The 106,134-nt window shown below is 45.4% G+C and carries 103 protein-coding genes, 5 tRNA genes and 1 pseudogene; 89 read left to right on the forward strand and 20 right to left on the reverse strand.

The annotated features are described in order from the left end of the window. The 6 genes from AC06MN_RS05215 to rpsT form a co-directional block, all read left to right on the forward strand. On the forward strand, positions 1-208 hold a 208-nt coding region (locus tag AC06MN_RS05215; RefSeq protein ID WP_475671298.1), incomplete at its 5' end, for a T9SS type A sorting domain-containing protein. Positions 209-532: 324 nt separating this feature from the next. Continuing rightward, positions 533-608 (forward strand) — tRNA-His (locus tag AC06MN_RS05220). A 93-nt stretch (positions 609-701) separates the two neighbouring features. Next, positions 702-2,084, forward strand: coding sequence for a tRNA (N6-isopentenyl adenosine(37)-C2)-methylthiotransferase MiaB (miaB, locus tag AC06MN_RS05225; protein WP_475671299.1), 1,383 nt, complete (start codon positions 702-704; stop codon positions 2,082-2,084). Between the two features lie 91 nt (positions 2,085-2,175). Next, positions 2,176-2,913 (forward strand): four helix bundle suffix domain-containing protein, encoded by a 738-nt coding sequence (locus AC06MN_RS05230; RefSeq protein WP_475671300.1) that lies wholly within the window; start codon positions 2,176-2,178, stop codon positions 2,911-2,913. Between the two features lie 108 nt (positions 2,914-3,021). After that, entirely contained in the window at positions 3,022-4,311 is a 1,290-nt protein-coding gene (mtaB, locus tag AC06MN_RS05235) for a tRNA (N(6)-L-threonylcarbamoyladenosine(37)-C(2))-methylthiotransferase MtaB (protein ID WP_475671301.1), read from the forward strand. A gap of 124 nt (positions 4,312-4,435) precedes the next feature. After that, positions 4,436-4,690, forward strand: coding sequence for a 30S ribosomal protein S20 (rpsT, locus tag AC06MN_RS05240; protein WP_475671302.1), 255 nt, complete (start codon positions 4,436-4,438; stop codon positions 4,688-4,690). Between the two features lie 232 nt (positions 4,691-4,922). On the opposite strand, the pseudogene AC06MN_RS05245 reads toward rpsT, so the two are convergent. Then, positions 4,923-5,144: pseudogene (locus tag AC06MN_RS05245) on the reverse strand (3'-5' exonuclease family protein); the annotation flags it as partial. 11 nt (positions 5,145-5,155) lie between these two features. Further along, positions 5,156-6,019 carry a choice-of-anchor J domain-containing protein gene (locus AC06MN_RS05250; RefSeq protein WP_475671303.1) on the reverse strand — a complete coding sequence of 288 codons (864 nt, stop codon included), beginning with the start codon at positions 6,017-6,019 and terminating at the stop codon, positions 5,156-5,158. A gap of 113 nt (positions 6,020-6,132) precedes the next feature. Between AC06MN_RS05250 and AC06MN_RS05255 the strand changes: the two genes are divergently transcribed. The 5 genes from AC06MN_RS05255 (at position 6,133) to AC06MN_RS05275 (ending at position 10,538) form a co-directional block, all read left to right on the forward strand. Continuing rightward, positions 6,133-6,204 (forward strand) — tRNA-Arg (locus AC06MN_RS05255). Between the two features lie 321 nt (positions 6,205-6,525). Next, on the forward strand, positions 6,526-6,852 hold the full coding sequence (locus AC06MN_RS05260) for a DUF6508 domain-containing protein (RefSeq protein ID WP_475671304.1): 327 nt from the start codon (positions 6,526-6,528) through the stop codon (positions 6,850-6,852). A 117-nt stretch (positions 6,853-6,969) separates the two neighbouring features. After that, on the forward strand, positions 6,970-7,617 hold the full coding sequence (locus AC06MN_RS05265; protein WP_475671305.1) for an alpha/beta hydrolase-fold protein: 648 nt from the start codon (positions 6,970-6,972) through the stop codon (positions 7,615-7,617). A 165-nt stretch (positions 7,618-7,782) separates the two neighbouring features. Continuing rightward, on the forward strand, positions 7,783-8,268 hold the full coding sequence (locus tag AC06MN_RS05270) for a T9SS type A sorting domain-containing protein (RefSeq protein WP_475671306.1): 486 nt from the start codon (positions 7,783-7,785) through the stop codon (positions 8,266-8,268). Beyond that, positions 8,265-10,538, forward strand: a complete 2,274-nt coding sequence (locus AC06MN_RS05275; RefSeq protein WP_475671307.1) for a carbohydrate-binding domain-containing protein — start codon at positions 8,265-8,267, stop codon at positions 10,536-10,538. The genes AC06MN_RS05270 and AC06MN_RS05275 overlap by 4 nt, the downstream gene beginning before the upstream one ends. A 978-nt stretch (positions 10,539-11,516) precedes the next feature. On the opposite strand, the gene AC06MN_RS05280 is transcribed toward AC06MN_RS05275, so the two are convergent. Beyond that, positions 11,517-11,726: a hypothetical protein gene (locus AC06MN_RS05280; RefSeq protein WP_475671308.1), complete on the reverse strand. Its 210-nt coding sequence runs from the start codon at positions 11,724-11,726 to the stop codon at positions 11,517-11,519. Next, positions 11,719-12,039 carry a helix-turn-helix domain-containing protein gene (locus AC06MN_RS05285; protein ID WP_475671309.1) on the reverse strand — a complete coding sequence of 107 codons (321 nt, stop codon included), beginning with the start codon at positions 12,037-12,039 and terminating at the stop codon, positions 11,719-11,721. The genes AC06MN_RS05280 and AC06MN_RS05285 overlap by 8 nt, the downstream gene beginning before the upstream one ends. 124 nt (positions 12,040-12,163) lie before the next feature. Here AC06MN_RS05285 and AC06MN_RS05290 point away from each other — a divergent pair, with 124 nt between their 5' ends. The 49 genes from AC06MN_RS05290 to AC06MN_RS05530 all read left to right on the forward strand — a co-directional run bounded on the left by AC06MN_RS05290 (position 12,164) and on the right by AC06MN_RS05530 (position 48,469). Further along, positions 12,164-12,397 carry a hypothetical protein gene (locus AC06MN_RS05290; RefSeq protein ID WP_475671310.1) on the forward strand — a complete coding sequence of 78 codons (234 nt, stop codon included), beginning with the start codon at positions 12,164-12,166 and terminating at the stop codon, positions 12,395-12,397. Between the two features lie 5 nt (positions 12,398-12,402). Then, positions 12,403-13,026 (forward strand): primase-helicase family protein, encoded by a 624-nt coding sequence (locus AC06MN_RS05295; protein WP_475671311.1) that lies wholly within the window; start codon positions 12,403-12,405, stop codon positions 13,024-13,026. Then, on the forward strand, positions 13,023-13,373 hold the full coding sequence (locus AC06MN_RS05300; protein ID WP_475671312.1) for a hypothetical protein: 351 nt from the start codon (positions 13,023-13,025) through the stop codon (positions 13,371-13,373). The genes AC06MN_RS05295 and AC06MN_RS05300 overlap by 4 nt, the downstream gene beginning before the upstream one ends. Then, positions 13,370-13,639: a hypothetical protein gene (locus AC06MN_RS05305; protein WP_475671313.1), complete on the forward strand. Its 270-nt coding sequence runs from the start codon at positions 13,370-13,372 to the stop codon at positions 13,637-13,639. The genes AC06MN_RS05300 and AC06MN_RS05305 overlap by 4 nt, the downstream gene beginning before the upstream one ends. Further along, positions 13,639-15,231, forward strand: a complete 1,593-nt coding sequence (locus AC06MN_RS05310) for a DNA cytosine methyltransferase (RefSeq protein WP_475671314.1) — start codon at positions 13,639-13,641, stop codon at positions 15,229-15,231. Before AC06MN_RS05305 ends, AC06MN_RS05310 begins: the two co-directional genes overlap by 1 nt. Positions 15,232-15,244: 13 nt before the next feature. Next, positions 15,245-15,502, forward strand: coding sequence for a hypothetical protein (locus AC06MN_RS05315; protein WP_475671315.1), 258 nt, complete (start codon positions 15,245-15,247; stop codon positions 15,500-15,502). 102 nt (positions 15,503-15,604) lie between these two features. Next, positions 15,605-15,787: a hypothetical protein gene (locus AC06MN_RS05320; RefSeq protein WP_475671316.1), complete on the forward strand. Its 183-nt coding sequence runs from the start codon at positions 15,605-15,607 to the stop codon at positions 15,785-15,787. Further along, a complete protein-coding gene (locus AC06MN_RS05325) occupies positions 15,784-16,074 on the forward strand; it encodes a hypothetical protein (RefSeq protein ID WP_475671317.1) in 291 nt (96 codons plus the stop codon). The genes AC06MN_RS05320 and AC06MN_RS05325 overlap by 4 nt, the downstream gene beginning before the upstream one ends. Further along, a complete protein-coding gene (locus AC06MN_RS05330) occupies positions 16,071-16,229 on the forward strand; it encodes a hypothetical protein (RefSeq protein ID WP_475671318.1) in 159 nt (52 codons plus the stop codon). Before AC06MN_RS05325 ends, AC06MN_RS05330 begins: the two co-directional genes overlap by 4 nt. A gap of 54 nt (positions 16,230-16,283) precedes the next feature. Beyond that, positions 16,284-18,491, forward strand: a complete 2,208-nt coding sequence (locus tag AC06MN_RS05335; RefSeq protein WP_475671319.1) for a DUF5906 domain-containing protein — start codon at positions 16,284-16,286, stop codon at positions 18,489-18,491. 319 nt (positions 18,492-18,810) lie between these two features. Continuing rightward, on the forward strand, positions 18,811-19,416 hold the full coding sequence (locus AC06MN_RS05340; RefSeq protein WP_475671320.1) for a hypothetical protein: 606 nt from the start codon (positions 18,811-18,813) through the stop codon (positions 19,414-19,416). A 96-nt stretch (positions 19,417-19,512) separates the two neighbouring features. Next, on the forward strand, positions 19,513-19,944 hold the full coding sequence (locus AC06MN_RS05345; RefSeq protein ID WP_475671321.1) for a hypothetical protein: 432 nt from the start codon (positions 19,513-19,515) through the stop codon (positions 19,942-19,944). 61 nt (positions 19,945-20,005) lie between these two features. Further along, complete coding sequence (locus AC06MN_RS05350) at positions 20,006-21,289, forward strand: S49 family peptidase (protein WP_475671322.1); 1,284 nt, start codon at positions 20,006-20,008, stop codon at positions 21,287-21,289. Between the two features lie 8 nt (positions 21,290-21,297). Continuing rightward, positions 21,298-22,602 carry a hypothetical protein gene (locus AC06MN_RS05355; RefSeq protein ID WP_475671323.1) on the forward strand — a complete coding sequence of 435 codons (1,305 nt, stop codon included), beginning with the start codon at positions 21,298-21,300 and terminating at the stop codon, positions 22,600-22,602. An 18-nt stretch (positions 22,603-22,620) separates the two neighbouring features. Beyond that, complete coding sequence (locus tag AC06MN_RS05360; protein WP_475671324.1) at positions 22,621-23,220, forward strand: hypothetical protein; 600 nt, start codon at positions 22,621-22,623, stop codon at positions 23,218-23,220. Next, entirely contained in the window at positions 23,220-23,966 is a 747-nt protein-coding gene (locus AC06MN_RS05365) for a hypothetical protein (RefSeq protein ID WP_475671325.1), read from the forward strand. The genes AC06MN_RS05360 and AC06MN_RS05365 overlap by 1 nt, the downstream gene beginning before the upstream one ends. A gap of 19 nt (positions 23,967-23,985) precedes the next feature. Beyond that, the gene (locus AC06MN_RS05370) at positions 23,986-24,585 is read left to right on the forward strand and encodes a hypothetical protein (RefSeq protein WP_475671326.1); all 600 of its coding nucleotides are present in this window, start codon (positions 23,986-23,988) and stop codon (positions 24,583-24,585) included. After that, on the forward strand, positions 24,563-26,140 hold the full coding sequence (locus AC06MN_RS05375; RefSeq protein ID WP_475671327.1) for a hypothetical protein: 1,578 nt from the start codon (positions 24,563-24,565) through the stop codon (positions 26,138-26,140). The genes AC06MN_RS05370 and AC06MN_RS05375 overlap by 23 nt, the downstream gene beginning before the upstream one ends. Before the next feature lie 252 nt (positions 26,141-26,392). Continuing rightward, positions 26,393-26,806, forward strand: coding sequence for a hypothetical protein (locus tag AC06MN_RS05380; RefSeq protein WP_475671328.1), 414 nt, complete (start codon positions 26,393-26,395; stop codon positions 26,804-26,806). Continuing rightward, positions 26,803-27,069 (forward strand): hypothetical protein, encoded by a 267-nt coding sequence (locus AC06MN_RS05385; RefSeq protein WP_475671329.1) that lies wholly within the window; start codon positions 26,803-26,805, stop codon positions 27,067-27,069. Before AC06MN_RS05380 ends, AC06MN_RS05385 begins: the two co-directional genes overlap by 4 nt. Further along, a complete protein-coding gene (locus tag AC06MN_RS05390) occupies positions 27,066-27,218 on the forward strand; it encodes a hypothetical protein (protein WP_475671330.1) in 153 nt (50 codons plus the stop codon). The genes AC06MN_RS05385 and AC06MN_RS05390 overlap by 4 nt, the downstream gene beginning before the upstream one ends. A gap of 242 nt (positions 27,219-27,460) precedes the next feature. Next, positions 27,461-27,619 carry a hypothetical protein gene (locus tag AC06MN_RS05395; protein ID WP_475671331.1) on the forward strand — a complete coding sequence of 53 codons (159 nt, stop codon included), beginning with the start codon at positions 27,461-27,463 and terminating at the stop codon, positions 27,617-27,619. Between the two features lie 4 nt (positions 27,620-27,623). Then, complete coding sequence (locus AC06MN_RS05400) at positions 27,624-27,854, forward strand: hypothetical protein (protein WP_475671332.1); 231 nt, start codon at positions 27,624-27,626, stop codon at positions 27,852-27,854. Continuing rightward, complete coding sequence (locus AC06MN_RS05405; RefSeq protein ID WP_475671333.1) at positions 27,851-29,206, forward strand: hypothetical protein; 1,356 nt, start codon at positions 27,851-27,853, stop codon at positions 29,204-29,206. The genes AC06MN_RS05400 and AC06MN_RS05405 overlap by 4 nt, the downstream gene beginning before the upstream one ends. Then, a complete protein-coding gene (locus tag AC06MN_RS05410; RefSeq protein WP_475671334.1) occupies positions 29,203-30,057 on the forward strand; it encodes a DUF6712 family protein in 855 nt (284 codons plus the stop codon). The genes AC06MN_RS05405 and AC06MN_RS05410 overlap by 4 nt, the downstream gene beginning before the upstream one ends. A 1-nt stretch (position 30,058) precedes the next feature. Further along, complete coding sequence (locus AC06MN_RS05415; RefSeq protein ID WP_475671335.1) at positions 30,059-30,739, forward strand: hypothetical protein; 681 nt, start codon at positions 30,059-30,061, stop codon at positions 30,737-30,739. Positions 30,740-31,160: 421 nt separating this feature from the next. Further along, positions 31,161-31,238, forward strand: a tRNA-Gly gene (locus AC06MN_RS05420). Between the two features lie 206 nt (positions 31,239-31,444). Further along, on the forward strand, positions 31,445-31,630 hold the full coding sequence (locus AC06MN_RS05425) for a hypothetical protein (protein WP_475671336.1): 186 nt from the start codon (positions 31,445-31,447) through the stop codon (positions 31,628-31,630). Between the two features lie 60 nt (positions 31,631-31,690). Further along, positions 31,691-32,146, forward strand: a complete 456-nt coding sequence (locus AC06MN_RS05430) for an N-acetylmuramoyl-L-alanine amidase (RefSeq protein WP_475671337.1) — start codon at positions 31,691-31,693, stop codon at positions 32,144-32,146. Then, a complete protein-coding gene (locus tag AC06MN_RS05435; protein ID WP_475671338.1) occupies positions 32,143-32,607 on the forward strand; it encodes a hypothetical protein in 465 nt (154 codons plus the stop codon). Before AC06MN_RS05430 ends, AC06MN_RS05435 begins: the two co-directional genes overlap by 4 nt. After that, complete coding sequence (locus AC06MN_RS05440; protein WP_475671339.1) at positions 32,604-32,729, forward strand: hypothetical protein; 126 nt, start codon at positions 32,604-32,606, stop codon at positions 32,727-32,729. Before AC06MN_RS05435 ends, AC06MN_RS05440 begins: the two co-directional genes overlap by 4 nt. 153 nt (positions 32,730-32,882) lie before the next feature. Continuing rightward, the gene (locus tag AC06MN_RS05445) at positions 32,883-33,065 is read left to right on the forward strand and encodes a type II toxin-antitoxin system HicA family toxin (RefSeq protein WP_475671340.1); all 183 of its coding nucleotides are present in this window, start codon (positions 32,883-32,885) and stop codon (positions 33,063-33,065) included. A gap of 57 nt (positions 33,066-33,122) precedes the next feature. Beyond that, complete coding sequence (locus AC06MN_RS05450; RefSeq protein WP_475671341.1) at positions 33,123-33,530, forward strand: type II toxin-antitoxin system HicB family antitoxin; 408 nt, start codon at positions 33,123-33,125, stop codon at positions 33,528-33,530. A gap of 404 nt (positions 33,531-33,934) precedes the next feature. Further along, positions 33,935-34,321: a hypothetical protein gene (locus AC06MN_RS05455; RefSeq protein ID WP_475671342.1), complete on the forward strand. Its 387-nt coding sequence runs from the start codon at positions 33,935-33,937 to the stop codon at positions 34,319-34,321. A gap of 298 nt (positions 34,322-34,619) precedes the next feature. Next, positions 34,620-34,997 (forward strand): hypothetical protein, encoded by a 378-nt coding sequence (locus tag AC06MN_RS05460; protein ID WP_475671343.1) that lies wholly within the window; start codon positions 34,620-34,622, stop codon positions 34,995-34,997. Further along, the gene (locus AC06MN_RS05465) at positions 34,994-35,269 is read left to right on the forward strand and encodes a hypothetical protein (RefSeq protein ID WP_475671344.1); all 276 of its coding nucleotides are present in this window, start codon (positions 34,994-34,996) and stop codon (positions 35,267-35,269) included. Before AC06MN_RS05460 ends, AC06MN_RS05465 begins: the two co-directional genes overlap by 4 nt. A gap of 1 nt (position 35,270) precedes the next feature. Continuing rightward, positions 35,271-35,441, forward strand: a complete 171-nt coding sequence (locus tag AC06MN_RS05470) for a hypothetical protein (RefSeq protein WP_475671345.1) — start codon at positions 35,271-35,273, stop codon at positions 35,439-35,441. Beyond that, positions 35,438-35,605: a hypothetical protein gene (locus AC06MN_RS05475; RefSeq protein WP_475671346.1), complete on the forward strand. Its 168-nt coding sequence runs from the start codon at positions 35,438-35,440 to the stop codon at positions 35,603-35,605. Before AC06MN_RS05470 ends, AC06MN_RS05475 begins: the two co-directional genes overlap by 4 nt. Before the next feature lie 87 nt (positions 35,606-35,692). Continuing rightward, entirely contained in the window at positions 35,693-36,175 is a 483-nt protein-coding gene (locus AC06MN_RS05480; protein WP_475671347.1) for a hypothetical protein, read from the forward strand. A gap of 2 nt (positions 36,176-36,177) precedes the next feature. Beyond that, positions 36,178-36,669, forward strand: a complete 492-nt coding sequence (locus AC06MN_RS05485; RefSeq protein WP_475671348.1) for a hypothetical protein — start codon at positions 36,178-36,180, stop codon at positions 36,667-36,669. 265 nt (positions 36,670-36,934) lie between these two features. Further along, on the forward strand, positions 36,935-37,321 hold the full coding sequence (locus AC06MN_RS05490) for a hypothetical protein (RefSeq protein WP_475671349.1): 387 nt from the start codon (positions 36,935-36,937) through the stop codon (positions 37,319-37,321). 51 nt (positions 37,322-37,372) lie between these two features. Beyond that, positions 37,373-37,630: a hypothetical protein gene (locus tag AC06MN_RS05495; RefSeq protein ID WP_475671350.1), complete on the forward strand. Its 258-nt coding sequence runs from the start codon at positions 37,373-37,375 to the stop codon at positions 37,628-37,630. A gap of 111 nt (positions 37,631-37,741) precedes the next feature. After that, positions 37,742-40,879, forward strand: a complete 3,138-nt coding sequence (locus tag AC06MN_RS05500) for a hypothetical protein (RefSeq protein ID WP_475671351.1) — start codon at positions 37,742-37,744, stop codon at positions 40,877-40,879. Then, on the forward strand, positions 40,876-43,011 hold the full coding sequence (locus AC06MN_RS05505; RefSeq protein WP_475671352.1) for a hypothetical protein: 2,136 nt from the start codon (positions 40,876-40,878) through the stop codon (positions 43,009-43,011). The genes AC06MN_RS05500 and AC06MN_RS05505 overlap by 4 nt, the downstream gene beginning before the upstream one ends. A gap of 43 nt (positions 43,012-43,054) precedes the next feature. After that, positions 43,055-44,473, forward strand: a complete 1,419-nt coding sequence (locus tag AC06MN_RS05510) for a hypothetical protein (protein ID WP_475671353.1) — start codon at positions 43,055-43,057, stop codon at positions 44,471-44,473. Between the two features lies 1 nt (position 44,474). Then, the gene (locus AC06MN_RS05515; RefSeq protein WP_475671354.1) at positions 44,475-44,777 is read left to right on the forward strand and encodes a hypothetical protein; all 303 of its coding nucleotides are present in this window, start codon (positions 44,475-44,477) and stop codon (positions 44,775-44,777) included. Between the two features lie 21 nt (positions 44,778-44,798). Continuing rightward, on the forward strand, positions 44,799-45,086 hold the full coding sequence (locus AC06MN_RS05520) for a hypothetical protein (RefSeq protein ID WP_475671355.1): 288 nt from the start codon (positions 44,799-44,801) through the stop codon (positions 45,084-45,086). A 4-nt stretch (positions 45,087-45,090) separates the two neighbouring features. Further along, the gene (locus AC06MN_RS05525; RefSeq protein ID WP_475671356.1) at positions 45,091-45,852 is read left to right on the forward strand and encodes a hypothetical protein; all 762 of its coding nucleotides are present in this window, start codon (positions 45,091-45,093) and stop codon (positions 45,850-45,852) included. Next, on the forward strand, positions 45,845-48,469 hold the full coding sequence (locus AC06MN_RS05530; protein ID WP_475671357.1) for a hypothetical protein: 2,625 nt from the start codon (positions 45,845-45,847) through the stop codon (positions 48,467-48,469). The genes AC06MN_RS05525 and AC06MN_RS05530 overlap by 8 nt, the downstream gene beginning before the upstream one ends. 222 nt (positions 48,470-48,691) lie before the next feature. Here the strand turns inward: AC06MN_RS05530 and AC06MN_RS05535 are convergent, their stop codons facing one another. The 3 genes from AC06MN_RS05535 to AC06MN_RS05545 all read right to left on the reverse strand — a co-directional run bounded on the left by AC06MN_RS05535 (position 48,692) and on the right by AC06MN_RS05545 (position 50,162). Then, positions 48,692-49,816 carry a tyrosine-type recombinase/integrase gene (locus tag AC06MN_RS05535; RefSeq protein WP_475671358.1) on the reverse strand — a complete coding sequence of 375 codons (1,125 nt, stop codon included), beginning with the start codon at positions 49,814-49,816 and terminating at the stop codon, positions 48,692-48,694. Between the two features lie 130 nt (positions 49,817-49,946). Next, positions 49,947-50,033 (reverse strand) — tRNA-Ser (locus tag AC06MN_RS05540). A 41-nt stretch (positions 50,034-50,074) separates the two neighbouring features. Then, positions 50,075-50,162: transfer RNA gene (locus tag AC06MN_RS05545), tRNA-Ser, on the reverse strand. A 214-nt stretch (positions 50,163-50,376) separates the two neighbouring features. Between AC06MN_RS05545 and AC06MN_RS05550 the strand changes: the two genes are divergently transcribed. The 6 genes from AC06MN_RS05550 (at position 50,377) to AC06MN_RS05575 (ending at position 59,750) form a co-directional block, all read left to right on the forward strand. Beyond that, the gene (locus AC06MN_RS05550; RefSeq protein ID WP_475671359.1) at positions 50,377-52,026 is read left to right on the forward strand and encodes a helix-turn-helix transcriptional regulator; all 1,650 of its coding nucleotides are present in this window, start codon (positions 50,377-50,379) and stop codon (positions 52,024-52,026) included. Between the two features lie 139 nt (positions 52,027-52,165). After that, positions 52,166-53,635 (forward strand): GWxTD domain-containing protein, encoded by a 1,470-nt coding sequence (locus AC06MN_RS05555; protein ID WP_475671360.1) that lies wholly within the window; start codon positions 52,166-52,168, stop codon positions 53,633-53,635. A 30-nt stretch (positions 53,636-53,665) separates the two neighbouring features. Continuing rightward, a complete protein-coding gene (locus AC06MN_RS05560) occupies positions 53,666-54,556 on the forward strand; it encodes a lysophospholipid acyltransferase family protein (RefSeq protein WP_475671361.1) in 891 nt (296 codons plus the stop codon). Between the two features lie 265 nt (positions 54,557-54,821). After that, the gene (locus AC06MN_RS05565; RefSeq protein WP_475671362.1) at positions 54,822-55,862 is read left to right on the forward strand and encodes a glycosyltransferase family 2 protein; all 1,041 of its coding nucleotides are present in this window, start codon (positions 54,822-54,824) and stop codon (positions 55,860-55,862) included. Positions 55,863-56,130: 268 nt separating this feature from the next. Further along, positions 56,131-58,587 carry an OmpA family protein gene (locus AC06MN_RS05570; RefSeq protein ID WP_475671363.1) on the forward strand — a complete coding sequence of 819 codons (2,457 nt, stop codon included), beginning with the start codon at positions 56,131-56,133 and terminating at the stop codon, positions 58,585-58,587. Then, the gene (locus AC06MN_RS05575) at positions 58,587-59,750 is read left to right on the forward strand and encodes an AIR synthase related protein (protein WP_475671364.1); all 1,164 of its coding nucleotides are present in this window, start codon (positions 58,587-58,589) and stop codon (positions 59,748-59,750) included. Before AC06MN_RS05570 ends, AC06MN_RS05575 begins: the two co-directional genes overlap by 1 nt. A gap of 4 nt (positions 59,751-59,754) precedes the next feature. Here AC06MN_RS05575 and AC06MN_RS05580 read toward each other — a convergent pair whose 3' ends face one another. After that, positions 59,755-60,372: a hypothetical protein gene (locus tag AC06MN_RS05580; RefSeq protein WP_475671365.1), complete on the reverse strand. Its 618-nt coding sequence runs from the start codon at positions 60,370-60,372 to the stop codon at positions 59,755-59,757. 279 nt (positions 60,373-60,651) lie between these two features. Here AC06MN_RS05580 and AC06MN_RS05585 point away from each other — a divergent pair, with 279 nt between their 5' ends. The 15 genes from AC06MN_RS05585 to AC06MN_RS05655 all read left to right on the forward strand — a co-directional run bounded on the left by AC06MN_RS05585 (position 60,652) and on the right by AC06MN_RS05655 (position 78,402). After that, complete coding sequence (locus AC06MN_RS05585) at positions 60,652-60,990, forward strand: hypothetical protein (RefSeq protein ID WP_475671366.1); 339 nt, start codon at positions 60,652-60,654, stop codon at positions 60,988-60,990. Between the two features lie 103 nt (positions 60,991-61,093). Further along, a complete protein-coding gene (locus AC06MN_RS05590; protein WP_475671367.1) occupies positions 61,094-62,524 on the forward strand; it encodes a hypothetical protein in 1,431 nt (476 codons plus the stop codon). Positions 62,525-62,533: 9 nt separating this feature from the next. Further along, a complete protein-coding gene (prfA, locus tag AC06MN_RS05595) occupies positions 62,534-63,703 on the forward strand; it encodes a peptide chain release factor 1 (protein WP_475671368.1) in 1,170 nt (389 codons plus the stop codon). A 9-nt stretch (positions 63,704-63,712) separates the two neighbouring features. Beyond that, the gene (gene pyrF / locus AC06MN_RS05600; RefSeq protein WP_475671369.1) at positions 63,713-64,540 is read left to right on the forward strand and encodes an orotidine-5'-phosphate decarboxylase; all 828 of its coding nucleotides are present in this window, start codon (positions 63,713-63,715) and stop codon (positions 64,538-64,540) included. A gap of 109 nt (positions 64,541-64,649) precedes the next feature. Beyond that, positions 64,650-65,762 (forward strand): carcinine hydrolase/isopenicillin-N N-acyltransferase family protein, encoded by a 1,113-nt coding sequence (locus AC06MN_RS05605; protein WP_475671370.1) that lies wholly within the window; start codon positions 64,650-64,652, stop codon positions 65,760-65,762. A gap of 194 nt (positions 65,763-65,956) precedes the next feature. Next, the gene (locus tag AC06MN_RS05610; RefSeq protein WP_475671371.1) at positions 65,957-69,052 is read left to right on the forward strand and encodes a glycosyltransferase family 117 protein; all 3,096 of its coding nucleotides are present in this window, start codon (positions 65,957-65,959) and stop codon (positions 69,050-69,052) included. A gap of 116 nt (positions 69,053-69,168) precedes the next feature. After that, positions 69,169-70,581, forward strand: a complete 1,413-nt coding sequence (locus AC06MN_RS05615) for an MBL fold metallo-hydrolase RNA specificity domain-containing protein (protein WP_475671372.1) — start codon at positions 69,169-69,171, stop codon at positions 70,579-70,581. An 8-nt stretch (positions 70,582-70,589) separates the two neighbouring features. Beyond that, positions 70,590-71,636 (forward strand): DNA-methyltransferase, encoded by a 1,047-nt coding sequence (locus AC06MN_RS05620; protein WP_475671373.1) that lies wholly within the window; start codon positions 70,590-70,592, stop codon positions 71,634-71,636. A gap of 68 nt (positions 71,637-71,704) precedes the next feature. Next, positions 71,705-72,496, forward strand: a complete 792-nt coding sequence (locus AC06MN_RS05625; RefSeq protein ID WP_475671374.1) for a NotI family restriction endonuclease — start codon at positions 71,705-71,707, stop codon at positions 72,494-72,496. A gap of 24 nt (positions 72,497-72,520) precedes the next feature. Next, complete coding sequence (hisS, locus tag AC06MN_RS05630) at positions 72,521-73,876, forward strand: histidine--tRNA ligase (protein WP_475671375.1); 1,356 nt, start codon at positions 72,521-72,523, stop codon at positions 73,874-73,876. A 6-nt stretch (positions 73,877-73,882) separates the two neighbouring features. Then, positions 73,883-74,656: a type II restriction endonuclease gene (locus tag AC06MN_RS05635; protein WP_475671376.1), complete on the forward strand. Its 774-nt coding sequence runs from the start codon at positions 73,883-73,885 to the stop codon at positions 74,654-74,656. Between the two features lie 2 nt (positions 74,657-74,658). Beyond that, positions 74,659-75,720: a DNA adenine methylase gene (locus tag AC06MN_RS05640; protein WP_475671377.1), complete on the forward strand. Its 1,062-nt coding sequence runs from the start codon at positions 74,659-74,661 to the stop codon at positions 75,718-75,720. Between the two features lie 58 nt (positions 75,721-75,778). Continuing rightward, positions 75,779-77,290, forward strand: coding sequence for a histidine ammonia-lyase (hutH, locus tag AC06MN_RS05645; RefSeq protein ID WP_475671378.1), 1,512 nt, complete (start codon positions 75,779-75,781; stop codon positions 77,288-77,290). Positions 77,291-77,387: 97 nt separating this feature from the next. Next, positions 77,388-77,921: a hypothetical protein gene (locus AC06MN_RS05650; protein ID WP_475671379.1), complete on the forward strand. Its 534-nt coding sequence runs from the start codon at positions 77,388-77,390 to the stop codon at positions 77,919-77,921. Beyond that, positions 77,896-78,402 (forward strand): hypothetical protein, encoded by a 507-nt coding sequence (locus tag AC06MN_RS05655; RefSeq protein ID WP_475671380.1) that lies wholly within the window; start codon positions 77,896-77,898, stop codon positions 78,400-78,402. Before AC06MN_RS05650 ends, AC06MN_RS05655 begins: the two co-directional genes overlap by 26 nt. Positions 78,403-78,496: 94 nt before the next feature. Here the strand turns inward: AC06MN_RS05655 and AC06MN_RS05660 are convergent, their stop codons facing one another. The 4 genes from AC06MN_RS05660 to AC06MN_RS05675 form a co-directional block, all read right to left on the reverse strand. After that, positions 78,497-79,843 carry a peptidoglycan DD-metalloendopeptidase family protein gene (locus AC06MN_RS05660; protein WP_475671381.1) on the reverse strand — a complete coding sequence of 449 codons (1,347 nt, stop codon included), beginning with the start codon at positions 79,841-79,843 and terminating at the stop codon, positions 78,497-78,499. Between the two features lie 308 nt (positions 79,844-80,151). After that, positions 80,152-80,727 (reverse strand): indolepyruvate oxidoreductase subunit beta, encoded by a 576-nt coding sequence (locus AC06MN_RS05665; protein ID WP_475671382.1) that lies wholly within the window; start codon positions 80,725-80,727, stop codon positions 80,152-80,154. 63 nt (positions 80,728-80,790) lie between these two features. Continuing rightward, positions 80,791-82,371 (reverse strand): thiamine pyrophosphate-dependent enzyme, encoded by a 1,581-nt coding sequence (locus AC06MN_RS05670; protein ID WP_475671383.1) that lies wholly within the window; start codon positions 82,369-82,371, stop codon positions 80,791-80,793. A gap of 98 nt (positions 82,372-82,469) precedes the next feature. After that, entirely contained in the window at positions 82,470-84,218 is a 1,749-nt protein-coding gene (locus AC06MN_RS05675) for an N-acetylmuramoyl-L-alanine amidase (protein ID WP_475671384.1), read from the reverse strand. A 235-nt stretch (positions 84,219-84,453) separates the two neighbouring features. Here AC06MN_RS05675 and AC06MN_RS05680 point away from each other — a divergent pair, with 235 nt between their 5' ends. From AC06MN_RS05680 to murB, 8 genes are all read left to right on the forward strand, one after another. Then, positions 84,454-84,858, forward strand: a complete 405-nt coding sequence (locus AC06MN_RS05680; protein ID WP_475671385.1) for a PspC domain-containing protein — start codon at positions 84,454-84,456, stop codon at positions 84,856-84,858. Continuing rightward, entirely contained in the window at positions 84,855-85,808 is a 954-nt protein-coding gene (locus tag AC06MN_RS05685) for a LiaF transmembrane domain-containing protein (protein WP_475671386.1), read from the forward strand. The genes AC06MN_RS05680 and AC06MN_RS05685 overlap by 4 nt, the downstream gene beginning before the upstream one ends. Before the next feature lie 125 nt (positions 85,809-85,933). Then, positions 85,934-86,608 carry a hypothetical protein gene (locus tag AC06MN_RS05690; RefSeq protein ID WP_475671387.1) on the forward strand — a complete coding sequence of 225 codons (675 nt, stop codon included), beginning with the start codon at positions 85,934-85,936 and terminating at the stop codon, positions 86,606-86,608. A 171-nt stretch (positions 86,609-86,779) separates the two neighbouring features. Beyond that, a complete protein-coding gene (locus tag AC06MN_RS05695; RefSeq protein WP_475671388.1) occupies positions 86,780-89,161 on the forward strand; it encodes a TonB-dependent receptor in 2,382 nt (793 codons plus the stop codon). Positions 89,162-89,225: 64 nt separating this feature from the next. Further along, positions 89,226-91,274, forward strand: a complete 2,049-nt coding sequence (locus tag AC06MN_RS05700; protein WP_475671389.1) for a S9 family peptidase — start codon at positions 89,226-89,228, stop codon at positions 91,272-91,274. 569 nt (positions 91,275-91,843) lie between these two features. Then, positions 91,844-96,832 (forward strand): AAA domain-containing protein, encoded by a 4,989-nt coding sequence (locus tag AC06MN_RS05705; RefSeq protein ID WP_475671390.1) that lies wholly within the window; start codon positions 91,844-91,846, stop codon positions 96,830-96,832. Between the two features lie 3 nt (positions 96,833-96,835). Then, positions 96,836-97,102: a heavy metal-binding domain-containing protein gene (locus tag AC06MN_RS05710; RefSeq protein WP_475671391.1), complete on the forward strand. Its 267-nt coding sequence runs from the start codon at positions 96,836-96,838 to the stop codon at positions 97,100-97,102. A gap of 55 nt (positions 97,103-97,157) precedes the next feature. Next, positions 97,158-98,177 carry a UDP-N-acetylmuramate dehydrogenase gene (gene murB, locus AC06MN_RS05715; protein ID WP_475671392.1) on the forward strand — a complete coding sequence of 340 codons (1,020 nt, stop codon included), beginning with the start codon at positions 97,158-97,160 and terminating at the stop codon, positions 98,175-98,177. Between the two features lie 123 nt (positions 98,178-98,300). Here murB and AC06MN_RS05720 read toward each other — a convergent pair whose 3' ends face one another. From AC06MN_RS05720 to AC06MN_RS05755, 8 genes are all read right to left on the reverse strand, one after another. Next, positions 98,301-99,212 carry a dihydroorotate dehydrogenase gene (locus tag AC06MN_RS05720; protein WP_475671393.1) on the reverse strand — a complete coding sequence of 304 codons (912 nt, stop codon included), beginning with the start codon at positions 99,210-99,212 and terminating at the stop codon, positions 98,301-98,303. Next, positions 99,206-99,967 (reverse strand): dihydroorotate dehydrogenase electron transfer subunit, encoded by a 762-nt coding sequence (locus AC06MN_RS05725; protein ID WP_475671394.1) that lies wholly within the window; start codon positions 99,965-99,967, stop codon positions 99,206-99,208. Before AC06MN_RS05725 ends, AC06MN_RS05720 begins: the two co-directional genes overlap by 7 nt. A 16-nt stretch (positions 99,968-99,983) precedes the next feature. After that, positions 99,984-100,340, reverse strand: coding sequence for a hypothetical protein (locus tag AC06MN_RS05730; protein WP_475671395.1), 357 nt, complete (start codon positions 100,338-100,340; stop codon positions 99,984-99,986). A gap of 121 nt (positions 100,341-100,461) precedes the next feature. Then, a complete protein-coding gene (locus AC06MN_RS05735; RefSeq protein ID WP_475671396.1) occupies positions 100,462-100,896 on the reverse strand; it encodes a DUF5606 family protein in 435 nt (144 codons plus the stop codon). A gap of 119 nt (positions 100,897-101,015) precedes the next feature. Continuing rightward, positions 101,016-102,116 carry a GmrSD restriction endonuclease domain-containing protein gene (locus AC06MN_RS05740; protein WP_475671397.1) on the reverse strand — a complete coding sequence of 367 codons (1,101 nt, stop codon included), beginning with the start codon at positions 102,114-102,116 and terminating at the stop codon, positions 101,016-101,018. A 17-nt stretch (positions 102,117-102,133) separates the two neighbouring features. Beyond that, a complete protein-coding gene (locus AC06MN_RS05745) occupies positions 102,134-103,261 on the reverse strand; it encodes an adenine-specific methyltransferase EcoRI family protein (RefSeq protein ID WP_475671398.1) in 1,128 nt (375 codons plus the stop codon). 469 nt (positions 103,262-103,730) lie between these two features. Then, positions 103,731-104,219 carry a hypothetical protein gene (locus AC06MN_RS05750; RefSeq protein WP_475671399.1) on the reverse strand — a complete coding sequence of 163 codons (489 nt, stop codon included), beginning with the start codon at positions 104,217-104,219 and terminating at the stop codon, positions 103,731-103,733. Then, positions 104,212-105,579 carry an AAA family ATPase gene (locus AC06MN_RS05755; protein WP_475671400.1) on the reverse strand — a complete coding sequence of 456 codons (1,368 nt, stop codon included), beginning with the start codon at positions 105,577-105,579 and terminating at the stop codon, positions 104,212-104,214. The genes AC06MN_RS05750 and AC06MN_RS05755 overlap by 8 nt, the downstream gene beginning before the upstream one ends. Positions 105,580-106,134 lie beyond the last annotated feature (555 nt).

Below are 106,134 nucleotides of genomic sequence, written 5' to 3' on the forward strand. Positions count from 1 at the left end.
TCCTAACCCGACATCAGGCGACATCAATATTGAAGTTCCCGGAATGCAACACATTACCATAACGAACACCTTGGGACAGACCGTCGTCGACATGGAGCTTGATGCCGATACGTCAAGCATCAACATGGCGCAATTCGGCACAGGCATGTATCTGATCCGCATTCAGACCGAAAACAGCTCATGCACGAAACGTTTTAGGGTGGAATGATTGAAACAGATTGAAAATTGTGGATTCAAAAGGAATCCTTTTGTTGAAGCCATACTTTGAAAACGTCTGTAAAATCAGACTGTTTCCAACTCAAAATCCTCAAATGAAACCTGCCAGCTTATCAAGTTGGCAGGTTTCATTTGAGACAAGCCACAATCCACAGGTCAAAAAACGAAAATATTCGTTTTTTATTATATCATAAAATATTATAAATCAATTTTTTAAATCATTTCAAGGCAAAAACATTCATTTTATAAAGATTTTTTTCTCCAAAAATGAATCCATTTTCAAAAAAAGTTGTACTTTTGCACTCGCAAATCAGATGGTGGGTGTAGCTCAGTTGGTTAGAGTACCGGATTGTGGTTCCGTGGGTCGTGGGTTCGAATCCCACCTCCCACCCTGAAGAAGAGGTTCAAACGAGCCTCTTTTTTTGTTGAATAAGGTCATTTTCATATTTTTCCCTATTTTTGCAACTCAAAACAAAAATCACACAATGAAATACTATCTTCTCCCCTTAGGCTGCCAGATGAACCAAAGCGACACAGGCCGCGTGCGCACCGTGTTGCATCGCATGGGATTTGTCCCGACCGACAACGAAGACGAAGCCACCATTTTAGGCGTCATCGCTTGTTCCGTGCGGCAGAAAGGCATCGACAAAGTGTATGGCCGCATCGAGAAATGGAACGCCATGAAAAACCGTCAGAATGTCATCACCTTTGTTTCTGGTTGCATTCTGCCTGCCGACCGCGTGCGTTTCCTCAAGCTCTTCGATTTGGTCTTCCCGATGAACGAACTGCCAAACTTCCCCGACATGATCCGTCAGTATGGCATCGTCACGCCGGCATCCTTGAAAATGGGAGAAGAAATTCCGTATCAGCCTGTGGTTCAGCCTGAAATGCCGCTGTTCAACAAACACGACAAGGTGAATCCTTCAGCCAACATGGAGCCTTTCTGGGCCATCACACCTTGCCAGGCATCGACTTTCGAGGCGTTTATCCCGATTCAAAACGGCTGCAACAAATTCTGCACTTACTGCGCTGTGCCTTACACCAGAGGCCGCGAAGTGTCGCGCCCAAGCGAAGACATTTTGGCCGAACTGAAAAGTCTCGTGGAAAGAGACTACAAGCGCATCACCCTGTTGGGACAGAATGTCAATTCGTATGGCTTGGACAAAAACGGCGAGGAAATCAATTTCGCCGAACTGCTGCGCCGCGTCGGCGAATACGGTAAGACATCGGGCAAGGAGTTTTGGGTGTATTTCACCTCGCCGCATCCACGCGACATGACTGACAAAGTCATCGAAGTCATCGCGCAATACGATTGTCTCGCCAAGCAGATTCACATCCCGATTCAGTCGGGCGACGATACCATGCTGCAGCGTATGAACCGTCATCACAACATGGAAACCTATCGCCATATCATTCAGACTATCAGACAGGTACTACCAACAGCAACCATTTTCACTGATATTATCGTCGGCTTCACCCACGAGAGCGAAGAGGAATTTGAAAACACGCGCAAAGCCATGGAAGAATTCAAATACAACATGGCTTACATTGCCCAATACAGCGTGCGTGAAGGCGCCGTCGCCTCCGGCTGGGACGACGACATCACAAAGGAAGTGAAGCGCGAGCGTTACCATCGCCTCACCGACGAATTGATGAAACACAGCCTCGTTTACAACGAAAGCCTGGTCGGCACGACCGTAAAGATGCTTGTTGAAGACCACGACCGCAAGAGCGGTTACCTCAACGGTCACACCGAAGGCAAGATTGTCATCCGCTTTGCCTCCGACGACGAAAGCCTCATCGGCCAGATCGTCAAGGTGAAAGTGACAGTTGCCACACCACTTTCCATTGAAGGAGAATTGGAATAAGGGTAATTTTGGCAATAGAACCAATCACAGCATTCCGAAATCTTGAATGTATGGAATATTTAGTAATTTTGCCAATCAAAACACATACAAGATGCAAATCAACAGATTCGGATATTTTTGGCTGGACACATGGGTGCTGGCCAACGTGATACAACTTACCACACAAGATTTCTGCACCCGTTACTTCAACCACGTCAATGACCCTTGCGGCCGGCAATACGACCAAATGACACAAGCTGCGCGTTCAGTTCCTGCCAATATCGCAGAAGGTAACTCACGGCATTCCACATCAAAAGAGACCGAGATGCGCCTCACCGATGTAGCACGGGCAAGTCTGGCGGAATTAGCCAACGACTATATAAACTGGCTTATGAGGCATGAGGAAATCCCATGGTCGGTAAAATCAGAAGAACACAATAGCGTTAGCAGCATTCCATTAGACCGTCCAACTTACAAAGACGATGTGCAGCATCTCAGCTGCATACACATCCTAAAACAAAAACACAAATTTGACAAATGGCTTTGCTCAAAAAATTCAATAATTGAAGCCAACTGTCTCCTTATCCTTTGTAATCGTCTTATCATGATGCTGGGCAAGCAAATTGAGAACCAACTTGAAAATTTCAAAGAGGAAGGAGGATTCACAGAAGCTTTAACTGCGGAAAGGCTTGCTTATCGGGCAGAACAAAGTAGCCAAACCGATGCCCCAATTTGTCCAAAATGTGGTAAACCCATGATAAAACGCATGGCTAAAAAAGGTAAAAACGCAGGCAATGCTTTCTGGAGTTGTTCAAACTATCCTGAATGCAATGGTACTAGAAATATTTGATTTTCGTAATACCGAAATTACGAAATAACGTTATAACGATACAATCGAGGCGTTAAAGCCAAGCTAACTGAAAGACATATTTATTAAACTTTCCCCAAAAATCGAACTATGAAAATTGCATTCAAGACATTGGGCTGCCGCGTCAACCTGTTTGAGACTGACGCCTTGGCATCGCGATTCAAGGCCAACGGCTACGAAATTGCCGAAAGCAACGAAAGCGCCGATGTCTTCATTGTCAACACCTGCACCGTCACCAACCAGAGCGACCAAAAATGCCGCCAGGCCATCCATCAGATACGTCGCAAGAATCCCGATGCACTGATTGCCATCACAGGATGCATGGTCAACAATTACAAGGAAGAGCTGCTCCAATCGGGCATTGCCGACTATGTCATCGACAACGAACGCAAAGCCGCCATTTTTGACATCATCAACGACCATTTCCAAAAAGGCGCCAGCGACCCAGAAGGCTACGACCGCGATCTTTTCAGTTATCAGCCTGCTTTCGATACTTTTCACACGCGCAGTCTCATCAAGATTCACGACGGCTGCAACAACTACTGCTCCTACTGCATCATTCCGACCGTAAGAGGCCGCAGCACCAGCCGACCTGCAGAAGACATCTATCACAATATCAGGGAAGTCGTCGCTCACGGCTTCAAGGAAATCGTTCTGACCGGAGTCAACATGGGACGTTATCAATACGAAGACACCAATTTCGAGCAACTCGTTGAAAACATTCTCAACATCGATGGTGATTTTCGCGTGCGCGTCTCCTCCATTGAGCCTGACCAGTTTTCTGACCGTTTCCTTGAACTCTTTCAGCACGAAAAACTGGCGCCACACATGCACATCTGCCTGCAAAGCGGTTGCGAAAACACGCTCCGGCAAATGCACCGTTTTTACTCCGCCGCCCAATTCCGCGAGATGTGCGAAAGAATCAAGGCCTTCCGCCCTGATTTCAACATCACGACCGACATCATCGTGGGTTTTCCTGGCGAGACCGATGCCGATTTCAAGGAAAGTTGCGACTTTGCACGCGAAATCGGGTTCAGCCACATTCACACCTTTAAATATTCCGTGCGTAGTGGCACCAAAGCCGCCACCATGCCCAACCAGGTTCCCGAAAAAGTCAAAAGCGAACGCAGCGAAATCATGCGTGCCATCTCCTTGGAGAACAAAAACCGCTATTTCGGCATGATGCAAGGCCACACCCAACGCATGTTGATTGAGCGCATCGATGCCAAAGGAACGGCAAAAGGCTATGGCGAGAACTACATTCCGATACAAGTCAAGGCCATTAATGCCGAAAGAAACACCTTTATTAATATAAAACTTTCGGAATTCGAGCATTGCAATGATGAAGACAAGATGAACTTTACAGGAATAATAATATGATTATCAACAAATTAAAATTTTACAACTCAGAAAGATTAAAAAAATTGAAATTTTAAGCGTTTGTAACGATAAAAGTTGTAATTTTGCAGCCCGATAAAGAAAGAAACAAAAAGTAAAAATAGATATGGCAAATCACAAATCGTCACTCAAGAGAATTCGTCAGACAGAAAAAAGACGTTTGCACAACCGCTACTATGCCAAGAGCATGCGTAACGAAGTTAGAAAGTTCAGAACATTGACCGACAAGTCTGAAGCAGAAACCAAGCTGCCAAAGATGTACTCAATCATTGACAAGGTTGCCAAGCGTGGTATCATCCACAAGAATAAGGCTGCCAATCTGAAGTCAAAGCTGACGAAATACACAGCAAAGTTGGCTTAATAAGAGTTTTTTCATCATAATGTTGGAAGCCTCTCCCGGTTTTTCGGGGGAGGTTTTTTTATTATTGATGTCAATATTTTAACAACAAAAAAAACTACTGACTATTAGATTTTTTTGAACCTCTATTCATACAATTTAGCGGACACTAATAATCTACAATCAGTTGTGGTCTTGGTTGGTTGGATACCCAAGAATATTCTTACACGGATAACGGCATACACCATTTGAAGTCCTCAATCAAAGGCTCGACCTGCCGCCAAACTTTCGGGAATACGGGCGTATCTTCGGTGTCTTCTTGCGTCAAGCCATGGACTTGCGTATTCCAACGGCAATAAAAATTCGGTTCGGGCAGAATGAGGGCATAAAACTTGTCGGTGATTTCACCATCGCACACCACAACGATGCCAACCGAGCAGACACTGGTCAGATTGTAATTGGCTGTCTGTCTCAAAATCTATGTCATGGTCACTCGCCAACCACCACGCGTTGCATTTTGCAACCGTTTTCAGTCTCAATGCGCAAGAAATAAACGCCTGTTTCATACCGGCTCAAATCCAACACCACCTGATCGGCATCGACAGCAAGGCTGAAGACTTTCTGTCCCAGTGCATTAAAAATGGCGATTTGCTTCATGCCATCAGCCTTGACGGTCACATTGCCATGGGTAGGATTCGGCGCAACGCAAGCCTCAATCTGTGTTTCACTTACGGCATCATAATCACCAGCAATGATAGTGACATCATCCACATCCAATTTATATTGGTCGGTGCAGTTGAAATGGCGAATGGCAACGTAAATCATTTGACCTTCATACTGGCTCAAATCGGCACGGTATTCCGTCCATTCGCTCTGGCCCTTGTTCCAATTGTTCGGGATAGTCCATTCGGCAATGGTCGTGAAATCAGCAGGATCAGTGTTTCCTTTGGTAGAGACTGCCACGCCAAAATGTTCTTCAGGATAGATTTCATCGTGCGAGCAAGCCCAGAAACTAATGCTGGCATCGGCACTGGCCAAAAACTGACGCGAGACGAGGTAATTGTCTGGAGTAAGGACATTTGGATATTGATAGGATTCCGAGCAAGCCCAGCCATCGGTTTCATTGTGACCCATTTCGGTGCCTAACAGATGACCATTGAACCAATCATAACCATCGCCATCAGCATCAATGGTAGTCCAATCGGTGAGAACAGGTTCACCTTCAAAGTCGTAAGTGTATGTCACTCCCCTATTTGGAGCATTAAGGAACGTGTTTTCAACAGAGAAATTCTGAGCATTCAATTGACCCAAGCCCATAAAAGCGAGCATCACCAAAAAGAAAGATTTTTTCATTTCATTAGTATTTAAACGGTTATCAAAATGGTTTATTTATTTTGCAAAAATAAGTTTTTTCCACGAGCAAGACCTTTTATGAAGGAATAATTTATATTTTTGCAGTCCATAAAGGACCCGTAGTTTAATGGATAAAATAAAGGATTCCGGTTCCTTAGCTCAGGGTTCGATTCCCTGCGGGTTCACAATTTTATGCCATATCTTATTGATTTTCAAGATATGGCATATATTTTTGTACAACGATTTTATGCATTCGCAGCACAAATTGTTTCTTTAAAGTCATTGCAAATACAGATTCTTCACGTTCCCAAGATAGTGTTACAAAAAGTGAGCCCGGAGTCTGCTGACTTCAGGTAGGTTTTCAGCTTCCGCTTCAATTCGGCATGCCTACATCTTCTTTAGAATCATACTTCCGCCGTAAGTGACAGAAAATCATAGTTGCGGCGGAATAATAATTGCAATTTTGGAAATAAATCGTACCTTTGTGAGTTGAAAAAGAGAATCTTATGTCAGATAAAAAAGAAATCAAGGCTTGCATAGCCTTTCTCGAAACCAATCCGAAGATCGAATACAATCCTTATCCTTGCTATCCAACAGAGGTCACACAGGCATTGGGCTTTATGGGACCAGATTATGATTATTTGTCGCATTACGATGCACTCATGGAATCGGGAAAAACGATTGAAGAATACAATCTGGACGAACTGAAAACCATGTTCACTTTCATCAATCGGGGTGAGCGTTTTTGCGATGGGCACATTGCGTCCTTCGTCGAAAACGGTGAGTTGCTGCGGCTTTTGAAGCGGCTGTTAGAGATGGTTGAATCGTTTTAGGTTTAATCGTTTATTTGTTGAAAAGTGGAAAGTTGGAAAGTGGAAAGCGTTTTTGAACTTTTTTGAACAATCTTGAACAATTTTTACTGATAACTGATAACTGAAAACCAAAAAAGTATGGATTATTCCCTCGTCACAACATATAAAACCAATAAGGTCTGCTATTTGATTCTTCCCGAGGGTGTCTCGAAAGATTTGAATGTTGACTTGCAGGAACTTGCAGAGCGTTTCTCACTTACATTCGTCATGATTGAAGGCGTCGATTGGAACAATGACCTCACGCCTTGGCCTGCTTCGGGCGTGTTCAAAAAAGCAAAGCCTTTTGGCGGACAAGCTTCGGTTTTCCTGACGAAATTGTGCAACGATATCGTACCGAAAGCAGAAAATGAATTGGGGTTGATAAATCCGCAAAGAACTTTGATGGGCGTGTCGCTTTCGGGATTGTTTGCTGTTTGGTCGGCTCTCAATACCGCTGTCTTTCAAAATGTTATCAGTATTTCCGGCTCATTGTGGTATGATGGTTTTGCCGAATGGGTGAAGACGCGCGAAATTTCGCCGAAAGTGGAAAACATTTGCCTTCTGTTAGGCGAAAAGGAGAAAAAAGCCAAGGAAAAACGGATGGCGACGGTGGAGGAAAAGACCTCGGAAATCGCAGCCATGCTAAAGGAAAAGTGTCAAGGCAAAGTCGTTTTCGAGCTGGTGGAAGGAACGCATTTCTCGCCTGTCGTGCCGCGAATGGAAAAAGCATTGGAAAGGCTTGTTTAGAAAAATATTGTTCGGCCTATCGACATTTTGTCCTGTATTTTTCTTCCAATATGTTGATTTCAAATCCACAAATTCACGTTTCAAGCCTTTTTTTCTCCATGTTAGGTTGCTCAATTTTTTAGTGATATAATTTTCCCTATTTTTGTCCATTCAAATTCTTATGATATGAAATATTTACTTGAAAAAATGCTATTGCTTGTTTTTGCAATCCTAAGTATCGGAAACACGGTTAAAGCACAGCAAACTGAAATTCAAGCTGTTATAACACGTCATAACGGCGACGAACAGATTTACCAACTCGACGAAAACGACAGGATTTCTTTCCCGAACGACGAAATTCTGGTCATCACCCAAAACGGAACGGACATTCAGATTCCCATTTCCGAAATCCGAAAAGTGACTTTCAATGAAGTTTTAGCCACGGCTGAAAACGAAGCGAAAAACATCGGCATTTTTCCAAATCCTGCCGACAACAGTTTCACAATCAGCGGAATAAACGGATTTCAGCAAATGAACATTTATTCCTTTGACGGGCGTTTGGTCAAGCAGGAAACCGTCGGTTGCGGTCAAAGCATCGACATCACTAAACTGCCGCAAGGACTTTATTATGTGAACATTAACAAACAGAATTTCAAACTGATAAAACTATGAAAAAGACCTTGACACTCATCATTGGCGTTCTGTTTGCCATCAGTTTGAATGCCCAAAACGAGCAACACCTCTACCTGCACCATTCGGGAGCCGTCATTTACAACGATGCGGTTCACAATATCGACGGCATCACTTTCCAAGGCAATCCGGCATCTGCCGTCGTCGACGCCACAAGCGGACAGACTTCATTCCCCGTCACGATGATTGACAGCATCACCTTCGGCATCGAGGAAGCCCCTTCAGGCGACATCGTTCGGATTGTTTACAACGGCAATTCCGTTGAAATCACGAATCCGTTTTCAAATGAAGGTGTCAGCGTTTCAAATAATCAGGCCGATGTGGTGGTCAGTTCCTCAAAAGCAAACGTAATTTATTCATTGTCAGGAACAACAAGCAACGGTTCCATTACCTTCATGAGCAGCAAGGATTTTGACCTCATCCTCGACAATGCCAATCTCTCAAGCGCAAGCAAGGCCGTCATCGACATTGCGTCCGAGACAAATGCCACCGTCGAATTGAACGGAACCTCCACCCTTTCCGACGGCAGCAACGGGGCACAAAAGGCTGCAATTTGTTCGGCTAGCGACCTGACTTTCACCAAAGGCGACGGCACTTTGAACATTAACGGCAACACAAAACACGGCATTTTTACAGAAGGAAACCTTATCGTTTCCAGCGGGGAAATCATCATCAGCGATGCCCAAAGCGATGGTTTGCACGTCGATTCTTTCACCCAAACCAATGGAGAAATCAGCATTTTACATTCCGGTTCCGACGGCATAGACAGTTCGACCGACATCAACATTTTTGGCGGGTCAATCAGCATCAACTCCACAAACGACGATACGAAAGGCCTCACCGCTTCGGAAACCGTGAGCATCTCGGGCGGCACGGTTGAAATCAACACTTCGGGATACGACAGCAAAGCCATAAAGTGTGATGATTTGGTCACCATTAGTGGCGGAAGCATCGAAATCAATCATTCCGGCAACATTTCCAAAGGTATCAAGAGTGCCTATCTGAATGTCAGCGGCGGTGAAATCACCATTACCGCATCAGGAAAAACCGTTGTGGAACAAGAAGAAAACCAAGAAGTTACATCCTACTGTTCTGCCATTAAGATTGATACCGAAATCAACATTACAGGCGGCAATTTCAACATCAATTTGCCAAGCTCAAACGATGGCGGCAAAGCCATCAGCTGCGACGGAGACGCCATCATCAGCGGCGGGACTTTCGAACTTGAGACTCACGGCGACGGCGCAAGCTACACCGTTTCAGGCAACACGAAAGATGCCTACACTTCTTCGTGCATCAAATGCGACGGCAACCTGGAAATCCTTGCAGGCAATCTCACTTGCACCAGCACCGGCAAAGGCGGCAAAGGCATCAATGCCGACGGCAACATGACCATCGGACACGCCGATGCGCCCGACAGCGACCTCATTATCAACGTTTCCACTTCGGGTGAACGCATCACCATTACCAGCGGCGGCGGTGGAGGCCCTGGAGGAGGCCCAGGAGGTGAAGGCGAATATGCCAATCCTAAAGCCATAAAATGCGAAGGCGACATGACCATCAACAGCGGCAGCATCACCATCAACTGCACCCAGAACAACGAAGGCGGCGAATGTCTTGAAAGCAAAGCCCAAATGACCATCAACGGCGGCAACATTGAAGCCTATTCGAAAGGCGATGATGCCATTAACACAGCCGACAATCTCACTATCAACGGCGGGACAATCTACTGTCATTCCGACAACAACGACGCCATCGATTCCAACGGCACACTATTCATCAATGGAGGCCTCACCATAGCCAACGGAGCCCGACAGCCGGAATGTGGTTTCGACTGCGACAACAACCAATTCAAAATCACGGGCGGCATTGTCTGTGGCACAGGCGGCGACACCAGCAACCCGACGGCCAATGTCTGCACGCAACCATCCTTGAAAATCAACACACAAGCAGGATATGCCATCCAAGTCCTGAACGCTTCGGGCGAAGTCGTAGTGACCTACCAATGCCCGACCCTGCAAGGCGGCGGCGGTGGCGGTCCGGGCGGTGGCAGCGGCATCAAGTTCCTACTCTCCCATCCCGATTTTGCCACCGGCCAGACTTACACCGTGAAATACAACGGGACAATTTCCGGCGGCGACAACTGGAACGGCTACTACACGGGCAACGTCACCTATTCAGGCGGACAGCAGACCACCGTCACCCTCAATTCCATGGCAACAACCGTCAATGCCGGCGGCGGCGGATGGTAAAAACAAAGTTTTTCACAAAGACCTATATTGGCAAACAGGGACAGGATTTCCTCGGACAGCCGATGCGTTAACGAAATGAGGGCGAATTAAGCCTTGGCGAATGGCACATTTAGCGATAAGGAAAGCGATGGCAATCAATGTGTAGGAGAAGAAGCGACATACCACCTAAAACCTCAAAACGAAAACCACAAACGCACTGGCAGATGGTTGGAGGGCTTATGGAATTTAGGTTGGATTTGCGGGAAATATAGACCTATAACGTTTTTGTGGTTGAGTAAGAGAAATGAAAAATGGCGTAACTTTTGGTTGTCACCTTGTTACGCCATTTGTTCAGCGGAGAGAAAGGGAATTGAAACAACCCTTCTATATTCTTTCATTCAGTTGATTCTCAATAATTTCACTTTGTGTTTTTTGACGTTTTTGCAATTGTTTTGACCCGTTTTTGACCCGAGTTGCGGAGAGATAACTTTCTCTCCGCAAGCGTTTTGCGCTCTCTTTTTGACCCGTTTCTGACCCGGGATTTATTATTTTTAGTGCATAAAAGATAAACCATTCGATTTGAAATTGAGAAGAAATCTGTCAAGTTTATTCTTCCTTTTCATATAGTTTTCAAGATGCTTTTCAAGACATTTCCCATTATCAAAAATAGGTTCTTTTCCTTCGTCATACAAATAGCCTTGGATATAACTGTCACTTTCTCGGATGCAATCTTCAAAATCACATGAGAAAGAATCAAATTCACTTTTGTAATCAAATCCGTCTATGGCAATGTATTCTGCGATAACGGAATAATTTCTGTTTTTTACAACGATTGTTTTTGTATCGAAGTAATAGTAAACGCAATAGGGATATTTTTTGTAAAAATCCAGATACAACATGGCTGTCTTTATCTATTATTCTTCAAATGAGTTAGGGCGTACGTGCTCGTCCATTCTATAAGTCCTTGCGCCGATTTTGACAAACTAATATCGAAGCCTTTCAATTGTCAAAATCTAAGGAAGACACAGCCCTGTGCAAATCTTGTATCTCTCCTGCTATAGAATCCGCAGCGTTTTGAATAGATGCAGATAACAGAATGGAAGAAATCAGCTCAGGGTGATTTTTAGCGTATCCATCACCAAACTTTTTATCAATTTCTCTTTTTGCATCTACCATGTCACTTAACACATCAATAATGAATTTAGACATTTTTCTTTCCTTTCTTTAATATTTCAATGTATTCATTCAAGTTCTGAATGATTTTGTCTTTTTCAATGCAGTTTTCACAGACTTTGGCCTGTTGACTCTCTGGAACGTATTTCTCTGGCCAAGTCAATACATCAACAGGTGATACGCCAAGTGCATTACTTATTTGTAATAATCTGCTATAGGTAATATCACTTTCCCTACTGATGTAAACAGAATATGCGGGTTGCTTGATGCCTAATATTTCAGCGATAACAGCCTGTTTAATGTGCTTTTCCTTTCGAATTTCCTCAATGTTTCTCAAAATGTTAATCATAATGCAATTATATTTAATTGATTTTCAATATTATGTAATTTTATGAATAAAAATATTACTATTTACTTGTAATATATTACTTTTTTGTAATATATTTGCATTCGAATTACAAATTAAATACATAATGAAAGACGAAGTACAAAAAACGCTGAAAGAGTTTTTCGGCGAACTCTCAGAAAAGAGTAAAAGACAGGTCATTATAGACTTGCAATCAAAATTAAGAAGACCATACTCAACCGTTTACTGCTGGATGACAGGAAAGAGAAACATCGCTTCGCCAACGGAAGCAGACATCGTGTGCAACTACATCCGCGACAATTACCAAGTCGAAATCATCGAGGAAGGAGGCGCGAAATGAACGGAATGACTTACTTTAAGGAAAATTTCCCGAACATCAATCTCCTGCTTGACAACCTGTTCGGCCAAAAAAAGAATTTAGCAATCGATTACCTACATGTCCTTATCAAGCATCCTGGACAATGGCTCCCCGTGCTTGTGCTATCGGGAGAGCAGGAATCCGGAAAGACAACATTTTTAGATCTCGTAAAGAGGATCTCGAATGGTGAAGCGGTAATAACCGATATCTATAGACTTGTATCTCGTTTCAATGAAAAATGGGCTGGGAAAAGCATTGTGATGGTAGATGATTTCTCCATATATAGAGATTGCTTTGAAATCTTTCACGAAATTGCTGCACACAGACTTATACAACGCGAAAAAAAAGGAGAACTGCCAGAATTGGTTCAAAACGACACTCGTCTTATTATCTCCTCGAATCAGCACGACGATCTGATCAACCTTCATCGATATGCCGATCTTCCTGAACGTTACTTTTGGTATGTCACAGATGGAAAGCATATTTCCGATATTGACCATCAATTTTGCGGACGAGTACTATCCGAAGCGGATGAGTTCAGCAAGTTCCTTTGTGACACTTATCACCTTGGAAATGCTGTCGAAATCATCGAGGAAGGAGGCGCACGATGACACATACCGAAATCATCACGCGGCTTTGTGAGCTTGTTGCCTGTATCGAGGACATACGACAGAGGACGAAAGACGATTGCTGCTGGGTTTGCGACGAGCTGGAGGATGTCAGCGAACAAGTGCAGCTTATCGCGAAGCGTGCCTTCAGCATGAAGGACTTTGACCGCATCGAAGAACTTTCCGCACAGCTGGACACCGAATTGAAAGACATAGACACCTCCGACCACAACGACATCCGCCGAATCGCAAGAAGCCTGGTGCTTCAAGAGACAGGAATGGACAAGCTGGTAGAACGCCTGCTTAGGCATCATTACAGGAATTTGAACAAGGAAGGAGGCAAGCCATGAAACTCAACCTGCAAAAAGTCGCTACCAAGTATAGCGCAGTCATCGACGGATATAATGTGGAATTCGGCTGGTACGACAGCGGACGCGCATTCATAGCCGAAAATGGCAAACTGCTGAAAGCCTATAAATGTTATTCGTTTTATGTACCAAGTGAGAGCAAGCTGCCTGGAAAATATTTCGAGTATAATTCAATTAGTTACGATAAGACTCTTGATGGCATCGTGCGATTCCTTAGAGCTAAATATTGCAAGGAAGGAGGAAACTGATGATTCGCTTGCTATACGTTGATTTATTTTGCGGTGCCGGAGGCACAAGCACAGGCGTTGAAGCCGCAAGAATCGGTGGCGAGAAATGCGCCAAGGTGATTGCCTGCGTCAATCACGACCGACACGCCATCGCCAGCCATGCCGCCAACCATCCAGACGCACTGCATTTCACTGAGGACATCAGGACTCTCAATATTGCACCGTTGGCAGCGCATTTGGCAATGTTCAAAGAACAGTGGCCAAACGCTAAGGTGGTGCTTTGGGCTTCGCTCGAATGCACCAACTTCAGCAAAGCCAAGGGCGGTTTGCCTCGTGATGCCGACAGCCGCACGCTTGCCGAACACCTATTTAGGTATATAGACGTTCTTGATCCCGATTACATACAGATAGAGAACGTGGAAGAATTCATGAGCTGGGGCGATGTGGATGCCAAGGGCCATCCGATCAGCCGCGACCGTGGGCGCAGCTTCATGGCGTGGGTGAACCATGTGCGCAGCTATGGCTACAACTTCGACTACCGCATACTGAATGCAGCCGATTTTGGTGCCTACACCAGCCGCAAACGATTCTTTGCCATATTCGGCAAGAATGGTTTGCCAATGATGTTCCCTGTGCCTACTTATTCCAAGAACGGCAACGAGAGTCTTGAAATTTTCGGAACTGTTTACCACAAATGGAAGCCTGTAAGTGAAGTGCTCGACCTCGATGACGAAGGAGAAAGCATCTTCACACGCAACAAGCCTCTTTGCGAAAAGACACTTGAACGCATCTATGCAGGTCTGGTCAAGTTCGTGGCTGGAGGAAAAGACGCTTTTATCGTGAAATACAATTCTGTCAATCAGAAGACGAAAAAATACGTTGCTCCTGGTGTTGACCAGCCATGTCCTACCGTGGCGGCTCAAAACCGCCTTGGTCTGGCAAAGGTTCAGTTCCTGTCAAAACACTTCAGCGGAGACCCTAATGGAAAGAACATCGGCATCGACCAACCGGCAGGAAGCCCAACCTGTATAGACCATCACTCGTTTGTGACGGCTTTTTATGGAAATGGCTTTAACCGTTCTATCGAGGAACCGGCACCAACGGCTACGGGTAAAGACCGCTTCGCATTGGTGACGACTCAGTTCTATCAGAATGAGTATGGCGCAGGCGGACAATTATCGTGCTTGGATAAACCAAATCCTACGGTAATGCCTACGCCAAAACAAAAGCTTGTTTCGGTGAAACAATACCTGATGAATCCGCAATTTGAAAGTTCTGGCGGCAGCATCGACAAGCCTTGCTTTACTTTAATTGCGAGAATGGATAAGATGCCGCCATATCTTGTTTCAACGAATGAAGGTGTCGGAATAGCCATCTTTGAGGATGACTCGCCGATGACAGTAAAAGTCAAGGAGTTTATGGCTTTATACAACATCATCGACATTCGTATGCGCATGTTGAAGGTCAAGGAACTGAAGCGCATTATGGGATTCCCGTCTGACTATGTCCTTATAGGTACACAGAGCGAACAGAAAAAATACATAGGTAATGCCGTAGAGGTCAACATGGCCAAGGCATTGGTGGAAACATTGGCAAATTGCATTAGCGCATGAAAGGAGCATCGAAATGAATAGGAATGAATTTGTAATAAGGCACAAAGTGATTCAAGACATAATTGACAATTTAGACCTTCAATTACAAGAACTAAGAAAAACTTACAGGAAAGAAAGTAATCTGTTTCCTAATGGAAGTATAGTTGATGTGTTTTTCAAGAATGGCGAAACTATAAGAGGAATTATCGATAATGGTTGGAACTTAGACCAAGATACAGGCTTATTTCGCCCCAATCTTTTTAACCTCTTAGAAAGCGGTGGAAAAGGTTAACGCATTCAATACGATTATGATAAAGAAATCGAATCGATTGAAAAAATCGGAGTGACTTCAAAATGCAAAGATTGCGCATGGAGAGTTCTGAAATATGGCAGAATGTTCTGTTTTATCAGAGTAACGGAAAAGCCAGCAGGATTAACAGCTGTTGAAGTCCGACCTGAAGATATAATGTGTGAACATGGCTCACTCGTAACATGGTATGCTGAAATTCCTACGGCAAAGAATTTCCAATTGGAAGCTTTCCAATTGGAAGTAATCAAGGAAGGAGTCTCGAAATGACACCTAATGAATTCATACTGCGATTATATGAATGCGACAAGCATACGAAGATTGTGCTCAATAGCGGAGGATTCGAAGAAATAGAGATGAAATTGTTCATGCTCAAAGATGCTATTACAGTCGAAAGACTGTTTGTCGGATTCGTCAAACACCAATGGTTGTATGTGATGGACGGACGGGTAGTGATGAAAGGCGGACCTGTCAAGGACATCATCTATCACCATGACCACTACAAAGAAAACAGATTCTACGAGATAGTAACCGAAAACGAGGATACGAAAAAATGAGCAAACAACAAAAATTCCGCATCGTCGCCGACCTGTCAGGCGTGTTCACGGTCGAGGAACAGCAAAGCTGCTGCTGGATCAAAAGGTTTATTGCCGGAAAAGGCAAAGACGGCCTTGAAAGGGCCGAAGAATGGCTTGCAAACAGAAAGGACTGACATGCAGGGTGTATTATTCGACATTGAGGAATTCACATAAAGAACTATTTTACCATGACATACCTGAAAGAACGTTTAGGCCAATTGGGGATAACTGACGAAATTAACACCTTCCGCGCCATCGGCGAGGACGGTGTCCATTCCATTGCGGGCTGGAAGTTTTTCACTGAGACCGAGAAAGGCGACATTTCCATCAACTACCTTTCGCCCGACGGTGCCGTGGAGTGGTACAACCACGGCAACTCGCAGACGCGCCAGTTCTCGCGCATCCGCAAGGCCTCACCGGGCGATGGCCCTAAATACGTGCAGACAAAGGGAACGGAAAGCATCCCTTTCTCGACACCAACCGTCATAAAAGCCTACAAGGGCAAGGAACAGATCAAGACGCTTTACGTCACCGAAGGCGAATTCAAGGCTTTCAAGCTCTCCATGCTCGGTGTGCCCTGCATTGGCATAGGCGGCATACAGAACTACCGCAACCGCGACAAGGACGAGCTGCACCCATACATCATAGACATCATGCAGCGGTGCAAGGTGGAAAACGTGGTCCTGCTTTTCGACCGCGACTGTCTTGACATGACGTGGGCCGAAGGAAAGGAGCTGACGACGCGCCTCAATTCTTTCTACAATGCTCTCAACACCTTCAACGAACTCATCAAGCCTTACGACGTGCAGCTTTATTTCGCCCACGTCTCGCGCAAGTGCAACGCCGACCAGAAAGGCATCGACGACCTGCTTTGCAGCAGAAATGTCGATGAAGTGAGCGTGCTGGCAGAGCTGAAATCGCTGACCGCAGGGGCTAACGACCGCCAGTATATCGACACTTACCGCATAAGCGGGCTTGCATCGGGCAAGATTAAGCAGATTTTCGGGCTTTTCTCGGTTGAGAATTTCTACGAGAATTACCACGACGAACTGAAAGACCACGATTTCAAGTACAACGGCATCGTCTATTACATCAACGACAAGGACAAGCCTGTCCGCAGCTGGGGCGGCGCGCAAAGGCAATACATCCGAGTGGGTACGGCCTACTACAAGCTAGTCGTCAAAAAAGAGCCAAACGGACAGGTCGAACTCAACCTTGAAGACTGGAACGCCGACACCATCAAGGCCGACTATTCCAACTCGAAGGAATTCCTGAAGGGCATCGCCAAATTCGACGCCTTCACCAACATCCCAGAAAACGACCCGGCGAAATACAAGGCGGAAATCGTTTCGGAGAAAGACGGCGTGCGCTCTATGCTTTACAACCGCTATTGCCCTGTGACGCACGTGCCTTCCGAAGGACGGTGGCCTACCATCAACAGGCTGCTTCACCACATTTTCGACTACAAGAACAACAATGGCGAATCGATGTACGAGTTTGCTCTCGACTATATCCAGATGTGCTATCTGAAGCCATGCCAGAAACTTCCGATACTTTGCCTCATAAGCACCGAACGCGAAACCGGCAAGACCACTTTCCTTAACCTCTTGCGCTCCATCTTCCTTGAGAACATGAGGATTCTTGACAGCGAACGCATCTCAAGCAAGTTCAACGGCTCATGGGCCGGCAAACTCATCGTGGCTGTCGACGAATCGTTCATCGACACCGACAAGCCGACGGTTGTCAACCGCCTGAAGATGATTGCCACCAACCCCACCATCCCGATTGAGAAAAAGGGAAAGGAAGCCGGCGAAGTGCCTAACTTCTCGAAGCTGATCATGTGCTCTAACGATGAGACGAACTTTCTGAAGATTGAACTGGAAGAAACACGCTACGCCATCATAAAGGTCGGCACCATTCCTGATGGACAGCGCGACCCGCACATGCTTGAGCACATGAACGCCGAAATACCGGCCTTCCTGTTTTTCCTATCAAACCGCCAGCTATACCACGAGGAAAGGAACCGCCTGTTTTTCGCTCCCGAAGACTATGCGACTCCGGCCTTGAAGAAAATCCAGTCACGCACAGAGAACCTTCTGGTGAAGAACTTGAAGTATGTGGTTGAGAAACAGTTTGAATACAGCCGAAAGGATTTTGTAGAGATGTCGCTCGACAGCATTTATGACCTGGTCAAGGCTCAGTATAATTTCGCCGACAAGATGAAGATCAGGGAATTCCTTAACGACAAGGGACTGGTGGCGCGTAACGCGACCAACTTCAGAATCTATACCGATGACATCAACTATATCGAAAGGAAAGGAAGAGTTTATCACTTTGAAGCAAAGGAATGGCTTTCGGAAGAGGCTTTCAACTCGATTTTTGTCGAAAACACTTGATTTTTTTTTCTTTTAACAGGCAAAAAAAAAAACGGAAATTCAAATAATAGCGTAGATTTCGTAGATAATGTAGATTAAAAATGGAAATCAGCAAGTTACATAAAAACATTAATTGTAGATATTGTAGAAATCGTAGATTAATAATGTTGAAATCTACGGTAACTACATTAATCTACAATGTTTTTGAAAATTTTATTCTATTATATTTCAGTGATTTAAATAGTAAAAACAACGAAATCTACAAATCTACGTCGGTTTTCGTAATTGCCCTGATTTTTTTTTCAAGTACATTAATAATCAAAAACAAAAAAACATGACTATGGAAGATAAAAAAGTAAACATGGAAAAGAAACACGATGATACTTTTGCAATGCAAGAGTTAGAAAGGACAATCTTAGTTCCCGTGGAATCGCACATCTATTCGTATATCACTCAGTCGAGGCAAAGCGAAGTCATCACGCTTGAGCGTGACAGTACTTTGTTGGCTATAATGAAACCTCATCTTGAACTGAAACCTGTTTCAGATGAAGATGTCGTAGAGGTTCCGGAAGGCTATAAGATGCTTCGCATCGTTGTCCCTGAACTCAGGCAGGTTTACAACCACAAAAAGAAAAAAGTGATTTACTGCGACACATTGTTTCGAGACAACCTGTCTCCAAAAGGCGTGAAAAAAGTAAACAAATTCTTCAAAGACAACTTCAAAGACAAGTTCAGAGTCGCAATGGACATCTATGTCGAAAAGCAATATGACGAAATGTCTGATTCCGATGAACAGCATCGAATCAAATTGAAGAAAGGAATCACGACATTCCTCCTACAATATCATATCGAACCAACTGAGAAACTCATCAGAAGTCTGAAAATGGACTATATTCGGCATCGAGATAAAAACGAAATGTACAGATATTCGCCTGTTTTCTATTGAATTTTACACGATTTCGTGTAACCGAAATTTCAACTCAAAAAACAAAAATAACACGATTTCGTGTAACCGAAATTTTAACTCAAAAAATACATAATTATGACCATCGCAGGATTGAAAAAAATAGGCTTCATCGAGCAAAACGAAGTCAACGATGTTTGGGTGCAGCAGGAACAGCCCGCCCAACGTGGAGGTGATGACCCCGTAATCGACAACGCTCATTGGTTCAAGTCTATTGACCAGTCGAACTCTTCAATAAGTGAGCAAACCGTTGACGAATCGGACGGAATGTGCTTTGAATGTAGCGTTTCGTTTGCAGTCCGAACAGAAGATGACTTGAAGCTGGCGCGCAAATATGTCAAACGCCCGGTTGTCCTTCATTGCAATACTGTTGACGGACGACACTTCGCCATCGGCACAAAGGAATATCCTGTCCGTATGCAATGGGACGAGAATTATGACGGCATCAACACGCACGAAACAAGAATTTCGGTTCAATACCGCACACTTACTGGCATACTGACACGATAAATCAGTCACCGAAGAAAAATGCGTCAATTCTATTTTTGCATTGTTTCAAAAAGTACAGACAATGCGAAAGAATACGCTTTACCAAATTGCCAGGACACGGCAGTGGATGCTCGACCCTATGAGCGCCTCTGCTGCGCTTGGCTTGTATCGTGATATGGTTGGGGCTGCACGCCTCAAATCGAAATATCCAATCGTTGAATATGACGAGACTGATGACGATGAAGAATTGCCTCAGTCGTATTACCATTATACACTCAATCATTCCGACTATCCGTCGATTCCGGAAGGCTACCTCGTCAGCGTCATACGCCTCGAAGGTGTGATGATGCGTGACGGAACCATGTGCCAATACGGAACGCGAGAAATCGCACAGTTCCTGCTTCAAGGTGACAGACACTCTCGCGTTCTTGGTACGATCCTGCTTGTCGATTCCGGCGGTGGTGCTGCTGACAGCGTGCGCGACTTGGCAGATGCCATCCGCGCATGTGAAAAGCCTGTTGTTGCCTATTGCGACGGATATATGTGCAGTGCTGCATACTATGTTGCTTCCTACTGCGGTGCCATCATGGCCCACGACCGCCGCAACATGATTGGCTGCATCGGAACGATGATCGAGATTAGCGGCTACCCGAAAAAGTCCGTTGACCAAGATGGCTACATCAGCTTGCGCATCTATGCCGACGGCAGTGAGGAGAAAAACTCCGATTATGAAAGCGCCCTTGAAGGCGATGTGAAACCTATCCGCGAAAACCTGCTGAACCCTCTGGCTGAAGACTTCCGCAACGATGTGAAGGCCAATCGCCAAACGGCGACTGACGACCAGCTCAAGGGACGAACCTATTTCGCTCAGGATGTGGTAGGCTCACTCATTGACGGCATTGGAAACATGGAAGATGCCGTTGCAAAAGCAATTGAAATGTCTAACAAAAAAATTACTGAAATGAAAGGATTTGAAGCATTGCAAAACCTTTCCACCTGCCACGACCTTCAGATGGTTGACGGCCATGTTCAGCTTAACGGCGAACAACTTGCCGAAATCAACTCACATATCGAAAGCGGCAACGTGGAACATGCTCTCGTTGAGACTAACGACGAGACCATCACTACTCAGGAAAATCGCATCAACGAACTGACCGAGGAAAACGCTACTCTCCGTAGTCAGATCGAGGAACGCGATACTACCATCAGCGAATTGCGCACGCAACTCGCTGAATCCAACCATGACACGGATGAGACACATCAGGCCGTGCACAATGGTAATCACAATCCTTCGGATGAAGCCGACGACGGCCTCTCTCCAATGGAGTACGCACGTAAACACGAAGAAATGTATCACAAAATCTAATCAACATTATGGCAAACATCACTTTAGCATCACAACTGGTCAATTCAGGACAGAGTTTCCGCGAGTCCGCTTTGGCCGAAGTACTTTACCGCATCAGCGACAATCTGAAGTACATGCGTCACACCTCGATGCTTCGCGGTGACGACACATCCTACATGCTTCGCGGCAATGGCGAATTTACGCCATACGACCCTGACGGCGAAGAGAAGGATCCTGGCAGCATCAAGGCACGCACGCTGACAACCCGTCACTGCGAACTCTTTGAAGGCTTCGACCCAGAGAACATCTACAAGACTTTGTTCGACAAACCTCTGTCGAAGTCGAAGATTACGATGCCTATGGTTAAGGCAATCGCCATCGAAGACATCCGCGTGGCAGCCTCAAAGCTGAACTTCGCAATTTGGAGCGGCGTTTACAACGCAAGCGGCACTCACAACCTCGACAACTTCGATGGTTTCGACACCCTTCTCGCGAAGGAAATCACAGCCGGGAACATCACATTGGCTCTCGGTAACTACATGCAGTTGGGTCAAATCACGCCTTACAACGCTGGTGACAAACTCAAGCTGCTGTGGTCGATGGCAAACAGCCTTTTGAAGGACAACAACCAGACCTTGTTCATGGTCATGCCTTCAAGCGTTCGCGACATGTATGTCGATTGGTGCACCAACCACTCGAATCAGAGCCTTGCTGCAAGATACACCGAAAAATTCAACGGCGTGTATCTGCACAACACCAACGACAAGTGCGTGCTGGTTTGTCCTCCTGGCTCCGACAACATCAAGCACATCATCCTGACTTCCATCAACAACATGCGTCTCGGTTCTGACGGCATTGGCGAAGGCGAAAACGCAACAGGCGAATACTTGCTCCGTCTGCACGGCACCAACCCGCGCAAGGTTCAGGTTTATACCGACTGCTGGCTGGGCACTCAGTTTGAGGCCATCACAAAGGAATATCTGATGTGTGCTTCGTTCATCGGCAACAACGCTGCTACATACGCTGTGACCGACATCGAATCAATCGACTTCGGCGAAGTCGTTGCTGATGCAACAGACACTGAAGACATCACAATCAGCGGCGTGAACCTGACCAGCTCATTGATGGTTTCCGTCAATGGTGGCGATGGCAAGTTCACCGTCAACAAGAGCACCATCACTGCTGATGAAGCAATGGCTGAAGGCGGACAAGCTGTCACAGTCACATTCGCTCCAACTGCTGCAGGTGCCAAGTCGGCAACCATCATCATTGCTTCGGCAACCGATGACGTGTATCTCGAAATCCCTGTAACTGGTAAAGGTAAAACCGCTTAAAGATAGGAGGAAGCAACTATGAATTTAGCAGACATTGATTTCACTATCGGTTCGGTCAACCCTTCGGGCATCAGCGACATCGTTTATTTCATCCCGAAAAACGACATTCAGGCTTGGCCTGCTATCACTAACGACTTCGAGGCGGCAACCACAATCGACAACTATGTGCAGTATGGCACCACTGGAACCTCTCCGGCATTGGACTTCACGCTGAAGACTGGCAAGAAGTGGTTTCGTCTCTACACCACACAAGGCAAGGGCAAGTTGAGTTGGGAATATATCGGCGAAACCGACTGCAAGATGGTGACCAACAAGGCATCACTGTCTTATCCGAGAATCACCAACGAATCTCGCGGCTTGGCCAAGTATGCCTCAAACGGTGACTTCGTGTTCATCGTGAAGCATGATGGCAAGTTCTACGTAATCGGCAGTCCTGACTACCGCGCTACATTGACACCTAACGGCGATTCCGGCGATGCTGCTGGCAGCGCAAAAGGCATCACCGTTGAGATTGAATGCCCAGACGTTACTCCTCTTCCGACCTATATCGGCGACCTCGTTCTCAGTGACGGCACGCTCGACTGCGCCACTGGTGAGTTCACGCCAGCTGAGTCTTGATGAGTAATCCGGTAGTCAGTTTCCTGACAACCCGAAACGGCTACACTTTCGACGAAGGTGTGGCCGTTTTTGCCAAGTATTGCCGTGACAAATACGCAGTCGAGCGCGTCATCAGGTCACACAATATGGCAATGCTAAATAACGAACTGAAGAAATTGGCACATGTGCCTGGTTTAAATGATTCAGATAACGTTCCAAAAATTACAGAAAATGCTTCCAAACCTATTGAAAGCGTTCCAAAAGTTGCTGAAAGCGTTCCAAATCCTGTTGAAAATGTTCTTGGAAACGATGAAAGGCATGTTACCTACGCAGACCTCAAACATCACAAATACACACGCTATGAGGACATGCCGACACCCGAAACGCAGCAGCTTTGGCTGAGAAACAACGACCGCTGGCATCAGAAACTTGACCTTTTCGCCAAGATGAAACTCATGGACGAAGGTGATGAACTTGCCAAAGTGCGCAATGAGTTGGTCGAATTGAGCCGCGAACACCGCGAATGCTGGAACCTGATTGACGAATTGTGCGAAAAGTTCTATACCAAGAAAGATGATCCAAAGCAGAAACCATCGTTCAATGTCAGCACATATCGTGCCTACATCTGCAAGAAACTGAAATGCGAATCGCTGACCGACAAGCAGTTGGTCGAATTGCAACATCGCGTCAACGAAATGATTGCGGCACAAGTCTCACTTGATGAAGACACGTTGAGGAAACTGCGCGAAAAGGGAATATCATGCTGAAATTTTAAAAACACTGAAAATGAGAAACGACAGTCTTGACCTTGTAATGAATCATTTGTTCGAGAACCCGAACAAAAGGACAGAACTGAAACCAGCGGACCAAAAGCTGCTGGAACACATAGAGTATTGCTTCACGCTTCAACTTTCCAATCCGTTGTACACCGACATTCAGGTGCGGAATGCCTTGATGGTGGAATTCAGAATGAACCGCCAGCAGGCCTACAACATCATGCAGCTTACGCAGGTGGCGCTTGGCAACGTGCAGACGGCAAAGCGCGAATGGGTGAAGTATGAAGCGCATTACATGGTCAAGAATGCTGTCGAAATCGCCCTCAAAGGCGACAACAAGACCGCACAGACACTCATCCGTGCCGCCGAAGCCTTGGGAAAAATCTACCGCACCGACCTCGACGACGGAGAAGTGCTCGATGCAAAGAAGTATGTGAACATCGAAGCGGTCCAAATCGTGACCGACCCGACCGTGATCAATGTGAATCTTTCCGACAAAGACAAAGAAGAAACACGCAAACTGATGGAAAAATACCACATCAAATTCGATGACGATGCCATTCAGGATGCCGAAATCGTGAACGACAATGAGCCAGGTCTATCTTCATAAAGGTCAACTGCTGTGGTATAGGTGTCTCGCCAACAGCAGCGTCAACATCTGCAGCCGCCGATGGGGTAAGTCGTACCCGGTCGGTTTGCAGATAATGACTAATGTTCTGGAAATGCCTCGTTCAACAGGCGTGTATGTTGCTTCGACATTCCGGCAAGCGCATAGTCGCACCCTTCCTGCTGCATTGCAAGCCTTGGAAGCGTTTGGGTGGAAACGCGATGTGCATTACGTCATCGGGCACAAACCTGACCCCAAGCTCGGTTTCGATACTCCGTTGTTCCAACCATCCGACCTGAAAGATGTAGTGTGGTTCGCAAATGGCACCATCATGGTCATCGTGAGCCAGGAAGTCGTTTTGTCGGCAAACTCTATGACGATTCATTGGCTTATAGGTGATGAAGCAAAAGGCCTGTCTTACGACAAGTTGGCAAACGAAATATTTCCTGCTATCGGCGGCTCGTCTCGATACTACAACGACCCAGCCAAATATCCTCATTTGTGGGGCAAACACTTTTTCACGGATATGCCAGCGACCAAGGACGGACAATGGCTGATTCAGAACTACGAAAAAGAATATGACAAAGAGTTGTGTGACGACATCATTCGATTGGAAACGCTTCGGCAACGGCTCCTATGCGAAGGACAAACACGGCAAGCGGCTGCACTTGTGCCGAAAATCAACGTACTAAGGAGCAAGGCACTCTATTTCCAGGAGCGTTCCATCTTCGACAATATCGCAATCGTAGGCAACGACTATGTGAAGCGATGCGCCCGCGACTTGACGCCGATGGTCTTCAATGCGTCTATCCTGTGCAAGCGTGTCGATGAGGTTGATGGCAAGTTCTATGTCAATTTCGATCCGAATCTTCATACCTATACTGCGACGAACAACGACCTGCTTGATGAATACAAGAATAAACCGTATGATAGTCTGATAGACAATGATGTGCAGAATAATCAACCTATTGCTATTGCATTTGATTACAATGCCCAAATCAATTGGCTCGTTGCAGGACAAATACAAGATTCCATATTGCGAATCATTCACAGCTTCTTCACCAAGAACGACCGCCGTTTGCGAGAAGTCGTTTCTGATTTCTGCTACTATTTCCGTTTCCATAAAAACAAGACCGTATGCTATTATTACGATGCCACGGCCAAGGCGGTGAACTATGTCGAGCGTGGGCACGATGCCGTTTTCGTTGTGCGTGACGAATTGCGTAAAAACGGATGGACCGTGCTTGAAAAAGACATGGGCACACCGATGCACCACGACCAGAAGCACCTCATCATCAACAATGCACTGCAAGGAAGCGAGAAACTCGTTCCGATGCTGAACCGCGACAACAACGAAGAATTGATCCAGGCAATACCGCTTACAGGCGTCACCATCAATTCGCTTGGTTTCCGAAAAGATAAGTCGGGAGAAAAAGCCAAAGAGACACCAGCCACATTACCATACGAATTGCGCACGGATGGCACCGATGCAATGGACACGCTTATCCTCGGTTGCATCCTGAAACCATATAACAATGGCAGCTACAAATATGTCTGAGTGCTGATTTTTGCAAATTTCCTCACTTTTTTCTTGCACAATCCGAAAAAGCCCTATATTTGCAGCGTCAAAATTCTTACGCGGCACGAGAAACAGCCGCACCACAGCGGCATTTTTTATGCCCACACATCTTGAACAACAAAGTCATAATTGGCTTCGAGGGACTCGGTAGCAGTAATGCCCGAAGGTTTGCGTAAGAACCTTGACACCCCTATCGGAGCCTTTTTGTTTAACGTCAAAAACTTACGTAAAATGTTCATTCAACCATCAAAAAAGGCCAAGAAGGAAGTGCGTTCCTTCTACGGCAGCTGGCTTTCGGGCCGCGAAAGCAACGAGGTGTACAACAACAGCCTGCGCCGCTACATCACCGTCAACAGCTACGTCAGCGGGCGCGAGACCTCGCACTACGCATCGTTCAACCCCCTCACCAAGGCGATGGTCCTCACCAGCTTCAACGAAATCATGCGCTACGCCCGCAAGACCGGCGAATGCGAGCCGAAGGGCAACCGCGGCCAAAGGCGTTTCGTGCGCCTCATCAGCCTCGAGCGCAAGGTCAGCGGCATGGGCACCGCCCGCCTCACCGTGGGCGTGAAGCCCGACGGCCAGCTGGTGCAGTACTGCATCACGGCATCAACTAACCTGACAGGGAAAGGAGGCTTGGCATGAAACAGAAGGAATTCGACATCGAGATGATGAAGCTCGACATAGAGCTTAACCGTAAACTCGAAACAAAGAACGCCGCCATTGATGTTTTGAGACAAAACATCGCAAGAAAAAATGACGAAATCTGTGATTCCTACAGGAAAATCCGCGAAATGGAGCAAGCCGTCCGCGACCTGGAAGCCGTCAAGCGCCAGTACAGAATGGACACCAACTTGAAGCGTCTCGAACTGAAGCAACAACTTGACGAGGAAGGAGGCGAGGAATGACACGCACCGAGATGATAACGCGCCTTTACGAAATGGTGGCTGAAATGGAAAAGATGAAGCAACTTGATTTTCTTGATGCCGACGAAAAGCATTGTATTACTGAAATTAGCAGTTCCATATACTTGCTGTATATCGCCATGCAGCATTGATAGGAAAACAGCTTCAATAAGCCTCGCCCGAAAGAGCGGGGCTTGGCTATCTGGCAATTGCCTGAGCGGAACTTCACGTTCCCTTTGCCTGAGAATGCGGAATTTTAAAAATTTTTTATGGCATATTTCGCATTTTTCAGGGGGCAATTGCCCCAAGCTCCATAGGGCGGCGCGGGGTCTTCTCGCATCTTTAAAGGCGTTTTGGAAAATTTTCAAGCCTTATTTTGGTGAATGTCAATATTATGCGATTTTCAAAATTTGACAGCTTTTTCAATCAGGCGGAAACTGGTGGAATGGCGCGTTACGGCAGCATGATGAAGGTTGGCTTGCGGCAAAACGGAAGCGTGCTTTTTGTCACCGAAACCAAAAACGGACATCGTATGTTTGCAGCACAATTGTAAAACTATGGGACAAATCAGACAAGGAAAATTGTTCGAAATCGCGGAAGCGCTTGACAGCTTCAGCATAACTTGGATCACTGAGCATGGGCATCGCCACCATGAAGAGAATGCCGTATGCACATCGTTTCACTCGGAAGGCGACACGATGAACATCAAAAGCCCAACGATGGAGAGACCTGTAACGGTCATCCTCGACACCATCGTTGAATTTGCCGGAAAGGAGGTCGTTCTATGAGTGACAACATCGTTTGGATTGGCGAAAACACCGCCTTGCTCGAAGATGCTAAAGCCATCATGGTGCAGGACAGCAGCACATTCTTCGACGAAAGGCACCTCAACATCATCGAAAGCAGCGATTACCGCGTGGCTCCGTGGGGTTTCATGAACCTGTTGCCGCAGGAAATCATGGACAAAAGTGAGAAAGTTGAAATCATCGGGACAAACTGCGACTTCAACGCGCGCGTGTGCTATGGCAACGGCCCGAAACTGGCACGCTTGATCCGTGACGAAAAGACAAACAAGATTCTTGACTATTACGAAGTTACGGAAGGCAAGGAATATGAGTGGTTCGTGAACAACAACGTTCCGCAACTCGTTCTTGAGATGCTGACCGACCTGAGCTATTTCGCCAATGCTTTCCCGTGCTTTGTTTTCGATAAGAAATTCAAGGAGATAAAGCGTGTCTTGCATCGTGAAGCGATTTTCTCGCGCTGGGGCTTGGACAAGAAAGACCAAATCAAATGGTTGCTTTATTCCTCGAAGTGGGACCGGTCGTCGGGCAGCGTTCCTGCAAAGGAAGACATCGAAAGGTCGTATGTCATAGACGAATATGCCGCCGTGAAGGACATCAGGACGCAAATGGAGGCAAAAGCCTACAAGCGCGTGTGCATGGCTCTCTATCTGCCTTCTCCTGGCAGACCGTATTATTCTTATCCGAACTGGTACAGCGTTTTCCGTTCGGGATGGTATGACCAGATCCAGAGCATCCCCGAAATGAAAAAGGCTATCTTGAAGTACAATCTTGGCATACGCTACATTATCTATGTGTCGGACAAATACTTCCAAGCAAAGGAAGAACAGGCTGGCATTTCTCCGAACGACATAGAAGGCGGCAAGAAACTCCGTGACAAGATTGCCAAGGAGCTGAACGACTTCGCAGTCGGTGCTGAGAACCAGGGAAAGTCCATGACGGTCCTGAAGGAGATGACTGGCAATGGAAGTGCCGAAGAAAAATACATCACCATCGAGACCATCAAGAACGAGATCAAGGAAGGTGAGTTCCTGACCGACTATGAGACTGTTGCCAACATCATCAGTTATGCCATGGAGGTACACCCATCCCTAATCGGTGCAACTCCTGGCAAGAACTCAAATTCGTTGTCGGGCAGCAACATCCGTGAAATATACCTTATGAAACAGGCTCAGATGCGGCCGTTCATCGACCTCGTCTTGCGCCCGTTCTCAATCGTCAAGAAAATCAACAATTGGGATAAGGACATTTCGGTCGTTTTGCCGGAATACATCTTCACCACATTGGACCAAAACAAGTCTGGTAAACAAGAATCCACAAATTCAATCGCACAATGATTTTACAAAACATAGAAACAGCATCGCGTTACCTGCCATCGCTCAATTGGAAGATGGACAGCACAAGACTGAACGACTTTTTCGACCGCTCGCAGAAATGGGTGGTGGAGAAGATCATCGGTACGGACATAGAAGATTTGCTTGAAGCAGCTCTGCAAGAGGGTCAGGAAGACCCACATGCCGACCTGCGCAAATTGACATGCCGTGTCATCGGCGAAGAGGCTTACTTGTGTGCCGTCGCTGAAATGGACTTGCAACTGAGTGAGGCGGGTTTCGTGGTGCAGTCGAATGACGCGGTAAGCCCAGCCTCTCAGCAGAGGACTGACCGTTTGGTGAGTTCGCTGAAAGACAGGCTTGCCGCCGATTGCGACGCATTGGTGAGATACCTATGGAGATATAGCAAACCTGATGCCGCGTATGAAGACTGGCGCGGATCATTCCAGTTCCGCTACCTTACGGCGGCTTTCGTGCCTCGCTTGGAAGTGCTCCGACAGAATGCTGTCAGCAAGAATATTGAAACGTGGCAGGAGTTCTACGAACTCATCCCGATGATGGCCAATGCGCTGAAAACAACTGTTGCTTCTTATTGCTCGATTGAGCAGATAGAAACGCTGCTTGAGTTGTATCGCGACAACGAACTTCTTGAAACACACCGCAAGGCGATACGTTTCATCGAAATGGCTGTTGTTGCTTCAGTTGTCGGCACGAAAGAAGATGTGATTCATTATTCCATCGAGGCGCGCAATTACATGATCAAGCATGAAAGCGACTTTGCCGACTTTGCAGAATCGGACATCCGCGAACTGCCAGGCATCAGCTTCGATGCAGGAGGGATAGTCAATACTTTGTGATATGGATAAGATTGAACTGAAGGCTCCGGCATCGTGGGGAGAAATGACGGTTGACCAACTAAAGCTGGTCGTGAAACTCATGCGCCTTCAACTGACAAGGGAAGAACTGCTGCTTACGCTGTTTCTCAATTTCACAGGCGTAAAGAAAGCCGATGGCAGCTTCATCGCAGCCGATGGCCGACGCTTCACGATGACTGACGTACAGGTAATGGACTTCTGCAACCGCTTTTCGTTCATACTTGACGAGATGCCGTGCGACATCGCCAACCCGACTTCCGTTGACAGGCACCTCAACGACATCACATTCGGTAGCTATTTCCATGCCGATTCGCTCATGTACGGCTACCATTTGCGTGGCGACACGGAAATGGTGCGCAAGGCATTGGGCGACCTCGGAGAGAAGGTGGATAAGATTGACGACGACTATGCCGACCTTGTGTCGCTGTGGTGGACTGGCGTTCAGCAATGGCTGAAGGAGCAATATCCTCACGTGTTTGCCGGTGGCGAAGGAACGGGCGAGGCATACAGCCCGCTGAAGGCACGGCAGAACATCCTTCTGATGCTGAACGAGGGCAAGCCGCAGGACAACTACCGCATCGAGCAATCGCAAGTGCATGATGTGCTTGGAGCTTTGGAATATAGGATAGAACAGGCGCGAGCCATGGAAATGAGGATGAAATGAGCCACGAGATATGGGAGATTTGCCCGAACTGCGGCGAGGAATATGACGCGCACCTGCATTGGTTTGTCTGCCCTCATTGCGGGCATGACAGCGAAAAAGATGGTGACTGATTTTGTCACCGAAATTAAAATGGCAATTGCCATCTTTGCAGCGTTCTTTGAGACATTGATTTGAAATTTGTTTGGAAGGCCAGCCCGACGATGGGTATCTCACCACACCTGAAGGCTGGCCGCAGGAATAGCGCACGGCAACGCCATCTCACATTCTGAGACCATGAGAAGGTGCGACCGTGCAAGACTTAGCGCACGGCAACCCCTTCTCAATTCTTGTGGCCGTAGGAAATGGATACCGTGCAAAGCATACGGAACGCTGATGTTCTTGCTCTAAAAAAAAGTCCGAGAAACAGAATGCGTTCCGAAATGGCCGTGTAGCTCAGTTGGTTAGAGCAGCGTTGGGTGCCATACCGCGTTGGTCGCAGGTTCGAGTCCTGTCACGGCTTCTGTTCCTTGACCTCTGCCGTGCAATCAAGGCATGTCATGCACTCAATCTTCTTGTGAGTGCGGATGTAAATCAATAAATGTAAAACCAATAATGCCGCTGTAAAGGACAGCGTCGGGTGGAAGCCCCGCGTTTTTACAAATAAAGATGATCTTGGATAACTCGTTTCTGCATCCGCACAAAGGCAATAATCTAATAATCACATATATGAAAAAGGAAAGAAACTGGTTCGGAATTTTCGTCGGCGCAATGCTGATGGCGTTTTCCGCCTTGCTGTGTCTGAAAATCATCGGCACAATAGAACTGTCGTGGCTGTGGGTGACGGCGCCGCTTTGGGTGATTGCATCCATCTTCGTTTTGCTCATTGTATTATACAATGATTGTCGTGGCTAAAAACTTGGACAAGGAGGAAAATTACCTCCCGAAAGAGGAACAACCAAAAGAATAAGAAAAATGCGAACAATCAACGAGATAATCATACATTGTTCTGCCACCATAGAAGGGCAGGACTTCACCGTAAAGCAGATTGACAGCAGCCATCAGGCGAGGGGCTTCAACGGAATCGGCTATCATTTTGTCGTGTATCGGGACGGAACCGTCCATCGTGGCCGTTCCTTGTCGAAAGCCGGTGCCCATTGCCTCAACCATAATTCCAACTCCATCGGGATATGCTATATCGGCGGATTAGATGCCAACCGCAACCCCAAAGACACCCGCACGAATGTACAGCGCGAAACTCTGAAGACTTTGGTGCTGATGTTCAAGGAAATCTATCCCGATGCAAAAGTGCTTGGCCATCGCGACACTTCGCCTGACAAAAACAAAAACGGCATCATCGAAAAGTCGGAATGGCTCAAAGCCTGTCCGTGTTTCGATGTAGCTAAATGGTTAGAGGAGATTGGCTTATGAAAACCATAAGAATGTCTGTCTTGCTGTGCATCATGTTGGTTCTGACATGCTGCAAGTCGCGTAGAGATGTCGTTGAGACGGCATCGCGCGACATGTGGCAGGAAATCAACCTTGAAATGCGACGCATCGACAGTGTGTCGGTAGAGAACGAAATTTACAGAAGAGTTGAGATAGATTATTACTTTCCGCCTTCAGATTCTGCTCAGGATGTTTCGCGTGCAACAGAGGCTGAAAGTGACAGGCGCGGCGCTGTGCAACGGGTAGTGGTGGAAACAGGGCAGAAGTCACTGCTTTCCCGTTGCGTGGCCGACACGACTTCGGTCAGCGAAGTCAAGGCAGAATCGGACTTCAAATCCGTTAAAGCCAATTCAGTGAAAAAAAACAACTTGCCGCTGGCAATCGCAATAGCATCGTTGGCAGCGGCAGTTTGCTCCTTATTATTATATAGCAGAAAGAAATGAGATTGATTCAGATTGGCGAAGAAATGGTGCTGATGACCTGGAAAGAAACGGATGGCAAGGTCAGCGACATAAAATTGCGGACGATGCCTGCTCCGAGATTCAGGCATTTGACAGAACAATAGTTGCTTTTTTCATAATCTTTATATTTTTCCTCCGCAGTTTTCCCCGAATTGCGGAGGTTTTTTGTCTTTTTTTAGGTTGCAATGTTGCAACCTTGTTTTATATTGCAAAAATGTTATATCTTTGCAGCGTGATTCAAAGAAAGGAAAACGACAATGAAATGGAACGAACTTAGAAGACTGGCCGAGGAGAAAGGATGGAGGCTTTACCGGCACGGAGCGAAACACGACATCTACTCCCATCCCGACAAAGACTACTTCATACAGCTTGAACGGCACGAAGCGACGGAAGTGAAAAAAGGGATTCTCCAAAAGCTACTGAAACAAATCGGGGGGTGAAAATCCCCCCAGCCTTCGGGCATCGAAACAGAAAAGAAACTCAAAAAACAACACAATATGAAAACAGTAAAGGCAATAATTGAAAGAGGCGATGATGGCACCTACGGCGTGTGCGCCCCGGAACTCGAAAACGTAATCATCGGCAGCGGCGACACGGTGGCAGAGGCCAAGGATGATTTCGAGAACAGCTACAGGGAAATGGTGGAGGCTTACACCGACAGCGGCAAGGCCGTTCCCGACGAACTGAAGGACGTGGAATGGGAATACCGCTACGACCTGTCGGCATTCTACGAGGCGCATCCCTACCTGAACGTGAGCAAGCTGGCCGAACACTTGCACGTGAACGCCTCGCTGATGCGGCAGTACAGGCAAGGACAGTACATTTCGGAGGAACAGGTGATGCGCATCCAGGAGGGCATCCGCAACGTTGGGCGCGAACTGGCCGGCACGACCTTGGTAAGATAAACAACCCCGCAGCCGCTTTCCGGCTTTGAATCACACAGGCGCCGCTTTTGCGAGGTTGGCGGCGCAAACGGAAACCCGCTCAATTTTGGAGCGGGTTTTCCTTTTTTTGAATCAAAAGACCATTTTCGCGAGGTCACGGAAATGATGGCTTATTTATGTTTTATCTTTTTATTGCAACTTAAAAAAGAAAACAAGATAGTGAAATACAGCATTTTGCAAACGGAATTGATTTTGATTGCAAATAAAAAGACGGTCTTTTGTTTCATTTTTTGCAAGAAAAGTAAAATAACGTGTGCGCGTTTTCTCATTTCAGGGTACATTTCGAGAAAACATGTACCCGTTTTCGTGTTTTCGGGTACATGTTTTCCTATTTTTGCATCGTAATAATTTAAAAACCTCATGCGATGTACTACAATAAACTTGGAATAACGGATGAAGACGTGATGAACGAGCCTGACATGGAGAAAGTGAAGGAATGGAGGCGTGCCATTAAGGATGATTTGGCCAATTTCAATGTGAAGACGAGCGTCTATGAAAAACTTTCGCCAAGGCAGAAACAGTATAAGGCTATCCTTTCGCAGTTCTTGTACTTGACTAATAAAAGAATTGGCGAATACTGCCTCGAACTGAGGGAGAAGGGAGTCTGGAAGACGCACAAGGACCGCAAGCAGGAGCGCGTGTTTTCCATAGCCTTCCAGCAGGCCGCTAAGGAACACTTGCCACGGGAAACCTACGAGATGCTTGTCGGATTTGCCAACATGAAAATCGACGGAATTGCTGAAAACGGTTGACTTTTCATGCTTGCAACCTTGCAACCCTGCAAAAAAACTCACTTTTTTCTTGCACAATCCAAAAAAGTTGTACTTTTGCAGCGCTAACAGTTGAGGTAATACTCATCACCGTAGGGGCGACGGTAACAGCCCGAATACATACAGCGGGCATTTTTTATGCCCGACATCATAGACCCTAAGCGGTCGCTATTCGTAAGATTCAAAGTCCCCATGCGTGGTGGCCTCATCTGTTAGCAGCGAAATAGCGGCCGCTTTTCTTTTGCGGTCAATTGTATAACCTTTTAAATGCTAACAGAAAATGAAACAATTGGATTTCACCGGCGGGATGCCGGAAAGCGAGACGAAGACGCTGGTTGTCTTCGTAGATTGCCACGCAAGCCACAATGTGGAAATCAGGGTGAACGAGTATTACGAGCGGATGTTCCGCGCGTTCTGCAAGAACCAGAAGCTGAAGTGCTGCATCCGCAGCAAGCGCACGGAGGCACGCATCGCGCGGATGATGGAGGAGCAGGAGCGCACGGAGGCTGCCACTTCGGCGCCGCTCAGTGTCAGCACAACGGAATGGCGCAAGGCTGACGGCCTGATGCAGCGCCGCAAGGCGATTCACGACCGCCTGGTGGCTTCGGCCTTCGACCTTAGCGTGAGAACCTCAATGGAGAAAGGAGGCTTGGCATGAGCAAGCTAATGGTAGGTTCAAGCGTTTTGCGCGAATGGATTGAAGCGCCTGATGGCGACAAGGAATATTCCGATTTGTACATAATGATTGACGGATTGAAGGATTCGATACTGGAAGTCGTAAAGGTACAGGCTTCATTAGGATATAGTAACGACGATGTAAAAAAACTACAGAAAGTCAATGAAATTATGGTTGGTGTAGTTGAAAGTCTCGAAGAACTTTTTAATGAGGTTCAAGACCAGATTGTTCCATTGGCACGGAAGGAGGTGTGATATGATGACACGACTGGAAACGACAACGCGCCTGTGCGAGTTGGTTGCGGAAATCGAGGAGATACGCTCGAACACGAAAAGCACCTGGTTTGTGTATGGCGAACTTCAGGAAGTGAGCGCAAAGGTGCAAGGCATACTGCAGCGCATCCAACAGGGAGGAGGCGCACAATGAGCACGCCTAAGAAGAAATGCCGCGAACCAAACTGCGACAACTGCGCACTGATGAAATTCGTGAAAGACAAGCACGGCGAGACGCACCGCTACTGCCTTACATACGATGTGTGGATTCCCGACACAGAGATGTTTCCGACTTGCAGCGAACATTCGTTCAGATGACATTCAAGCCTCGCCATTCGGCGGGGCTTTTTTTGTCACCGAAAGGAAAAGCGGATGCCGTATGTTTGCGGGAAAATAGGAGGAACTATGATTACGATTGACTACCTGCGCCGGATACTCTACGACGTGAAGACCGTGGAGGGCGAAGCGGTGAACGTTGGGCTGCCGTCGGTGACGGACGCGAGCCAGATAATCGAAAGCCCCGACGGGCTTGAAGGACTTACGGAGCTTTGCCAGCACAAGGGCATCGGGTTTGCGGTGCTTTTCGAGGACGCTTTCCACTTCGACGACACCGACCGGAACGACGTGCCTGTGACGCGCTTCCGCCAGAACATCTACGTGGTGCGCATGGCTGCTGGCAACGCGCCGACGAAGCCGATAGAGGACGCTTGCTTCGATGACCTGCAGCGCATACGGAAGGTGCTGCTGAGGCATGTTGCGATGGGCGACACGGAGCTTCAGGGCTGGGAGCGCACATCGCAGCGCGACTATGTGCGCGGCGCATCGAACTATGTTGGCTGGAAGCTTTCGCTTCCTTTCGTCGAGAACGAAGACCTTTATCTCGGATAGTTATGGCAAGGAATTACGGCACAAGGGGCGGAACCGACGACATGCGCGTGAACTGGGACCGCTTCGGGGAGATAGTGATAGAGCGGTGGCAGGCGAAGCTGATAGACAAGGGCATCTACGACACGGGCACGCTTCACAACTCGATAGAATACGGCTACCGCGCCACCAATGCGCTGAACCAGGCGATAGGGCGCGGCCATGCTGCCGAAGTGAAGGCGGGAACCATTCCCAACTCGTTCACGTTTGCTTTCCCGCTGTACGGCATCTATGTGGAAAGGGGCGTTGGGCGCGGCTACACGCGTGGCAACGGCGGCGACCTGGTGAAGTTCAAGGGGAAGGGACGCGGGCGCGAGCGGCGCACCTGGTACTACCGCATCTTCGCCAACGAGCGGCACCGCCTTGGCGAGCTGGTGGCGCACGCCTACGGCAAGGCGGCGGCATCGATGATACATACGATTGAGGCGCACAGCATAGCGAAGCCGCGTGGAACGTAAGAAAAAACGGGTTGCAACGTTGCAGCCACGAAAATTTTTCTTGCGCGTATGGAAATTTGTCGTACATTTGCAGCGTTCAAAACTAAAAGCGGCACGAGAAACAGCCGCGAAACAGCGGCATTTTTTATGCCCACACATATCGTTATCGTAGAGTCACAACTGGCTCTGGAGGGACGCCGAAGCAGTAATGCAAGGCAGGTACGCTTTTAGACCTTGAACACCCCTACCGGAGCCTTTTTGTTTAATGTTCAAAACTAAAAGTAAAATGTTCTATCAACAATCGAAAAAAGCCAAGAAGGAAGTGCGTTCCTTCTACGGCAGCTGGCTTTCGGGCCGCCAAACAAACGAGGTGTACAACAACAGCCTGCGCCGCTACATCACCGTCAACAGCTACGTCAGCGGCCGCGAGACCTCGCACTACGCATCGTTCAACCCGCTCACCAAGGCGATGGTCCTCACCAGCTTCAACGAGATTATGCGCTACGCCCGCAAGACGGGCGAATGCGAGCCGAAGGGCAACCGCGGCCAAAGGCGTTTCGTGCGCCTCATCAATCTGGAGCGCAAGGTGGAGGGCATGGGCACCGCCCGCCTCACCGTGGGCGTGAAGCCCGACGGCCAGCTGGTGCAGTACTGCATAACGGCTTCGGCATGAAAAAAACGGGTTGCAACGTTGCAACTTTTCCCATGAAACGGAAAAAGGCGTATGTTTGCGGCAAGAAAGGAGAAAGGAACGATGATATTCTTTGAAACCAGCTGGGTAGTCATAATAATCATAATGGTCATCACCATCAAGGATTGGCGTAAAGAAAAGAAAGCCAGGGAACCGAAGGTTACCGACGAAGAGATGGAAAAGTTTCGTAAAGGCGAAGTCGATAAATTCCATAAATGGTGGAACGAGAACATGGCAGCGAAATATGGCGGATATTTCGATGAAAATGGTGATGACGGTAAAGATGCGTAAGCATTGCGAAGCATTCCCATCAAAAGCCGACCCGAAAAGGTCGGCTTTTTTTGTCACCGAAATAAAAAAGCATCATTCTAAATTTGCCATGTAAAAACATAAGATGCAGATATGGCAACAAACAGAGACACATTTGAGAGCGTCATCTATGTGAACAACGAACAGGCGCAGGATGCGATAGCCGCGATGACGAAGGAACTGAACGAAAACGCGAAGGCATACGAGAAACTTCTGAACACAGAGGGTGCTACGAAAAAGGAACTGAAAGCTGCGAAAAAGGCTTGGGAGGACTCGAAGCGAAGCCTCGAAAGCGTGAAGCAAGGCGTTGACAACTACGATAAAGCGATGAAAAACCTTGATTCAAAGAGCATCGAGAGTCTTGTGAAGCTGAAACGGCAGCTGAATTCGGAAATCAAGAAATTGGTTCCAGGCACAGAGGAATACATAAAGCTCACAAATGATTACAAGAAGGTTGATGCACGCATCAGTTCCCTGCAAAAAGCGATGAAGGAAGTGAACGGTGAGCAAAACCGCCTTGTAAGTTGGGGAAACAAGGTGCAAGGTGCTTTCGTAACGCTCAATGGAATATGGGGGAAAGTCATAACCGCCCTGAAAGGCATTGCGAAAGTCACAAAGGAAGTCATCAATGCGTCACAGACGACGGGCGACAAGTGGAACAATGCCATGTCGGCCATGAAGACGACGACCGAAGCGTTTTTCATGTCGCTTTCGACAGGCGACTGGTCGGCATTCCAAAACGGACTTTCGGAAGCCTTGAAGAAAGCCCGCGAGCTTGCCGAACTGAAGGACACTTTGGGTTCTTTCCAGATTGCAGGCGGATACATGAATGCCAAATACCGTGTCGACTACACATCGAACATGACCGAAGCCACCGATACGGAGAATGATGCGGAAACAAGGCGTGCGGCTCTTGAAGCAGCCAAGGCCGACCTCGAAGCGCAAAGCGAATTTACGAAGCGCGAAGCTGCAAAGACAATGGAAGCGCTCATGAAAATGTTTGAGGCATGGAAAGGCCTCACATTCGACAGCGAAGAAGAATTCAACAGTTTCTTCGACCGCCTTTTCAAATACACGACGACTGGCGCCGATGATGCCGTGAACGAGATTGTCAGGCTAAAAAAGGAGTATGAAGACTTGAAACATCTTCATAATGTAGAGGCACGTGGCGGCTTCGTCAATGATGAAATAATCAATAAAGAATTGGAAGCCCAAAAAGCATATTTGTCTGCACTGAATTCGGCTACGAAAGAAACGGTTGCGCTGGCCAGTGCAGCAGAATTGAACGATGAAAAGCAGAAGGAACTCATACAGACCTATTCGGTGTTCCGTGCCGACATGCAGCGCATCGAGCAGGACACAAGGTCGTACAATAAGACAAGAGACCGTGTGCTGAAGCAAATCGAAGCGGAAAAGACGGAAATCGGTGCGGTCATGTCCGACATCGACGAATGGGCTGCAAAAGAGAAACAGGCTGCCCTTGAACGCTACTTGGCGAACAAAAACCAGTTCGACAGCACAGCTGATGCCTACAGGGAGTATCAGGACGAACTTTCAGTAATCGATTCCGAGGCAGATGCGAAACGCAATGCGGCGCAGGAAGCCGAAAACGCGAGGATTAAGGCTGAGGCAGAAAAAAGAAAGGCTGAACGCGAAAAACTCATCCAGCAACAGCAGGCGGAAACAGACAAGGCTTATCAGAAAGCGATGGATAGGGTTGCGAAACAGGAATCATCGCAGATTCTCATCTGGAAGCAACAGTACGCCGAAGGAATCATTGAAAAGGAACGTTTCGAGGAAGAGAAAAGCAAGATAGAGGAAGACTTCCTGAGACAAAGGGCAGAAATCGCCAAACGCTACAAAAAAGATTCCGACCCATTCACGAGCCAGTTACTCGACATTCAGATCAAAAGAAACGATGATTCGAAAAACAAGGATGCAGCCGACAAGAAAAAGAAATATGATGAAGAACTTTCTCTTCTAAAGCAAAGCCAGAAAGATGAGGAAACCGAACTGAAGAAACAACTTACAAAAAACGAGATTACGCAGGATGAGTATGATTCAAAAATGCTTGAATCGAAGGTGAACTATCTGAAACAAAGTGTAGATTTGGCAGCCAAGTACGGGCAGGATGAAACTCAAATCATGCAGGCTTATCTCGATGCCCAAGTGGAAGCTGAAATACTTGCATTGCAGCAGATGGAAAAGCTGAAGAAAGAAGCCAAGGATGTGAAGGACTCGCTTCGCACGCCGGAGGAGGTGCGCGCCGACGATATGGCAAAGGAGCTGGCGCGGCTGGAAGAGCTTCACGATGCAGGACTTCTTTTGGAAGAGGATTATGAAAAGAAGGTGCAGAATGTCCACAAGAAATACAAGCAGGAGCAGCTTGACGAAGACCTTGAAGGGCTGAAAGGCTATTTCGAGAAGGCGAACAAGGTGATGGAGGGTGTTTCGGGTTTCGTCAGCCAGCTACAGTCAGCCGAAACCGCGAACCTCGAAGCGGAATACCAGGCGCGGCTGACGGCGGCGGGCGACAATGCCGAACAGCGTGAGCAAATAGAGGCTGAATATGAGGCTAAGAAGCTGGATTTGCAGAAGAAATATGCGGATGTCGATATGGTGATCAACATCGCCAAGGCGGTGGCGGCTGGTGCGCTGGCAGCGGTGCAGGCCTACGCTGCGGCTGAAGGGAACCCGGTGCTCGGATCCATATTTGCGGGAATGATTGCCGCCACGACGGCGGCTGAGATCGCCACGATCATCGCCCAGCGGAATGCGATAAAGAACACTTCGCCGGGTGCGTCGGGCGGCGGCGGTTCGGCTCCGACGACGGGAAGCCGCGAGATTACAGGCTATGCCGAAGGTGGCTATACTGGCGCAGGCGGCAAGTATGAACCCGCTGGCATCGTCCATCGCGGCGAATGGGTGGCACCACGATGGATGGTAAACGAGAACCCTGTGACATTCGCCAACCTCGACCAATACCGCCGCCGTGGCAGCCATGGACGCAGCGGTTCTGTGGCACGCGGCTTCGCTGATGGCGGCTTCACCGACCCCGTAAACGGCAAGATTGCCGAAAATGCCATGACGAGAGCCGACATCGAAGCGGCAGTCGAGGCTGCCATCGTCAAGTCGATGCAGAACGGCGCCATACGCGCCTACCTGGTCCGCAACGACCTGACTGAACTTGACGCACAAACCAACCGATTCAAACAACAGACTTCACGATGATGAAACTTTCGACACCAAAAGGCCAGCTTGACCTTCCAAGAGACTTTGCACTTACAATCGAGAGAACAAACCCATTGCTAAGTGACCAAGGCGATGCCAGCGTTCCGGCCACGCTTCCTGCATCATCAAAGAACCTGACCGCCATCGGACACATGGAGCGCACCGACCGCGCCGAGAAATACGCCAACAAGGTTGAAGCCATCCTTGAGGTTGGCCCTATAAGGAAACGCGGCCAGCTTGTAATCGATACTGTACAAAGATTGAACGGCATCGACGCATCGTTTGCCTTCGACAACAGCGACCTGTATTCGGCATCGAAAAAGAAGACGCTGAAGGAGATTTTCGGCAACTACAGCGTGTCGTATGAAACGGCGAGTGATGCTGCCACACACATGCAGAACATATATGAAGGACGCGAGGATGACTATGCTGTTTTCCCTGTGGCCGTGGCTCCTTACGAAGACAAGGTTATAGGGGAAAAAGTCTATCAGTACAACAACGAAATAGACAACGGACAACTCAAATGGGAAGAGAGGGATGTGCATGAAGGCGACGTCGATGACATGCACGTTCCTGACTGCTACGGGCTTGCTCCATTCCTGAAACTATCACGTCTCGTTGAAATCCTCTTTTCGAGGCTTGGATACGAAGTGACAGAAAACTGCCTTGCTGCATGGCCGTTACATAGGGTGGCGATAGTGCATAACTGTTCTGACTGCCTTTGCAACCCGACATTCACGTTGTATTACAGGGACATGGTTCCGAGCTGCACGCTTAGTGACTTCCTGACATGGATGAACAACAAGTTCCACGTTCAGCCAGTTGTCAATTCGGAGACAAGGCAGGTGAAAATCGTATCTATGGAAGCGGTGCTGACACAAGATGCCGACATCGACATCAGCCGCATTGTGGAAGGAGATTTCGCAATACAACTGAATCCGACCAAACGAATAGTGCTATCGCCATCTAATAATATTGAAGGCGCAGAACCTGCGGCAGACACATTCGACAAATTGATTGAGAAATATGGTGATTTTGCGTTTGTGAACGAATCGCAATTCTACCAATATCCAACGGCTACGCCTCCGGTGAACGCATCGGTCGTGCAAAGAAGGTCAACGGGCTTTTTCTATGCTGTAGAGTACGACACGGCGCATTCGCGCTATGCGCTGAAACCGATAGGAACGAACAATTTCACATACGACCGCGAGAACAGCGACGATACGGAAGACTTCAGCCAGGCCGACAGCCTTCCTCTTATGCTTTGCGGTATCGTGAAACCTACGCAGACGACCGACGTGGTGCCGTTCATCGGCGACCGACAACATGCACACACAAGCTACAAAGGCTCGACTGCCGACGACAAGCAGGAGATCATCGTCGTGCAATACATTACCGACAGCAATGCGTACTACATGACGACCGGAACAACTCAACCCGTAATCCCATACGCAAATTTCAAGTCAGGAAGTGTCATAGATCTTGGGTTTGGCCTTTGCCCTTACGAACTGTATGATGCGTGCTGGAGCCGCTACAACACAATTCTTCTCAATCATCCGACCAACCTGAAAGGACGCGTGCGCTACGACATAGGGCAGATCCTTGGCATGGACATGACCCGACTGAAGCATTGTGCCGGGCAAAAACTGCTTCCGGTCAGCGCATCAAGTTCGTTAGGAGCGAAAACGGCACTGACGGATGCCGAGTTCCTTCTCGTAAAGACTTTCGTTGACGGAATCGCTGACAGCCCAATCGTTCCTTCATCGCAAACATCACTCGTCTGGGAAGTCACGGACAACATATTGACAGCGGTCCAGGCTTGCTGGACGCAAATGGGAGGCGGTCCGAACTTTGCGCCAATCGACATCACTGACACGACTGCTGGCGTGACTTCGCATTGGCTTGAATACGGAAACTATTCGATAGTCTATACCGATGACAATCCTCAACCTGGAGTTCCATCGTATCTTGGAGAGACGAAGCAACTGGCAAGAAGGGCTGACATCACCATTCATTTCGAAGAGATTATCGAATACCAACCTGAATATACACCTTCAAGTCAGACTTTTGAAGGCAAAGAGAGGTTCACGAACAGAACTGTCACATTTACATTCACGGCAGTAAACGCTTGATTTTGTCACCGAATTTTTCCACCGCATATATAATTTTGCTGACATGAATATAAACTCATTTTCACAGAAGCCACAGGCAGGAAGGACTTACGCCAAAAACGAGGTGCCTCCATTCGTCATCACGACGCAAGACACGCTTCTTGCGGTGCTGACAATAGGAAACGAAACCATTTTCCAAGGCAGCTTCAGTCCCGACTTCAACGGACAGATTTCTATTGATTTCAAGGGGTTGTACGACAACTACCTGCAAACCAACATCCCGTCATCGTCGGGGAACGAAATCGTACACACTTCTTACCGCAGACAATTCACAGCCACGTTCTATGTGCTGATCGGGGAAGACACGACTGGCGACCCCGCAACGATGTCGTGGTATGTCGCCAACGCAAAATGGAAGTCAAGCTCTTTGTTCTATACTTACGCAAACAGAAACTTTCTCTCCAACCAACCAATCGAGAAAGTGACGAATTACGAATCACCCGAATGGGTTTCGTGGATGGATCTATCGGGAGCGACAAGGTTGGACGTCAGATTCTATAAGAATGCAGGTGGCAGTATCGACGAGACGATTTTCACCGCTGAAGAAGCCGGATGCTTCAGCGTGAATGTGCGATACAGCCGCCTCATCAGGATGCTTGATGTGCTTGCACGGCATCTGAAGGGATATTACGACATCATCCTGTATGAGACGAAACACGACACAGAGGTGTGCCGACAGCGTTACATTTACAATGAAAGGACTGGCAAAGAAAAATACTACTGCTTCGTTAACGCGCTTGGCGGCATCGACACGCTTATCTGTAATGGCGAAAACGTATTGCAGCCCGACACGGCACATAACATCGGTCGTTTTGCCGACAGTTACCGCGCATTGGACGACACTGATGACCAACGGAAATGGTCGCAAGCAATCGGTATGATTCCTTCCAGGCATCGGAACTGGATATATGAAATTCTCACATCGAAACAAGGTGCAGAGAAATATGATCCTGAAGCGATGGACTATTACGGAATCGTCGTTGACGCATCAGACATCAGCATGGGCGACAACGCACAACTCGTTCCTGCATCATTCTCTTACATTCTTGACGATACGGACAACACAATTTCCGACACGGAAAGGGCAGTCGGTCGGTCGCTTCACCAGAGCGTAGCCGATGAAGCGGAAGCCTTCGACGACATAACCAAGAAGACGACAGCCAAGTTCGAGGAGGATGGGCAAGGCAACTTCACGACTGAAGAAATAGACATTGGCGTGACTAAACTCTATGTGAGCGACACGCGCACCTACCATGCAGTAGGAGAGCCGCCAATTTACTATTTCCTCGATGGCAGCGAAACCGCCGAAGGCAGCTTCACACCAGGCGCAGATCCATACATAATCAACAAGAGCAAAGGCGAGACGATACGATTCGCAACACAAAACGATGCCATCGAATCGCTGCTCATAAACTATTACTGAAATGGGTAAGATTATTCGACACGCAACTTTGGAAAACGCACCATTTTGGTTTTTCGCATTATTATCAGCTGGAATCGGAATTGCCGGGTTCATCGTTCCACCGCCTGGCGAACTGCATCCAAGCATCCTGAAATTCATCAGCTGGATGTTTGCCTTCGATGCACTGTGGGTGTTTTTCAAGGCATTCAAGGAAGGTTTAGATGCGCGATTCCAGAAAGGTGACGTTTCGGTGACTTTGGGCAACCTCGACAAAGCAGGACCCATCGCGCCAAGCGAGGAAGAAATTGAACAAGAAGATGTTTAACATTTAAAATACGTATTAAAAATGAGTACAAATCAAATCAAACAACTGAAAACTGAGGGAAACTCGGTACGCTTCGAGGCACAATCAAATGAGGGTCGCATCCATCTTGAAGGCACAGGTGCAATCGTCTGTGAGGTATCGACGGATGGCGAACACTACCGCACGGTTGAACATGAAGAGGAATTCGACACCAATGGCGTGTGCGAAGCACCGTTCAAGTTCTACATCGGCGACCGAGTGCGCTTTTCGGCCACAACGCTGACCAAAGCATGGATTAACAACGAGAATGTTCAACTTGCAAACCGTTAATGACATGGAAGGATTCGATTCAACTAAAGGAGGCTTCAACGGGACGATTCTTCCCGCTGGCGGCGGCGACCAAGGCGGCACCTCATTCGAGGACTTGGGCTATTCGCCGTTTGACGCGACACGCACAGCCGAAAATCCTTATGAGATTGGCGACGTTGTGATTTACAACGGAAGCCTCTACAAGTTCACCGCAAGCCACACCGGTGCTTGGACAGGAACAGATGCTGCGCCTACAAGCGTGGAGGAACTTATAAGGGAGAAGTCGGTAGAAATCGTCGACAACCTTGAATCCTCGGCTACTGAAAAGGCCCTGTCCGCAAATCAGGGTCGTGTGCTCAATGAACGTGTCAATAACCTTGAAGGCATTGGCAGATTCCTTTCATTGTGGAATGCTGAAACAGGTCTTGCAGAAAGCACACCGCCACAGTTGCCTTATATTTATGATAACGGATGCTATTTCCGTATCGGTGCATTACCAGCATCGGGAAGCATTCTTATGCCGGACGGAAGTCAGTACACGGGAGAAGCAAGCACAACTGCATACAGCGGCAGTCTGACGCTTGAAGTCGGTGACTTGTTTGTTTATGATGCAGGTTCCGATGCTTGGCTTGCCCAGAAGAATCAGGTCGGTGGTAAGGTTCAGGATGTGAAGGTGAATAACACTTCCATTCTTGTCAATGGAGAGGCGAAGTTTGCCAGCGAAACCTGGACCGCAACACTCACAGACGGAACAACGGTAACGAAAAAGGTTGTGCTTTATGATTAACGACAACACAGCAAGATTATTCTTTCCCGAAGGGGAGGTCAGGGAGTTGGCCTCCCCGCAGGGTTTGTTTTGGGAAAGAGAAATGCGGGAATTGAAATCCCGTCTTGAAGCCGCCTATGTTACCCGCGACAACGGCATCAAGGGGCTTAAAGCCTTTGGTGCAACCCCCGTCAAGCATAAGGCGGATAAACTTTGGGGCAGGTATGTGCCTTGTGAATATATTGAGAGTAGCGGTACGCAGTATATTGATACAGGATATAAAACTACAAGTGAAAAAGTAGTCTATGACTTTACGCTAATTGATAACGAACGAATAAATGGCAAATCTTTATTTGGGTCACAATTATCAGGCTCACCATATTCAGGTGTATTAAAAAAAGTGTTATATGCTGGTTCAAGCACAGCATTGAATGTTGGATATTCAATGTCTCCAGATAAAAGGCATTGTGTTTTAACACTTAATAATGGTAGTGCAACACTTACACAAGATGGTACACAAGTAGGTCAAGCAAGTTATAGTGGTACTATTGAAAATAATAGAGATATTTATGTATTCGCAAATAATAGCAATAATACTGCTACACAAAACTCAACATATAAGTTGTATCATTTTTTAATTAAAGATAATGATGTAATTGTCCGTGACTTTATCCCCGTCAAAGATGTTGTTTCCAATGTCTATGGTCTTTGGGATAGAGTTAACAATAAATTCTACGGCAACGCAGGAACGGGTGCGTTTACGGGTGGAGAACTGATTCAGCCTATCTCTTATGCAGAGAGTGACGGAACAGCGTATGTTGATACGGGATATACATTTGAAAACTCAACCAAGATAGACTTTACATTTATTAGGACGGGTGCAAATCAAGGCTATACTGATACCGAAAGTCGTGGTAATGTTTGGTTTGGTCATAATGGTAGCACAGGTACGGAACTGATGTTAGGTTGGGGTACTGCTGGAAATGCAAACTATTTTCGAGGGGTTGGCGGTACTGCGTTTGATTCTTGGAAACCATCTTTGAACACTAAATATCATATAGAATTTACTTATGAAAAAGGTAATGGACAATTATATGTTGATGGTGTCAAGAAAGGTAATACTGCAACAACAACAAACTCTACTGATGGTAGGACAATTCTTATATTTGGTGCTCGTGATAATTCTGCAACAATTCTTTACAATAAATATAAGTTATACAATGAAGTCAAAATATGGAATGGTGATACACTTCTTTCTCACTACATCCCCGTCCGTATAGGTACAACCGTTGAACTTCTTGACCTTGTTAATTGGACTTTTGCTACTCGTGTAGGCACATTTAACGCAGGGATAGATATTCCACTTTCACAAATTTGCCCAGATATTATCAAAGTTAATACGGGAGATTTGAAGTACGGAGTTGGGAAGAACTTGTTTGATAAAACAAAATATAATCAAGCATCTTCTTGGATTGGATATAATTATAAATATGTTGAAATACCATTACCTAATGGAACATATACTATTCATTGGGATATAAGTAAGGGAAGAAGTAATTTATATTGGTTGCTACAAGTAGATGGAAGTGTAAAGGGTACTTCAAGTCCAGGCACTGGAGGTACTTGGTTATATCATGCTGATATTTCCACTTTGCAAAAAGACACATTTACATTTACTGTTACGGAAGGATATGTATACTTAACTTGTTCATTTGGTGGATTTTTTAGTTATCTTGCAGATATAATAGATACTATTCAAATAGAAGCAGGCTCTACTGCAACTCCTTACGAACCTTATGCAAAGACTATCCGAACTGACGGAGAACATAAGGTTATAATCGGCTCACAGGGTGTTGTGGATTTGGGGAGTTTGAGTTGGACTAAACAGAGTGGTGGTGTATTTATGACAGATACATATACGCCATCTGATAGAGCAAGAAATAGTAATGCGTATTGCAAAGAATATCCCATTACCAATAAATCAAACCCCGGTGACAAAACTATGTATATCGATGCGGCTCACTCTTATAGATTATGGTGTAGGGATGATGATTTTGCTAATGCAGATGCCGCCTCTTTCAAAGCCGCTATGAGTGGTGTAATGCTCTACTATCAAAGAACTACTGATAGTGCTTTTGTTGCTCCTCAAATAAGGGATATTAAGATGCTCCTCTCAGCCGATAGCAATCTTGATGTTCAAGACGGCACAAAGACTGAGGCTTGGGCGGTTAAGGTGCTTGATGGGACGGAAACTATAAGCAGATATCAAACAAGCGGCAGAGTATTGTTTGATTTACCAAACAAAGCACGTAGCAGTGATATTATGTGCTCTCACTATAAAAAAGGAGCAAGTGCAACTGATAGCGAGCCTAAACCGTTTATATTTAGTCAGTCTGCGTCTATTTCCGTAATTATAGGTGACGATGTAAACGCAGTTGATGTGGAAACTTTCAAAGCCTATTTTGCAGAACAATACGCCGCAGGACATCCCGTAATCATACTCTATCCGTTGGCTACTCCTGCAACGGAACAAGTCACAATTGCTCCGATAGCATCTGCAAGGAGAACCACTTATGTAGCAGATAGCGAGAGTGAACTCGGGAAACTCAATCTCGAACTGAAGTTTCTAGGTAAGTAACATAAATTCAAACAACAACTTTTAAAAACGACAAAAAAAACATGGATGTAAACTATAATTTGCCAAACGATACTAATTGAATAAATAAAATCCTCCAATCAAATCGGTTGGAGGATTTTCTATTTTTATTTGGGCGTTCCGGCGCAGCCGTCGGGCTATACGTTCAGACATATTCGACTCGCAAGCGGCGTCGTCTCATACTCACTGCTATCCCTAACGCGGTCAGAAATGGATGACATCGCACTTGCGCCTAATGTCGTCAGCCCTTGACTTGCCAACATATTTCTGTGTCATTTCGAGGCTGTGATGGTCTGCAAGTTCCTGCACCATCTTGGCTGGCACGCCAGCCTCGAGCATTTCAGTGATGCCTGTGTCTTTCAGGCTGTAGAACTGGTAGCAATCCGGAAGCCCAAGTTCTTTGCGCATGTTTGACCATGTGCGACCCGTGTCGCGCGTGGTCAACATTTTTTTTCCTGGTCTATAACCATCCGAAAACAGGAATTGGTCCGAAGTCGCGCTCTTGATGAAGTCAGCCATCAGCAGTGCCAAATCCATCGGCATTGAGATTTGCCGTTCGCAGTGGTTCTTGGCCACCGATGCCGGAATGGTGATGAGGTTATTCTTCATGCTTACATACGACACCTTCAACATGAGCAGCTCTTTCGGACGGATAAGGCAGTGATAGGTGAGTAGGCAGATGAGACGGAACCCATCCATCTTTTCGCGCACCAAATAATCCAAGATTTTCTCCCTGACTTCAGGCGGAATGATCGTGCGTTTCTTTTCATCCACGCGACGCAGCTTGATGGACTGAAAAGGATTGTCCTTGGTCAATCCCTTATCGACACAAAAGTTCAGGAACTGCCCCATGAATCGCACATAATTGTTGTAAGTCTTTGCCGAGATGTCACGTTCCTCTACATGCAGCATGTACTGTTGTGCCGATTGCCTCCCAAACTCATAAATCGGTTTGTCGGCCATATTATATAAGGTGCAGAAATTGAGGAAAGACTTCATCATCGAATCATAACTCCTGAGGCTGTCGGGACGGATGCCAGCATACGACTTCTTGTAGAGCTTCACGGCCTCTTCGATGGTGACAATCTTCGAGAAGCCAGACTTCTCCAAAACGGGGTTCCATCCCTCATACAGCTGCTTGTTGATTTGCTGTACCTGCATTCGCCCATACTTCAAGCGTTCACGCTTGTCGTGTATGTGGTTCAGCTTGATGCGCTGCCGTGCAAGCACTCCGGTGCCAGGATCCTTCACATAGAAGACGATAATAGTGCCTGAACTCGTATCGTGAAGTTCAGCTGGCTTGAAATCGACAAAGATTTGTGATGACATTTTTTTTTGTTCCTTTCATTTTTCTTGCGAAAAACATTGAAAAGGAACTGAATGACTGACCCGATTTTGACCCGGCAAGTTTTTAACATTGCTTTAAATTGCTGACTGTCAAAAACTTGCCGAGATTTTGCGGAGAGAAAGGGATTCGAACCCTTGGACCACAAATGTGGTCAACGGTTTTCGAGACCGCCCCGATCGACCACTCCGGCATCTCTCCTTTACAGGTTCGGGTAAAATAAAAGCGACTTGCGAGTCGCTTGGCGGAGACAGAGGGATTCGAACCCCCGAAGCCTTTCGGCTTAACGGTTTTCAAGACCGCCGCTATCGACCACTCAGCCATATCTCCGCTGCAAAAGTACAAAAATTATCAATCAAGCAAGTGTTTTGCGAAAAAAAAACTTTTCTCCCGCTTTTTTGAATGGTGATGCGAATGTTAAGTAAAACTAAACCAATTTGATAAGTATTGTTTTGCGTTTTCAAACTATTTTTCAATTCCATTCTAAATGCTGCTTGTTTCGCCCAAAATTTCTATATTTGCAGTGCGAAAACGCTCCGAAAAAGTGAAAAACAGAGGCGCAATAGAACGGATTCTGCTGTTTTTGCTCGTCATCCTTGCCGGATGTTCGGGCAAAAAATCGGCTTTTGATGTGCTTGATGCACCGCATCACGATGCGGAACTCAGGCAAATCGCTGAACTGATGCAGGATAATCCTGAGATGGCGTTCGATAGCGTCGTGAAATATGAAAATGTGGCTGAAAATTGGTCCGTCGCCGACCGCAACGAGTGGCATTTGCGTTATGTCGAATCGGCTTACAAGACCCGCCAGCTATTGGATAGTTGCCCTGATTTGGAGGAAGTTGCGCAGTATTACGACAGTTTGTCACTGCTTTTCCCCGAAGATGAAACTCTGCTCGGTTTGCAAGCACGCGCCTATTATTATAAAGGTGTGATGGCTTCGATGCAGAATGAAGATTTAGAGGCCACGCGCTCGTTTCTGCATGTGCTTTCCTTGATGGAGAAGAATGACCAAAATCAGGGAAATGCTGATGATAAGCGTTTCATTGCCTTGACACACACACGTTTAGGCGAAGTGCTCTATTATTACGGCATCAACGATTTGGCGCGTAAGGCTTTTATTCAGGCTGCCGGTTTGTTCTCCGATTTGAACGATACGGTTGCGCTTGCTTCCATGTTGCGCAACGAGGCTGCCATTTGCCAGGCGGAGAAATCCTACGACATGGCTCTGGCAAAATTCTCTGAGGCTCAGGGACTTGTCCCGATCGATTCCGTGGTTTTCTGTCATTCCATTGGGTGCAAGCTCTATGAAATGCAGCAATTCGACTCGGCAGCGGCTTATTTGGAGCGTTCTTTCGATTTGGAAGACCGTTTCGCCCGCACCGATGCGGCTTCGCGTTTGGCCGACATTTACCGTCGTAGCGGCGAATTGGAGAAAGAGGTCTATTACACGCGCTATTATGTCGGCAATGCCTTGATGGAATCGAATCTTGCATCAGCAAAAATGGAAATTGAGTTTCTGTGTTCTAACCATGAAAAGGAGGTTGAAGCCACTGGTGACACGAAGCAAAACGCTGATTTCCTGAAATATCTGATTCCTTTGGTTTCGGTTTTGGCCATATTTGGGATTCTGGTTTATGTGATTGTGAGAAACCGCCGCCGCATTAAACACATTGAGAAACAGATAACCACAATTGAGGAAAACAGGCAGAAAGATGAGATAAATGAAAAGTCGGGAAAAGAGCCAGCGATTACTCAAAAAAGCGACAATCAACTTAAAATAGGAAAATCCGCCTTTGATACGTTTGATGAAGCATGGCAGCATTTCAATGAATGTCAGGTTTGCATAAAGATTAAGAAATCGGTGAAGGGAAAGGACATCATGATTAAGAGCGTGGCGCAATATCCGCACATCAAGTTGAGTGAAAAGGATCTCATCGATTTGGTGCAAGCGGCAAATTCAAGTTTCGGCGATTTTTCCTTGCGTTTGCTGAATGCCTATCCCGATTTGACTACGGGCGATGTCAGGCATTGCGCTTTGGTGCTGTTGGGCATGAACGATGCGGAGATTGCGGCACTTGAAGGCATCTCGTATAGTGGGACAAACCGAAGAACGAAGAAGATTTCTGGTGTCTTTATGACCAATCTAAGCCTTCAGACCTTCCTGATGTCGTATTTGAAAAGTCTGTTTTAAACAATTGAATATAAATGGTTTATAGCGATTTTGTTGAGAATTGTAGAGAAAGTATTTAATATAATAAAGTGATGGTATCAAAGTATATTTTACTTTTGTGCGTGTTAAATGAATCTGATAACAAAATAATGATTTTATAATGAAGAAGATTTTATTCTTACTGTTAGGTTTGGCATTGCCGTTTTGCACAATGGCACAACACAAGATTTTGAGGCCTTACCTCAACACTACAACCTATTCGGCACCTGGCGAAACGCCTTTTGTCGAAAACGCTATGGCTTTTGACTGCAAGACCTCTGTTTACCAGCAGTTTGAACCGGGTAAATTCCGCGCGACGGTCGAAATCAGCACCATCATTAAACATGAAGGCGCGGTGGCTGCCTATTCGAAAATTGCGCTCAATAGTCCTGTGGTCAGCGATACGGCTGCTTTAGATGGCGCTTTCATCGACCAACAGCGTTTTTCGCTTCCCAATGGCGAATATGAAATGGAGATTTCGGTGAAAGATGTGAATAATCCTAAAGGCCTGGCTGCTACTGAAAAGTCTACGGTCGTCATTGATTTTCCAAAGAATATGCCTACCGTTTCAGACATTTTGCTTTACGACAGTTATGCAAAGGCTGCGAAACCTTCCACTTGCACGAAAAGCGGCCTGGATTTTGTGCCGCGCATCATCGGCTTCTATGGCGCAAAGGACACCAAGCTGAATTTCTATACGGAATTGTACAACAGCAACAGTCTTTATGCTGAAGGCAAGTATCTCGTCAGCTATTTCATTGAGTCCTGCGAATCGACATCAAAAATGAGTGGTTTCAGTTTCTCGAAACGTTATGATGTTGCCGAAGCCAATGTGCTGATGACCAGCATCGACATTTCGGAACTGCCGACCGGCAATTATTACCTTGTTGTGGAAATGCGCGACAGAAGCAACACTTTGGTTGCCTCCAACAGTGCCCGTTTCCAGAAAAGCAATCCGGGAGTGGGTTACGACATTGCCGACTTGAATTCGGTTTATATTGGAAACACTTTCGCTTCCGCCATTACTAATATCGACACTTTGAGTCAGTATATCAAGTATTTGGATCCTGTTTGTTCGGAAGCCGAAAGGAATTACATTCCTACGATGCTCCGCGAAGGCAATTTGAAAACCATGCAACAGTTCCTTTACAATTTTTGGAGCGAGCGTACCCCTATGAATCCTGCCGAAGGTTGGAACGATTATCTTGCCGCAGTCAAAAGCGTCAATGCATCCTATACAACAACCTCATTTCCAGGCTATCGCAGCGACCGTGGCTATGTCTTCCTGAAATATGGCGCTCCTGACCGAATCATGGAAAGTCCAAACGAGCCAGGAGCCTATCCATACGAAATCTGGCATTACTATGAGGTTGCAAATCAAAGAAATAAGCGTTTCGTTTTCATGACAAAGGATTTCGTCACCAACGACTATCATTTGATTCATTCCGATGTCATCGGCGAAATCAACAATCCGCGCTGGCAACTTGAAATCTATTCCCGCATCTACGGCCATGGCTATGACGAAGGTGTCGACCAAACGCAATATGAAGGCGGCACAAGAGCTGGCGACTTATACAATAATCCAAGATAATTGCTGACGTTTCCATTCATAACTAATAAGGTGAGAAAAATCGGTTTTTATATTGCAAAATTATGGGCTTACGGACTGGCTATCACGCCTTTCCGTTTGCTTTACTTGCGATCTGATATCTATTTTTTGCTTATCTATTACATTGCGCGATACCGTCGTAAAGTTGTCCGGCAGAATTTGCTCAATTCCTTCCCCGACAAGAGCCGTGCGGAGTTGAAAAGGATTGAAAAATCGTTTTATCATAATCTTTGTGATGTCATTGTGGAGGCTTGTAAACTTTTGGTAATGAAACCAGAAGAGTTGAAAAAGCATGTACATTTCAAGAATCCGGAAATCATCATGCAGCTGTATGATAAGCAGAAGAGCCTTTTCCTTGCTTTGCCCCATTCGGGCAATTGGGAGTGGCTCGGAAAGTTGATGCATACCCTTTCGCCCCATAAATGCGCCGCCATTTACAAGCGTATTCAAAATCCTGATTTTGATAAGTTCATCTATGATATGAGGACGAATTATAATCTTGACATGGAGCAAATGTTAGAAGCTCGCGTGGCTTTGAAGTATTTGCTGCAACGCAAGGAATACCTAAACATGGCGCTTATCGTTGCCGACCAGTCGCCAATGGGCTTGAAATCAGATTATTGGACGGAATTCCTACATCAGGATACTTGCTGGTTCACCGGGGTGGAGAAAATTGCAAAACTGCTTGATTACGCAGTCGTGTTTGCGGGCATGAAAAGGGTGAAGCGTGGCTATTATGAAGTGGAGTTTGAATTGCTTTATGAAGACGTGAAGGAAGCCTCAAATGGTTCTGTGATGGAAAAATACGTGAGATGTCTGGAAAAATTCATTCAGGAAAATCCAGATAATTGGCTTTGGTCACACCGAAGATGGAAACGGAAGAGAGCGGCGGAAAGTGTTTAAGAGGAAAGTTTTAAAGTGGAAAGATGAAAGATAATAAGGGGAAAAGTGAGGAATTAGGAGAAAAAAGGAAGGAATAAGGATTACAAGTGCGCCCTGAAAGGGCAGCCTAACCGAGCGAAGGGCAAAGTGAGCGACAGCGAACGGCACCCTTTGCAAACAGCGGAAAGTGAAAAAGTTAGGAGTAAATAGCTCCCTGAGCCTGTCGAAGGGACGGTTCAGATTCAAGTCAAATAGTCTAAACGTCAAATAGTCAAAAAAGTCCAAGATGTTAAAATGTGCGGTTGTCATATTGAATTATAACGGGAGACGGTTTTTAGAGCAGTTTCTGCCCAATGTGTTGGAAAACACCAATCGGGAACTGGCGGAAATCGTTGTGGCCGACAATGCTTCGACCGATGATTCCGTTGCATTTATGCAATCGCATTATCCCGACATCCGTTTGATTGAAAATGAGAGCAATGGCGGTTTCGCGACGGGTTACAACCTGGCTTTGCGACAGATTGAAGCTGAGTATTTCGTTTTGCTCAATTCCGACATAGAAGTTACTCCGCATTGGATTGAGCCAATCATCGAGATGATGGATTCGGACGAAAGCATTGCCGCCTGTCAGCCGAAAATTCTTTCTTATCACGACAAGACCAAATTTGAATATGCCGGTTCGTGCGGCGGTTTCATTGATAAATATGGCTATCCGTTCTGCCGTGGACGCATATTCCAGAATTTGGAAACAGATGAAAGTCAATACGATACACCAATGGAAGTGTTTTGGGCGACAGGAGCTTGCATGTTTGTCCGTGCCGAATTGTTTTTGAAACATGGTGGTCTCGATGATTCGTTTTTCGCACACATGGAGGAAATCGATTTCTGCTGGCGCATGAAAAATTTAGGTTATAGGATTTTCTGCTGTCCGCAGTCGAAAGTCTATCATATTGGCGGAGGCACCTTGCCGAAAAACTCGCCACGAAAGACGTATCTGAATTTCAGGAACAATCTTTCGTTGTTAGTTAAAAATCTGCCTGACAACAAGATACGCCATGTCATCGTCTACCGCATTTTCCTCGATTGGATAGCGGCGTTCAAGTTTTTGATTGAAGGTGGCTTTGGCGACTTCAAGGCGGTTTTTCAAGCGCATGTCGATTTTTACAAACGTTTAGACGCATTGCGTGAAAAACGCCGTCAGTTGCTACAGCACCAAGTGAGTTGCATTTATCAGCGCAACATCGTTTTTGACGGCATGTTGTTCGGAAAAAGAAAATTCAGCGATTTGAAGCCTGAACGTTTTTCGATTGACGATGACAGACAGTGAAATACAAATTACAATGATTTGCAAATCATCACAAAACTTTCCTAAGCTTTATTGAAAGGAATGAGTTTCTGCTTTCAATTCTAAAAAGCTCTCAAAAATACTGTACTCACGCAAAATCTCAACATTTCATGTAAAATCCATTCATCACAGAATATTCAATGATTGAGTCAAAATGTTTTTCGTTTAGAAAATTGTTGTATTTTTGTCGTTTGTTGTGGCCTGCAATAAAAGCAGACCAACTGCGTTATCAATCAGAGATTTTACAACTATGAAGAAATACACATTCATCCTTTTGTCGCTGCTGTTCGTCTTTCTGAACGCCGACCTATACGCCCAAAGAAGGAATCCGGCCAAGAACGCCGACTTAGCCTTTGGCAGAAAACAATACACCGAAGCCGTCGACCGCTACAAAAAAGCATACCGCAAGACACGGCGCAAAAAAGACGAACGCAACCGCATCACTTTCCAAATCGCTGAATGTTACCGATTTATAGGCTTAACAAAACGCGCCGAACCTTATTACAAGCGCGTCTTGAAGACCGATTACGTCAACTCGCATCCTGAAGTTTATCTGTATGCTGCTGACACTTACAAAATCAACGGCAAATACAAGGAAGCCATCGAAAACTACGAGCTTTATGCACAGAAAGTGCCTGACGACCCACGCGGACGGTTAGGAGTCGAATCGACGATGCTCATTCAGGAATGGATTGACAATCCGTCGAAATACGAGCTGACAGAACTCAAAAAAGTAAATTCGACGAAAGATTCCGATTTTGCCGCATGTTGGACGAGCTCGAACTACAATGAAATCATTTTCACCTCCTCCCGCGATGCTTCGACTGGCAAAGAAAAGGATGGCATCACCGGACAGGAATTTACTGACCTTTTTACTTCCAAACAAGACCGTCAAGGCAAATGGAGCACGCCAGTGCTTGCCGATGAAAGCGAAAGCGTCAACACCGAAGCCAGCGAAGGTTCGCCATTCATGAATTCAAAGTACACCAAACTGTATTTCACACGTTGTCAGAATGGTGCGCACCGCAAGAACGGCTGCCAGATTATGGTGGCTTCGAAAAGCGGTGGCGCTTTCTCAAACGCTCAGCCGGTGCAAATCACCAGCGTCGACACCTTGGATATTGTAGGCCACCCTACCCTTTCCGACGATGAACTCATCATGTATTTCGCCGCCGAACGCAAAGGCGGTTTTGGAGGAAAAGACATTTGGATTTCGACCAGAGAAAACACCAACGAACCTTTCGGAAGGCCATTCAACTTAGGCGAAAAAGTGAACACGGCAGGCGATGAAATGTATCCTTTCCTGCGCTACGACACCACGCTGTATTTCGCTTCAAACGGCCACGGCGGCATGGGCGGCCTCGACATTTTCGTCACCTCGATGGACACCGCCGGCAACTGGGGCGAACCGCGCAACTTGAAATCGCCTATCAACTCGACGGGCGACGATTTCGCCATCATGTTCCACCCAAGGGATGAAAGAGGCTTCATTTCATCGAACCGTGGTAACACACGCGGCATCGATAACATCTACTATTTTGAAGAACCTCCAATTTTATTTACTTTCTCAGGCACGGTTAAGGATGCCAAGACCAAACAGTTTGTCAGCAACGCTTCCGTGCGTATGATTGGTTCTGATGGCTCAAACAACATGACACGCACCAACGACAAGGGTTATTTCAATTTCAGCGAAAGCCAGATGAACAAAAACACGACCTACGACATCACGATTGATAAAGACAACTACTTCACTTTCAGCGCACAGGAAACCACCGTTGGCGTTGAATTCAGCAAGGATTTTGAAAAGGAATACGCCATCGAGCCTATTCCACAGGAACCTATCATGTTGCCCGACATTCTTTACGATTTGGGCAAATGGGATCTCAAGCCACAGTTTGAAGACTCGTTGCAAGGTTTGATTGAGACCCTGCAAATCAACCCGACCATCACCATTGAGTTGGCTTCACACACCGATGCCCGCGACACCGAAGAACGCAACGACATCCTTTCGCAAAAGCGTGCCCAAAGCGTTGTCGACTACCTGATTATCAGAGGCATCGACCCATTGCGTCTGACCGCAAAAGGCTATGGCGAAAGAGTTCCAAGAACCTTGATGAACGATGTAACCACAAAAGGCTACACCTTCAAAGCCGGCACAGTTTTGACTGAAGAATTCATCAACAAACTGCCAAGCACCGAAATCAAGGAAGCTGCTCACCAAATGAACCGTCGTACGGAATTCAGGATTCTGAGCAAAGACTTCGTGCCACGCACAACAATCAATGAAAACCAGACGGTTAACATTGCCATCAACCCTGAGGAAGACAACAGCGAGATGTTCAATGTCAGCCAAAAGGGTTATATTACCTTCTTCGCCAATGTCGATGGCTACAATGAGCCATTCACCTACAGCGAAAACGCCGACTTCTGCATTTCGGAAGCGCGTGCCTTGAAACTGTTGAACGACGGACGCATTACCGCCGATAACTTCCAAGGCGAAGTCGATAAGCTACTCAGCACCGGAAGCATTGCCGATGGCGCCATCATCGTCATCCGTGAAGTCAGAATTGCCGGCCGTTCACTCTACAATGTAGAAGTGAAAGTGGTAAAGAGAATGATTGAAGAATGGGTCATCGGTCAGAAGACGATGAAACAGTTAGGCAACTTCCAGTTTGATACCAAGACAAAGAAACTCATCATTAAATAATGGATAATCAGAGATATAGTTTAAGAGGCGTTTCCGCCGAAAAGGAAGACATTCATAATGCCATCAAGAACCTTGACAAAGGTTTATACCCCAATGCATTCTGCAAAATCATTCCCGACATTCTGGGAAACGACCCCGCGTATTGCAATATCATGCATGCCGATGGTGCCGGAACAAAGTCATCGTTGGCCTATCTTTATTGGAAAGAAACCGGCGACATGTCGGTATGGGAAGGCGTGGCGCAAGATGCCGTCGTGATGAACACCGACGACTTGATTTGCGTTGGCGCAACCGACAAAATGCTGCTTTCCTCGACCATTGGCCGAAACAAGAACCTCATTCCAGGCGAAATCATTTCGGCCCTAATCAATGGAACGGAACACTTCCTTGAAAAGCTGCGCAATTTGGGCATTGGCATCTACCTCACCGGCGGCGAGACTGCCGATGTGGGCGATTTGGTGCGCACCGTCATTGTCGACAGCACCGTCACCACACGCATCAAGCGCGACGAAGTCATCGAAAACAACATTCAGCCAGGCGATTGCATCGTGGCATTTTCCTCATCGGGACAAGCCACCTACGAAGACCACTACAACGGCGGCATGGGCAGCAACGGCCTGACTTCAGCCCGCCACGATGTGCTGAACCACTATCTGGCCGACAAATACGAAGAAAGTTTCGACCATTCCATTCCGGAAGATTTGATTTATTCAGGTCCGCACAAACTCACCGACCCGACTGAGATCGAAGGCGTCGATGTCGGCAAGATGATTCTCTCTCCTACCCGCACCTACGCCCCATTGATGATACCGATTCTGAAAGAATTCCGCAAACAGATTCACGGCATCATCCATTGCAGCGGCGGTGCCCAGACCAAAGTCCTGCATTTCGTCGACAAGCTGCACATCGTGAAAGACAACATGATGGAACTACCGCCATTGTTCCGCATGATTCAGGAAGCATCGGGCACCGACTGGCATGAGATGTACAAGGTCTTCAACATGGGACACCGTTTGGAAATCTACACCAACGAAAAGGCCGCCAATGAGATGATTGCCATCGCCAAGGAGTTCAACATTGACAGTCAGATTATTGGCCATGTGGAGGCATCGGATGTGAAGCGGCTGACGATTCGGAGTGAACGTGGAATGTTTGAGTATTAAGCATTTACATAGCCTGCAAAATCTCATCCAAAGTCCTTTTTTCGGACTTATAGCCTAATTTTTCCTTCAGCTTTTGTTTCCGCTTGAAAATGGCACTCTCGGAAACACAATAGATTTCGGCCAGTTCAAAAGTTGACAATCCAGATTTCACCAAACAGCAGAACTGGAAATCCTTGTCGGGCAACTCCTTTGTGTATAGCCATTTGGAAAAAGAGGAAAATAAATCCGCAATGGCATCGCATAAATCCCTAATTTCCTGCTCTTTTACTACTGCAAAAGAAGAGTTTTTGTTTACATTGAAATAGCCTTTACTAACAAATAGTTTATAAGCCTCAGACTGACGTAGCAAATCATTTCTAAAAGCTGTCTCCTGGGCATTTTCCTTAGACGAATTCTTCCCATTGGCTCTTCTTCTAAAAAACAATAATGCTGTCAACAAAAGAGCTACAAGCAAACCAACAAGGCATATTTCCCAATGCAGTGACATTGGATTGTCTTGTTTGGCTGAATCAAGGACAATGTGGTAAGATTTCACTCCTGTATTACTATCAATTACAATTGACATGTTCTCTACGGGAGTCTGCAAATGCAATTTAGTTGGCTTCTGAATCGTATCTATCATAATATCTTTTTCTGCAAAAATAGTCGTTTTTCATCAATTGTTTCCCAATCATCACTCTATTTTCCATTTCAGCTCATATTATTTCCAACTTTCTTACATAATTAAAAGTATAACATGCTGATTTGTATTAAACTACACAAATTAATTCCAGTTGTTTTTCCATAAGTTTTCCATGATATATCCAATAAAAAGACGCTCATTTTTTCCATTTTTGCAAAACAAAACGCGGAAGTCGAAAAGCGAACGAGTAGGCAAAACTAAATGTAACAAATAACAAAAATGTTTAATTTCAAAAAAAGCCTTTTGGCACTTTCACTGACAATGTTGCTAACTGTGAGCGGATTTGCTCATCAAGACAGTAAAAGCGAAGCAACACCACAAAAACAAAACAATGAAACAAAGACGCTGAACATAGAAGTGTCTGGTACCTTTGCAGGAGCAACTTTCACACAAAACTACATCACTATTAGATGCAGAGGTAATGAGGGATGTTGTTTCACCGTGTATAATGACGAACTGGAAATATATGAGAGAGGCAGCAGTAGCTCATATCAAGTATCCAGCGTCTTGTACACCACCATTCAAGGCGATGAAACCACTTATATAATTAGTCGCTAATCAACAGAAAAAGGTGTAGTTAAAGGTAATTTCGTAACATTACACGCATTACCTTTTTCTACACCCCTTCCTTAAATCTAAAAAAATGTAAATCCATGTATTTATGAAAAGATATCAATTAACTACTATCATTTGCATTCTTTGCATTATTATGTATTCATGTAACTCTTTTGGGCAAGAAATTTTCGTCACCGCCAACAGCAACCTCTGTCCCAATTGCTACAATCAGTATCGGATGCTTGACAGCATCGATGAAGCAATTCCTATACACCTTGTCTTCCAGAAAACCAACGTGAAAGAAGCCAGAAAGTTTGCTGATAAGTTCTTCAAAATAAAGCGAAGTTTTGATATCATTTGCAACGATTCCGTATTCGCAAACTTTTCACACAACATTTTTCCTTGGATTTACTACAACAAAGACAGAAGGCTTCTTTTAGATGCGGAACTCGGCCGAAGTGATAAATGGATACCTATCGTCAAAAGTCTATCGAAAAGAAAAAGCATCGGGCAAGAAATCGCACAATTGTCGGAAAATATGGCATTGTCCAATGACAGCAGATGTGTTTCATTAAAAGAGAACTTTATCTTTTTAGATTTCTCTTATCATGAGCTGCACCTTTTTGGTTCAAATTTCCAATTGTTGAAAACACAGGATTTTTCTAACTCAAATATTCCAGCAGTTTACCATAGTATTTTCAAGGATGAGACAACATGGCAAAGGGTAGCACAATACGCCAATGAAATTGCGCCTTATATCCCCGACTTTGGAAAAATCAAAATTGACAATGGTTGCCTCTTTCACGACACGCTTTTCTTGCTCGTCAATGTAAACTACATCGAAACCTATTTCAACGAGAGAATCCAAGATTCCGTTGTCAGAGCGATGAATGAAAGTGCCATCATCAGTTTGGATGAACAGCTTAACATTCAGACAATCTATCCTTTGCGCTTTCGCGATTCACTACGATTCGACGATTTTATAGCCAATGCATACGCATACTGCGTCTTTCAAATCAATAGTTGGGATGATATTATTCTGAGTATTTCACAAAAGGAAGAAAGCGAAAAGCATATCCTTTGCAGAATGGAGAAATCGAACGGAGAAATCAGGTTCAAATCACTAGTTGACAACGCTTTCATCCCTGAATTCAACGAAAAACACCAACTTGGAACAAAACTATGTTTGATTAAAGCTGACGGTCAAAACGCCTATTTCAATGCCGCACCCATCATCACCAACTACGAAAACGGCCGTATCCTCGAACTGCCTTTCAACAACGACAATGCCCATTTCGACCTGAAACATGGCATTGCTGAAGCAGATTATATCCTTGCGGACGCATTGCAAACAGCTACTGGTGACTATTTATTGTTGTATTATCTCGAATCAAAGAACAAAGTAAGCCTCGTGGATACGACAGGATCAATCGTATGGACACTTCATCTTCCTGACAATTGGTCAAAGGCATATTTGGTTGACGAGAAGCATCTGTTTTTCATTGATGACGACAACCATCTCTTCAATGCATTTTAATCATATTTCATGCGTCGGTTTCAGTGTTGGGCATCGAATTATTTTGTACCTTTGCCCAACAATTCTGAAACCGTGGACATCACCGAAAAACTCGAGACAATAAAGCACCGCTGGGAGGAAATGGGCGAACAACTCGCCGACCCTGCCATTGCGGGCGACATGAAGCGTTTCGTCAAGCTCAACAAGGATTATAAGGATTTGGAGCCTATCGTTACCGCTTTCAAGGAATACAAGTTGCTGAAAGCAAACATTGAGGAAGCACGCGAAATCCTCGCCACCGAAAAAGACGAAGAAATGCGCAAGATGGCCGTCGATGAAATCGAGGCGGCACAATCGCGCATTGATGTCCTTGAACAAGACATCCGCGTGATGATGATTCCTAAAGACCCGCAAGACAGCAAGAACGCCATCATGGAAATCCGTGCCGGAACCGGCGGCGACGAGGCTTGCCTCTTTGCCGGCGACCTTTTCAGGATGTACGCCAAATATTGCGAGGCCAAAGGCTGGAAAATTGAAATCACTTCCGTCAGCGAAGGTGCCAGCGGCGGCTACAAGGAAATCGACTTCAACGTGACGGGCAACGGCGTTTACGGCATCTTGAAATTTGAATCGGGCGTTCACCGCGTGCAGCGCGTACCGAAGACCGAGACCCAAGGCCGCATCCACACCTCAGCGGCATCGGTAGCGGTTTTGCCTGAAGCCGAGGAATTTGACGTGGAAATCAACGAAGGCGAAATCAAATGGGACACCTTCCGTTCGAGTGGAGCCGGCGGTCAGAACGTGAATAAGGTCGAATCGGGCGTGCGTCTGCGCTACGTATGGAAAAACCCGAACACAGGCGAATCGGAGGAAATCCTGATAGAATGTACCGAGACCCGCGACCAACCCAAGAACAAGGAAAGAGCCTTGTCGCGTTTGCGCACCCGCATCTACGACATGGAATACCAGAAATATATCAACGACATTTCGGCAAAGCGCAAGACCATGGTCTCAACCGGCGACCGTTCGGCCAAAATTCGCACCTACAACTATCCGCAAGGGCGCGTCACCGACCACCGCGTGGAAGGCCTCACCGTCTACAACCTCTCCGCAGTAATGGACGGCGATCTCAACGAAATCATCGAGAGGCTGCAAATGGCTGAAAATGCAGAACGACTGAAGGAAAACATAGAATCATAATACAATACCATGAATAAATCACAACTTTTAGAACAAATCAAGCAGAAGCAATCGTTTTTGTGCGTCGGCTTGGACACTGATGTCAACAAGATTCCGCAGGAACTGCTGGCAATGGAAGACCCAGTCTTTGAATTCAACAAGCAGATTATCAACAAGACGGCACAATATGCCGTTGCTTACAAGCCCAACACGGCTTTCTACGAAGTGTACGGCACGAAAGGCTGGATGAGCCTGGAACGCACCATTCAGTACATTCACAACAATTTTCCTGAAATTTTCGTCATCGCTGACGCAAAACGCGGCGACATTGGCAACACATCGGCCAACTATGCCAAGGCATTCTTCAACACGCTGAAAGCCGATGCCCTCACCGTCGCACCTTACATGGGCAAGGATTCCGTCGCGCCTTTCCTCAACTTTGAAGACAAGTGGATCATCCTTCTGGCTCTGACTTCCAATGCCGGCTCAAAGGATTTCCAATATCTCAGCGTTGGTGACAAGATGCTGCACCAGCAGGTTCTGCAAACCGCAACCACTTGGGCCGACTCCGAAAAGATGATGTTTGTGGTTGGCGCAACACACCCTGAAGAATTAGGCGAAATCCGCAAAATGTTACCCGATTATTTCTTCTTAGTGCCAGGCGTTGGCGCACAAGGCGGCGACCTTCAAGCCGTTGCCAAAAACGGACTGAACAATGAATGTGGCCTGCTCGTCAACTCATCAAGAGGCATCATTTACGCTTCCAATGGCAGCGATTTCGCCATCCGCGCCAGCGAAAAGGCCAAGGAATTGCAGGAACAGATGGCTGTCTTGCTGAAAGAGAAAGAAATCATCTGAACTTTTTCGACCTATTGTGCCATTGACTTGAAAAAAATCTGAAATTGAAACACCAATAACAACAGACAAAATTATCAACAAAAAAGTATAACCTTAAATGTTACAAACTATGAAAAAGTTATTTTTTTCATTGATGGCTATTGCCGTTATCACATTCACAGGATGCCACAAAGAGAAAACTGATTTCGAAAAACTCACGAAAGTATCGGAAATGCTCTATGAAGTGACTTACGACTCATACAGCAGCAATCCAGTTGGCACATACAACGAAATTTCAGGAGACATGGCTTGTTCCTGCGTGCGCAACGGTAATTATCATGGTCGTAATTTCGACTATTTCATGAACCAGACTTCGACCATCGTAGTGCATACAACCGCCAAAAACGGGCGTTACGCCACCATCGGCGTCGGACGCCTTGCCAAAGTCAACGATGCCATGATTGATGCCGGTCTGTCTGACAGGCAGCTTGAAATCTTGCCTTGGGCCGTACTTGATGGCATGAATGAAAAAGGACTTGTTGTTAGCAACAACGTAGTGTCAAAAGTAGACTGGGGAGAAACTCCTCACACTGGAACAAACCCAGGCGCCCCTGAGTTGAATATCATGCACACAACACGTGCTTTGCTCGACAATTGCGCAACAGTAAATGAGGCTCTGACTTATTTGAATGAACACAGCATCACTCCATTTGAATCAGAGTATATGAATTTACATATCATGATTTCTGACCCGACCGAAACATACGTCGTTGAAATCATCAACAATGAAATTGTTGCGAGACCTCAAAACATCATGACAAACTACCATGTATTCCTTGATGACATTCCAGAATACGCCATAGGTGTGGAACGCTACAACATCCTCAACGAACATTACGCCGAAAGCGGTGAAAGTATGGAAAGCATGTGGGAGCTTATGAAGCGTGTGAGTTATACAAATAGTTACAATGCCGAAAACAAATGGTATTCTGATCATGCGTTAACTTATGGTATTTTCTATTCGGAAATACCACAATATCAGAATTTTCTGGATAGCATTTCACTTTCGGAACAAAATGCTTGGGCAGAAGAAAAGGCCTATATTAAACAAAACGGCTTCCGTGAAGATACGGAATGGTGGGACACAACGCACAATACCATTTACGACATAGCAAACAAGAAGGTTTGGGTCACACTCCACGAGGGATTACTTGATAGCACAATTCACAAGTTCAGCCTGTAAATTCATCTTTTTATTAAGGTAATTCACCAATTTGAAAATCCGTCTTGCGAAAGTGAGGCGGATTTTATGTGCGGTTTGTCCACGGCCAGACATAATATTTTCCCCCACCTTTGAAAAACCTAAGCCAAAAAACAATATTTTTGCAATTTTATAGTAATCAATTTGTAGCAAACAATTACAAATAAAATAAAGCAATGACTTTTAAAAGGTTAAACAACATTACAGGCTGGCTGGCAGGTTTGATTGCCACAGTCGTGTATTTTCTCACGCTCGAACCAACGGTGAGCTGGTGGGATTGCGGCGAGTACATCTCGACCGCCTACAAACTGCAAGTGGGTCACCCTCCTGGGGCACCTCTTTTCCAAATGTTAGGCCGTTTCTTCTCGCTCTTTGCGGGCGGCGATGTCACTAAAGTGGCCATGATGATCAACGGCATGTCGGCCATTTGCGGTGGCCTGACCATTGCATTTTTGTTCTGGACCATCACCATGCTGGCCCGAAAAATCTGGATGAAAGAAGGCGAAGATGCGCCTTGGGTGAATAAGATTGGCGTGCTGCTGGCTGGTTTCGTCGGCGCCGTCGCCTATTGCTTCAGCGAATCGCAGTGGTTCAATGCCGTGGAAGGCGAAGTGTATTCCATGTCATCGTTCTTCACCGCCGTCACTTTCTGGGCCATCCTGAAATGGGAGGAATCCTCCGACGACCCGAAGAGCCTCCGCTGGATTATCTTCATCGCCTTCATGATTGGCTTATCCATTGGCGTTCACCTGCTTAACCTCTTGTGTATCCCTGCCATCGTTTATGTGGTTTACTTCAAGAAAGCCAAGAAAAAGATCACCTTCTGGCGTTTCATTGGCGTGGGCCTCATCTCGGTGGTGCTGCTTTGGCTGATCAACAACTTCATCGTGCCTCAGACCGTCAACCTGGCTGGCAAGATGGAACTGTTCTTCGTCAACACGCTTGGAGCACCTTTCAATCTGGGCACCATCATTTATTTTGCTCTCATCATCGGACTCATCGTCTGGGGCCTGATTTACACCACCAAGCGTCAGAAAGTGGTCTGGAACACCGCCATCCTTTGCCTCATGTTCATTTTGATTGGCTACTCATCGTTCTTCATGCTGGTCATCCGCGCCAACACGAACACGCCTATCAACGAAAACGAGCCGAAGGAATCGCTGTCGCTGCTGGCTTACCTCAACCGTGAACAATACGGCAGCTGGCCCTTGCTTTACGGCGCTTATTACAACGCTCCTGTTTCCGATGCCAAAGATGCATCTCCAATCTATGTCAAGGATAAAGAAGCGCACAAATATGTCATCACCGACGACCGCAAGCACTCTGTGCCGGATTATCCCGACGAGATGAAGACCATTTTCCCACGTATGTGGAGCACGCAAAACGAGCGTCATATAGATACGTATGAAAACTATCGCAAAGACCGCCGTGGCAATATCATCGGTAATCCTGTAAGAGTGAAAAAATACGATGGCTCAACCGAAACCGTCCTAAAGCCGACCATGGGACAAAACCTGAAGTTCTTCTTCAACTATCAGTGCAACTGGATGTATTGGAGGTACTTCATGTGGAATTTCGTTGGCCGTCAGAACGACATCGAAAGCCAAGGCGAACTGACCCACGGCAACTGGTTGAGCGGCATCAGCTTCATCGACAACGCCCGCCTCGGCGACCAGAGCGACATGCCTGAAAGTTTGCAGAATCCAGGCAGAACCACCTATTTCTTCCTGCCTCTGATTCTCGGTCTCATCGGTCTGATTTGGCTGCTCAAGCGCGATTTGAAGCAAAGCTGGATTATCTTCCTCGTCTTTGTCATGACAGGCATCGCCATCGTCATCTACCTGAACCAAGTGCCTTGCCAGCCTCGTGAAAGAGACTACTCATACGCAGGTTCGTTCTATGCCTTCTGCATCTGGATTGGCATGGGCGTGATTGCCCTCATCGACCTCATCGACCGCGCCACCAAGAGCAAGAAAATGGTGACGACCGTGGCCGTCGGCTTGGTTTGTTTCCTCGCCGTGCCATGCGTCATGGGTTCGCAAGGCTGGGAAGAACACAACCGTTCCGGCAAGACTTCGGCCTTAGACTGGGCGAGGAATTACCTTGCACAGTTGCCTCCGAATGCCGTCATTTTCACCCGTGGCGACAACGACACCTTCCCGCTTTGGTATGTCCAGGAAGTGGAAGGCTACCGCACCGATGTCCGCGTGTGCAATTACATGCTTTCACAAGGCTATTGGTATGTCCATCAGATGGGCAGAAAGGTTTACGAATCGGAACGAATGCCGTTGACATTGAGTCCTAAGGAATATGAAAACGGTGTCAACGAAAGTCTGCCTATCATTGAGGAAGATTTCTTCAACGGCAAGCGTGTCGAATTGCAACAAGTCATCGATTTCATCCGGAATCCTAAGGCTGTGAAGCATTATCAGGGCGGTGGTTCGACACACTATGTGCCTTGCCGTCAACTGAAACTGACCGTCGACAAGGAAGCCTGCATCCGCAATGGCATCGTCCCTGAGAACATGCAGGACAAGATTGTTGACGAAATCAGCTGGGACTTGAAATGTGGCAGTTACATCTACAAGAACGCCATCATGCTGCTCGACTTCATCGCCACCAACAACTGGGAACGCCCGATTTACTTCACCAGCTTCAGCGACATGAGCAAGGTGCTTGGCATCGACAAGTATTTGCACATGGAAGGTCTCTCCTACCGCTTCATCCCTGTTGTAGCCGAAGACTACCACAAGGGCTTCGGCGGCGTTTACCGCGAAGGTGCCTACGACCTTCTGGTCAACAAGGCAAGATGGGGCAGCATGAACCAGGATGGTGTGGTGCCTGACCGCGAGAGCGTCCGCAACGCCACCTTTGCACGTCAGAGCTACATTCGTCTGGCACAAAGCTTAGTCAATCATGCGGAATACGATTCAGCCGTCGTCGTGATGGACAAATACCAGGAATTCTTCCCGAACGAGAAATTCCCATTCGATGTCATGCTGTATCAGTTCCCTGAAATGTACTACGTTTGTGGTGCCGATGAAAAGGGTGATGCTTTCATGGAAAAGATGGTCAAGAATTACTCCGACAAACTGGTATTCTACGGCAAGATGAAGCCTAAATTCCAGGAATACTACGATGATGAAATCGGTGAAAGCCTCGAGGTGCTGAGAGAACTTTCGGAGAGCGCCGAGCGTTTCGACCGCACCGAGATGAAAGACCTCATCATAACGAAGACCAATGAATGCATTCAGCATTACTACAACTATTAAGGCTTTGAGCCGACACTGAAAAAACGCCATCACGATTTGTGGTGGCGTTTTTTATGATTATTGCAGACCATTCAAGAATTTTTACTATTTTTGGAGGTTTAAAACTAAGTTCTACCATGAGAATCAAATTCATTGGTGCAGCGCAGGAAGTGACCGGCAGCAAGCACCTGATTATCACCGACCACGGGAAGAAAATACTGCTCGACTGCGGCATGTTCCAAGGCAAAGGCCTTGAAACCGATGCATCGAACCGCAACACGATGGTCGAGCCTAAGGAAATAGATTACATCATTCTCACCCACGCCCATATTGACCACTGCGGTCTGATACCCTATTATTACAAACAAGGTTTCCGCGGACAAGTGGTCTGCACCGACGCCACCCGCGACCTTTGCAGCATCATGTTGCCCGACAGCGGTTTCATTCAGGAAAACGATATGGTATGGTTCAACAAGAAGCGCCGCAAGGAAGGTCTTCCTGCCCTGCAACCTATCTACACCGAGAAAGATGCCCGTGCATGCATGGAGCTGTTCCTCAGCACATCCTACAACCGTTGGGTGTTCCTCGACAATAACATTAAGGTGAAATTCAACAACACAGGACACCTGTTAGGCAGCGGCTGCGCCATCATCGAAATCGACGAAGGCGGTGACATGACGCGCATCGGCTACACGGGCGACATCGGCCGCGAATACAACTACCTGCTGCGTTCGCCCGAAGCCTTCCCGCATTGCGACTACATCATCACCGAAGCCACCTACGGCAACCGTCTTCACGCTGACCGCACCAATGCCGAAGAACAACTGCTTAAAATCATCTACGACACCTGCATCGAAAAGCGCGGCAAACTCATCATTCCTTCATTTGCCGTCAGCCGCACGCAGGAAATCGTTTATTTGCTGAACAATTTCTACAACGATGGCAAACTGCCGGAAAAGATTCCAGTATTTGTCGACAGCCCGCTGGCCGTCAATGCTACCGAAATCTTCCGCATGCACTTGGATTTGTTCAACGAAAACGTCCGTGATGTCATCAAATACGACCCCGACCCGTTTGGCTTCAACAGCCTGACTTTCGTCAGGGATGTCAACCAATCGAAGGCACTCAACGCACGCAAGGAGCCTTGCATCATCATTTCCGCATCGGGCATGATGGAAGCCGGCCGCGTGAAGCATCACATCGCCAACAGCATCGCCCGCCCGAACAACTCCATTCTGGCCATCGGCTATTGCGCTCCTACAACTTTGGGTGCCAAACTGTTGGCAGAACCAAAACCTGATGTGGTTTCGATTTTCGGCAACGAATATAGCGTTTTGGCCGACATCTACTCCATCGATGCTTTCAGCGGTCACGGCGATTATTCCGAAATGATCAACTACCTGAAATGCCAAGACCCAAAGAAAGTCAAGAAGGTATTCCTCGTCCACGGCGAGCCTGACGCCCTGAAATTCTACAAACGCCAGCTGCGCAAGGAAGGCTTTGAAAACATCGTCATTCCAGAACCTGGCGAGACTTTTGAACTAAAATAAACGCTTACATGGATTCCATTTTCAAGACAGATAATTGTGAGTTGATTCATGGAGATTGCCTTTCTGTAATGAAAGAGATGCCCTCAGAATCCGTTAATTGTATCATCACGTCACCACCATATTGGGGCATGCGTGTTTATGACAATAACGAAAACATCAATGAAGTAGGAAACGAACCTGATTTCAACCAATACATTGAAAAACTAACCGTTATTTTTCAAGAAGCCCAAAGGGTTCTTTGTAATGATGGCTCTCTTTGGCTAAATTTAGGAGACAAATACGATGACAAAGCCCTTTTAGGTCTTCCCTGGAGGGTTGCCATATCATTGATGGATAACGGATGGATTTTAAGAAATGATGTGATCTGGAACCAGCTTAAAGGCACACAAAGTTGCAAAGACCGTCTTAGGGACTCTTACGAACATGTTTTCCATTTCGTCAAATCCAAGAAATATTATTATAATTCCGAAGAAATCAGGATTTTACCAACACACAAGCCTAAAACCATCAACGGAAACACCATTTCGGCAACTGGTGTAAGCGGTGTAAAATACAGGAAACTCATTGCAGAAAGCACCGTTTTGACAGAAGAAGAAAAAGAAAATGCCACAAGATGCCTTGATGAGACTTTAGAACAAGTCAGAAAGGGAGAACTGAACGATTTCCGAATGACAATCAGAGGTGCACAAAGAGCATGGCATAGCGATAACACAAAAATCAGCGGAAGAGCTAAAGAACTGGAACGGAATGGTTTCTATATCATGAAAATCGGTGCAAACGGTCATCTTCCATCTGACATTTGGGACATTGTCCCCGAGGACACATGGAGAAAAGACAGTCACTGCGCCGTCTTTCCGGAAGAACTTTTAAGGATTCCAATACTTTCCACCTGTCCAATACAAGGGATTGTCCTTGATCCTTTTTGCGGGACAGGGAGTACCGCATCAGCCGCACTCAAATTAGGAAGACGAGCTATCGGAATTGACCTTAGCGAAGAATACATCAATTTATCCATTCAAAGAGTCAAAGATTTAACAAGCATGCTTTTACTATGAATAACAGGGAATTAAAGAAAACTCCAATTGAAATATTCTGCCACGATTGCAGTTGCGCCAGCGATGAAATGAAACTTGCAATAAGGCAACAATATTGCAAATACATCAAAAGCACATGCTGTAAACCAAGAAAAAGCGAACCAAGTGTCAAAGTCGGCATTTGCACTTTAGGAGCCAGAGTCGCAAGAGGAAAAAACGTCAAGCCCATCATCATTTGCCCCCAACGATTCAAAGAAGATAGCATGTTTGAAACCATTCGTGAAAAGTACCTTTCCGAATGGAAAAACGTCAAATGGATTCCAGAAGTAAGCATAGGTGTTGGAGGAAGTGTCGATTACGTTGCTGTTGAAGTTGACGCTAAAGACAAAATAAAGGATTTCCTTTGTGTAGAAATTCAGGCTGCTGGAACAACGGGAACGCCCTATCCTGCTGTAAAGGAATTTATTAGCAACGGACAATTCAAATGTAATTCTTATAAATACGGCATCAATTGGGCAAATGAATTTTCAAAGACCATGATGCAACAAGCTTATAAGAAAGGGAAAATCATTGAAAGCTGGAAACGGAAAATCGTGTTTGTCCTTCAAGATGTTGCCATGGAATACCTAAATAATGCCGCAGATTGTTCAAAAGTCACAACATCAAATTCTCTTTTCCCGATTGATTTTTGCACTTTTAAATTAGAATGGAACCAAACCAAGTGGAATTTGACTTTTGACACAATTAGAAGTACAACAACTGACGGAATCAAAACTATTTTAGGCGGTGCTTCCGTAAATGAATATCCAACCGAAACTGAATTTATTGAAAACATTATCAAAAAAGGAATTGCCGATGGAATTCTAAAATCCAATCATTAACTATCTTTGCAAAAAATTATCACTATGGCACAAAAACCATCCATACCAAAAGGCACCCGCGACTTCCTGCCTGAAGTCATGGTGCGCCGCAATTATATTTTCGACACCATCAAAGGCGTGTTCAAGCGTTTTGGCTTTCAGCCGATTGAAACGCCATCGATGGAAAACCTCAGCACGCTGCTCGGCAAATACGGAGACGAAGGCGACAAGCTTTTGTTCCGCGTGCTGAACTCTGGCGATTTCATGTCGGGCGTCGAGCAAAACGGCGAACCGCTCGAATCGCTGAAACTGGCTGGCAAAATCTCGGAAAAAGGTCTGCGTTACGACCTCACCGTGCCTTTTGCCCGCTTCGTGACCATGTACCGCGATCAAATCGCCTTCCCGTTCAAGCGCTATCAGATTCAGCCCGTTTGGCGTGCCGACCGTCCGCAGAAAGGCCGTTACCGCGAATTCTGCCAATGCGACGTAGACATCATCGGCAGCAACTCCATCCTCAACGAAGCCGAACTGGTGCAGATTGTCAACGAGGTTTTCACAAATCTGAAAATCAATGTTATTCTTAAGATAAACAACCGCAAGATTTTGGCTGGCATTGCCGAATACATCGGAAAATCGGATGCTCTGGTCGACATTACGGTTGCCATCGACAAGTTGGACAAAATCGGCATTGATGCCGTCAACACCGAACTTGCCGAAAAGGGGCTGGAACCCGAAGCCATCGAAAAGCTTCAGCCTATCCTCTTCATGAAAGGCGATGTGCGCGAGAAGATCGCTCAGCTGAAGCCGCTGCTCGACAACGAAGTCGGACAGAAAGGCATTGAGGAACTGGAGACCCTGTTCGATTACATCGACAACATGGAACTCGACATCGACACCGAGCTTGACCTCACTTTGGCCCGCGGCTTGAATTACTACACAGGCGCCATCTTCGAGGTGAAAGCCAAGGATTTCCCGATGGGCAGCATCTCAGGCGGTGGCCGCTACGACAACCTGACCGGCATTTTCGGTCTGCCGAACGTTTCGGGCGTGGGCATCAGTTTCGGTGCCGACCGCATCTACGACGTGCTCGATGGCCTCAACCTCTTCCCCGAGACCATGTCGGAAAGCACCAAGGCCATTTTCCTGAATTTCGGGCCGAACGAAGAGAAATACTGTCTGAAATACTTGAATCAAGTGCGCAAGCACGGCATCAACGCAGAGATTTATCCCGATGCCGCCAAGATTCAAAAACAGATGAAATACGCCGACCAACGCAATATCCCGATTGTCATCATTGCCGGCGAGCAGGAAGTCGCCGAACAGAAATTCACCGTGAAGTGGATGAAAGAAGGCCGTCAGGAAAGCGTGGAAGCAAACAAATTAGTTGAAACAATTATTTAAACCATTATGACAAAAGACGAATTTCTTCAACTCCTTCAGCAGGAAGCCGCCTCCTTGCAGGAGACGGTCTCAACTGCCAATGGCGATTGGATTGTCAAGGGTTTCATTGACGTTTCAAGAAACATTTACACAATTTCGGCTGACACGAAAGTGATTTCCAAAATCATGGAGTTGTTGATATTTCCAAGAATCAACGAGTTTGCATCACGGAACGGACTTGAATGGCAGCCCTGTAGTGAGCAGAATTTCTATCCCGACATTACATTTGTTGATAACGAAGGCAATAAATTTGCCGTTGACGTAAAATCAACTTATCGCAAAGATGCCGAACATGTCAACGGGATGACATTGGGTGCATTTACAGGTTATTTCAGGAATAGGAACAGCACCAAAAACATCATGTTCCCTTACACTGAATATGCCGGTCATTTTGTCTTGGGACTGATTTATTCGAGATGCGATGGAATAAACGAAGGCGAAATTCATCAATTGGATGATTTGCAAAACATTCAATCCGTGGCTAAAAACTTCGTTTTCTTTGCTCAGGAAAAATATAAGATTGCCATTGACAGGCCCGGCAGCGGCAACACCAAAAACATTGGTGGCGTTACAAAAATAGAAGACTTAATCAACGGAAACGGACTATTCTCAACATTGAGTGAAAGCGTTTTCGATGATTATTGGATGTACTATTTGACAAGCGACATGGCAAACGCAGCCCAATTGCCAGCACCTTATTACAAAAACATCGAAGAATATAGGACTTTCAAAGGCATCTGATCATGTTTGAGCAACTGAATCTTTTCGACATAGAAATCACCCCAATGTTTCCCTCAACACGATATCAGGGAAGCAAGTTGAAATATGTCGACTGGATTTGGGAATGTGTGAAAGACCTGCCTTTCAATTCTGTTTTGGATGCTTTTGGAGGCACCGGATGCATTGCCTATAAAATGAAAAAAGAAGGGAAATGTGTCACATACAATGACATACTTTCATTCAACTCTATGATTGGGCGGGCACTCGTTGAAAATGACACGGTAAAAGTTTCAGATGATGTAGTGCTGTATGTGCTGACTCGTCATTCCGACATTCAATATCCATCATTCATAGCAGACACGTTCTCAGATATTTACTATACAAATGAAGAAAACAATTGGCTTGATTTTGTCGTGACAAACATCAGGTCTATTCAGGACAAATACCAACAGGCAATCTTGTATTTCGCTTTGTTCCAAGCCTGCATCATCAAGCGTCCATACAATCTTTTCCACCGCAAAAATCTGTATATCAGATTACAAGAAGTTGAAAGAAGTTTTGGAAACAAAGCAACTTGGGACACCCCTTTTGAAGAACATTTCAAGACTTTCGTAAAGGAAGCCAATAATGCGGTATTCTCCAACGGGAAGCACAATCAGTCCATAAACCAAGATGCTTGCACAATATCCAATCACTTTGATTTCGTGTATGTTGACACACCCTATATCTCATCAAATGGCATTGGCGTAAACTACGCTGATTTCTATCACTTTTTAGAAGGTTTGATGGATTATGAACATTGGAGCGAAAAAATTGATTATTCAAGCAAACACCGACGCTTGAAAGCCGTTCCATCAGAATGGACCAATCCGAAAACCATCACGACGGCATTTGAAAAACTTATTCACAACTTCAAAGACAGCATTTTAGCTATTTCTTATCGTTCAGATGGGATTCCAAGTGTTGAGACCATCATTGACATACTGGAAAATGAAGGCAAAAATGTTAAAGTCTATGAAAGCCAAAAAATGAAATATGTCTTAAGCAACAAAACATCCTCAGAAATACTTATTACAGCAACATGACTTTGAACAGACAAGTTCCATTTATCATTAGAAACAACAAATTACAAATCAATACAATATGAAAACACATTACATCAGTTCAGAAGAACTTACATTTAAACAAGTCGACGAAATCCTCCATAACGGATATAAACTCGCCCTCTCGGAAGATGCCATCAACCGCATTCAGAAATGCCGTGATTATTTGGACAAGAAAATGGAAAACCAGGACAAGCCAATCTATGGCGTGACCACAGGTTTTGGTTCACTTTGCGACCACAGCATTTCAAAGGAAGACCTCAGCACACTGCAAAAGAACCTTGTCATGTCGCACGCTTGCGGCACCGGCGAAATGGTTCCTGAAGAAATCATCCGCCTCATGCTTCTGCTCAAGGTGCAGAGCCTTTCATACGGCAATTCCGGCGTGCAAGTCATTACCGTACAGCACCTTATTGACTTCTTCAACAACGACGTGCTGCCTGTGGTCTACAACCAAGGTTCACTCGGTGCATCAGGCGACTTGGCTCCTTTGGCCAACCTCATGCTGCCTTTGCTCGGTCTGGGCGAAGTCCACTACAGAGGCGAAATCGTCCCTGCACAACTAATTCTTGCCAAATTCGGTTGGGAACCTATCACGCTGCAGTCGAAAGAAGGTCTCGCCCTGCTGAACGGCACACAATTCATGAGCAGCTACGGCACATACGTCCTGTTGAAAGCCTTCCGCCTCAGTTACTTAGCCGACCTCATCGGTTGCGTTTCACTGGAAGCCTTCGACGGCAGAATTGAGCCTTTCTACGACCAGATGCATCAAATCCGTCACCACAACGGACAGATTGTCACGGCAAAGCGCGTCCGCGAGTTCACCAAAGGCAGCCAGCTCATCTCAAGAGAGAAGAAACACGTTCAGGATCCTTATTCGTTCCGTTGCATGCCTCAGGTTCACGGTGCATCGAAAGACGCCATCGACTATGTGGCTTCCGTCTTCAGCGAAGAGATCAACGCTGTCACCGACAACCCGACCATCTTCCCTGACGAAGACCTCGTCATCTCAGCCGGCAACTTCCATGGTCAGCCTCTTGCCATCACCTTGGATTTCTTGGCCATCGCCATGAGCGAACTCGGCAACATCAGCGAACGCCGCGTTTACCAACTGATTAGCGGCAAGCGCGAACTGCCTTCATTCCTCGTTGCAGAACCAGGTCTGAACTCAGGCTTCATGATTCCACAATATGCAGCCGCTTCCATCGTCAGCCAGAACAAGCAGCTCTGCTGCCCAGCTTCAGTCGACAGCATCGAGTCGTCACAAGGCCAGGAAGACCATGTGAGCATGGGCGCCAATGCCGCCACCAAGGCTTTGCGCGTTGCCGAAAACCTTGAGCGCATCCTTGCCATCGAGCTCTTCAACGCTGCACAGGCACTGGAATTCAGAAGACCTCTGAAATCGTCAGAAACCATCGAAAAGTTCGTCGCCGAATACCGCAAGAATGTGGAATTCGTAAGAATCGACAAGGTGATGTATACCGAAATCGCCAAATCGGTGAAATTCGTGAAGGAATACGCCTTGAATTTCGACGAATTGATGAACAAATAATTTCATGCGGGAATGGTAGAGACGGGATTCATCGCGTCTCTCAACCGCCCGTGCATTATAAATCAATCAGACGCGATAATCGCGTCTCTACAGAGAAATGGAAACATACGACAACAACCAGATTGGCAACCAACAGCCCGTGAAACGGCCCGGCGGCATGACATTTTTCCTTATTCTGTCGCTCATCAACGCCTGTTTTCAGATATTCAGCGCCATCTTAGGTTACCTAGGTGCGCCGATGATGAAGGAAATGATAGAGACAGGACAATTTGAGGAAGTCATGGCACCTTTCTTATCCAACATGAACGGGGAAACGATGGATGCTTTTATGGAGAGCCTCAACATCACGGCTAGCATCAATCCGACCTATTACCTTCTCCTCTTCATCCTTTACGTTGGTTCGCTTGTTGGCGTATTGAAGATGTTCAAACTCGACAAGATCGGATTTCACATCTATTCCATTTCACAAATCTGCATTTTAATCAACGCATCGGTATTTGTATATCCTTTGCAAACCGTCTCCGCATTTACTTCCGACTCATTGTCGACCATCTTATTCATCTTACTTTATTATTTGTTTTTCAAACGATTAGAGCAAATCAACAATGGCAACCAAGAAGGAAATATCTGACGGCCGCATTTTCAACTTAAAGCCGGAACTCACCTTAGCCATGAAACTGGCAGCGAGTTTCGCTATCACCTATTATGGTCTGCTTTTCATCTACGAGACCATCACCCTGTGCCTCTACCATTATTCCCTCGATTCCTATTACCTCGGCGACGAAAAGGATTTAGGCAGCATGTCGTCAGACCTCATCATCCTGATTGGTGAATTCGTATTTTGCGGGTTGCTGGTTTTCAGCTTGATACAGATTTTCCGCAAAAAGCGCATCGGCAAAGCCATTTTCGTCAGTGCCACCATTTTGCTCATCATTTTCCAACTCATCATTTCCGGTCCCTTCCCATGGTACAAATATGCCTTGGAGATTTTCCTACTTCTGCTCATCACGCCAATCCGTATCAAGAAGAAAATCAAGGTGAAGAAAGGGAAAGTCGTGGTCGAAGAAGTGAAAGAAGAAGAAACGGAAGAAACAGAAAAAGACCCTCAATGATTGTTTTTCTTTAAAAAAAAGACTTTTTAAAGTTCTTTTTTATCAGAAAATAAATCTTACAAAGTCTTTTTTTTGCCACAACAACAAAATCCCGTTATGGATGTTCGGGCTGCTGTATTGAATCCATAAGCATCTGCAAGGAATCAACGACAGGCACCTCCTCGTGATAAGGCTCCAACGGCCCGTCATTTTCAAGAGCATCTTTCCAATACTTGACAACCTTGTCAAACAGTTCCCTATTTGAACTTTGAATCGGGTCGGCGGGTGGCGAATCCATTTTCAATGGGTCAATCGGGGTGCCGTTCTTAAAGACACGGAAATCCAAGTGCGGACCTGTTGACGCGCCCGTACTTCCCACATAGCCAATCAATTGACCTTGCTTCACATGGCAGCCTTGGGTAATGCCTTTGGCATAACCCTTCAAGTGCATGTAACTTGTGGTATAGGTATCGTTATGCTTGATTTTCAAATAATTGCCAGCACCGCCTTTCTGATAGGCCTTGGTAACAACCACACCATCGCCAATGCTGTAGACTGGCGTGCCTGCCGGAGCGGCATAATCGACGCCATGATGCGGACGATAGTATTTATAGACAGGATGGAAACGGCTGTTGCTGAAAGTGGAACTGATGCGGCTGTAGCTCAACGGAGCCTTCAGGAATGCCTTGCGGAGATTTTCGCCCTTGTCGTTGAAATATTCCGTCTTGTCGTTCTGCTCAAAGGCAACCGCGCAGATGGTGTCGCCAACATGAACGAAATTGCAGAAATAGACTTCACCTAAGCCGATGGATTTGTCTTCCACATACTTACGTTCATAAACGACATCGAAAGCATCGCCTTCCTGAATACCGAAAAAGTCAATGGTCCAGGCATAAATGTCGAAAAGCTTCACAGCCAATGCTGGGTCACCGCCATTTTGGACGACCGCATTCCACAAAGATGAGGTAATCGTTCCCGAAGTGCGCTCGATTTTCACATCAATATCCTTTTCGATGCGCCATGCCGTCAGCGAATCGGTCAGGCTGAAAACTGCGGTATTTCGGTAATCGATTTCATAAATCCAAAACAATGGCGTTTGCAAGGTGTCGTTCGTCATTAAAAAGGTATATTTGTTGCCAGCACGCATCTTGCTGACATCGAACACATCGCGCTCCTCACGGGCGATATGCTCAACGACTTGCGAATCAACGCCTTTCGAGCAAAGCAAAGTGGAGAGAAACTGCCCCGATTCAACCTTTCCTTCCTCAACATACATCGAATCGATGCAGATGCCATACAAATACTGAGGTTCGGCAACGACTTCCTCTTCCGGCTCCACATACACCTCTTCGCCACGATGCTCACAGGCTCGGCAGCAAAGAATAATGACAGCAACAATCAGGATTATCGGCAAAACCAAGAAGAGAAACACCCTCCCCCACAATATTTTCTTATGACTCATGACACCTTATTTAATTAATTGATAATAGAGACGCAGAATCCGCGTCTCTATTATACGAATACATCGCGTTTATATTGTCAAAACAACGAATTATTTTGTATTTGTCTTGAACAATTTGAATCGGCTACGCCGAAGAAATGCTTTGCATTCAACGCAAGTTAAATCTTTCAAAATCCGTATTTAAAATCATTCAAAAATCCATATTTACTATCCTATATACAATCCTATCTAACTCGAAACCAAAGATTTTTGATAGATTTTTTGACTTGATTTTTATAGATTTCTTGCCGTAGGCAATCCCAAAACATTTACTTCTTATCCGTTGCCTGTGCATAACCGGCACGGACAGCCTGAATGTTCACATCGACGACTTCCTGGCCTTTCTTGCCGAAGATATGGGCAATGGCTTCTTCGACCTTGCTCAGTTCGATGCCGAGGTAAGGAACGGTAGCGCCCAAAAGCACCATGTTTGAACGGGCCTTAATCTGCTTGGCGATTTCGTTGGCATTGAAGGAGACCACATGAGGGAACTTCTTCAGTTCGGCTTCAATCTTCTCCATTTCAGGATAATTCTTGATGTTGACGAATGGGTCGGAGTTGGTGATGATCCAACCTTCCTTATTCAGCCAAGGCAGATAACGGAGTGATTCCATCGGTTCGCTCGACAGGATGATGTCGGCCTGACCTTCAGGAATGACATCGGCGAAAATCTCATTGTCGGAGAGTCTCAGATGTGAGAACACCGAACCGCCACGCTGTGACATGCCGTGAATTTCAGACTGTTTCAGGTTCATGCCCATATTCAATGCTGCATCGGAAATAATCTTTGCGACAGAAACGATACCATCGCCACCAACGCCACACAATATAATGTCTTTTTTCATATTCAATTATTTAAAGATTTAAGATTTAAATATTTAAAGATTCGCTTCTCAGCAAGCACATGATTATTTCTTCAGATGCTTTTTGAGTTCCACCAAGCAAGTGCGGTGAGGAATGATGACCGAAACGCCATTGTAGTTGACTTCTTCTTCGATGATCTTCACGTTCTCTTCATGGAATTTTGGCAGCGGATTGATGTCGCGAATATGTTCAGGAGCAACGCCCAAACCTTCGCAAATCTGGCGCAACTTGTTGTTGGCCGATGAAGGCTGACCGCCTGTCATAGCCGTAATGTCGTTATCGAGAATCATGACGACGACGTTAGCCTTTTCGTTGACGCAGTCGAGCAGGCCTGTCATGCCGCTGTGGCCGAAAGTACCGTCACCGATAACTGCAACTGCTGGGAAGATACCGACTTCGGAAGCACCCTTAGCCATGGTGATTGAAGCACCCATGCAAACGGTGGTCTGGATAGCACCCATGTTGAAGCCCAAAGTGTAGCAGCCGATATCGCCGAACACCTTGCCGCCCTTGTGGTTAGCCATGACAGCGTTCAAAGCCGTGTAGCTGTCGACGTGAGGGCACCCCTGGCACAACGCCGGAGGACGATTGACGACAACTTCAGGAACCGTGTATTCGCCAGCGGCCTTCATGCCGAGAGCCTTAGCCACCTTTTCGGCATTCAGTTCGCCATCGCGGCGGATGGTTTCGTCCAAACGGCCCATGACTTTCTTGCCTTTGCCGAGGAAACCTTTCACCTGTTCTTCAACGAACGGCTGACCGTCTTCGAGGACGAGGATTTCGTCACATTCGTCATACAGCTTGTTGATCATCGTGTATGGCAAAGGATATTGCGTGACCTTCACAACCGGATAAGGGCACTTGCCATCGGCGAAGTTTTCCATCAGATAGTTGTAAGCGATACCCGTTGTGATGATACCTAATTTCTTGTTTTCGCCTTCAAAATACTTGTTGTAGCCTGATTCTTCAGAAGCCTTCATGAAATTCGGCTGCTTGTCGATCAAGGTTCTGTAAAGGCGTTTTGCATTGGCTGGGAGCAGCACAAACGACTTGGCATCAGCTGGTTCGCTGATTTCGTTCTGCTTGCGGACCGGCTTGCGCACAATACCTGAACGGCTGTGAGCCAAACGGGTAGGAATGCGGTAAAGCACCGGTGTGCCGAGGGTTTCACTCAGTTCGTAGCCGAAGTGAACCATGTCGTAGGCTTCCTGCTGGTTTGATGGTTCCAGCATTGGAATCATGGCCCAGTGGCCGTAGTAACGGCTGTCCTGTTCGTCCTGCGACGAGAACATGCTCGGGTCGTCGGCGACAACGATGAGCAAGCCCTTCGTGCCGATGATGGCTGAGTTCATGAATGGGTCGCCGCACACGTTCAGGCCGACATGCTTCATGCAAGTCATGGCACGCTTGCCGGCGTAAGCCACACCGATAGAGGCTTCAAGAGCCGTCTTTTCGTTAGCGCACCAATTGGCCTTGATACCAAGTTCCTTGGCTTCCTTTGAGTTTCTGACGTAATCTGTAATCTGGGTTGAAGGCGTGCCTGGATAGCTGTTTATCGCACTGCCGCCTGCATCGATAAAGCCTTGAGCAATGGCTTCATCGCCTAGTAACAATAATTTCTCCATTTGTTAATGTGTATCTTTTAATTCAAAAATTCATTTGGCACAAAGATACAAAATCTTTTGATACGAAAAACGAATTATTCAAAATAGATTCTCTTATTTTACTTAACTTTCACAATCTTAACCACTTGCTTATTTTCAAAAGCCTTGCCATAATAGAGAAAACACACGCCTTGGCGCAACGAACTGAGATCAATTGCCGTCTCTTTCACAAAACGCACATTCGGCACGACTTCACGGCCACAGACATCATAAAGAGAAGCATCGTAAAAGCCTTGCCCGTCAACATGGATGCGGACGAAATCATTGGCGGGATTCGGATATATGCCGACAGCGGACTCCGGCTCGGGCGGCTCGGGGAACTTCGCCTCCCATTTCGCTTCCCAACCTGCTGTATTCGTGGCACAATCGGAGCGGAACTCGATGCACATCACATTGCCCGAAGCAACAATACTGCCCGGCGATTTCGTGTTCCATCGCCCGATTTTCGGCGCATATTCATCTTCGCCATCGTAAATCCAAAGGAAATCGTAATCGGTTTCAAGACGGAACGATTTGAAGTCAATTTGAATCCTTGAGCCTTCAGGACCGCGAATCACCCACAATTTGCGTTCATCGTCGCCATAGTTTTTGTGGTTCAACTCGCCCTGTTCGCCTTCCAAAACCGTTACCGCAGTGCCTTGATTGATAAGTTTGTAGTAATAGTTCCAATTCCAATACGGGCCTGGGTCGGTGTGCGACTGGTCGGGATAATGCTGATGGCCACGGATTTTGGTGCAAGCCGACTCGCCGCCCAAACTATGCACACCATTATTCAACTGCATGCCGCTATCCAAAGTGTCGCGATAGAAAGTGCGATGGCCGTCAATCGTCTCATAACGCAAGCAGATGTCGCGCACCAAATCAGCCGAAGATTTGTACATAGCATCGGTGAAATAGCTGACAATGTCGCCATACGCTTCATGCTCAATGCCAATGGTATAGGCATTCGCACTGCGGGCGTGCCAAGCCTTGTCGGCCTCGCGCACCATTTGCGTCACCTGACCATCGGAAGAACGAATGACATAATGCGCCGAGACCTGCGCATCGCAATTCTTGAACCAACTAATGCAACCTGCGTAAGAACCTTCGGTATAATGAATCACGACACCGCTGATAGGATTTGTCCGCGCGCCAAAATTACATTCCGGCGCCGGATTCCAAATGGCATTCGGGTAATCCGATTCGCCCGAAACCCTGAGACCTTTGGCCGACAAAAGCGGCAATTTATCACCGAAGACGGATTTTAAATCAATGTCATATTTCTGAAAACCATATCGTTCCGCCATTACTTCATCATTCAGAAACGAGCAGACGGAATAGAGCATCACATTCATCGGGAAAACATCCTTCTCCTCCCCCATCGGCAATTCCGAGAGTTCGGAAACGGCCAAAAGGCATGATTTCATTCCTTTGCCATCATAGATTTTTGCAAAAGCCGAAGCATACGCCATGACATTTGCACTTGGGCTTTCCAACACCTCACCAACCTCGATTCCAGAAAGTTGCGACACCGTAAAAAGATTTTCCCTGAAATAGTTTTTGCCATTTTTCACCAAGCCCATCAAGCCGTATGCACGCGGCATGGCCGTCGAATCATCGAAAGTGTAGTCGGCATCGGTCAGATGATGGCAATGCGTATTGGTGAACGAAACCGCTTCCAGAAGACCTTTCGGAATCTGCGGGAAAGCCTTATACGCTGCTTCAAAAGCAGATTCATTCAATTGGCAATCAGCACCAACATTTCCATTTTGAGCAAAAGTCATCAACGGAAACAAAGCGGATATGATGATAAAAAGCAAACGTCTCATTGCAAAAGATTATGACTTCCAAAAATACGGTTTTCTCCCGACTTGCAAGGTTACAACCCTAAATAATTTGCAAAAGCTCCGAAAAAGTTTGCGATATTTGCGCCATCATTGTAACAAATTGAACACTCGTGCGTATAATGTTATGGTTATCGGTTATCAGTTATCAGTTATCGGTTATCAGTCAACTGAAAACCGAAAACCTCAAATCATTAAATCATTAAATTTCAAATACCAAATGGAGAACTACAAGAAACTTCAAAGGAACACCCGCGACAAAGTCATTGGCGGCGTTTGTTCGGGTTTGGCCGATTATTTCGGCATCGACACAGCCTTAGTTAGAGTGCTGTTTGTCGTCATTCTTCTCTGCGGCGGCACCGGGCTGCTCATCTACTGCATATTATGGATTGCCATGCCCGCCAACCGCGACGACCAACCGCAACAGTTTGCAAACCAAGCAGCCGAAACACCTAAAAGCAGCAAAGGAAGCCTCATTGCCGGCCTTACGCTCATCGTCTTAGGATTGCTTTTTCTCTTGGGCAACCTCTTTCCGCAATTCAACTGGGAAACCTATTGGCCTGTGCTTTTAATCGCCTTAGGTTTGCTCCTTATCGTTCCACTTTCAAATAAGACAAAACTATGAAAAGCAGAAACTTATTCTTAGGCATCCTCATTCTTTTCATCGGTGTGGTGGCTTTGTTAGCCTCATTGGGCACCATATCGTTCAGCTGGCAAATCGCATTGCGCCTTTGGCCTTTGCTGCTCATCTTTTTAGGCATCGCCATTCTTCCGGTCAAGGATCTTTTTAAAGCCATTTTGCTGCTTGTCACCCTTGGCGCAGGCGTTCTTCTTTACCAGAATGAAGCCAAAAATCATCCCGAAAGGAACCGTTGGGGCAATTGGTTCAGCAGTTCAAACTGGGATTGGGACGACGATGACGATTACGACAACGACGACGAATTTGACGAAGGTCCTTATTCACAGCAGTTTTCGGAACCATACGAAGCCTTCACGAAAGCCACATTGAACATCGACTTCGGTGCAGGCGAACTCGAAATCGGGAATCCGGCGGCTGAACTGATCAAGGTGAATTCGGAAAGCAATTTCGCAAAATACGATTTCCGCGTGGAGAAACTCGACGAAGAAGCCAATGTGTTCCTCACGGGAAAAGGCAAGACGAAAAACATCAACGGCAGAACCGAAAACAAGCTTTATGTTGCTCTGAGCGATTTCCCAACCTGGGATTTCACCATCAACACGGGAGCCGCCGACTGCGATTTCGACTTCATGCCCTACAAGGTTGAAAGCATCAACATCGAGAGCGGCGTGTGCGACATGGACATCCGCCTCGGCGACAAAGGCCAGCACACCACCATGAACATCGAATCGGGCGTTTCGGACATCGACATCGAGGTTCCGGCCAATGTAGGTTGCAAAATAACATTAGACTCCGCCATCACGGGCAAGGATTTTGAAGGCTTCCAGAAAATAGAAAAAGGAGTATACCAAACCGACAATTTCGGACAGACCGAGCAGCAGATTGTCATCAATCTGGAATGTGGCGTTTCGGACATTTCAGTGGAAAGATATTGATAATCGAATGTGTAGAGACGTTGTGCGCAACGTCTCTCACATTTTATCAAGGAAACAATTTTAGACGTTGCACGCAACGTCTCTACCGCAAACAAAACAAAACAAAACACACAAACTTCAACCCAATGAAAAAACTATTCGCCTATTTCAAGCACCCGACCGAAAGCATTGCAAAAGAGGATTCGGCTTCGATTAAAAGCCTCATTCTGTTTTACATACTTATGGAAGGACTATTCATCATAGTGATGGTGCCGTTTGCTTTGGCAGGAATCGCGCCTGAGAACTCACTTAGCAATCTGAAAGAATCGGGGCTTCCCTTCTGGTTCATCGCATTTATTGCGCCCGCCTTGGAAGAACTTGCTTTCCGATTACCTCTGAAAAGAAGCAGATTCATCTTCATGATTTCGTTTTCAGTAATTTGCTGGTATATTTCCAAATATCTGCCAATATTTGCCGGCCAAACCTATTCAGGTCAGCACCTATGGCTTAGGCTATCTATTTCAATAGCAGCAGGTTTCATTTCAGGTTATCTCCTAACAAAACCTTTGCAAAAAGTTCGGTTTGGCGTGGTTTTCTATGTTTTCGCATTCCTTTTCGGTTTTTTGCACATCTCCAATTATGCGGGGCAAATCACTTCCTTTGCAATAGCAATATATGTGCTAATCTATTTGCTGAACAAAGTGACATTTGGAATGTTCGCAGGCTACATCAGAGTACGCTACACAATCTTTGCTTCAATTGCAGTTCATTTCCTGACAAATTTTCTGCCAATGCTTGCGATATATTATGTGCTGCCATAACTTCAACTTCCAAAAACAAGACAGTATTTTCACTTAGTTTTCCGCACATTTCAACGCATTTTATAGTCCAAGTTTCGGTTATTTTTCTTTACTTTGCATTTCCTTAAAATGGCAGAATGTATCTGCCCTTATTGGTATTTGCAACTTATTTATTATCAAGACTATAAAGAAATGCTACACAGAAATTTATCGAGAATCGCAATAACGGCAATTCTATTCTTATTCTCAATTTCCGCAATTTTCGCCCAAGACAACAGCATCAAAGGTTTCGTTTATGAAAAATCGACTGGCGAGCCTGTCATGTTCTGCAACGTCTATCTGCAAGGCACGACCATTGGCAGCACGACAAGCGAAAACGGCTATTTCAACATCACGCGCATTCCCGACGGAAAATACACTTTGATGATTACAACTGTCGGTTACGACACCATCAGCGAAAATTTCACCTTATCGAAAAACCAAGTCGTCAACCGGAAATATTACCTGAAAGAAACCAGCCAGTTGCTTGAATCAGTGACTATTACGGCTGACAAAATTGAAGCCCGCACCGAGACCAAGACTTCTGTCATTACCGTTACGCCTAAAGCCATCAGCAAGATACCAAGCGTTGGCGGTCAAGCCGATTTGGCTCAATATCTGCAAGTTGTGCCAGGCGTTATTTTCACCGGCGACCAAGGCGGCCAGCTTTACATTCGTGGCGGTTCTCCCATCCAGAACAAAGTCATTTTGGACGGCATGGTGGTCTACAACCCCTTCCACTCCATCGGTTTGTTCTCCGTTTTCGACACCGACATTATCCGTAATGCCGATGTCTATACGGGCGGTTTCGGCGCCGAATACGGCGGCAGGATTTCTTCAGTCATGGACATTTCGACCCGCGACGGCAACAAGAACCGCATTTCCGGAAAAGTCGGAGCAAGCTGTTTCGGCGCAAAAGTCATGCTGGAAGGCCCTATCGTAAAGGCTAAAACTCCAGAATCGGCAGCCGCGACCTTTGTCATTTCAGCGAAAAACTCCTATTTGGAACAAACCAGCAAGAGCCTTTACAAATACGCCAACGAAGACGGACTGCCCTTCAACTATCAGGACATTTACGGAAAATTCTCTCTCAATGCTCCTAACGGTAGCAAAATCAATCTCTTTGGCTTCTCCTTCAACGACCAAGTGAACAATTACAAGTCGCTTTCCGATTTCAAGTGGAATTCCTACGGAGCTGGTTCCAATTTCCTCATCATTCCTGGAAAATCTCCCGTCATGGTGGAAGGTAACCTCGCCTATTCCAGCTATGAATCCTCGATGGAAGAAACTGACAATAAGCCGCGCAACAGCAGCATTAACGGTTTCAACATGGGCTTCGATTTCAGCTATTTCCTTGGTAAAAACACCTTGAAATACGGTATTGAAGTGTTGGGGCACACTACGGAATACACGACCTACAGCAACTACGGCAACATCAAGATTCACGACAAGGACAACTCGACTGAAATCGGTGCATACTTCAAATACAAGGCCACGCTTGGCAAGCTGATACTTGAACCAAGTTTCCGTTTGCAGTGGTACGCTTCGGTAAACAAAGGCGGCATGTCGCCAGAACCGCGTCTTGCCCTCAAATACAACGCCACCGACAGGCTTCGCATCAAGGCTGCCGCCGGCATGTATTCGCAAAACTTTGTCGCCGCCACGAGTGACCGCGATGTCGTGAACCTTTTCTATGGCTTCCTTTCAGGCATCGACAACCTGCCCAAGACCTACAACGGCGAAACCATCAAATCGTACCTTCAGAAAGCCAATCATGTTGTTCTCGGTGCTGAATTCGACCTCACCAACAACCTCACCATGAACCTCGAAGGCTATCTGAAAGACTTCAACCAAATCACTAACATCAACCGCAACAAACTCTACGACGAAACCTCAGTTTCTCATTCCGACCCTCAATTTGCTTCAACCGACCCCCATGTTTTTGAATTGTTGACGAAAGACTTCTTGATTGAAAAAGGAAAAGCCTACGGTTTCGACCTTTCCTTGAAATATGAAAACAAAAACTGGTATTTGTGGGCTGTCTACGCCCTCGGTTTCGTCAACAGAGACTACGAAAAAGTCGTAACCGACAAAGTTGAAATCGCCACCTATCAGCCTCACTTCGACCGCCGTCACAACATAAACGTCATATTGACCTACACGGCTGGCGACAAGCGTCAATGGGAATTCAGCGGACGCTGGAATTTCGGTTCGGGTTTCCCGTTCACCCAGATTCAAGGCTACTATGAGCACTACTCTTTCCTGGATGGCATTAACTTCGACTACACAACCACCAACGGCGAAATCGGCATCGTTTATGGCGAACTCAACAAAGGCCGTCTGCCAGCCTACCACCGTTTTGACATCGATGCCAAACGCAAATTCTATTTCAGCGAACATACCATTTTGGAAGCCGATTTAAGCGTCACCAACATCTACAACAGAGATAACGTCTTCTATGTCAACGCCATATCAGGTGAAGTAGTCAACCAACTGCCTATATTACCGACAATAGGTTTGACGCTTTCATTCTGACACCTCATATTATTCAATCATCAGACAGGCGGCTTTGGCTGCCTGTTCTTTTTTCAAAACCGCCATGACAACACCTCCAAAAGCAAAGAAAATACCGCACGAACTGACCATTCACGGCCATACCAGAATCGACAATTACTATTGGCTCAACGAAAGGGAAAATCCCGAAGTCATCGAATATCTTGAAGCCGAAAACAAATATGCCGAAGAGAGTCTGAAACATACCGAACTGCTTCAGAAACAGCTTTTTGACGAAATCACCGGACGCATCAAGCAAGACGACAACTCCGTGCCGGTGAAAATCAGGGATTTTTATCATTACACGCGATACGAAGAAGGCAAGGAATATCCGATTTTCTGCCGCAAGAAACATTCGTTGGACAATCCCGAAGAAATCATGCTCGACTGCAACGAACTTGCCAAGGGCTTCGCTTTCTTTGAGATAGGCGAAATCAGTCTCAGCGAAGACGACAAACTGATTGCCTACAGCGTCGACACCGTGAGCAGAAGGATTTACACGGTTTATGTCAAAAACCTCGAAACAGGAGAGACACACGAAGAGACCATTCCGAACACTTCTGGAAATGTGGTCTGGGCCAGCGACAACCAGACGCTTTTCTACGGCGTGAAAGACGAGGCCTTGCGTCCTTGCAAGATTTTCCGACACAAGTTAGGCACGCCACATCAGGACGATGTGGAAGTGTTTCACGAAACCGACGAAGCCTATTATGTGAGCATAGGGAAAACGAAATCAAAGCAATATCTCGTCATTGAATCGGAATCGACGCTTTCGGCGGAAAGCAGGATTTTGGAAAGCGACAATCCCAACGGCACATTCCGCATATTTCAGGAACGCCAGCCCGACATGCTGTATTCCATCGGCCACTACGATGATCATTTCTTCATCCTGACCAATGCCGATGGTGCGCAAAACTTCAAAATCATGAAGACACCTATTAATAATACAGGCATGGAAAACTGGGAAGAAGTCATCGCTCCACGAACCAATGTCTTGATTGAAAACTTCGTCATTTTCAGCAAGTTCCTTGTCATTGAGGAACGCGAGGCGGGACTCATCAAAATCAGGATAAAGGCCTGGGACGGCAGTTGCGACTACTATATTGATTTCGGCGAACCGACCTACGAAGCCGGCCTCAGTTCAAATCCGGAATTTGACAGCGATAAACTCCGCTTCGGCTACACTTCCATGACCACGCCAAGTTCCGTTTACGAATTTGACATGATCAGCAAGGAGAAAACGCTCTTGAAACAGCAGGAAATCGTGGGCGGCTACAATGCCGATGATTATGTCACCGAGCGCCAGTTTGCACCTTCGCATGATGGGACTTTGGTGCCGATTTCATTGGTTTACAAAAAAGGAATGGTGAAAAATGGCCAGAATCCTTTGGTGCTCTACGGTTACGGTTCCTACGGTTGCAGCATGGACGCTTATTTTTCCTTGGCACGCATCAGTCTGTTGGACAGAGGTTTCGTTTGGGCCATAGCCCACATCAGGGGCGGCGAGGAAATGGGGCGCCAATGGTACGAAGACGGCAAGATGCTCAACAAGAAAAACACATTCCTCGATTTCATTGCTTGCGGCAAATACCTCATTCAGAGCGGATTCACAAGTTCCAACAAAATGTTTGCCATGGGCGGCAGTGCCGGCGGCCTTTTGGTTGGCGCGGTTGTCAATATGGAACCTCAATTGTGGCGCGGCATCATTGCCAACGTGCCTTTTGTCGATGTGGTGACCACCATGCTCGATGAAAGCATTCCGCTCACCACGGGCGAATACGACGAATGGGGCAATCCGAACGAAAAGGAATATTACGACTACATGCTTTCCTACTCGCCCTACGACAATGTGGAGGCCAAAGATTATCCCGCTATGCTGATTACCACTGGTTTACACGACAGTCAGGTGCAATATTGGGAACCTGCGAAATGGGCGGCGAAACTCCGCGACATGAAAACCGACAGCAACCATCTCTACTTGAAAACCGAAATGGATTACGGTCATGGCGGCGCCTCAGGACGCTTTGAAGGCTACAAGGAAATCGCCTTGGAATACGCCTTCATGATTGACGAATTGGAAGGTACAAATTATTGATTGCTTATATCTGATTTGCAACATTATAGCTTTTTTCAGTAACTAAAACATTACATAGTCGTCTCCTAATAGCAGCATAAAATATTAAGTAAGTGGTCATAATTAAACTGCAACATAGATTGGTTATCGGTTTTCAGTTGTCAGTTATCGGTTTTCAGTTGCCAGTTGTCAGTCAGTAAATTATCAAAATGTCTAAAAGTCTAAATGTCCAAGAGTCTAAATGTCCAAATGTCCAAATGTCCAAATGTCTAAGAGTCCGAATCACGCATAACCCTAAATTCAAAATGCAAACTACCTTTGAACAAGCACTTATGTATCAACAAAATAACAGCACCATGCAAAACCAATTTTCACTCAAAAAATATAACAGCTTCGGATTCGATGTCAAGGCAAAACATTTCGTTGAAATCAAGGGCATTACCATATTTTTTGTTTTCAATGAAATAGTTCTGTTTTTATGTCTGTGTTGAAGACTTTTTTGATACTTTTGCTCAACAAATAGCAGGTGGCTGCTGTTCCAAACATGGAATTAACGGATAATGAATTAATTGTATTACAAAAAGAAGACAATGCCCATTCCTATCAAAGATAAAGCTATCGCACTTTTTCAGTTCGTGAAAGGACTAAATGAGTTGAAACAGAAGATTGTGCAAAATGTTAGAGATTATTTGTGGTATCAACCATTGAATGATTTGCCCGAAGATCCTCAAAACATCAAAGTGAATTATAGAGATAGGGTTGAAAATGAAGATGCAACCGAATACAAATTCCTTCTTTCCGTCCACAAACCCGACTTCATTAAATGTCCACAACCAGACAGGAATGTTTTAGATTGGTTAAAACCTGGTTGGGACAAGTATGATAATGATGTGAACGTCTATAATATTCTTCCCAAAGATGAGATTAGGGCGAATGCCGGATTTTCTGTTGAGAAATTCTCTGATAATATCAATCGTGTAAATGGTTATAGAAATTGGCTCGAAAGGAGGAAAAAATGGTCGGAACGGGAAAAACTGACCCAAAGGACACAAAATTTATTTACCGACTTATATCATTTATATTTTGAACTTCAAAGGGAATCCGAAACGGAAGAAATTGTGGTGGCAAACGGATTTGTTAATTTTTCAAATAATTCTGAGATTAACCATCCTGTTCTTACTCGTCGAGTTAAATTGAGATTCGATCAATTAAAGAACACTATTTTTGTTGAAGATTTAGATGTCCCTACAGAGTTCTATTCTGCGCTTTTTAGCGAAAATGATAGTGTAAACAAAAGTGCCTTCGCTCAAATAAATACAGATTTAAGTTCCAATGATTATCATCCCCTTGACAGAAATGATACAGCTGTTTATTTAAAAGGTTTGATTCACCAATTATCTCCAAGAAGCACTTTTTCAAACGAAGGAATCCCACAAGATTGGAGTGAAACAAGCGAGTTACTGCTTTATTTGAACCCTTGCTTTATTGTTAGGAAAAGAATTGATGGTGCCTTGAAAGCCATTGAACTTATTCTTCAAAACATTGAAGAAACAGGATATGTTCCCCAACCTATCATCGATATCATTAATGGCAGTAACAGCAATAATCAAGACGATAGCGAAGAAGGAACATCTATTGAAGAAAATTTGGCTGCAGTTGGAGGCGAAAGTTCAGACATTCTTCTGTCGAAATCGGCGAACAGGGAACAACTGGAAATTGCGAAACGCATTGATAAGCATAATGCGGTTTTAGTACAAGGTCCTCCCGGCACAGGCAAAACTCATTCTATTGCTAATTTGCTTGGACATTTTTTGGCACAAGGAAAGAGCGTTTTGGTGACGAGTCACACATCAAAAGCATTAAATGTCTTAAAAGATAAGGTGAATAAAGAGATTCAGGATTTGTGCGTCTCTGCTCTGGATGATTCAAAAGCGGACATGGAAAAGTCTATCGGAAACATGATGGAATACCGGTCTCGACACACCCTTGAAAATGTGAAAAGAGAGGCACAAGAAATCGCCGAGAAAAGAAATGCAGTAATAAAAAGTCTGGCTGATGTCCGCAAGACGATTTATGAAAGAATAAACCAAGAAAACAAAAGCATAATCCTTAACGGTGAAGAATTTTCGCCTATTGATGCTGCAAAATTCATATCCGGAAACGCAAAAGATTGTTCCATTATTCCCGGCAATATAAAAAGTGGAGTTTCCCTGCCCCTATCTTTAGAACAGTTTTCCGCCCTGTATGCAAGTAATGAAACAATTAGCGTCGAAGAAGAAAAAGAATTAATAGCGAAATTGCCAAATCCAAACAATCTATTAAGTCCATCTTGTTTTAGAGAATCCATTGACACCCTCCAAACTCTAAGCAATAAAATAACTGAAATTTCTCAAAAAATCGGTTGGAAAATTACGACAAGCGATGCTGACATTAAAGTTCAAAGTAAAATAGGGAATTTCTCGCTTCACTATCCAAATGATATTGATATAAGGAATTTGAAAACTTATGCGTTGTCTTTTAACGATTTAGAGAAATGGATGATTTATGCCGCTGTTGATGGGAAAAACGAGCAACGCAAGGCGCGATGGAACACTTTGACAAATCAAATAAAAAAAACATGTGCGCTTGAAAATGATATCGCATCTGAACAATTCGGACATTCTTTGGCATTTAATAATGTTAATGATTATTCTTTACTGAAAACACAATTTGAATCCATTAGAGACAATTGTTTTACCAAGAGCGGATTACGAAAAGTTGCGTTTTTGTTTCACAAAGATTGGGAAAAAGTTTGGAATAGTGTCACTATTGATGGTCATAATGCTAAATCAAATGAAGAATGTGATTTAGTTATACATTCATCCGAATTGAATGAGAAGAGAAATGTATGTGCAAGGTATTGGGATGAATTGTTATCAAGGCATGGTGTAAAACGGTTTTCAGAATTGTCAGAAACTTGTCCCGAACAAGTTGCATCAAATTTCATTCCGTTGATCGAAAGATTTATTGATTGGTATCAAGTGGAATATGAGCCAATAATTCATAAACTAAATCATATCGGAATTGATCCCAAATTCATTTTTCAGTCTGACATCTTGGACAACGAAGTTGAGAAGACCGAAAAGACAATGACAGCAATTCAACAAGTCGTACCAATGTTATGTGATTTGATGCTGAACATCATGGAAAAAGCAAAGGTATTAGAAACAATGCAGCAAATGCGACATCGGCTGTTAATGGAAGGAACTGAGGCAAGCAAAACATGCTCCAATCTTGTTTGCGCTGTTGACATGAAGGACAGGGATTTGTATAAAGCTAATTATAAAGCATTGTGTGGAGTGTTTCCGAAATATGCCATTTTGCACAGAAGAAAGGAACTATTGGATATATTGGAGCAATCGGCTCCAGATTGGGCAAATGCCATTCGTCGTCGGGAAGGAATTCATGGACTTCCAAAAACTCCCAAAAACCTTGACAAAGCATGGAAATGGAAACAACTTTCACAATCCATTGGAAAAATTTTGGAGAAGCCATATCAGCAACTTATTTCTGACAGTAGTGATTTAAGTAAAGAATATAGGAAACTTACTTCAAAATATGCGGCTCTTCGGGCATGGGAACATTTGTTAGACAGACTTAATAAGAATTCAAGTTTGTGGACTTCTTTGGTAGGATGGGAACAAACGGTTCAAGGAATTGGCAAAGGAAGAAAAATGGGTTCAAAATACAGAACTGAGGCAAGAAAACTTATGGAGAAATGCCAAGAAGCGGTTCCATGTTGGATTATGCCAATCCATCGTGCTTTGGAAAGCCTTAATCCGAAGGAAAACCATTTTGATATAATCATTATTGATGAGGCAAGCCAATCAGATTTGTCATCATTGGCGGTTTTATATATGGGGAAAAAACTGATTATCGTTGGCGACGATGAGCAAGTGAGTCCGTCTGCGGTTGGAATAAAGATTGAACGGACAGAAGCATTGCTGTCAATCATAACGAATATTGTTCCAAATTCTCATTTATTTACTCCAGAAACATCAATTTATGATATTGCGAGAACAACATTCCAACCAGAGATGTTGTGCGAACATTTCCGTTCTGTTCCTGAAATCATCAATTTTAGCAACATGCTTTCGTATCACAATAAAATAAAGCCATTAAGGAGTTCAAAAGATAGTGTTTTGTTGCCTGCGGTTGTGCATTATCGCGTGAACGGATGTAAGAATTCGAGAAAAGAAAATGAAATTGAAGCACAAAGCATCGTGGCTCTGATGAAATCCTGCATGAAACAAAGTGAATATAAAGGAAAGACATTTGGTGTAATTTCCTTGCTCGGTGACGAACAAGTGAAGTGCATACAACGACTGATCGAGAAGGAAATAGATGCTGAAGATATTATTTCAAGAAAAATCCTCTGCGGAAATTCTGCAAATTTCCAAGGGGACGAGCGTGATGTTGTGTTTTTAAGTATGGTTGATAGTAATGATTCGGACACACCTTTGCCGCTTAGAGTATGTGATGATGCGAGAAAAGTTTATAAGAGACGGTATAATGTTGCAGCAAGTAGAGCAAAAGACCAATTGTGGGTTGTAACTTCACTGGATTCAGCCAACGATTTGAAATCTGGAGACATTAGGAAGCTCTTGTTGGATTATGCGAAAAATCCGAGTATTAACGAATTGAGAAACGAACAAATAGAGCATGATTCCGAATCTCCTTTTGAAGAGGCTGTTGCAAAAGCTTTGTCAAATAGGGGCTATCATATTGTACAGCAGTGGGAAGTTGGGGCATATCGTATTGATATGGTTGCTATATATCAAGGGAGATCCATTGCAATAGAATGCGATGGTGAACAATGGCATAGCACCGAATCACAAATTTATAGTGATATGGAACGGCAAACCATTCTTGAGCGTATTGGATGGAAGTTTATTCGTATTCGTGGAAGCGAATACTACATGAATCCCGACAAGGCAATAGAAACTGTTGTTAATAAACTTACCGGATTCGGGATTTTGCCAGAAAATTGCACGGAAGTAATTGAAGAAGACAGGGAAACTGAATTGCTTCGCCGAATAAAGCAAACTGCGGATTTTTCAACCATCGAAGAGCAGAGTGTTGATATTGATACAATTGCCCATGCGCTAATTGACAATAGTATGGGAGAAAAACCGAATATGGTTTTGTCTCCAATTAAAACAGAAGTGATTATTGAAGAGACAGAAGTTTCAAATAACTATGAAAATTCAGCCAAACATTCAGATAACAATAGCACGATTAAAACGGAAACAAAAGTTAAAAAATCAACTTCTGATTATACACTTGACTTGTTCGGCGACATAGATGTTAAACCGAAGCAATCTTCGAATACAACAGATATTATTTCGTTTCTTAAATCGCAAAACATTGATTATGTGGACAAACGGAACAACAATGGAAGTTTATGGCTCATAGGAGGAAGAGAATTAAAAGACATTGTTTACAAAATAAAAGTACATTTCAATATTGAATTCAGATATAGAGAAGGTGGCGGAAGAGCCACAAAAGGAAAAAATGCATGGTATTCTACAAAATGGTGAATTATGATACTGACAACTACACCTACGATTGAAGGAGAAAAGATCAAGACATATCTTGGCATTGTTGAAGCTGTTTTTGATGATGTCGTAGATATTGATTGGGATTATTCCTTGGAAGAATTGCTTGATGAATTAAAATATAAAGCAGAAGAAAAAGGAGCCGATGCTGTTGTGGGAATCCAATATAACTTACATTCTTTTGTAAAAGATAACGAAGGGAATTTGGGTGCTGTTATGTATGCGTATGGGACAGCGGTAAAGCTGTTATAGCCTTAATTCGGGATTTTTATCTAAAATGACATTAATTATACACAAAATCAAGGCAATGCAAAACCAATTTTCACTCAAAAAATATAACAGCTTCGGATTCGATGTCAAGGCAAGACATTTCGTTGAAATCCAGAACGTTTCCGACTTGGAAAAACTGATTAGCAGCGGCATTCTTGAGACCGAAAAGCATCTGATTCTCAGCGGAGGAAACAACGTGCTGTTTTGCGACGACTATTTTGACGGAACGGTCGTTTATATGAATATCAAAGGAATCGATTTTTTGACAGATTCGATGGACAGTAACATCGTGCGTGCATACGCCGGTGAAGATTGGCCTGATTTCGTGCAATTTACCGTTGAAAAAAATCTTCACGGATTGGAAAATCTCGCTCATATCCCAGGCAAGGTCGGGGCGGCGCCTGTGCAAAATATCGGAGCCTACGGTGCTGAACTGAAAGACTGTTTTTTGCAATGCGAAGCTATTTGTCTTGCCACTGGCGAACATCGGGTTTTCAAAAAAGACGAGAGCAAGTTTGCCTACCGCAACAGCATTTTCAAATCGGAACTGAAAGGGAAATATGTCATTATTTCCGTTGATTTTCTCCTGAAACGCGATGCTCAACTGAATTTGGAATACGGAAATATCAGAAATTATCTCACTGAAAACAAAATAGATACACCAACATTACAGCAACTTCATGACGCCATTTGCGCCATTCGTGATGCCAAATTACCTGATGTCAGGAAGATCGGCAATGCCGGCAGTTTCTTTAAGAATCCTGTCATTGAGAAAGCCCAATTCGAGACCTTGCAAAAAGCCTATCCCGATGCGCCACATTATGCCGAACCCGATGGAAAAGTGAAAGTCCCGGCGGGATGGCTCATTGAAAAGGCCGGTTGGAAAGGCTGGCGCGATGAACATGTCGGGGTTTACGAAAAGCAGGCATTGGTCTTGGTGCATTACGGCGGCGGGAAAGGCTACGACATCGTTGAATTGGCGAAAAAAATCATACAATCCGTCAAAGAGAAATTCGGGATTGAGATTTCACCTGAGGTGAATTTCATATCAAACTGAACACAAAAAAAACGAACACGGATTGCACGGATTCAACGGATTATGATTTTACATTCAAAACTTTTCCGTGTAAATCCGAAGAATCCGTGTTCAATTCAAAATCAGCGTTTTATCTGTGTTTTCTTATTCCAATGCGCCTTTCAAATCAATAGCATTCGCAAATCTATGGCGCTCGCAATATTCAGTGATGCCAGCAGCAACTTTTGCGGAAATAGCCGGATCAATGAAATTGGCGGTTCCGATTTCGATGGCCGATGCGCCTGCCAACATAAACTCCACGGCATCGGTGGCGTTTGAAATGCCACCCAAACCGACTACTGGAATCTTCACCGCTTTTGACACTTGCCAAACGCAACGCAAAGCCACCGGCTTGACGCAAGCACCCGACATACCGCCCGTCACCATGGAAAGTATCGGCTTGCGCTTTTCGGCATCAATAGCCATGCCTAACAAGGTGTTAATCAGCGAGACGGAATCAGCACCTGAGGCTTCGGCTGCCTGCGCAATTTCAGCGATATTGGTCACATTGGGCGACAATTTCACCATCAAATGTTTGTGATAGACCTTGCGTACTTCGGTAACGACCTGCGAGATGCCCGAACAAGTCACGCCGAAAGCCATGCCGCCTTGACGCACATTCGGACACGACACATTCAACTCGATGGCAGGAATATTATCCAACTCATTAATCATCTCAGCCGCCGTCACATAATCCTCTATGGTTGAGCCAGATAAATTCAAAATCACATTGGTGTCGAAATCCTTGATGCGCGGATAAATCGTGTTGATGAAATATTCCACGCCCTTGTTCTGCAAACCGACGCAATTCAACATGCCCGATGGTGTTTCGGCCATGCGCGGATAAGGATTGCCTTCGCGTGGATGCAAGGTCGTGCCTTTCACGATAATGCCGCCAAGTTGCGCCATATCAACGAAATCGGTGTATTCTTCGCCATAGCCGAAAGTGCCCGAAGCCGTCATCACAGGATTGCGGAGCACGAGGCCTTTGCCTAAATCTATCTTTGTGTTTACCATAACAACCTCCTTGTATTGAAAACCGGACCTTCCTTGCAGACGCAGGTGTTGCCTTCAACCGTCTTTTCGACGCAGCACAGGCAAGCACCCAAACCGCAAGCCATCATATTTTCAAGCGAGACCTCGCACCAAATGCCGTTTTCTTTCGTCACCGCGAAAACGGCTTTCATCATCGGTTTCGGGCCGCAGACATAAACCTTGTCGAAAGTCTTATCGCTCCAAATAGAATGTTGCGTCACGAAACCTTTCTCACCCATCGAGCCATCTTCGGTGGTTACGAAAATGGCACCCCAACGACGGTATTCGTCAAGGCGCATCAAGTTTTTTTCCGTCTTGCCGCCTAAAAGCAAAGCAGGTTCGAAACCTTTCATTTTCAACATCTTTGCAAAATACAGCATCGGGGCGATGCCCACGCCACCGCCAACAAGCAGCACTTCTTCGCCTTTTTCGGGATATGTGAAGCCGTTGCCCAAAGGCAAAACTAAATTCACGGTAGCACCTATCGGCAACATCGTCAGTGTTGTGCTGCCCTCACCCACCTTGGCCACCAACAATTCGATGCAACGGCTTTCTGCATCTACATCGTGAATGGAAATCGGGCGACGCAAGTAAGTCTTTGGAGAGCCGTCAACACGCACCTCCACAAATTGACCCGGTAAGATAGCTGGCAAATCGCTCTCCGACTGCAACTTCAGCCACGAAACATTGCCATAATCCTGTTTTTCAATGAGTTTAAAATCTAATATCTGTTTCATTTTATCTAAAGTAATATCAATCTAAGATACCGCAAACAATGAAAACCGCCACAAAGAAAACGACAATAAATCCGCAGAACAACTTCCACTTTTTTTCATCCTTTTCTTTCCCGTCAAGGGTTGAATAGCGTTTTGAACGCTCCACAACACGTCCGATGATTGCATAGACGAGAAGAGAGATGATGCCAAAAACGACAAAGCCAATCGCTCTCCGCCAGTCTATCGTCCGACCTTCAATCAAATCCATAATAGGCCAGACAACAGCCATGCTGAAAAATGCAATAAAAATCCATCTTATTCTATAAAATGCACTTCCTTTAGAAGACTCTTTCACCATCTTTTCAATGCGGTCTTCTTTTTCATCGTTTTCCATTGCTTGACAAATTAAAATTCGGGGACAAAGATAAGCAATAATCAAAAAAGCACAGTGGAATATGACAAAAAAGATGTCCCCAAACGAGAACATCTTTTTGTTAATGAAAGCGAATCAAATCTTACTCGGCTTTTTCTTCAGTTGCTTCTTCAGCTGGTTTTTCCTCTTCGGTGAAATCGAGTAAGTTCTTGTCCATCAGCATCTGATACCAGGCAAACACCTTTCTCATGTCGGAAGGATAAACGGCATCCTGGTCGTAATCAGGCATCACATCAAGGAACTTGGCTCTGAGTTCGTCATTCGAAGCCTTCTTGAAATCGAAATCGACTTTTTCACCCATTTTTTCATTGATCATCTTAAAGACTTCCTTCAGCGGACGGTCTTCATCGACTGAGAAAATGGAAATTTCTTCCAAGGAACTCATGCGGTCGCGAGCGAAAGCCGGAGTGCATTTGCCGTCAATAAGAGATTCAACAATAAGTCTTCCAATGGCCTGTGACTTAATCATATAAAGTCCTGGTTTGCCAGATATTGAAACGATTTTACTTAAATCCATGTCTTTTCAGTTTTACGTTTGTTTAAAAAATCGGGTGCAAAGATAGGGAAAAAGGCGAAAGAATGGGATGATTTGCGGAGAAAATGTGGAATTTTGAAATGGGAATAGCCTCAATCACTTCATTTCCCACTCTTTCGGCGGTTGCACTCGCAGCAAAGCATTTGACAGTTTTCGGCCACCGTGCGGCCGCCATCGCACCACGGCGTGATGTGGTCGGCCTCCATTTGCTCGATTTCAAAATGTTTGCCACAGACCTTGCAAATGCCTTGCTGCCTTTCGTACACCTCGCGTTTCGTGTTGTCGTCGAAGATGCGGATGCCTAAATGATGCTCATCGCCGTCGAGGACGTATGCGTAAATGCCTGGCTTTTTCTGCACATCACTGTCTTTCATTAGCGCAGCGACTTTCGTCTCCAAATCGTTTGCATCCAAGCTGTCATCTTTGTGTTTGTTGTAAAGTACGCCCCATGCCACGCCCTTCATTTCCTTGCGGTATTTCGGAAATTTCAGGTTGACCCAATTCAACACATTCTGGAAATACATCCACAATTCATCGGCATTCTTATCATGTTGGTGCTGAATCATATAGCCCGCAACATCGCCATTGTTAATCCATGAAAGCGCCGTTTCGAGATAATCCTGACGGATGCAGCTGCCATTCAGCAGTTTGTTGCCGATTTTATAAGCCACGCAATTTGTCTTGCTGAATTTCCTTTTCGCCTCGGTCACGAAAGGGCCAAAATAGTTGGCGTTCAACAGTTCCTGTTCCGTGAGCCTTTCGCCCGCAATGTTGATGGTGCGGAACCATTCCAGTTTTTCGCTCGCATCGCCCGTGCAGATATAAATCATGAGCTTGTAATCAAGGATTTTCTTCTGCTTGTCGCTCGGCAGATTGCTAAAGCCATACGGATTTTTGTCGCCATCGAAAACAACGGAGAAATTGCCTTCCAAATATTCACAAATCGACAGTGTACGCTGCTGACCGTCAATCACTTCAAACGTTCCATCTTCACGCTGCGCCCAATACATCACATTGAGCGGAAAGCCTTTCGACACGGTTTTTATGACCGCCGCCTGTTTGTCGGGCTTGTAAATGAATTCCCTTTGGTAAGGCGGACGGATGTCGAGTTTTCCGCCATAGCCCACCACGCCATCTTCATCGTTGTTCTCATAGCCATCAAACAACTCCCTGACCGTAATTTCGTGCAATTTGATTTCCATATCAATTGATTTTTAAGTTATTGTATTTTACGAATAAGAATACGGGCATACATAGTTTTCGGAACTCCATTAATAATAATAACAGCACGCGCATTCAAGTCATTTGCATTTGGATATTGCTCCGTAGTGTATTTGAATAGTTTATAAGGGTCATCATTGCGTTGAGTTATCCCTAAAATTTCAAACTGTTCAGGATTGTATTTATCCAAGAAAGAAATTGGCACTCCCATAATGCCGTCGTAATCAATAGGAATTTCAGCAACCTTATCTACATTGATGGCATCATAGTTATCATATTTCGGATAATTTTCTGGATCATAGAATTTGTATAAATCAATGTTTTCGTGACGTTTACTATGTTCAAGATTCGTAAACCAGCAAATATTCCCCAAATTCCGCCACAATTTCCCATTTTCATCAATAATATATCCATTGGAGCGCAATTTACTTCTATTTGTCTTATCGTAAAAATCAGGAATCTGATAGCTTTCGGGAACTTCAAACAAAGTGTGACCGCTTTTGAAACCAAGCCACAACTCATTGTCTTTTATCAGTTTAAAGATTTCCTTATAGGTGATGGCGTTTTGGTTTCCGACAATCAGGAACTGCTTTTTGTACGCGATGAGTTGCGCCACATACTCGCGAAAAAGCGAAAACGGCGGATTGGTGACAACAATGTCGGCCTCTTTCAGCAACTCGACACATTCCTCCGAGCGGAAATCGCCGTTACCATTCAACCGCGTCAACACGTTCTTGTCGTTCTTAATCAGCCATTCCACATCGCCCATGTTGACCGCGCCATCACCGTTGACATCGGTCACTTCGGTAATGACGATTTTGTGCGGAACGCAAGTCTTCGAAAGTTGCGATTGCTCCGAATCATTGTCGAACAGCGAAAGTTGCGTATCGCAGATGGGCGAACCATCGTAGCAAGTTGCAATCAGCTTTTTCAGTCCCAACTGATTGAAATTCATTGCGAAATACTTAAAGAAATTGCTTTCATACGGGTCATCGCAATTGCAGAACACCACCTTGTCGCGGAAATGCCGCTTGTAGTGCCGCAATTCGTTTTCGACATCCGACAACTGCGTGTAAAACTCATCCGCCTTGGCCTTTTTCGCCGCCTTCAAACTATTGTTTGCCATTTCGATTGATAGTTTTTGCATCACTATCAATCTCATTATCAGATAAAAGAAAGGTGCAGACCTTTCTATCTTGTCCACGGGGAGCCTCGCATGAACCCCGTTTTACCCTTAGATTAGCCCACACCTAAACGGTGCGAGCATCAACTTCATAGGGTAACACGAGCAATTTACAAGACAATCTCGTGGCATTTGCTTTATCCGACAATATCTAAATCATCAGTTTGCGAGGCTTTTGATTCGGACAAGAATAATAGCTAATGCGTTATTATTAAATATGTTACGTTATACTTTTATCTTCTTTTCTATTTGTTGTTTGTGATTTATCGTGTGCAAAGATAAGGTTTATATGAGAAAGGTGAGACGAAATAGCAGGGAAATATAAATGAGCGAATAGAATACAAGTAGGTCTTCTTATCGTCCAGACGGACTTTGTCTAAATATAAACATTTAGATATTAAACATTTAGTAACTATTTCAATTTTGATAATTGTTCTTGCATTTTAAGAGAACTCGACTTGAGGCGACTCCCTTCTTTTAGTAACTTTTTCAGTTTTGTTTCATTCGTACTACGAGTAGCAGGGACACGGCCTTTAGATAAAACAATCCGAGCAAACAAACTTTGCTCGCCAACACCTGATTTTTGGAAACATTCTATTGTTGAAACCAGTTGACCACAAGCATGATTATAATCACTTCCTTTCAATTCTACTAAAATCAGATTATTTTTCTCCGAATAAATACCATAATCACATTTTCCCATATCATTTTGCCGAATCAATCCTCCATCAATATGGTAAACAATCAATTCTTCCGTTGTATCATTTTCAAGGACATACGTTCTTCCGTTTTCCTTTAACGACACAATTTTCCTGCAATCATGTGATTCAATATATGAATTGTCGTGATAGTTTTGAAAAAAAGGAAAATCATCAGAAATCGAAATCTTCATATTACTCATCCTTGTTTTCCAAATTTAGCAATTTGTCAAATTGATCATTCAACACTTCCGAGACATTATCCATCTTCTCTGCTTTAATCATTTGCAAATCTTTATCAACAACATTTTCCACTCGGCCATTTCCAAGCATATATGACCTAACCTTTGAGGGGTTAAGCCATGATCTTTCTCCTATCAATTGCCTTACGGCTTCAGGATGCTTTTCCCCGACCAAATATGCATACATCAAATTATTTATTACTGACAGCACGTATGGACTATGAGTTGTAATAATCAACTGATTGTGTCCATTATGATTCAACATGACCGAAAGCAATTGCAAAAGATACATTTGTGATTCGGGATACAAATGAGCTTCCGGTTCTTCGATAATACGGAATACATTATTATCAGTATATATGGATAAAAATGAGTCTTGCAGAATACGGATTGATTCCTGCTGACCCGATGACGCATCTTTCAGATATACATATCGTTTCTCCTCATCATGCACAATAATTCGCTCGCCATATTCAGAACTTGAATAATTACCTTTCACCACTTTTTTCACCAAATCATAAGCACACTTCAATTCGGATTGCTTCTTATTTGGTGATAAGCTGATTATGCCTTCGAAATCACCAAGTTTATTAAACACTTGGCGCATTGAAGTTACTTTTTGCATAAAATCCAACATCAATTTTTCATCGATTGTTTGCTCCTTGATTTCAAAAGCACGCTTCCCTCTATTTTCAATATTTCTTTGAATATGAATCGATAACATTTTTTCAAATGTTTCACTATACCCGACCATTGCATTACGGCCTGCAATAATATAAAGCGAATCGTTATGTTCGTTACAGAAAATCGAATTAACCTTGTCAGCCATCTGATGAAGGCATTTTGTTCTACGTTCCTCCAAAGAAATCTTTTCCGCTATGTTTGATGCTTGAAGTATTTCTGCATTCAATTGAATAAGCAACGTTTTATAACCTTTCAGTCCTAAAACATCATCATTACTAAAGAAGCCATCACTCAGACGAACATTCAGTTTTTTCCTCTCATCAAGTGACAAGGAAATGCTTCGCTCCTCGTTATAGAAATAATTAATATCAAATTTCGGCAAATGAAATGTTGAGCCAAACAAATCATAAAATTTCTCGCGAATAGGCATTATGACATGATGTGTATAATCTATTTTCTTATTTTCAGACTGATAATAGCGCACCAAAAACTCATCACCTAATGACTTAAAGAAGTACACCAATTTAGCAATTGTACTTTTTCCACTTGCTTGTTCCCCAATCAGCACGACTAAAGGCGTCAATTCCAATTCAGCGTGTGATATCGGGCCAAAATTATCTATCACTATTTTTTGCATATACGATTCTTTTTTGCAAAATTACATTTTTTTACTTATGCAAGTATCGGTTTTAAAAACCATATCCTTTCCTTTTTTCGGACTTTCTCCATCATATTTTGTTATTGTAACGATTTCTTCTATCATTCCTTTAAAAACAACACTAAATATCATGTCTTATTCACAAACAAAACATTCATCATACAAAAATTTTCAATCATTTCCTCTCCACCCTCATTCCAACGAAGTCAGCATTGTTGAAAACAACGCAGTCAACAGAAACACAGCAACGACAAGTAAAAAATTCTTCATAGCAAAAGTCGTTTAATTATAATGTTGCAAAAATAATGTTTTTTCTCATTATTGGCGGTCAACACCCTTATTAATATGTATTTTCCGCCAACAAGTGTTTTTTTTCACTTTACAAATTCATTTCCCTTAATTCCGCACACCTGTAATAGATTAAAAGGAATAAAATCCTGAGCAACAAAAAGTTGCCCAGGACATTGCCATGTCAGGATTTTCACCTATCTTAGTGGTAGAAAACAAAACAAGCAAAAGACTGACAGACATGGC

It is taken from the genome of Candidatus Limimorpha sp., assembly GCF_056203535.1.

Coding starts and splice junctions, on each gene's coding strand:
- AC06MN_RS05725 (WP_475671394.1), bottom strand. CDS start 99,967: ATGAAACAGATATTAGATTTTAAACTCATTGAAAAACAGGATTATGGC.
- AC06MN_RS05610 (WP_475671371.1), top strand. CDS start 65,957: ATGACTTTTAAAAGGTTAAACAACATTACAGGCTGGCTGGCAGGTTTG.
- AC06MN_RS05325 (WP_475671317.1), top strand. CDS start 15,784: ATGACACCTAATGAATTCATACTGCGATTATATGAATGCGACAAGCAT.
- AC06MN_RS05455 (WP_475671342.1), top strand. CDS start 33,935: ATGTACTACAATAAACTTGGAATAACGGATGAAGACGTGATGAACGAG.
- AC06MN_RS05510 (WP_475671353.1), top strand. CDS start 43,055: ATGAATATAAACTCATTTTCACAGAAGCCACAGGCAGGAAGGACTTAC.
- AC06MN_RS05405 (WP_475671333.1), top strand. CDS start 27,851: ATGAGTGACAACATCGTTTGGATTGGCGAAAACACCGCCTTGCTCGAA.
- AC06MN_RS05270 (WP_475671306.1), top strand. CDS start 7,783: ATGAAATATTTACTTGAAAAAATGCTATTGCTTGTTTTTGCAATCCTA.
- AC06MN_RS05720 (WP_475671393.1), bottom strand. CDS start 99,212: ATGGTAAACACAAAGATAGATTTAGGCAAAGGCCTCGTGCTCCGCAAT.
- AC06MN_RS05585 (WP_475671366.1), top strand. CDS start 60,652: ATGTTTAATTTCAAAAAAAGCCTTTTGGCACTTTCACTGACAATGTTG.
- hutH (WP_475671378.1), top strand. CDS start 75,779: ATGAAAACACATTACATCAGTTCAGAAGAACTTACATTTAAACAAGTC.
- AC06MN_RS05460 (WP_475671343.1), top strand. CDS start 34,620: ATGAAACAATTGGATTTCACCGGCGGGATGCCGGAAAGCGAGACGAAG.
- AC06MN_RS05340 (WP_475671320.1), top strand. CDS start 18,811: ATGGAAGATAAAAAAGTAAACATGGAAAAGAAACACGATGATACTTTT.
- AC06MN_RS05745 (WP_475671398.1), bottom strand. CDS start 103,261: ATGGCAAACAATAGTTTGAAGGCGGCGAAAAAGGCCAAGGCGGATGAG.
- AC06MN_RS05440 (WP_475671339.1), top strand. CDS start 32,604: ATGAGATTGATTCAGATTGGCGAAGAAATGGTGCTGATGACCTGGAAA.
- AC06MN_RS05260 (WP_475671304.1), top strand. CDS start 6,526: ATGTCAGATAAAAAAGAAATCAAGGCTTGCATAGCCTTTCTCGAAACC.
- AC06MN_RS05285 (WP_475671309.1), bottom strand. CDS start 12,039: ATGATTAACATTTTGAGAAACATTGAGGAAATTCGAAAGGAAAAGCAC.
- AC06MN_RS05315 (WP_475671315.1), top strand. CDS start 15,245: ATGAATAGGAATGAATTTGTAATAAGGCACAAAGTGATTCAAGACATA.
- AC06MN_RS05395 (WP_475671331.1), top strand. CDS start 27,461: ATGCGATTTTCAAAATTTGACAGCTTTTTCAATCAGGCGGAAACTGGT.
- AC06MN_RS05590 (WP_475671367.1), top strand. CDS start 61,094: ATGAAAAGATATCAATTAACTACTATCATTTGCATTCTTTGCATTATT.
- AC06MN_RS05495 (WP_475671350.1), top strand. CDS start 37,373: ATGTTTGCGGCAAGAAAGGAGAAAGGAACGATGATATTCTTTGAAACC.
- AC06MN_RS05450 (WP_475671341.1), top strand. CDS start 33,123: ATGAAAACAGTAAAGGCAATAATTGAAAGAGGCGATGATGGCACCTAC.
- AC06MN_RS05320 (WP_475671316.1), top strand. CDS start 15,605: ATGTTCTGTTTTATCAGAGTAACGGAAAAGCCAGCAGGATTAACAGCT.
- AC06MN_RS05695 (WP_475671388.1), top strand. CDS start 86,780: ATGCTACACAGAAATTTATCGAGAATCGCAATAACGGCAATTCTATTC.
- mtaB (WP_475671301.1), top strand. CDS start 3,022: ATGAAAATTGCATTCAAGACATTGGGCTGCCGCGTCAACCTGTTTGAG.
- AC06MN_RS05290 (WP_475671310.1), top strand. CDS start 12,164: ATGAAAGACGAAGTACAAAAAACGCTGAAAGAGTTTTTCGGCGAACTC.
- AC06MN_RS05685 (WP_475671386.1), top strand. CDS start 84,855: ATGAAAAGCAGAAACTTATTCTTAGGCATCCTCATTCTTTTCATCGGT.
- AC06MN_RS05345 (WP_475671321.1), top strand. CDS start 19,513: ATGACCATCGCAGGATTGAAAAAAATAGGCTTCATCGAGCAAAACGAA.
- AC06MN_RS05570 (WP_475671363.1), top strand. CDS start 56,131: ATGAAGAAATACACATTCATCCTTTTGTCGCTGCTGTTCGTCTTTCTG.
- AC06MN_RS05355 (WP_475671323.1), top strand. CDS start 21,298: ATGGCAAACATCACTTTAGCATCACAACTGGTCAATTCAGGACAGAGT.
- AC06MN_RS05490 (WP_475671349.1), top strand. CDS start 36,935: ATGTTCTATCAACAATCGAAAAAAGCCAAGAAGGAAGTGCGTTCCTTC.
- AC06MN_RS05680 (WP_475671385.1), top strand. CDS start 84,454: ATGGAGAACTACAAGAAACTTCAAAGGAACACCCGCGACAAAGTCATT.
- AC06MN_RS05515 (WP_475671354.1), top strand. CDS start 44,475: ATGGGTAAGATTATTCGACACGCAACTTTGGAAAACGCACCATTTTGG.
- AC06MN_RS05750 (WP_475671399.1), bottom strand. CDS start 104,219: ATGAGTAATATGAAGATTTCGATTTCTGATGATTTTCCTTTTTTTCAA.
- AC06MN_RS05635 (WP_475671376.1), top strand. CDS start 73,883: ATGACAAAAGACGAATTTCTTCAACTCCTTCAGCAGGAAGCCGCCTCC.
- AC06MN_RS05445 (WP_475671340.1), top strand. CDS start 32,883: ATGAAATGGAACGAACTTAGAAGACTGGCCGAGGAGAAAGGATGGAGG.
- AC06MN_RS05505 (WP_475671352.1), top strand. CDS start 40,876: ATGATGAAACTTTCGACACCAAAAGGCCAGCTTGACCTTCCAAGAGAC.
- AC06MN_RS05575 (WP_475671364.1), top strand. CDS start 58,587: ATGGATAATCAGAGATATAGTTTAAGAGGCGTTTCCGCCGAAAAGGAA.
- AC06MN_RS05700 (WP_475671389.1), top strand. CDS start 89,226: ATGACAACACCTCCAAAAGCAAAGAAAATACCGCACGAACTGACCATT.
- AC06MN_RS05670 (WP_475671383.1), bottom strand. CDS start 82,371: ATGGAGAAATTATTGTTACTAGGCGATGAAGCCATTGCTCAAGGCTTT.
- miaB (WP_475671299.1), top strand. CDS start 702: ATGAAATACTATCTTCTCCCCTTAGGCTGCCAGATGAACCAAAGCGAC.
- AC06MN_RS05640 (WP_475671377.1), top strand. CDS start 74,659: ATGTTTGAGCAACTGAATCTTTTCGACATAGAAATCACCCCAATGTTT.
- AC06MN_RS05735 (WP_475671396.1), bottom strand. CDS start 100,896: ATGGATTTAAGTAAAATCGTTTCAATATCTGGCAAACCAGGACTTTAT.
- AC06MN_RS05740 (WP_475671397.1), bottom strand. CDS start 102,116: ATGGAAATCAAATTGCACGAAATTACGGTCAGGGAGTTGTTTGATGGC.
- AC06MN_RS05730 (WP_475671395.1), bottom strand. CDS start 100,340: ATGGAAAACGATGAAAAAGAAGACCGCATTGAAAAGATGGTGAAAGAG.
- AC06MN_RS05530 (WP_475671357.1), top strand. CDS start 45,845: ATGATTAACGACAACACAGCAAGATTATTCTTTCCCGAAGGGGAGGTC.
- AC06MN_RS05425 (WP_475671336.1), top strand. CDS start 31,445: ATGAAAAAGGAAAGAAACTGGTTCGGAATTTTCGTCGGCGCAATGCTG.
- hisS (WP_475671375.1), top strand. CDS start 72,521: ATGGCACAAAAACCATCCATACCAAAAGGCACCCGCGACTTCCTGCCT.
- AC06MN_RS05305 (WP_475671313.1), top strand. CDS start 13,370: ATGAAACTCAACCTGCAAAAAGTCGCTACCAAGTATAGCGCAGTCATC.
- pyrF (WP_475671369.1), top strand. CDS start 63,713: ATGAATAAATCACAACTTTTAGAACAAATCAAGCAGAAGCAATCGTTT.
- AC06MN_RS05295 (WP_475671311.1), top strand. CDS start 12,403: ATGACTTACTTTAAGGAAAATTTCCCGAACATCAATCTCCTGCTTGAC.
- AC06MN_RS05265 (WP_475671305.1), top strand. CDS start 6,970: ATGGATTATTCCCTCGTCACAACATATAAAACCAATAAGGTCTGCTAT.
- AC06MN_RS05310 (WP_475671314.1), top strand. CDS start 13,639: ATGATTCGCTTGCTATACGTTGATTTATTTTGCGGTGCCGGAGGCACA.
- AC06MN_RS05690 (WP_475671387.1), top strand. CDS start 85,934: ATGAAAAAACTATTCGCCTATTTCAAGCACCCGACCGAAAGCATTGCA.
- AC06MN_RS05535 (WP_475671358.1), bottom strand. CDS start 49,816: ATGTCATCACAAATCTTTGTCGATTTCAAGCCAGCTGAACTTCACGAT.
- AC06MN_RS05465 (WP_475671344.1), top strand. CDS start 34,994: ATGAGCAAGCTAATGGTAGGTTCAAGCGTTTTGCGCGAATGGATTGAA.
- AC06MN_RS05480 (WP_475671347.1), top strand. CDS start 35,693: ATGATTACGATTGACTACCTGCGCCGGATACTCTACGACGTGAAGACC.
- AC06MN_RS05705 (WP_475671390.1), top strand. CDS start 91,844: ATGCCCATTCCTATCAAAGATAAAGCTATCGCACTTTTTCAGTTCGTG.
- AC06MN_RS05430 (WP_475671337.1), top strand. CDS start 31,691: ATGCGAACAATCAACGAGATAATCATACATTGTTCTGCCACCATAGAA.
- AC06MN_RS05275 (WP_475671307.1), top strand. CDS start 8,265: ATGAAAAAGACCTTGACACTCATCATTGGCGTTCTGTTTGCCATCAGT.
- AC06MN_RS05650 (WP_475671379.1), top strand. CDS start 77,388: ATGGAAACATACGACAACAACCAGATTGGCAACCAACAGCCCGTGAAA.
- AC06MN_RS05365 (WP_475671325.1), top strand. CDS start 23,220: ATGAGTAATCCGGTAGTCAGTTTCCTGACAACCCGAAACGGCTACACT.
- rpsT (WP_475671302.1), top strand. CDS start 4,436: ATGGCAAATCACAAATCGTCACTCAAGAGAATTCGTCAGACAGAAAAA.
- AC06MN_RS05400 (WP_475671332.1), top strand. CDS start 27,624: ATGGGACAAATCAGACAAGGAAAATTGTTCGAAATCGCGGAAGCGCTT.
- AC06MN_RS05385 (WP_475671329.1), top strand. CDS start 26,803: ATGAAACAGAAGGAATTCGACATCGAGATGATGAAGCTCGACATAGAG.
- AC06MN_RS05300 (WP_475671312.1), top strand. CDS start 13,023: ATGACACATACCGAAATCATCACGCGGCTTTGTGAGCTTGTTGCCTGT.
- AC06MN_RS05370 (WP_475671326.1), top strand. CDS start 23,986: ATGAGAAACGACAGTCTTGACCTTGTAATGAATCATTTGTTCGAGAAC.
- AC06MN_RS05280 (WP_475671308.1), bottom strand. CDS start 11,726: ATGTCTAAATTCATTATTGATGTGTTAAGTGACATGGTAGATGCAAAA.
- AC06MN_RS05485 (WP_475671348.1), top strand. CDS start 36,178: ATGGCAAGGAATTACGGCACAAGGGGCGGAACCGACGACATGCGCGTG.
- AC06MN_RS05435 (WP_475671338.1), top strand. CDS start 32,143: ATGAAAACCATAAGAATGTCTGTCTTGCTGTGCATCATGTTGGTTCTG.
- AC06MN_RS05755 (WP_475671400.1), bottom strand. CDS start 105,579: ATGCAAAAAATAGTGATAGATAATTTTGGCCCGATATCACACGCTGAA.
- AC06MN_RS05335 (WP_475671319.1), top strand. CDS start 16,284: ATGACATACCTGAAAGAACGTTTAGGCCAATTGGGGATAACTGACGAA.
- AC06MN_RS05565 (WP_475671362.1), top strand. CDS start 54,822: ATGTTAAAATGTGCGGTTGTCATATTGAATTATAACGGGAGACGGTTT.
- AC06MN_RS05710 (WP_475671391.1), top strand. CDS start 96,836: ATGATACTGACAACTACACCTACGATTGAAGGAGAAAAGATCAAGACA.
- AC06MN_RS05665 (WP_475671382.1), bottom strand. CDS start 80,727: ATGAAAAAAGACATTATATTGTGTGGCGTTGGTGGCGATGGTATCGTT.
- murB (WP_475671392.1), top strand. CDS start 97,158: ATGCAAAACCAATTTTCACTCAAAAAATATAACAGCTTCGGATTCGAT.
- AC06MN_RS05410 (WP_475671334.1), top strand. CDS start 29,203: ATGATTTTACAAAACATAGAAACAGCATCGCGTTACCTGCCATCGCTC.
- AC06MN_RS05580 (WP_475671365.1), bottom strand. CDS start 60,372: ATGATAGATACGATTCAGAAGCCAACTAAATTGCATTTGCAGACTCCC.
- AC06MN_RS05375 (WP_475671327.1), top strand. CDS start 24,563: ATGAGCCAGGTCTATCTTCATAAAGGTCAACTGCTGTGGTATAGGTGT.
- AC06MN_RS05605 (WP_475671370.1), top strand. CDS start 64,650: ATGAAAAAGTTATTTTTTTCATTGATGGCTATTGCCGTTATCACATTC.
- AC06MN_RS05230 (WP_475671300.1), top strand. CDS start 2,176: ATGCAAATCAACAGATTCGGATATTTTTGGCTGGACACATGGGTGCTG.
- AC06MN_RS05555 (WP_475671360.1), top strand. CDS start 52,166: ATGAAGAAGATTTTATTCTTACTGTTAGGTTTGGCATTGCCGTTTTGC.
- AC06MN_RS05675 (WP_475671384.1), bottom strand. CDS start 84,218: ATGAGACGTTTGCTTTTTATCATCATATCCGCTTTGTTTCCGTTGATG.
- AC06MN_RS05390 (WP_475671330.1), top strand. CDS start 27,066: ATGACACGCACCGAGATGATAACGCGCCTTTACGAAATGGTGGCTGAA.
- AC06MN_RS05520 (WP_475671355.1), top strand. CDS start 44,799: ATGAGTACAAATCAAATCAAACAACTGAAAACTGAGGGAAACTCGGTA.
- AC06MN_RS05475 (WP_475671346.1), top strand. CDS start 35,438: ATGAGCACGCCTAAGAAGAAATGCCGCGAACCAAACTGCGACAACTGC.
- AC06MN_RS05660 (WP_475671381.1), bottom strand. CDS start 79,843: ATGAGTCATAAGAAAATATTGTGGGGGAGGGTGTTTCTCTTCTTGGTT.
- AC06MN_RS05250 (WP_475671303.1), bottom strand. CDS start 6,019: ATGAAAAAATCTTTCTTTTTGGTGATGCTCGCTTTTATGGGCTTGGGT.
- AC06MN_RS05470 (WP_475671345.1), top strand. CDS start 35,271: ATGATGACACGACTGGAAACGACAACGCGCCTGTGCGAGTTGGTTGCG.
- AC06MN_RS05380 (WP_475671328.1), top strand. CDS start 26,393: ATGTTCATTCAACCATCAAAAAAGGCCAAGAAGGAAGTGCGTTCCTTC.
- AC06MN_RS05330 (WP_475671318.1), top strand. CDS start 16,071: ATGAGCAAACAACAAAAATTCCGCATCGTCGCCGACCTGTCAGGCGTG.
- AC06MN_RS05500 (WP_475671351.1), top strand. CDS start 37,742: ATGGCAACAAACAGAGACACATTTGAGAGCGTCATCTATGTGAACAAC.
- AC06MN_RS05620 (WP_475671373.1), top strand. CDS start 70,590: ATGGATTCCATTTTCAAGACAGATAATTGTGAGTTGATTCATGGAGAT.
- AC06MN_RS05655 (WP_475671380.1), top strand. CDS start 77,896: ATGGCAACCAAGAAGGAAATATCTGACGGCCGCATTTTCAACTTAAAG.
- prfA (WP_475671368.1), top strand. CDS start 62,534: ATGCGTCGGTTTCAGTGTTGGGCATCGAATTATTTTGTACCTTTGCCC.
- AC06MN_RS05350 (WP_475671322.1), top strand. CDS start 20,006: ATGCGAAAGAATACGCTTTACCAAATTGCCAGGACACGGCAGTGGATG.
- AC06MN_RS05415 (WP_475671335.1), top strand. CDS start 30,059: ATGGATAAGATTGAACTGAAGGCTCCGGCATCGTGGGGAGAAATGACG.
- AC06MN_RS05525 (WP_475671356.1), top strand. CDS start 45,091: ATGGAAGGATTCGATTCAACTAAAGGAGGCTTCAACGGGACGATTCTT.
- AC06MN_RS05615 (WP_475671372.1), top strand. CDS start 69,169: ATGAGAATCAAATTCATTGGTGCAGCGCAGGAAGTGACCGGCAGCAAG.
- AC06MN_RS05360 (WP_475671324.1), top strand. CDS start 22,621: ATGAATTTAGCAGACATTGATTTCACTATCGGTTCGGTCAACCCTTCG.
- AC06MN_RS05625 (WP_475671374.1), top strand. CDS start 71,705: ATGAAACTTGCAATAAGGCAACAATATTGCAAATACATCAAAAGCACA.